Origin of the sequence: Actinomyces sp. HMSC075B09 (genome assembly GCF_001812395.1) — a bacterium.
GTDB lineage: Bacteria > Actinomycetota > Actinomycetes > Actinomycetales > Actinomycetaceae > Gleimia > Gleimia europaea.
This window is the reverse complement of the sequence record NZ_KV808731.1, coordinates 706587-813948: the sequence shown is the minus strand read 5'-3', so window position 1 is coordinate 813948 and position 107362 is coordinate 706587. Positions and strand designations below refer to the sequence as shown.

The window sequence follows — 107362 nt, the reverse complement described above, 5'->3', positions numbered from 1 at the left end:
AATAATCCAGTCCAACTTCCGGGGGACACTTCAAACCGGCTCACCCCACCATTTCGTAAACGTTACTCGCCCCTACGCTTCTTCGTGCGTTCAATCAGGTACTTCGAAAGCATGACCTCGGCAACCGAGTCGATTAGCATCATCGACCCCACGACACCGCCGAGCTTCACCCAACCTGAACGCGGCTTTGCACTACGGAAAGCGTTTACCACCAGCGTGGCACCAATCGCGGCCTCAACACTGGCAATCACGCGCACAATACTGGGCTGTTCAACCGCGACCTTATGGTAGGTCTCCCAAACCGGGTTGCTTGCAGATTCTGGCTCCAGCAAAATCTTGTCCACGCTACGACCAATCGCATTCGAAATACCGCGCGCATAGTGCATTTCAAGGCCCGGAATATCATCAGCTGACTCGTCTTCTACCAGGTAGGTTGCGATCTGCGATGGCACTCCAAGCGCCCTGACAAAACTGGCAACTGCACGCGACCCGCGCAACTGAGCGGTGCCCTCCGCCGCAGCCACGTCCGCACCCGGCACGGCCTCGGCAATCCTACGCAAGTCCGAAGTAGCTCCAACGAGCTCCTCCGCCTCAGCCCCAATCTTGTCGCCACTGTGGCCTGCCGCGAGCGTCCTCGTAGACATCGACCAGTTGTAAATCGTTTCCGTCTCTTCGTCATCGTCAACGGCGAGGCTGGCAAAGAACTCATCACCCGACGTCATTAGCGTCACGCGCGGGAACTGGCCAAAGTCGCCCACATTCTGCGCATACTGCGCGTCATACGCCAAGGCCTGCCAACCGTTATCAAGCTCAACAGAAGCAACATCAATGCCAAGAAGAGCGGCCGCAAGCGGGATGGAAGATTCGGGAATCTTCACCAGCTCTACGATCCTCATTGGTTCCTCAGCCAGCTCCGGGGTGTCTGAACCAACTTCGGCATCTTCAGGAAGAGCATCTGCACTGACCTCATCGATCATCACTTCCGCATTGAACTCGTTGGCAAGATCAAGCGCGAAATCTTCAATCTCAACCACCGGTGCGATCTCATTTGCATCGTTTACCGCGGCCAGGCGGCCGCCTTCTTCCGCGAGCGTTAGGCCCATCAAATTCGGCGTGCGATCGTACCAGTCGATTGTCGCAACCACTTTGGTTTTTGTAATGAAGTCGGCAACCACCTTCGGATCCAGGTGTTCGGCAATAATAACGCCTTCAATTCGTGTCCAGTTGGGCAGTGCGTGTTCCAAAGTGGCCTCCTAAAGTCTACTACCTACCATCACACCACGAACGTGGAAGTTTTAACAGGTATACCGCAAGTTTACTCGCGTATTCACGCGAAAATGGCAAGTAGCGTGGCTCAAGCTCGCGACGCAAACCACTGCTAGTAGCACCCCAAAAATTAGTGTCAGTTGGTACGGCTTAGCCCGGTGAGACAGGCGCGAGTTTTTGACGTCACTAACCGACGAAAATCAAACCTGACATACTTGGTGTATGCGCTCGCTTCCGTACACCGTTGTCACTAAACCGACAGGTGCAGCTTGCAACTTGGACTGCACCTACTGTTTCTTCCTGTCCAAAGAGTTGCTGTACGACCACGGGTCGCAGATGATGAGCCCCGAAACCCTTGAGACCTATTTAAAGGCGTATTTGGAGGGCCAGCCCGACGGGCCGGTTACAGTCATCTGGCAGGGCGGCGAGCCCACCCTGCGAGGATTGGACTTCTATCGCCTGGCTGTGGAGCTGGCTGAGAAATATCGCTGCCCTACCCAGCAGGTGTCGCACTCAATGCAGACTAACGGCACATTGCTAAACGACGAGTGGTGTGAGTTCCTAAAAGAAAACAACTTCCTGGTCGGCATCTCCATTGACGGACCGAAAGACATCCACGACTCGTTTCGCGTGAATAAGGCTGGGCGCGGCAGCTTCGACCAGGTCGTACGCGGATGGAACCTGCTACAAAAACACGGTGTGGACACGAATATCTTGTGCACCCTGCACGCCGCGAACGAGGGCCGCGGCGCGGAGGTCTACCACTTCTTCACCCGCGAACTGGGCGCAGAGTTCCTCCAGTTCATCCCCATCGTGGAGCGCGTCCCCGAGAAATACCTGCCCCTGGCCGAACAGGGGTGGTCCACAGACCGTAAGCGTCGCCTGCTTTATAAGCAGGAGGGCGATACTGTGACCTCGCGTTCCATCACACCCGCCGGTTTCGACGAGTTCCTCCGTGACGTTTTCGACGAGTGGATCAAGGCCGACGTGGGACGAGTCTTCGTGCAACATTTCGATTCTATGCTGGGGAACCTGTTCAACCAGCCGAGCGTGTGCGTCCACTCACCTACGTGCGGGATGGCGCTGGCCATTGAGCACAACGGTGACGTTTATTCGTGTGACCACTACGTCGAACCCGACTACCTGTTGGGCAACGTGACGCGCGGCGAAAAGTTCCAAGACATTTTGCGCTCCGATTTTCAGCGCCACTTCGGGGAATCCAAGTACACCTCCCTGCCCACCAAGTGCCTAAAGTGTCCGGTTCGGCGCTTCTGCCACGGAGGTTGCCCGAAAGACCGCTTCATCGAAGACGGCGATGGCGGTTACAACCTGAACTACCTGTGCGACGGTTACTTTGACTTCTTCACCTACGCGAAGCCCTGGATCATGGGCATGGGGCGCCTGCTTCGCATGGGTCGCGAAGCAAAAGACATTATGGACCCGCAGGTCGCAGGGCGCGTGGTTCCCAAGGTCAAATAACGGCCCTAATTTGGTTGAATTATACGAGAACGGAGCTTAGGCACGGTCTAACGCAACATCGTAATCAGAGTTAGCTGTTGAACCTAGGTTTACATCGATATCTGCCATGGCTCCCATCCATTTAGCAAAAACCGTATCCCCACGATCGACCAGGCGACGGTAAAGCTCCGTCTCCAACCTGCGCCTCACATTCTGGTATACAGGCGTGTCGTAGACATTAGTTAGTTCATACGGGTCCCGCTTCAGGTCATACAGCTCTGAACGAGATTCTGGGGAGAACACCAATTTGTAGTCCCGGGTCCGTAACGCTCGTTGCTGAAGTGGGAAGTGGTGACCGTGGAATTCGAGGACAATGTCCTCCCGCCAGGGTTCTAGATCCTCACCGCGTTCAAGCGCGACCAGATCGAGCAATGATCGTCCGTCCTCGACCTTCTTTGCGTCTAAACCTGCCAGGTCCATGATCGTGGCTGGAATATCCAGGATAGAAACGAATTCCACTGTCTGCCCGCTACGATCGATTCCTGGAATGTGCGCGAAAAAGGGAACGTTATAGATGTCTTCATACATCGCTGGCCCCTTATCGTTCATCCTATGAGCACCCGTAAACTCACCATGATCGGCAGTGAAGAAAATAGCGGTTTCATCTGCCAATCCCAGCTTCTGTAGCTCGTCCAAGATAAGACCGATTTCATGATCGATCATCGCAACGTAGCCCCAATAGATCGCGATTAGTTTTCGCCACTGTTCATTTGAGAACGACGATGTTGACCAGTAGGTCGCATAGTTCGCTTGGATGGGCGGTTTATTGGCGAAGTTTTCCGAAAACGATGGGGGCAACTCAACGATTTCTGGGTCTATGAGGTCAAAATACTCGTCCGGAATAATGTACGGAAGGTGTGGCCCAAAGTAATGAACATCGAGAGAAAACGGCTTGCCTGACTCCTTATAATCTGCGGCATATTCACGTAAACGTTCAATAGCCAACTCCGTCAAGAATCGTTCAAAAGTGGCTTCCAACGGCTGCTTTAATCGAGCAGCAATTGTATGACCGGGTTTGCCGCCCGGGAGGGTACCCTTCCACTCGTCTTCAATACGGACACCGGGCAGATTATTGTCCTTTAACCACTGTTGGTAACGATCGTTGAGGATTGGATTAATGGCTCCAATCATCGAATCGTCATCCATACCAAATGAGTCAGGCAAGTAGTTCTCTCCGGCATGGTATTTTCCAACGATCCCAACGTTGTACCCGTTATCTCTCAATTCCTGCGTGTAGGTCCACTGGTCTGGTGTCAGGTCCGCCTGATAACCGATATTCCACTCATGGTTCGCCAAAACCCGATGTTTGAAGGGATTCTTACCCGTCATAAGTGAGGCCCTAGCGGGAGTACAAATCGCAGTCGGCGTGTATGCAGATGTCGCCGCAAAACCATCGTTAGCAAGTTTGTCTAAGTTTGGCGTACGCGCATTTGGATTTCCCAGTGCACCAATAGTGTCAACGCGGTGCTGGTCGGTCATTATCACCAGCGCGTTCTTAACGTTCTCCATTTGAAAGTTCCTGTTCAATTCGTTTATCTACCAGCTGGAACGTTGCTGCTTGAACGACGTCCTCGAATTCGTAAATTCCGCCATCTATTCGCGACAGTATTTCAACCTCAAACGTTCTCCCATCAGGTAGTTCTACGACCTGCCGCTCTCCCAGAACCATCTGATTCATGGTTGCAATCAGCTCACCAAAATGTTCTTCGACGGCCTTTACATTTTCAGCATTTACGTCTAGTTCAAATGCAGCTCTAGCTCTTCCCTTTTCCCACGGGATTACTTGCGCTTTTATTTGATCTTGGCGTTGGAACTGATTTCGGTTTTGCTCGTAGTAGTCTCTTACTTCATCCAAAGTCACATCGTTACGGAATTTCTCTCTGAGTTGTGTTTCGAGCTGATTTAAGTGTTCGTTGTAGGCGTTCCAGATGACCATTTCGTCACCTTCTGAGAGTCCCTTACCTTGATCCTGACTTAGAAGGTCGTTCACTGAAGAGCGCATCGTAATCCCTTCATTGCCAGCCAGATCAATCAACGCCTTCTCACGCGCTTTGCGCTCAGCGTAAACCTGTTCATCATCTCGATGGGTAGTTTCGTAAACGGTGTCGACGAACTTCGAGTTCTCTGCGCTAGAGGTGGGTGCGCAACCTGCCACTGTGAGCAGGGCGATTAGCGCACCCACCACCAGACTCATATGACGCAATTTCATTGCGGTACCACTTGATTGCTACAGGTTCTTACGAACTCTGAGCAATGCCGCGCCAGTTCCTAAGAGAAGCAAACTTGCCAAAGCTATTACGCCAACACTTCCGGATCCCGTAGTAGGGAGTCCTTCTCGGCTTGTGTCACTCGATTCAGGGGCATTGACCGGCCCTTCTGTAACCAGGCTTGGCTCGTTCACGCCGTGGTCGGTTCCCTCTGGAGCCGGACTCGAGTCAGGGGTTGTAGTAGTCTCTTCTCCCTCAGATGGATCCTGGGACGGATCATCTGCAGGCTCCGTTGTGGGCTTCTCGCTCGGATCCTCCGACGGTTCCTCAGATTGAGTAACGCCTTGGATCGCACCAATAGTCAGGCCCTGGCTCACAGCTTCACCTGAACGGAACAGGGTTTTGCCCTGCGGTAGCGCGGTTCCCAAGAAATCTGAACCATAGCTCACACCGGCCACGCGTGGCAGATACTCTCCCGCAACAAAGTCAATGCTTTTACCGCTTCTAGTTAGTTTATGAAGAGCATCTGGAGCCATATCTCGCCTATCGGTAATTGACCCACCGTAATGCTGCACCACTTCGTTCACCGTCATGCCGGCATTGTGCAAGGGCGATTCTTCTGCTGGTACATAACCATCAAAGTGGTTTGCTACATTCCTACCAGCCTTAGGCTCTGTAGCGTTGGCATTGTCCGTTGGCGCCGAACCTACTGCGGGTAGCAGAGGATCTTCAGTTATGGCGTTTTCCTCCTCTTCCGGTGGTGTTATTCCACCGAAATAGGCGTTATTAATTAACTTCGTCTTTGTCTTCATCTCCTCTGGATCTCCCACATAGAAAGCTTGGCCTTCGGGATAGTGGAAGATGTTGTTGAACAGGTAGACATCACGGTTACCCGTCCCTGCCTTCCAGTTAGCGAGATCCAAAACTCCTCCGCGACCGGTCAGAGCCACATCGGAATAGATCGTGTTGTTGTAAATCATTGTTCCCGCGGCAGTTCCTCGGGCAAACTCAAAGGTCTTATCCGCATCATTTTGACTTATGTTGTATCGGATAGTCGGAGCAGTATGGGGGAAACCGTTCATGATTAGCATGAATCCGCCCTCATTATTATGCGAGTAGTTGTACTGCATGACGCTGTAAGAGCTCACGTGGTCGCAGTCAAAGCCCTGCCCATCCTGAACTCCATGAGTATTGGACACCTCGTTGTACTGGACAACAGTATTAGTCGCTTCAAACGGCCAGATACCTGCGTTATACCCAGTGTTCTGGTATCGAGAATGACGTGCCAAGTTGTATTCAACAAGTGCTCCGTCGGTATCGCGGACTGTGATCGCGTCTCCGCCCATGTAACGCAGCACGTTGCCACGCACTACAACGTTTGTAGAGGGATACCAATGCATCGGAACGTTGGGAGCATTTTCCAAGGACTGGTTAGCCCAATGAGAGCTGACGAGTTTAATGCCTGAACGATCTATTCGTTCCAACGTATTGTTTGCGATTAGAACGTCGTCGTATTTGGTCGGCACTCCATAAAGCTGACCGTCATTGATATCCGCTACAACATCGAAGAAAATACCGCCGTTCCACTTCGCCCTCAGATTGCCATTGATGTCGTGAATGAAGAGATTCTGTAAAGTAATGCCATTTACGACTCCAAAGTCTCGAGCAGAAACGTTGACCGCGCGGAGATTTATGGACGCGTTATTAGACTGATTGAGTCCAAAAGAAGAGGAATAGCCAGGATGCGTATTCGCAATATCCAGATTCTCAATCGTGATGAATTCCTGGTTATACAAGGAAACCACGTTCTCCAATATGCCCTCACCATTTAGTTTCGGCAAGGGGCCTTCGCCGTAATCGCTTACGGTAATTCGAGCATCCACAGTTCCTGATCCACCAAACTTTAGTAACGCATCCTCACCAGTAAACTCGCTGCCTCGTTTCAACAGGATCTTGTCACCCGGATTGAAAACACGATTCAGATTTTCAAAAGACTTCCATGCCTCATCAGGGGATATACCTGATCTAGAGTCATTCCCCTCTGTCGAATCGATGTAGTAGGTTTGGGCGTCTGCGTTTTTAGGTACGAAATTGGCGACTAGTACGAAATCTTCTTCCAGTCCAGCGGGTACCGTAAATTCATTACCCTCAATGGCTTCACCTTCATAAGAGATCGATTCCAGTTCGAAACCACCCTTTGGAAAAGCCTTCAGCTCCAGCTTTTGCCCCGATACAACACGGTAACTATCAAGCGTCAATGTGCCACTCTTCAGGTCTGGGTCATCTACACCGTCATTGGTTTCCTTCACGTGCACGGTTACGATTACGGGCTTACGCACAACACGGAGGTTGTCGATTCCTACAGTGGCGTTTTCCGTCATGTTGATAATGCCTAGTGCCGGCTTGAGTGCGGACCAATTGGCAGAGTCGACGTCTGAGTCTTCATTCTTATAGCTCAAAATAGGTTTATTATTTGCCGATACCGACACCACATCATCATCAACATCGATGACAAGTTTCCGGGCTGTTTGATCAAATGAGTACGGTGTTCCTGCAAGTTCGACGTTGGTCCCGTCAGTACCCAACTTACGAATCATCAGCTTGCTACCGTTCAGTGCGACTACATACCGGTCACCAAGATCTCCCATTCGAAACGCGATTTGGACTGTGCCCGCAGCCGGGTTTGCCTTTCGGATATCCATTTCAATCTGATAGTTCTTAGGCTCGAGCCATTCGGAGTTATCGACGACTAGAGCAGCCGGGGTTGAACCCGAATTCAAAAGCAATTCACCGTTGTTGATTTCAGCTTGCCGCGCGTCGCTTAACGAATATTTTCCATGTTCGTTAAAGTCACCTTCGAAATAATCCTTAAACAGGACGTTCGGGTCATCAGGCTCTGTAATGAATTTTGCGACTACAGTGACGCTTCCAGTCTTGTCGTTAAACGCGAACCTATTGTCCTTGATAGTCAACAGGCCATCGGTTGGTGTTCCGGTCTCAGTTACATAAGAATCGTAGCCATCGAACACGTAGCCCGGTTTTACATCATATGAAAGAGTAACTTCATCACCAGCGTCACCCGAGGTTCGATTTGCAGTAAGAGTTCCGCCAGCGGTATCCGCGTTAGTATCGATTTCCCCATCAGTCTGCGTCTTTAATGTCAGCTCATATTTGCCCGTCGACTCAGATTCCTCTGTCGAAACCCTAATATGATCGACCGCGTAGTGTTGTTTCGGGAACTGCGAAGCTACCAGCACTCGCCCCTGCGGCGCATCTTGAATGCCGGGTACTTCAATATCTATATATTCTGTTCCGTTTATTGATGCGGAAACACGGTCGTTGCTGACCGTTATTGACACCTCGTGCGGCTGGCCACCCATGTTAACAGGCATATCAACGTTCTTAACCTGCGTTAAAACAGTTGTTGAACCGCCAACTACTTGTTCGAGTTTAAGCAGTTTATTTGGCCCATCCCACGTCACCTGGTACCGATTAGTTGCATCTGTGTTACTGAGGAATCCAAACTTTAGTGCTGCGTTTGTATGTTCCGCACCAATAAAAACGTCGAGATCCAAGGTGAAAGTATCGGCCAGAATAGAGTCCTTAGACAGGATCCTATTTTCCGGCCCTCCACCTTTAACCATCACCATATTCTGTTGGAACAGTATTTCAGTCGCTTGGTTTGCAGCAGTTACAATCCAATTGGCGCCGTCATTACCCGTGAAGTCATCTTCGAAAACAACTCGAGCGTCGGTTTTTGGCATGCTCGGCATCAGACCGGTAGAACCTGAGGCGGAAGATATAGGCACAACTACCCCAAGCACTAATAAAACTAACGCCGCAAATGAAGATATCGCTTTGCGAACCATATTTCATCACCTTTGATGTCATTTTGTTACGTTACTGAACACTTTAGCAGTTTTTTGGCTCATACTTTCGCGTTTCCGCGAGAACATATGGCACTCTGCTATTTGTGTGAACACTTTTGAAGTGTATAGAGCGGAACTAATTAATCAGCAAAGCCCCAGAACGTAACTTCGACTACGTACCTGGGGCTTCACCTTTAAACACGTTAAACGACCGAGAGCTCAACCACGGAGCTAAAGGATCCCAGATTCTTGAAGGACTCGATACTCCTCAGCTATACGCTTTTTCGCATCGTTAAGAATCTTCTCAGAAGCTAATCCTTCAGCTAGCTCTGAATCCGGATTCCATATTCGTTCTGCCACGGCCAGGAATCTTGGAAACATCATTGACATCAAGTCACTTTCATCCAATATGAACTCTGACCACAGGCAGGTTTGGATTCCTTTAGCTTGTTGCTTGCTCACCATCGGTAGTGGCGCTGTCAAAATATTGTCAACACTTATCCCGGGTAGCATTCCTTTCTGCGGCACTTCACTATTGGGATCAACTCGGTTCAGGTAGAGGAAACGCGCGTCTGCACACACAAGCGGATTCTGTACTTTATCCACTCGAGCTTCCGCCCTATCCTCATCCCAGGCAATTATGAGAATCTCAGGATCATCGCTAATTTCTGCTACTTCATCCCAGGCAACCAGCTGCCGGCCGCGTCCTCGGACTTCTTCTTTTGCGATCTCCAGGAACCAATTTTGAAGACTCTCAACTTTGTCGACGTCACGGCGCTGAAGCCAAGAATCTATGTTCGGATCCGACTCCCACTGCTTATAAGCGCACTCATCGCCACCGACATGAATCCACCGAGAAGGAAGCAGGTCCATGATCCTATTTAGGATAGTGCGAATGAACTGTGCAGCTTCATCGGTCGGCCACAACAAGTCATTCCTCGCTGGCCACCACATGTGCTCACGCATTGAACCCTCAGGTAGTGGCAATCCTTCTGGCCTCCCTAGACGCGGGTAGGCCCTGATTGCCGCCATCATGTGTCCAGGCAGATCAACTTCGGGGATGATTTCTATCCCAAGTTCTTCTGCCTTGGATCCTATGCGGCGGATCTCCTCGTCCGTGTAGTAGCCATTGCTCCATTTGTGAGGAGTCTGCTCCAACGCCTTGGCCAGCGTGTCATCGTACAGATTTGTGTAATCATCAAAACTGTTGCGAGGTAGATACGCTGAGACCTCGGTTAGCAACGGATACTCCGGCACATGGAACCGCCAACCGGCGTCGTTCGTCAGATGCCAATGGAACTTGTTGAAGCCATATCGACTAGCCAGTTCTAAGACTTTTATTATCGTTTCCGGTTCAAACCTCGTTCTGGCGGAGTCGATCATTAAACCACGCCATTCGCACTTTTGATTCCGCCCTTCGACAGGGCCAACCAAAGGCTTTGGCAGAGACTGAAACTGTTTACTCATCCCTTAACGGCTCCAGCCACCATGCCCTGCGAGATCTTGTTCTGAATCAAAACGAAGACAATGATCACGGGAATGGCAATCAAAGTTGCACCGGCCATCACGCCACCCCAGTCGGTTGCCTTGAGACCCTGCTGGAAAGACTGCAACCAAATCGGAAGTGTAACTGCAGAATCCTTGGACAACACGATAAGAGCCAGGGTGTATTCATTCCAAGCAAACAGGAAACCGAACACTGAGGTCGCCACAATACCCGGAACCAGTAGAGGCAGGGTGACGCGCCTGAAAGCTGCCAACCTGGTACAGCCGTCTACCATTGCAGCTTCTTCGAGGTCGATTGGAATACCGTCTACAAAGCCACGCATCATCCAGGTAATAAAGGGAACGATGGAACCAATGTAGAGAACCGATAGGCCAATGACTGAGTTCAACAGTCCCCAGCCGTCAAGCATGCGGTACTGCGAGATGAATAGAGCTTCTGCGGGGATCATTTGAACAATCAAAATCGAGATAATCATGATCGTTCTTCCGCGGAAACGGAATCGGGATAGGGCCATTGCGGCAAGAATTGCACCGGTCGATGCAAACAAAACGGTGAGGGTAGCTGCAATTGCAGATGCCTTTAGAGCACTGAAGAAGTTTGAGTCTAACGCGGTGACAAAGTTTTGCCAGGTGAACTCATGTGGCACCAAGTGAGGCGGCCAAGACATAAGCTCAGATTCGGATTGGAACGCTGAGTTCACCATCCAGTAGACCGGTACCAACCAGACTACAGCGACTATTATGGCTGCGATGTTTGACCAAGGGTGCTTACGGAAGCGGGTATCGGGGTTCATTATTCAACGCCTCCCTGACGGTACAGCATTTGTAGGTATTTGAACGTCATGGCAAGGGTTAGTAAGAGGATGACCATAGCTAGTGCCGAAGCAACGCCGTAGTTACCCTGCGCAATACCGGTTTGGTAGACGTAGGTGCCCAAGAGGTTGGTTTCGGATGCGATACCACCCGCTTGTTGAAGAACGTAGATTTGGGTAAATACTCGGAGGTCCCAAATAATCTGCAGGACACCAATCAACGCGATGACGGGCAGAATCATAGGTAGCTGAATACGCACGATCTGCTGACGCCAGGATGCGCCATCGATCTGTGCAGCTTCCAAGATTTCTCCGGGAACCTGAGCCAATGCCGCATAAATGGTGATAGTTACCAATGGCATTGACGCCCAGATAATGACTCCAGACGCGATCAGGTAGAAAGTCCAGAAGTTACCGCCCAGCCAGTTAAAGTTGTTAAAACTTTCTAGACCAAGCGAAGTCAACGTGTAGTTGAGCAGACCAGAGCGCGGGTCTACAAGCCATTGCCAAACGGTCAAAGATGCAAGCGCTGGCATAGCCCACACGATCACCAAGGTCGTGTTCAAAATAGTGCGGACCACTTTTGAAAGCCTGAGCATCAAGACTGCGAACAAGACGCCCAGCGCCATGGTGATTCCTGCTGTCCATAGACAGAACAAGAGTGATTTTACGAAGACCGTCCAGAAGTAAGGATCAGTCAAGATCTCTTTGTAATTCGCCAGTCCGGCCCACTCCGCAGGAGCACCGAACTGTTGTGCCAGACCGAAATGCTGAAAGGACATTACAGCCTGACGAACCAACGGGTATCCCAGAGCTACCAGCACCATGATGATTGCAGGTGCAAGTAACAACCACGGGGCAACCGACCTTAACCGACGCTTTTTGATTGGACGTCGCGACGTTGCTGTCAACTCCTCTTTTTTCGGCGGGAGCGGCCGGACTGGCGCATTACTCATGATTAACCCCGCTGATTCACTTGTTCAGCACGGACTCGAGTTCATTGTCGAAGGAGGTTGCAACGTCGTTAACATTTTCTCCCTTGGCAATGCGAGTGTAGAACTCGTTTAGCTGCGTTGCGCCGAAGTTAACGCCCCACTCAGGGCTGTTCGGAGTCAGCTTAGAGTTATTAATAATGTCTGCTGCGATATCGCCGAAGGGGCCAGATACGGCCTCACCGTAAGCAGTGTTGCCGGGGACCCAACCGTCCTCTGCAATCTTGGTCTGGAACCCTTCGGAGAAAATGATTTCAAGAGCAGACTTAGCAAGTTCCGGGTAGGGCGAATTTGCAGCTAGAGCAATGTTTGAACCGCCTGCAAAAGTGGCTCCCGGTTCGCCCGGAGTCTTAGACGGGATAGCGAAGACGCCAACCTTACCGTCGTCCCATAGCTGTTGATCAATCTTGACGCCAACATTTCCGGTACCGATCAGCATGCCGACCTTGCCGTCGTTAAAGTAACGCTCGAAGGACTTCTGCCCCTGCTGCGAGTCAAGTGCGTACTGAGTACCCTTATCGAAAACTAGCTGCGCATTTTCCAAAGCCTTGATAGATTCCGGGGAGGAAGTTTTACCTACCCACTTATCTCCGTCTTGCTCGGCGTACTCAAAGCCCTGCGCGAAGAGGTAGGACTCAACACCGTGCGGATCAACGGCTGCTAGGTAAAGACCCGAGAAGTCATCGACGTTCTCCGGATTAGCTTCCTACAGATCGATAGCAGCCTGGGTGAACTCATCAATGGTTTCAGGAACTTCGATTCCTGCCTGCTCGAATAGATCAGTGCGGTAGAAAACGCCACGAGCACCTGCATACAGCGGGTAGGCGTAGATCTTGCCATCAACGGTTGACGCATCAACGAAGGACGGAATCAGGTCATCTCCACCCAGCGTTTCCTTCATATCGGTGACGTCGGCAAATGCGCCGATCGTAGTGAAGGAAGTCGTCTGAGTGTTGCCGATCTCTACGAGGTCGGGGCTTTCATTCTTGGATGCAAGCGAGGTCTGTAGCTTAGAAACGATGCCGTCCCACTGCTGAATCTCGATAGCAATGTCGGCTTCGGGATTCTGTTTCTTAAACTCTTCGGCTAGGTAGTTTTGGGCATCTTCGGAGATCGATCCCTCCATAAACCATACGCGCACAGTACCAGTCTGATCGCCAGCGCCTGCATCTGAGCCCTCCGAGTGAGTTCCTCCTGATCCACAAGCTGCAAGTGCAAATGTAGTTGCAATCGCGGCTAGGCCTGTAGCCATTTTCTTGATTTTCATTTTTCCTCCAGGAACATACATGACAGCTTCGTCATGCTGAGTCGGATGATTCGGTCCGACTTCTCTGCTTTGAGGTTTGGACCAATTCAAATATCCCGCAACAAAGCGATTCCGTCAAGCAATTAGACACATTTGTATGAAATCGTTATATTTCCACTCTCAGCAAGACGGTTTCCGTTAAGGAACTGTGCGGTGTAGCTCATATTTTCTCAATATCCAGGTAAGATTAGAGCCATGGCCACTCTTCCCCCTAATCTGTACAGGCTCTTGCGAAGGCTGATCAAAGACGGCCCTACTTTCCGTGCTGAGCTTGCAAGGTCCCTTTCCCTCTCCCGCACGACAGTCACAAACCTGGTTAATCAACTCGAAGAGATGGGATTCGTAGAAGAAGAGGATCACGCTGAGGGAAGCTTAAAGAACCGCATTTCCACCACCCGCAATTTGGGCGTAACTGCGGCTGTTGTCTTTCACATTTCAAAGTGCTCGGTAGCTATTGCAATCCCGGATGGGCGCATATTTGCCACAGAAACTGTGGCTCTAGACCTAAATCGTCCGGCAAAAGAACGAACATCGCAGGGTGTTCAACTTCTTGACAGAATGCTCAAGGATCATAAGGTCGACGACAAGCTTATTGCCATTCACCTTGCCGTGGATACGCAGATAGACGCCCGTAAAGGCCGCGTGTATCCGTCACTTGCTTCGGCTCGTTGGCTGGAGGCTAATCCGAAGCAACTTTTTGAAGAATCATTCGGAGTCAATGTCTATATCGAAAACACAGCTCGCCTCCGTGGACTTGCAGAATACCGTTGGGGCGCTGGTCGGGACCACGAAGACGTCTATTACGTTGAGCTCTCGCACGGCGTAACTTCAGCGCACATTACAGATGACACCATTCATTCCGGATATCGAGGTGGCGCAGGAGAACTTGGACATACCGTCTTCGACTGGAGCGGACCACTTTGCGAGTGCGGTAACTATGGCTGTCTGCAGCAGTATGTTTCGATCCCAGCTTTAGTTCGCGACGCAAAGATACTTAATCTGCCCGTAAACAACTTGCAGGACCTTCAGAAGTTAGTTTCGCAGGGCGATTCTAAAGCTAAAGAACTGATATCGAGAACGTCCAAAATATTAGCCCGTAGCCTGGTCAACATTGCTAACTTGCACGATCCTGAAGTCATAGTCTTAGCCGGTGAGGTTTGTGAGCTTGACGAATCCTTAGCCGAATCTGTTGAAAATATGCTCCGTCGCCTATCCCTTCCTTTGGTCGGTGAGAACATTCAAGTTCTAACCGCACACTTGGAAGACCCGCATGGCATGACGGTTCGCGCAGGAATCGAATCACTACATCTCAACGACGAGGTCATAGATCACGTCCTCGCCTTCTAATCTTCACTTAGCACACCGGGACCAACACGCTTTTCAAGTTTGCGTCCCATTAATAAATGTTGCGCTGCACAGTTCGGCTCTTGGAGCGCGCACTCCGTGATTACCGACATTGCGCAAGACTTCCCGCAAGAATCGCGCTCTGCCCAGCCCAATCTCAAACCGATAGGCCGGCCAACTTACGATCCTGCATCGCCAGAGTGAGTCCAATGAGGTTCGGAGTGCGCTCGTACCAGTCCATCGCAACAACGACCTTCGTGGAGTTGATGAAATCAGCAACTGCTTTTCGGGTCCAGGGGCTCGGCAACGATAATGCCTTCAGTGCGTGTCCATTGACGAATATCTTCCGCCATCATGGCTTCCTTATTAATTAGCTATATCCCTCTCACCATGAAATCGCCAAGTTGTCCGTCCAGATGGATATATTTTCTCTAACCAATCATGCGCACGCCCGTAGCCGCCGCGGTCGCAACACAAACCACGGCCAGCAGGACGCCAAAAATAATCGTGAGCTGGTGCGGCTTAGCCTTATTCGACAGCGGGCCGCCAATAACACCGCCACCCATCGAACCCAGCATGAAGCCGATTACGATCTTCCAGTCAATGTCGATGGACTGGCCGTAGCGCGAAGCTAAACCGGCTGCGGAAGCCATGATCATAACCAGCAGGGATGTGCCCGACGCTTCGCGCATTCCAAACGCCAGCACCAAAGTCAGCACGGGCACCACCATGAATCCCCCGCCGACACCAAAGAAGCCCGTCAAGAAGCCAGTAGCAGTTGCCGCCACAATCACCGCCAGAATCCCACGGGGCTTTCGGGCTGCGACCTCGTCGTCAGAAATCTTGCGCTCCTTCAAGCCCTTGTGGATCATCACGACGCTCATGATGGCAAGCATTACGGAGAAGAGGATCATCAGCACGTTGCCATCAACGTATGCCGAGAGTCGCGCACCAATGAATGAGCCCACGACCGAGATTCCACCGAAGATGAAACCTTCGCGCAGGCGCACGTTCTTGTGGCGAATTTTCTCCGGTAGAGCAGTCAGCGCGGTAGCCAAAACGATTACCAAAGATCCGGCAGCCGCCGCGTGAGGCGTTTGATGAAGCAGGTACGTGAGGGCGGGAACAGCCAAGATACCGCCACCGGCGCCAAGCGCTCCAACGACAACGCCAACGGCGACACCAATAATCACTGCGAAAGCTATTATGGCCACGATCTACCTTCCCTCCCCGACGATCGGGTTTCTAAACTCTAAATTTTGCCCATCTATACGTCTTCGTCAAACGACAAAAATGTTCCCGCACGGAAACCGTGCGGGAACATTCCTCTAAGTGACTAGAAGCGACTTACTTCATCTTGGTGCCAACGGAGCCGAGGCGCTCACAAGCCTCAACAACGCGAGCAGCCATGCCAGCCTCAGCAGCCTTACCCCACGAACGCGGGTCATAAGACTTCTTAACGCCAACCTCGCCGTCAATCTTCAGAACTTCGTCGTACTTGCGCAACATCCACTCGGCAACCGGGCGGGTGAAAGCGTACTGGGTGTCGGTGTCAACGTTCATCTTGATAACACCGTTCTCAACCGCTGTGCGGATCTCTTCAGCAGACGAGCCCGAACCACCGTGCATAACCAGGTCGAACGGACGATCACCAGCGTTGTACTTCGCACCAACCTCTTCCTGAATGGTGCCCAGAATCTCCGGACGAAGCTTCACATGGCCAGGCTTGTAAACACCGTGGACGTTGCCGAACGTAAGAGCAGTCAGGTAACGACCCTTCTCGCCAAGGCCCAGAGCCTCAACCGTTGCAATACCATCCTCAGTGGTGGTGTACAGCTTCTCGTTGATCTCGCCAACAACGCCGTCTTCCTCACCACCAACAACACCAATCTCAACCTCAAGAATGGTGTGCGACTTCTGAGCAAGATCAAGCATCTTCTGCGCGATCTCCAAGTTCTCCTTCAACGGCACAGCCGAGCCGTCCCACATGTGGGACTGGAAGAACGGAAGGCGGCCAGCCTTAACCTCTTCAACCTCGAGCTCCATGATCGGAATAATCCAAGAATCAAGGTTCTGCTTTGCGCAGTGGTCCGTGTGAAGCGCAACCGTAACGTCGTAGTTCTTAGCAATCTCACGAGCGTACGCAGCCATTGCAAGCGAGCCAGCTACGCGGTCCTTAACCGTGGAGCCAGACCAGTACTCGGCGCCACCAACCGAAACCTGGATAATACCGTCAGACTCGGCCTCGGCGAAGCCTTGAATAGCGGCCGTCAAGGTCTGCGAAGAAGTAACGTTGATCGCCGGGTAAGCGAACTTGCCTTCCTTCGCACGGTCCAGCATCTCGTTGTAAACTTCAGGGGTTGCGATAGGCATTAATTGCCTCCTTGCCTAGACATTTTGACTTCTCCATTATCCCACATTTAGGTTCGCAATGCTTTAGCGTCCAAAGTCTTGACAAGCCTATTCGGCTTGCCCCCGCTACGCGCCTTCTGGATCGCTCCCATGCTGTATAACCCACGCCCACATAGCAATAGCCGCAGCGTGCCCCACATTCATCGACCGGCTAGAACCATACTGCGTTATATGCAAAACAGATTCGCACGCCCGTGCCATATCCTCACTGAGACCCGTGGACTCCTCCCCCATCACCAGCACGCACTTATCTGGAAGCTCCCGGCCCTCCAACGGCCGAGACCCCTCAATATTGTCAATCCCAATCACGTGCAAACCGCGCGAACCCACATGGTCCAAGAACTCATCGATCTCAGGGTGGTGTACGACTTCCAAATACCTGTCCGTCACCATCGCCCCGCGCCTGTTCCACCTGCGACGCCCCACAATATGCACGCGGCGGACCCCCAAACAGTTTGCCGTGCGCACAATCGACCCAATGTTGAAGTCGTGCCCCAAGTTTTGCACCGCAACTTCAAGCCAATCCGGCCTGCCCACGCTGTCTAGGAAGCCCTTAATCGCCTCATTCGACCAGTAGCGGAAGCGGTCCTCCACATTGCGCGTATCACCCTCGCTAAGTAGCACCGGATCATACTGATCGCCCTGCGGCCAGTTCTCTTCACCACCCGGCCACGGCCCCACGCCGCTACCAGGAACCGACCGCACCTCATTCTCGTCTATTTCTGCCACGCCCTCGAACATACAAACAACGCGGGAAACCGTCAAAGCCAGTCTCCCGCCGTGCACGAGCGTGCACAAAGCCCGCGATCATCTACCTTGCAATAGCTTAGAACGATAGGCTAAAAGCAGTTACAGAAGGAGACAAGTATGGAAACCACAACAAACTTTTCACTAGACGAAATGCCCCCAATCACCTCGTGGCTATCCGACATGGACGGCGTTCTTGTGCGTGAAGAACGTGCAATCGACGGAGCACAAGAATTCATCGACACTCTGCACGAGCTGAACATCCCGTTCCTCGTATTCACCAACAACTCGATCTACACGCCGCGAGACCTGTCCGCGCGCCTCGACAACTCCGGCCTACACGTGCCCGAAGAGCACATTTGGACGTCGGCGCTTGCAACCGCAGCGTTCCTGTCCCAGCAGTCGCCAAACTCGTCCGCATTTGTCATTGGCGAGGCCGGACTCACCACCGCCCTGCACAGCGCCGGCTACGTGATGACCGAGACCAACCCCGAATACGTTGTGCTTGGCGAAACTCGTAGCTACGACTTCAACGCCATCACTCGCGCCATTCGCTTCATCGAAGCTGGCGCCAAGTTCATTGCCACCAACCCGGACGTCACCGGCCCCTCCGACGAGGGCGTTTTGCCCGCAACCGGATCCGTGGCCGCAATGATCACCAAAGCAACCGGACGCAGGCCCTACTTTTTAGGCAAGCCCAACTCGATGATGCTGCGCGCCGGCCTCAACAAGATTGGCGTCCACTCTGAAGTCACCGCCCTGATCGGTGACCGCATGGACACCGACGTGCAAGCCGGCATCGAAGCGGGCCTGCGCACCTTCCTCGTTCTCAGTGGTTCAACGAGCGAAAGCGAGATTCAGAGCTTCCCGTTCCGTCCCTACCGAACCAAGAACTCGATTGCCGACATGATCGAGGTTGTGCGCGAAAACCACCGGCTAGCCAAAGAAGCAGGACTGCTCGAAGAATCCGGCGAGTAGGACGTAGCGAACCCTCGCGAAGTGTTAAAAATTTGTACACGTTTGCGCGACGTGTACAAAATTCGCGAAATTTTTAAGACGTTATCGGGACGTGTACAAAATCTGTACACGTCCCGATTAGGCGAAAGTGAAGATGCTCAGATTAGGCGAGGCCGAGGTCTTCCAACCCCAAAGCGTTCAAATACTTGTAGCCAGCGCCCTCGATGACCTCGCGCGCCCCCGTATCGCGGTCCACAATCACCGCAACAGCTAGAACCTGCGCGCCCGCTGCCTCAAGCGCGCGAGCCGCCTGCATCGGAGAGCCACCAGTGGTCGAAGTATCCTCCAACACGATCACGCGCTTACCCTCAACAGAAGGCCCCTCAATCTGGCGCTTCATGCCATGATCCTTGGCCTCCTTGCGCACCACGAACGCATCAACCGACAGTCCCCGCGAGGCCGCAGCATGCAAAATCGCCGTCGCAACCGGATCCGCACCCATCGTGAGGCCACCCACGGCATCAAAATCATCCGGCGCGAAACCATTATCCTCAAGCATGTCGAGCATCACGTGCCCCACCAAAGGCGCCGCCTCATGATGAAGCGTTGCCCTGCGCATATCAACGTAAAAGTCAGACTCCTTACCCGAAGCCAACGTCACCTTCTGGTGAATGACAGCAAGCTCTTTAACAAGTTCGGCCAGGCGGGCCTTGCGCGGATCGTTAGTCATACCCCTATCGTAAGCGAAAGCCAGCGCCCCCTCGAAAACCACGCGATTAACCTAACCCGCGCCCCGTTTCGTTACATGCGCAACGAAAATCCCCAAACCTGCGCAAACTCGGTAAAGTAAAAACACCGAGGCGTACCAGCCGCCAAATCTACACAGCTGGCACCAACATGAACCGGCAAGTAATAACCGTTGCGATGGCCTTCGTGGGCCTAGTAGTAGGCGCGGGATTCGCATCAGGTAAAGAAATCCTCCAATACTTCGTAGGATTTGGCGTCCAAGGAATGTGGGCGGTCACCCTCGCGCTTATAATCTTCGGAATCGCAGGATTCGCGATCCTCCAGCTCGGTTCCTTCTTCCTAGCCAGCGACCACAACCGCGTGCTAACTGAAGTTTCCCCGCCCATCACGTCCCGCTTCTTCGACATCCTCATCACCATCACGTTATTCAGCATGGGCTTTGTGATGATCGCCGGCGGAGGCGCCAGCCTGAACCAACAATTCGGAATACCTGTCTGGGTGGGATCAGCCATCATCACCGTCCTGGTAATCCTGGTTGGAATGCTTGACGTAGACCGCGTGACCACAATCATCGGATCCATCACGCCGTTCATCATTGTGCTGATCGGTGGCGCGGCGATTTGGTCATACACGCACGTAGACTACTCATTCACGCAGCTGAACGACATGGCGCTTGAAATTGGATCAACCCTGCCAAACTGGTGGGTTTCCGCCGCAAACTACGTGGCTCTGGCGCTCGCAATGGCCGTATCCATGTCAATCGTGATGGGTGGCCAAATCCGCGACCCCCGCGTAGCGGGACGCGGCGGCATGCTGGGCGGCATCATCTACGGCCTGTTGATCCTCATCTCGTCCTCCGCCCTGTTTGCACAAATCGACAAAGTGGGCCACTCTGACATGCCCACTCTCATGCTGCTCACCAGCATCCACCCCGCATTTGGCACCGTCATGGCGTTCGTGGTTTTCGGCATGATCTTCAACACCGCTATCGGCATGTACTACGCCCTTGCATCCAGGTTCTCGAAGGGCGACCCAAAGCGCTTCCGCATCTGGCTAATCTCGATGGCTCTGGTTGGCTTCGTGATCTCATTTGTTGGATTCGAAACGTTTGTGAGCTACCTATACCCGGTGATCGGCTACGCGGGCATGCTTTTGATTCTGCTACTGGTAGTGCACTGGGTGCGAAGCCGAGAAGATATTCGTAAGGAAATCGCACGCCGTATGGCCATCCGCAAACTCTTGCGCCGCCTGATGCGTAAAGACAAGCACTTCCATCAAGGGCATGCAGACCAGCTTGCCGAGGCGATTGAGCAATCACCGGTTGAAAATACAGACCTGCAAACCAGCTCCGTGCTCGAAGTGGTAGACGAGTTGGAAGATGAGGGCCTGGCCTACGACCATCCGGCAACGATCGACTTCGAAGAGATCACCAACGTAGAGCTTGAAGAGGACGCCCTCGACGACTACGAAGAGCCCGAAACCGATGAGGTAGCCGAGGAAGTTGTCCGAGCGGAAGAAACGAATGAGGCTCGCCCCTCGGCGGAGGAAACTAACCCAGAAAAGCCCCTCTAATCGTTAGCGCAGGCTGGCGCATGCAGTGGAGAACCACCTCTTTAATCTGACTTGCGAGCCGCGAGCCAAACCATAATCGACCCCAATAACCCGACGCCGAGGAAAGTTGCGGATACCCACAGGGAAGAGCGGGTTGCCTGCGCAAAACCGCCCACCAGATGACTCACCAGCTCAGAATCAGCGCCCATCTGCTCGCGCAGTTGCAACAGATTTGAACCCGCCGAAGCCTTCGTAGCAGCGATCAGATCATCCAGCTTTGCGGCGGGCAAATTGACCGAGAACAGCGCGTCCGGCAACGAACTACCGAGCCCCACCGCGAGCGCGCCGCCCGAGAACGCTGTGCCAAGCGCCGAACCAACCTGACGAACCGTGGACTGGGTTGCCGAACCTTGGCCAGATTTAGTGACTGGGACGTCCCGCAAGATGGTGCCGGTCAGCTGCGCAGACGCGAGACCCAGACCAAGACCGTACGCAAGAAGAGGGGCAACGAGGTAGGCCAGGGACTTGGCCGGATCCATGAAGGAGGCAAGAGCGGCAACTCCTGCAAGCTCCAGACCAAGCCCTAAAATGACTGTACCTGCCGGGCCGAGCCTGGCTGCGATGTGGCGCGCAAGGCCTCCGGATATGAATGCTCCCAGAGCCATGGCTGCGAGAATCAGGCCGGCATCTATCACGCTGGTCCCATACGCGTTGATGAGGTAGAGCGGAAGCACAAACAGCAGGGCGAACTCTCCGATTGCAACCGTTGCGGCCGTGAGATTGCCCCACGAGAACGTGCCGATTGTGAACATCGATAGGTCCAACAAAGGGCCGTTGGCGCGCTTAGCTAGATGCAACTCCCACCAGATAAACAGCGCGAGTGCGACCAGCGCGATCGCTAGTGAAATGGGTACCACCGAGATCGCTGAGGCCTGCGTCCATGTAAGACCGAGAAAGCTGAACTCTGAAGTGGGTTTCCACCACCCCACGTGCGGTCCCTCAATGATGGAGAACACGAGGCTACCAAGCGCCAGACTGGAGAGCACGAAGCCCTGCACGTCGAATTTCCCACCGGCCTCACCCCTGGTTTGAGGAACAACCTTGAGGGCAAATAGTACGAGTAGCGCACCCAGAGGCAGGTTCACGTAAAAGATCCAGCGCCAGGAAACCCACTCGGTTAGCACTCCTCCAAGCAGGGGACCTATCGCGGCGGCTCCGGAGATTACCGCGCCCCAAATACCAAACGCGGCTGCGCGATACTTGCCACGAAAGAGGGCATTCACGGTTGAGAGCGTAGCCGGCATTATTCCCGCAGCGCCTACTGCCTGCACCGCGCGGCCTGCCAGGAGCGCAGCGGCCGACCCGGCAACACCTGCGACCGCAGATCCCGCCATGAAAATGATCATGCCAATCACCAGTAACCTGCGCCGCCCAAGCCGGTCTGACGCAGAACCACTGGCAAGTAGCAGCGCGCCCACGATCACCGCATACAAGCTGTTCACCCACTGGGCATCCGCGAGCGTCAGTGTTAGGTCCCCAATGATTTTTGGCAGCGCCACGCCCACGATCGTGCCGTCTAACACGATCACTCCCAGCGAAGCGGCGAGCACCGCCAGCGCACCCCAATCTCGTTTTGAGGGCGCCTGCACTACACCCGTTTCACCGCTTGATTGCGCCCTTTGTGCGTCCTGCACTTCCCCTCCAACACTACGAAACTTCTACTTCCATAGTGGTGAGGCAAAGCGCGGGCCACATCAACCGAAAGGATGAATTCGCCCTACTCTTCCAACAAGCCCACGGATCGCGCTTTCGCCACGGCCGCGGTCCGCGAGTTCACCGCTAGTTTTTCAAACACGCGGTTCAGGTGAGTTTTAACCGTGGTTTCAGAAAGAAATAGGTCCCTAGCCACGGCCGCATTAGTTTTGCCTTGCGCCACAAGGCGAAGCACATCCAGTTCCCGGCCCGTAAGTTCGGGCATTCCGCTGTGTTTGATCTGCGCTTGCACTCCCGAACCCAAGAACTGTTTGCCCCGCGCCGCAGTCTCAACCGCGCGTTGTAGTTCCGCAGTGTCTGCATCTTTGAGAACGTATCCGGCCGCGCCCGCAGCTAGAGCGCCCAAGATTTCCGGTTCGGACCCGTATGTTGTGACAACGAGGACGGGCGGCCCGCCCATCCGTTTGATTTCTCGCACGGCACTGGTGCCGCTCATTGCCCCAGGCTGTTTGAATCGCAGGTCCATGATCACGAGGTCTACCGGGTGGGCTCGAAGCCAGTTGATGGAGTCCTCAGCTCGCGCAAAATCAGCGGCCACGTTAACGCCGTCTACGTTTTCTAAAACCGCGCGCAGTCCCATCCGCACAACCGCGTGGTCATCGACAATTACGACCTTCACTCGGCCCCGTCCTCACCTATCGGAACCGAGGCGCGCACGAGCACACCGTCCTCACTAAAAATCTCTAGAGCGCCACTCACTTCACTCATTCGCTCCCGCATGGTGGGAATACCAAAACCGCGTCCGTCTTCTGGCATGGACGTGTCAAAACCCTGACCGTGATCTTCAATCTCAAGCCGCACGGCCCTATCATCTGCCTTGAGGCGAACGGTGGCCGCCGCAGTTCCCGAATGTTCCTTTACGTTTACAAGGGCGGATTTAGCCACGCGCAGAAGCGCCGCTTCCTGCCCCAGGTTGAGCGCAGACACTCCCTCATCAATATCAAAAGTGATATTTAGACCCAGCAGGACAGGCTCATTGGCGAGACCGCGCAGAGCAACCTCTAAGCGTCCACCCGAAAGCTCTTGCGGAGCCAGAGCCTTAGTTACCCGCCGGGCATCGGCAAGCGCCCCCTGCGCGGCCTGCAAAGACTGATCGATCAGCCGCGCAACCTCGTGCGGATCACGGCTTGTTTGCGCCACCTGCAACAGCATCGCCACCCCGGATAAATCCTGCGAAACCGTGTCGTGGATTTCGCCTGCCATGCGCGCCCGTTCGCGTTGCAAAATGCGTTCTTCCTCGGCCCGGTCTAGGAGCGTGCGCGTCTGACTCAGTTCACGAAGGGCTTTGCGCAGCGAAGCTGCCTCGGTAATCACGGTAACTCCCGCCCACGTTATTACCAGGGCAATGCCTACGCCCAGGAGTGGTCCCAAGATTGCGGCGCCAACCGGGTGATCTGCGGGTAGTCGCGCAACGGAAATTCCCACGGCGATTAGGCCCGTTATGCCTGCCGCTATCGAGCCCCACCAAGGGCCGAGCACCCCCACCTGGATGATTACCAGCGCGAATGCAAGCCAAATAGCCGTATCTGACACGGCCAGCAGCCCCACCCAAATCAAGGTGAGGACCAGCATCCACACGATTGTGTAACGCCCGTGCGAAACCCCCTGCCCTAAAGCGTCAGAGCTGGCGTGCGCACGATGCCCGAGCATCATTCCAGCCGCGTAGGCGCCCAAGAACGCGACCCCTAAAATGACACCTAGAACCGGGGAGCCACCCGTGAACGCTCCAGCCACGCCCACAACGGTTGTCAAGGCCAGCAGGAACGAGGCTGCAATAGCTAAAGCCCGCGAGTTCAAAGCACTCACATGTGGGGCAGACGCGAAGTGACCGCGCGAACCATCCAACGCGGCGACATCTTGGTGGCAAACATTGCTACCTTGTAACGCGCCGAGGGGGTCACCAGCACCTGACGGCGGCGAACCGCTGCGAGGGCCTGTTCCACTACCTGTGCCTCGCTGATCCACGAGATTTTTGGAACCTCCTCGGGAACAGTTTGCACCCTGTCGTGGAACGCCGTATTAACCATGCCTGGCATGACTGCCGTGACGCTCACGCCCGTTCCGCGCAACTCTTCAGCCACTCCCTCGGAAAACGCCTTCACCCACGCCTTGTGTGCGGAATACGTACCCATGCCGGTGTCTGCCGCAACGGAAGAAACGTTCAGAACTGCACCGTGACCGCGATCAAACATGGCGTTTACCGCCGCGTGCGTAAGCTCCATAACGGCCCGCACCATCACGTCCAATGCCTTCGTTTCAGCAGTCATGCTGTTCTCACGAAACGGCACGCCCAAACCAAAACCAGCATTGTTCACGAGCAGGCCAACGGGACGCTCATCTTGGCGGAGCCGCTCCACAACCGCCTTGCGCCCCCTCGCGGTGCCAAGGTCCGCCACGAGCACCTCGGTGTGCACGCCTGAGGCCGCCTCGATCTTCTCCGCGATCTCACGCAACTTATCTTCCCGGCGCGCAACCAACACAAGATTGTGCCGCGCGGCCGCCAGTTGCCAACAAAACTCTTCCCCAAGGCCCGAAGACGCCCCGGTAACCAAAGCAGTACCCATACAAATAGGTTAGGCGGCACTCCCTCCCTTATGCCACATTTGACGCCGGAAGGTAGGGTTAAACCATGCGACTAGCCACTTGGAATGTGAACTCCATCCGCGCGCGCCACGAGCGCGTCATCGATTTTCTGAACCGCGCCGACATTGACGTGCTTGCCATGCAAGAACTCAAATGTAAGCCCGACCAGTTCCCTCTGGACGCGTTCAAAGAGGCCGGCTACGAGGTGGAAATGGTGGGTTACAACCAGTGGAACGGTGTGGCAATTGCTTCTCGCGTTGGAATAGATGAGGTTGAAACCAGCTTCCCCGGCCAGCCCACATTCCGCGACAAGATTGAGGCGCGCGCAATCGGTGCCACGTGCGGCCCTCTGCGCGTGTGGAGTACCTATATTCCTCACGGACGCTCACTTACTGACCCGCACTACCAGTACAAGCTCGAGTTCATGCGCGGCCTGGCCGACCACGCCGCCACGCAAATGGAAGGGCGCCAACTAGCGGTTGTGGGCGACTTCAACGTTGCTCCATTCGATGAGGACGTGTGGGACATTTCCGTTTTTGAGGGCGCAACCCACGTGTCAGAGCCCGAACGAGACGCTTTCAACTACTTTGCGAAGCTCGGAATGGAAGAGGTCACGCGCGAGCGAGTCACCAACTACACGTACTGGGACTACCAAAAACTTCGCTTCCCCAAGAATGAGGGCATGCGGATAGATTTCATTTACGCCTCCCCCGCTCTCGCCTCTGCGGTGACCGGCGCGCAGATTGACCGCGACGAGCGTAAAGGCAAGGGCGCTTCTGACCACGTGCCCGTCATCATCGACTTTTAGGAGGTCGAAATGCCTGACGGTCTACCGGAAGATCTGCGGCCACCATTCGAATATTCCATGGCTTTCATGGAGCCTGGCCGCGTCCTCGAATACGGCGATTCCATGCTGGTTTACCCCCTCATGTCGGTCACCAAGCTGCTTTCCGCAATGGGGGTTCTTGTTGCCGTGCAGCGGGCCATGATCAGCCTCGATGATGAGGTAGCTATTGCCGACGGCCAGCGGGTTGTGACACTACGCCACCTGCTTGCCCACACCTCCGGCCTTGCCTTCAACGAGCCTGTGCTAGAGGCCGGCATCGAGGAAAAGCGGATCTATTCCAACCGCGGTATTGAAGAAGCGTCGTGGGCGGTCGAGGCAGCCACGGGATTCACTTTCGAGGACTGGGTTGAGGCAACCGTTTTGGAGCCGCTCGGTCTGATAGAGACACACATTGACGGATCCGCAGCATACGCTGGGGCCGGATCCATCCGTGACCTCGTGGCCCTTGCCCGCGAGTTTCAAAACCCCACACTCATATCGCCTGAGTTGGCGCGGGAGGCAACCTCGGTTGCTTTCCCGGGTTTGAAAGGCGTCACGCCCGGTTACGGCGGATATTCGGACAACACGTGGGGTTTAGGTTTTGAAATCAAAGGAGCGAAAGTGCGCACCTGGTTCCCGCGCGCGGCCTCGGCGCGCACCTTCGGACACTTCGGCCAATCCGGTTCACTCCTTTGGGTAGACCCAGAATCTGGGCGCGCCATGGCATTCCTCGGGGCCGAACCGTTCGGGGCCTGGCATCGCAAAAACTGGCAAGCCCTGGGAGACCACTTCCTCGAAATGGTCTGACTCTAAGGTCTACTTCTTCCCTCCAGCTCTCGACAATACAACCGTAACGCTCCCCAGAGAGCAAGAAGAGTCCTAACAGATAGGAGACAATGAACTCCTTTGGAACATCTCCAGTTCCCGAAAATACCCACTCGGTTCAAGCTAAGTAGAGTGCACATGGTAACGGGATAACGAATATGATCAGCACAGTAATCAGTGTTCCGATTGACCTGGGCATTAACTTGTTTTTCCGCTTGGTCTTATCCTTCTAGCAGACTTCCTTAATGCCACGTTTCCTAACTTGCCATGCAATCTGACCGGGCAGCCCTCCGCCAACGCTTTACTTGCGATTTTCGTAATGATAATAGACGTCGTTCTTTTCCCCGTATATCGCATATTCCGATGTATAGTCGAGGAGGGGGTGCCCGGTTTTCCAAACTGCGCAAATCTAATGGACTTGCGACCAATCACGGCCACTCGTTTGCGCACAACACACAGAAGCACTCGTTTGCAGATTTTGTCAGAATGGTGGGGAGATCTTCGATAATGCGACAGAAAATTGACCCTACGCGCCTATCAAATTTCTTGTTTCAAATCGCAGCGGTTATTTACGCGATTTCACTATTCACAAGGTCTGCCCTCACCCACCTGGCATTTGCTCCCAGCCTAAAGACTTTCAGCAGACCACTAGCGGCGACACTCCAGTTCATTACCAACGAGCTTCAAGGACTCACGCTACTGCCGGTTGTATCCATCTGCATCATTGCGGGCATTGTCATGCGTTCACTACCCAAATTCAGCGAAACTCCACAGAAGGAGCCAAACCAGCAACAAGGCTAGCCGGCAAGCCAGAAGACACAGTGAAGGGCTAGGAGGTTTTCCTCCTAGCCCTTCACTTGTCCAGGTTAGGCGCTGGCCTCCAACTTCAGCTCATCACCGCTTACCTTCACGGTTACCGAACCTCCGTCCGGGACCTCGCCTCCAATAATCATGCGCGCCAAGCGGTCTCCAATCTCACGCTGAATCAACCTACGCAACGGGCGTGCACCAAACGCGGGATCATACCCGTGCTCGGCCAGCCACGTCCTCGCGTCATCATCAACGTGCAGGGCAATCCGACGGCTGCGCAAACGCCCAGCCATCTGATCAACCTGAATGTCAACGATCTTCGACAGCTCTTGCTTAGTCAGAGCCTTGAACACCAAGATCTCATCCAGACGGTTCAAGAACTCCGGCTTGAACGCCGCGCGAACCGTATTCAGCACGGCCTCACGCTGCTCGTCCTCACCCATCGATGAATCCACCAGGAACTGCGAGCCAAGGTTAGAAGTTAGCACCAGAATCGTGTTCCGGAAATCAACCGTCCGCCCCTGACCATCCGTCAACCTGCCATCGTCCAGCACCTGCAACAAGATGTTGAAAATCTCCGGATGAGCCTTCTCCACCTCGTCCAACAACACCACCGAGTAGGGGCGGCGACGAACGGCCTCAGTCAACTGGCCACCCTCGTCGTAACCCACATACCCCGGAGGCGCGCCAACCAGGCGCGACACCGAATGCTTCTCCGAATACTCCGACATGTCAATGCGAACCATCGCGTGCTCGTCATCAAAGAGGAAGTCCGCGAGCGCCCTCGCAAGCTCCGTCTTACCCACACCAGTTGGGCCCAGGAACATGAACGAACCGGTTGGACGATTCGGGTCAGACACGCCAGCGCGAGAACGACGCACCGCGTCAGATACGGCGCGAACCGCGTCCACCTGCCCAATCAGGCGCTTACCGATGTAAGACTCCATGGAAAGTAGTTTCTCCATTTCGCCCTGCAGCAACCTGCCCGTGGGGATTCCCGTCCATGCTTCAACCACGGCTGCGATTTCAGCAGGACCAACCCGCTCGGGAATCATCGGCTCGCCCTCATCGGCGTGATCCTCAGCTTCCTCCGCCTTCGCAATCTGGGCCTCAACCTGGGGAATATCACCGTTTTGTAGGCGCCCTGCTTCTTCCCAACGGCCCTCACGCATTGCGAGTTCCAGCTCGGTACGAAGCTCATCGAGCTTCACGCGCAGATCACCAACCCTATTACGGCCAGCCTTCTCGGCCTCCCACCTGGCGGTGAGTGCCGCAAGTTCCTCTCCAAGATCGGCAAGCTCCTCACGCACCTTCTCAAGCTGCGTAGCGGTCTGCTCGTCCTCGCCCTCAGGATCGGATTCGGTTAGGTAGGACTCCTCCATGCGAAGCCGGTCCACCTGGCGGCGAAGCTGGTCGATCTCCGTGGGAGACGAGTCAAGCTCCATGCGCAGGCGAGACGCCGCCTCGTCCACAAGGTCGATTGCCTTGTCCGGCAACTGCCGGCCGGTGATGTAGCGGTTGGACAGCTCCGCGGCCGCGAGTAGCGCACCGTCAGAGATGGTGACCTTGTGGTGGGCCTCGTACTTCGGCGCAATACCGCGCAAGATCGCAACCGTGTCATCCACGGAAGGCTCGCCTACAAACACCTGCTGGAAACGCCGCTCAAGCGCCGGATCCTTCTCGATGTTCTCCCGATATTCGTCGAGGGTGGTTGCGCCAACCATGCGAAGCTCTCCACGCGCAAGCATTGGCTTGAGCATATTGCCCGCATCCATCGCACCTTCGGAGCCGCCGCCCGCACCAACCATGGTGTGAAGCTCGTCAATGAACGTGATGATCTCGCCGTTTGCAGACTTGATCTCGTTCAAAACGGCCTTCAGGCGTTCCTCGAACTCACCGCGGTACTTCGCACCCGCAACCATGGCAGACAGATCGAGAGCGATCAGCCTCTTGTTACGAAGCGATTCGGGTACGTCACCGGCCACGATACGCTGCGCCAGACCCTCCACAACCGCGGTCTTGCCGACGCCCGGCTCACCAATCAGAACTGGGTTATTTTTTGTCCGGCGAGAAAGCACCTGCACGACGCGGCGAATCTCCTCGTCACGTCCGATCACAGGATCGAGTTTGCCTTCGCGCGCAACCTCTGTGAGGTCGCGCCCATACTTCTTGAGAGCTTCAAATGAGCCCTCCGGGTCAGCAGTCGTGATCGGCTCCTTCCTAAGTGCAGATAGTGTTGACTGCAAGGCGCTTGCACTAGCGCCCTCTTCGTTCAAAATGCGGCCCGCATCCGTGTCAGATTTTGCGAGCGCAATGAGCAGGTGCTCCGTGGAGATGTACTCGTCCCCCATGGCACGCGCATCCGACTCCGCCTCCACCAAAATATTGCCGAACGCACGTGAGGCGGCCGGCTGTGACACCGAGGTCCCCTGGGTTGACGGCATCTGAGTTAGCGCGGCGCGTACCTTCTGTCCCACACCCTTACGAGAAGCCCCCGCGGCCTCCAAAACTGAAATCGCGATACCTTCAGGCTGATCGAGCAACGCATGTAGCAAGTGCATGGGCTCAACTGAAGGATTGCCCGCAGCGCCAGCGGTTTGCACGGCTGCGCTGATCGCCTCTTGGGCCTTGGTTGTAAATTTATTGTCCACTTCAAATCATCCTTTCGCCCACTGGGCAAATGTCATCTATGAAGTACAACGCTTCTAAACTTGAGTCTATTCCACTCAACTTCATAATTTTTGAGAACCAGCTCACAGCTAGCGGCGAATTCTCGTGTTTCGAGGTAGTCGCAAGCCGCCCAGTGCCCGATACTTAAAATATGAATGAAAAGATCAACATCGAACTACTTGACGAAGTTCAGGGCGAAGAAGCCCTTGCCTGGGTAAATTCCCACAACAGCCGCACGCTTAGCACACTGGAGACGAAGCGTTTTTTAAACATCGAAGAACAGATTAAGAACGTTTTAGACGATCCAGACCGCATCCCCTACGCCAGCATCAGAGGCGATTTTGCATACAACTTCTGGGTTGATGAGAAGAACCCGCGCGGCCTTTGGCGCCGCCAACCGGCCTCGGCATACCTGCAAGGAGCGGACGACTGGTCGGTTCTGCTCGACATCGACGAGCTGGCCAAGAGCGAAGATAAAGCGTGGGTGTTCCACGGAGCCTCCCTCCTCTTCCCCGAATATTCGCGGGCGCTCATCGCGCTCTCCGATGGCGGCTGCGATGCGGACGTGATTCGCGAATTCGACGTTGACACGTGCACGTTCGTTGAAGACGGCTTCAACCTGCCCGAGTCAAAAGGCCAATGCAGCTGGATAACAGCGGACCAAATCCTGGTAAGCCGCGACTTTGGCCCAGACACAATGACCGATTCGGGCTATCCGCGTCAGGTTCGACTATGGAAGCGCGGACAAGACCTCGAGGACGCGCAGATCATTTTTGAGGGCGAAAAAAGCGACGTTGGTGTATTCCCCCACTTCGATTCGATGCCCGGCTGGCAGCGCGTAATGATTAGCCGACTCATCACGTTCTACGAATCAGAAACGTTCATTGCAGATCCAACGGCACAGTATGTTCTCAAGAAAGTTGAGGTCCCAACACACGTAGAGGCCGGACCCTGGCGCGACTGGATGCTCATGCGTCCAAAGAAAGACTGGACCGTAGGTGACAAGACCTTCAAAGCAGGATCCCTGGTTGCAACCCAGTTCGACAACGCCTTCGACGAGGACTTCGAAGCGCACAGCCTGTTTACACCGACGGACGCCTCTGCCCTAGAAGACGTCACAACTACCAGGCATCACGTTGTGGTGAACGTGCTCCACCACGTCTCCAACCGCCTGGGTATCCTCACCCCGCCCACCACCGAACACACGGGGTGGGACAGACGCGACCTCAACTTGGCAACAGGCGGCAACGGGCAAGTTCCCGCGCACGCGACTCTCCAAGTGAGCGCGGTTGATAGCCGCACCAGCGACCAGTTGTGGCTGCACGCCACAGGCTTCACCACTCCCATGACGCTCTCACTACTCGAACTATCCAAATCCGGAGAAACCCTGAGCGCCACCACGGTTCGCAAAGCCCCCGCAACATTCAACGTACAAAACGTGGAAGTGGGCCAGCACTTCGCCACCTCCGCAGATGGCACCAAAGTTCCCTACTTCCAGATCAGCACGCCGGGAACCGAACCCGCCCCAACCCTGCTATACGGGTACGGCGGATTCGAAGTCTCGCTGACCCCCTCCTACCTTGGTACGGCCGGCCCGGCCTGGGTTGAGCGCGGCGGCACCTACGTGGTTGCCAACATTCGCGGAGGCGGCGAGTACGGCCCCAAGTGGCACCAAGCCGCACTGCAAGCCAACCGCCACCGCGCCTATGAGGATTTCGTAGCAGTTGCCGACGACCTCGTAGCCCGCGGCGTAACCACAAAACAGCAGCTCGGCGCGCGAGGCGGATCCAATGGCGGCCTCCTAATGGGCATGATGCTCACCAAATACCCCGAACACTTCGGCGCCATCGTCTGCGAAGTTCCGCTACTAGACATGAGCCGCTTCCACACACTTTTGGCCGGAGCCTCCTGGATGGCAGAATACGGCGACCCATCCGACCCCAAGCAGTGGGAATTCATAAAGACATTCAGCCCCTACCACCTGTTCCAGCCGGGCCAGCAATACCCGCCGGTCCTATTCACCACCTCCACGCGCGACGACCGCGTGCACCCCGCACACGCGCGCACCATGGTTGCGAAAATGGATGAGGCGGACGCCGATGTACTCTTCTACGAAAACATTGAAGGAGGCCACGCCGGCGCGGCCGACAACAAACAGCGGGCAAAAATGAGTGCACTGGCCTGGGAATTCCTCTGGCAGCACCTCTGCGGCGAATAGCCACATCGGGCAGGTAACCGCACCAGCGTCAAGCGCTCACGCAACTTCGCGGGAGGGACGCAAGCCAAGCACGGTTAGGGCATAAAAAATGATCGGAGCATTTGTCGCTCCGATCATTTTTACTTAGCTACGCGGCTTACCAGCCCTGCATTCGCAGCTCAATAGCTCTACGCTCGCGGTTCACACCCGCAAGTTTGACGATGCCCCAAATCAGCAGAGCCAAACCAGCAAATCCGACGATCGCCGAAATAATCATGCTTGGCCCGAACGAAGAGATCACGTCGTCAAAGAACTCGCCACCGAAAACGAGGATGTTCTGGCCATCCGCATTCTCGCACTTAAGCGTGTAAGTTCCGGCAGGCACATCGGTTGCCATCGCGCCTTCCCCATCGCCTACCGGCACCAGTGGATAGGTGTCATTTTGTCCAACCAAAGTACAAGATGGGGTTACCGCACCAACCTGCACATCTAGCCCACTAGACGCTCCATCAGATCCGGACATGTCGTTGGAATAAACAACCGTAACCACGCCCGTGCTTCCAACCTCTATGCTCCCGCCATTTTGAACCGGCTCAAAAGAAGACGTGTCCAAGGATTGAAGCGCACCTACCGCGAAACTCATCAAAAACGCTGCGGGAGCAATCACGAGCATCATGACCACACCAATCACGATCATCGCGATCGAGCCACCCCTACCTGGAAGCTGTATCGGCGCTCGACCACCACCCTGGTAGGCATTCTGGCCGTATGCGGGGCCGTAACCGGGCTGACCATAACCAGGTTGGCCATATCCCGGCTGACCATTAGACGGCTGCCCATAGGCCGGGCCATAACCCGGCTGATTGTAACCAGTTTGGCCATAACCGTCCGCGCCCTGCTGACTGCGGTTACCTGTTGCTCCATACCCGTAGTTGCCGTAAGTGGACTGGCTGTAGTCGGGTTGGCCGTAGTCGGGCTGACCGGTCTGATTATGACCGGGCTGCTCCCCGTTCAAACCACCGTAGCCCTGGCCATAACCCGGCTGACCATAGCCAGGCTCGTCCTCAATCCTGCGGCCAAACTGCGGCTGCTCGGGCACCTGCCCACTGTCTTGCGGCTCGTTGCGGTCAAAGTCTTGATTGTCGCTCATGGTAAATCCTTACGCTCGCGGCCTACATGTTCATACTACTTGGGCCTGTTATTTTCCTAAATGGATAGTGCGCAAAATCAGGGTTATTTGAGGGTAATTCCGGAGGCTTCTAGCCGCTGTTTACGCAGCAGAGCGGTTGCGGCAGTATCGATTGGGTTCAGATCTTTTTGGCCGGTTGCAAGACGGATAAGATAATCCGCCAGCTGTGGGTTTCGCGCAAGCACGGGTCCGTGCATGTAGGTTGCAAACACGCTTCCCTGCACCGCTCCGTCTACCCGCTGTCCCTCATCACTCAAATCTAGGGCATTTCCATGCCCGCGCAGGACAGCTCCAAGTGGTTGCGCATCAACCCCCAGCTCTGTAACCCCGAGGTGGTTCTCAAACCCGGTCAAGGGCTCGCCAACGCCCTGGAGCAAAGCCGTGGTTACAAGTTCACCCACACTACGCTCTGTCCCCCGCCGGGTTTGCGCATCGAGCAGCCCTAAGCCATCCACCTGGCGCCCATCCTCGTCCTCATAAGAAGCGCCAAGCACCTGCAAACCTGCACAGACCGCAAAAACTATGGCTCCTCGATCCGCGGCTCGGCGCACTGCTCCCGACTTTTCAAGGCGCTGCACCGCAACCTGCTGCGCGGCGTCCTCACTTCCTCCAAGAAGATAAAAATCGAGGCTATCCGGCACCTCATCCCCCACGTGCACGGTCACTATTTCAGCGTCAAAACCGCGTTTTTGCAGGCGCTTTTCAAGTACGAGGGCGTTGCCGCTATCACCGTACGCGCCCATCGTTTCGGGCATGATCAAACCGATTTGTAGGGCGCTCATTTGACCTCCTCATACTCGCGGGAAATCCAATTGTTAAGTCCGTGCGCAGCCGTGTAGTTAGCTACCACGTCCACATTTCCTTGGGACGCTCGTTCGAGGCCATCCTGCGGAGTTTCAACCAGCTCAAACTCGAAATCTGCATACTCGAGCCGCACGGCAAGATCTGCGCGACGCTCCCCGCACACGATGATCTTGCGGCCTTGCAGGGGCGCGAAATCCACGTCCCACAGCCAAGAAAGATCCTCACCGTCCCCAATCCGGCCATTCACCGCGAGGATAATGCAAGCATCCTCCTCAACCATGGAAAGCGATTCTTGCCATCCAGCCGGATTCTTTGCGAGGACGATACGGGTTAGACGGCCATCCAAGTTGCGGCGGGCGTAGCGCCCAGACACCTGCGTGACCTTATTGATCTGCGAGATGGCCTGATCGATATTGACCCCGAGGGCGTGGGCAGCTGCAACCGCCTGCGCGGCGTTGCCCTGGTTTGCCCTCCCAGGCAGAGCAATAGCGAGGGGATGCGCGGCGCCCGCAAACACAACCGCACCATCTTCCACTGTCCACGCGGGTTCTGGCCGCGCGAATGAAGATCCGGGCACGTGCCAGGAATCGCCGGAGCGGACCACCGGAGTGTTAGTGCGAGGGAATGTCACCGAGTCGGCCGTCCTCGTAACTCCCGCAGACACCCAAATGGGGTTCTTCGCATCCCACGCGGCCGACACAATCAGCGGATCATCGCAGTTTGCCACCACAAACGCCTGCGGATTCTCATCAACAGCCTGGCGAATTCGCGCCTCCACAGCCCCGGCTTCACCCACTCGATCCAGCTGATCTCGCGACAGGTTAAGCAGCACAAAACCCGCTGGCTTCACCGCCCGCGCAACAGCCGGCACGTAGAGCTCATCAACTTCCAGGGCAGCAAACTCCGCCTCGCCCTCTTCAATCAACGCAGCGGCAACACCACCCGTCATGTTGTCACCAAGCACGTTGGATGCCACTCGTCCCTTAGTTTTCAAGGCTTCGCGCACCATCGAGGTGGTAGTCGATTTGCCGTTGGTACCCGTCACAATAACGATCTTCTTGCCACGGCTAACCTTTTCTAAGACCTTGGGATCAAGAGCTAACGCAACCCGGCCACCAATCACTCCGCCCGACCCGCGGCCACTTTTTTGCGACGCCCAGGCCGCGAAACGGCCCGCATTTTTTGCAAAGGACCCCCGCAAACCAACCTGCATTGTCCGCACCTCTCGTTAAGATGAACAAAACTCAGTTTACAAATGTTTGGGGTCACCGAAATAATTTAGCTCTCAGTTTGGGCCGTTAGGAGTTAGCAATGAAGCGCCACATAGCATTGGCCGCGCTCGCATGTTCTGTAATGATTTTAGGAGCGTGTTCGTCTGATGAGGAGCTTCCCGGCCCTCCTCCCACGCCAATTCCCCTGACCGCCCCTTCCGAAACTAGCGTTGAGACCCCCACCTCGTCCGAGGATGCCTCCACGCAGGTTGATTCGGCGGCGTACGAGCTTGGCGTCAACACGGAACTAGCGCAGGCCGGTAATGCGGGCTACTGGTTTACAAACAGTGACCACTCGGTTCTTTGCACCATTATCGTCGAGGGGGCAGCCTCCGCCCCTTACGTTCGGTGTGAAGCATTCCCTGCCTTCCCGGTGGAAGATACTCCATGTGACCAAGGCATTTTCATGGGGACTCAGGCCACGCTCTTCGAAGATGGCGCCGAGTACGGCAGGTGCCAGTCAGATGTTCCACTGCAGCAAATGTGTCTGAGCGATCCGACCTCGTTGGACGATTTTTCTGCCGAGTTTTGCGAAAACAATCTATTGTCAGCGCCCATCCTGAAGGATGGTGAAGTCATCACCGCCAGCAAGTTCACGTGCACAATAAAGGAGGGCGTGACTACGTGCACGCACGAAAATGGTCAAACCATGAGTTTTAGGCCCGGCGGAGCACTGGGGTAGGCAACGCAATACCTGGACTGGACTGTTCGGGCAAACTGCTAGCGCTGAACCGTTCGCGGCCGACTGCCGCGCGCACAAGCACGCGGCTTCTGGGGAGACCAGCAGACCAACTCGCGCGCACAAACCCATCTTTAGCTAAAGCACAGAAAACTGGGGGCGAGAAAACTCACCCCCAGTTCCAATGCCTTATGGTTTAGCGACGAAAAAGTACCAGCGCCCCTGATTTTGGATGGCGCACCAGTTCATTACCAGAAACACGCACGCGCCTGCCGCGGCGAACCGTATGCACACTGCCATCTGGAGTGGCCGCAAAAACGCGTGAGCGTTTCTCGTTTTCCTCACGCACCAGTGCGCGCAGCACTTCTAACTCTTCGCGCATTAGTTGCATTGCCTCTGCGCTCTCATCTAGACGTTGTTTCAGTTCTAGAATCTGGCGGATACCCTCCAGATTCACGCCCTCGTCCTGCGATAGGCGCTGAACTTCACGCAACCGCTCGACATCGCTTGCACTGTAGCGACGGCCCCGGCCCTTTGTGCGAGCCGGCGTAACTATGCCCAGGCGATCATACTGGCGAAGCGTTTGCGGATGCATACCCGCAAGTTCAGCAGCAACCGAAATAACGTAGGTTGTACCCCTCTTGTTCGCCATATGACCTCCCTCTACTTACGAGCGTTTGCTTCTAGACCTTGACGCGGATCGAAGTCAGCGGTCAGCTCACCGAGCTTCGCCACTGCCTCCCTTGCTTCCTTCGACATGTTCTTAGGCACAGCAACCTCAATTTCAATAATGAGGTCACCCTTCTTACGCCCTTTCTTCACGCCGCGGCCGCGGATCCGCAAAAGCGCTCCGGAGGACGTACCCTCCGGTACCTTCACGGTCACGGTAGAGCCATCGAGTAGCGGCACGGAAATACTTGCACCCAGCGCAGCCTCGGCAAACGAAACCGGTAGCTTCATGCGCAAGTTCTGCCCATCCAAGCTGAACACCGGATGCTTCTCAAGCGAGATCGCAACCACGAGGTCGCCCGCAGGCCCCCCGTTCACGCCCGGCCTACCTTTGCCGCGCAAACGAACCTTCTGTCCGTCCGTCACACCGGCGGGTACGCGCACCGTCATGGATCGCCCCTCGACGGTCATTTTCAGCGTCGCGCCCTCCACGGCCTGACGTAGCGTCAAAGTGGTAGCAGCCGACAGGTCAGCGCCCTTTTGCGCGGCCTGACCAAACGCTCCCCTACCCGCGTAGTCCGAGAAATTCGGGTGACCACCCTGGCCGCCACCGGCAAACAGGTTCGAAAGGATATCTTCAAAACCCGCACCGGATGAGCCGCCAGAAGTGGAGAAGCGAACCCGAGAGCCGTTTCCTCCACCACCAAACATGGAGAAAACATCTTCAAACCCAGAGGCAGAACCACCCGGCCCCGCAGAGAAGCGAGCCCCTCCGCCAGCCATTGCACGAATCGCGTCGTACTGCTTGCGCTGCTTCGGATCAGACAAAACCTGGTAGGCCTCGCCAACCGCCTTGAACTTCTCCTCCGCATTCTTATCACCCGGATTCTGGTCAGGGTGATGCTTGCGCGCAAGCTTGCGGTAAGCCTTCTTAATCTCTGACTCCGACGCATCCTTAGACACGCCCAGCGTCTTATAGAAGTCCTTCTCCATCCAATCTTGTCCAGCCACTACTTCTCACCTCCAAAGTTTTGTTGCAATTACTGCGGGTTTGCCACGATGACCTTCGCTGCACGTAGCACCTTGTCATCGATCTTGTAACCCGCCTGGATTACCTGCGCAACCGTTTCCACCTGCACGTCAGAAGATGGTTGCGCCATAACGGCCTCGTGAATCATTGGATCAAACTCATCACCAACTGCGCCGAAGCGCTCAATCCCAAACTGGGAAGCCAGCGTCTGCTCCAACTTGTTCGCAATAGATGCGAACGGGCCGTCCTCTAGCGCGCCCGCATCACGAGCCGCAGCAATGTCGTCCAGCACCGGCATCAGCGCCTCCACGACCTCGCTCTGCCCGATTTTGCGAGCGTTAGACATGTCCGCCTTCGAGCGGCGCACATAGTTGTTGTGCGTTTGCGTGAGGTTGTAATGGTCAGCCCTCGCGCGCGCAAGCTCATCGCCCTGCTTCGCTAATTCTTCGCGCAGCGCCGCCGGATCATCGACGTCCGCTTCCGCGTTGACATCTGCAAGCTGCTCCTCCAAATGCGAAATATCGTTCGGCTCAGCTGGCTGGCCGGGGGATGATTGCGAGCCAGAGCCGGTGCGGGGGTCTTCCCCCGCACCTTCCTCACGGTCCTCGAAGGGATCGCGATTTTGCTCTTCACTCACTTGTTGTCCTCTTCTTCATCGACAACTTCCGCGTCGATGACCTCGTCCTCATTATCGCCGTCAGCGGCCTCACCTTCAGCCTGCTGGGCCTGCTCGGCCTGCGCAGCCTGGTAGACCTCCTGGCCGATCTTCATGCCGGACTCGTTCAGCGTCTCAAGCGCTTTCTTCACCGCTTCGGTGTCGTCGCCCTCAAGAGCCTTCTTTACGGCCTCAACATCGGTCTTGACAGCATTCGCGGTCTCGTCCGAGATCTTGTCCGCCTCATCCTTCAAGATCTTTTCCATCTGGTATACGGTCTGCTCCGCAAGGTTGCGAACCTCCGCGTCTTCACGACGCTTCTTGTCCTCTTCCGCGTGAGCCTCCGCTTCCTTAACCATGCGGTCAATCTCGTCCTTCGGAAGCGCAGAACCGCCGGTGATCGTCATCGACTGTTCCTTGCCTGTGCCGCGATCCTTAGCGGATACGTGCACAATGCCGTTCGCATCAATGTCGAACGTGACCTCAATCTGCGGAATGCCGCGCGGAGCCGGCGCAATACCGGTCAGTTCGAAGGTTCCTAGCGGCTTGTTGTCGCGAGCGAACTCGCGCTCACCCTGGAACACCTGGATCAGAACCGAAGGCTGGTTATCTTCAGCAGTTGAGAAGATCTCCGTGGACTTCGTTGGGATCGCAGTGTTGCGGTCAATCAGCTTCGTCATGAAGCCACCCTTGGTTTCAATACCAAGCGAAAGCGGCGTCACGTCGATGAGGAGGACGTCCTTGCGGTCACCCTGCATCACACCCGCCTGGAGGGCAGCGCCAAGCGCAACAACCTCGTCCGGGTTAACAGACTTCGAGGGCTCCTTGCCACCCGTCATCTTCTTAACCGCCTCAGCAACGGCCGGCATACGGGTGGAGCCACCAACCAAGATCACGTGGTCGATGTCGTTCACCGAAATGCCCGCGTCACGGATCACAGCCTCGAACGGAGCGCGTGTGCGTTCAAGCAGGTCAGCCGTCATTTCCTCAAACTTTGCGCGGCTCAGCGACTCGTCGAGGTGGACGGGCACGCCGTCAACCATCGTGAGGTACTGAAGCGAAATGTTTGTGGAAGTTGCGGACGAAAGCTCCTTCTTTGCCTGCTCTGCCGCGTCACGCAAACGCTGCATCGCTACCGGATCCTTCGAAAGATCGTTACCGGTCTTGCTCTTTACCTGACTGATCAGCCAGTCCACGATTGCCTTATCCCAGTCGTCACCACCGAGGCGGTTGTCACCGGAAGTTGCGCGAACCTCGATCGTGGAGAACTCAGCGCCATCCTCGGTGTCCTTGCCGATCTCGAGGAGCGAAACGTCAAACGTACCGCCACCGAGGTCGAATACGAGGATGAGCTCGTCTTCCTTACCCTTTTCGAGGCCGTATGCGAGAGCAGCCGCGGTGGGCTCGTTCACGATACGGGTTACGTTCATGCCGGCAATGCGGCCCGCGTCCTTCGTTGCCTGACGCTCAGCATCGTTGAAGTATGCGGGAACAGTGATTACTGCATCGGTGATCGGCTCACCGAGGTACTCCTCCGCGTCTCGCTTGAGCTTGCCGAGAATACGAGCGGAGATTTCCTGCGCCGTGTAAGCCTTATCGTCAATCTTCACTTCCCAGTCGGTGCCCATGTGGCGCTTAACCGACATGATGGTGCGATCAACGTTGGTCACTGCCTGGCGCTTAGCGATTTCACCTACCAGGACCTCGCCCGTCTTTGAGAATGCAACAACGGACGGGGTGGTACGCATACCTTCCGCGTTCGCGATGATTGTGGGCTCGCCACCTTCAAGCGTGGCGATTGCCGAGTTCGTGGTGCCAAGGTCGATACCTACTGCACGTGCCATATCAATGGCCTCCTTCATAAAATCAAGTTGAGTCTGTTGCACTCAAGTCTACCTTTCGCGGTTTTCCTGTCAACCCGAATGCTCCAAACTTGAGCCTACTAAGCTCAACCTTTGGGGCCCTTTATTTATTCCCGCCTACCACTCGTTTTAAGTGAACCGCGCCACACCGGACATTTTTCGACAAGAACTTGGACGTGCATTGGCAGATGCTAGGCCGCTAACATCGGGTACATGTCGAGCGAAAATCATGATGAGCGCGGCGAGACCGCACTGGACATATCCGAGGACGCCTTCGCCGCCCTCGTGGAGGAGGTTCTTGCGCAGTTGCCTGAATCCATGCTCGAAAACATCGACAACGTAGCGATTTTCGTAGCCGAAGAACCTGAGGACGGCTCTGACCTGTTGGGGCTTTATGAGGGCGTTGACCTGACCGAGCGCGATGACTACGGATTTGGCGACTTGCCCGACCAGATAACACTGTTTCGCCTGCCGCTGTTGCGCATGTGCGCTGATGTAGACGAGCTTCGGCGCGAGATTCAGGTGACAATCGTGCACGAGGTTGCCCACCATTTTGGCATCGACGATGATCAGTTGCACGAACTCGGGTGGGCGTAGTGACTGCATCTACTTGGCTTACGCTCTTAACGACGTTCACTCTGGCGGTTATTTCACCGGGCCCTGACTTTTTGGCAACGCTACGCATGACTCTTTCAAGGGGACGCAGCCGCGGAATAGCAACGGGCATCGGTATTGGCACGGGCACATCCCTGTGGGCGGTAGGAACAATGGCCGGGGTGATGGCCCTCATTTCACGCTCTGAAACTGCGTTTTTCGCGGTTCGCCTAGTAGGTGCAGTATTTCTTGCAGGCTACGGCATCCGTATTCTTGCCTCACTTATGCGTGCGAGGAATGACGCCCCCTCTGAAAGCACTAATGAGGAGCAGCTGGCACCCTCGAGCGAGCCCTACCCGGCATGGAAGGCATTCCGCCTCGGTTTCTTGACCACAACAGTTGGTAATCCGAAGGCAGTCATCTTTTTCACGACCCTGTTTGCTTCGATGTTGCCGCCCTCGATCACCTTTTTGGAAGGCGGGGCGCTGACCCTGGTGATGGTAGCGATTTCCAGCTGTTGGTTCACCGCGGTTGCCCTCGCCGCCTCGATGCCGGCTTTCGTGCGCGGGTACGAGCGCTTGCACAAACCGATCGATGCCGCACTCGGCGGACTATTCGTAGTTTTGGGCGCGGCTCTGATCCCGTGGGGAACGCTCTTCACCTAAGTGAACGAGCACCAGCGTTACCACACTACGCGCCGAGACTTTAGCCGTCGACAACCTCGCGAATCAGAGCCTTCACCGCTTCGGGGTCGTTGGGCAGATCTACCACGTGGCGGCCGGCATTCATCACCGAAGCGAAACGTTCGGGCACTTCCGGAGTGATTCCTAAAGCCTCTTCAATGGTTTCAGCAAACTTCACTGGAAGAGCGGTTTCGAGGACAACGAGGGGCTGCTCCACCGCTCCCCCACGCAGAGCATCGCGCGCGACCTTCCACGCATCCGCGGTGTGAGGATCAATGAGGACGTGGTCATGGCGGTACACCGACTGGATCGAGTCGATCCGGTCAGCGTGCGTTGAAGAGCCGGAGAGGAAACCGAACTTGCAGCGTGCATCCGTAAACTCACGCGTATCGGCCAGAGAGAACTCGCCGCGAGCGCCCAGCTGGTTCACAAACAGTTCACGCACACGCGCCTGGTCGCGCTCAACCAGGTCAAACACGAAACGTTCGAAGTTGGACGCTTTCGAAATGTCCATCGACGGGCTTGAAGTTTTGAAAGTCTGCTCAGAGGAGCGAACGCGGTAAATGCCGGTTCGGTAGAACTCATCGAGCACATTGTTTTCATTAGTTGCAACAATTAGCCGGTCAATAGGCACGCCCATACTGCGCGCGACGTGGCCGGCAAAAACATCACCGAAGTTGCCCGTTGGCACGGAGAACGAGACCTTATTAGCCGGCGTGCCACTAGCTTGAATCCATGCGGCTACGTAGTACACCACTTGGGCAAGCAGGCGAGCCCAGTTAATCGAGTTTACCGCCCCAATGCTGTAACGCGCTTTAAAGTCAGCATCTGCCGAGATTGCCTTCACCACGTCTTGGCAATCATCAAAAACGCCGTCGAGGGCAATGTTGACAATCGCCGGGTCATCAATGCCGTACATTTGCGCCTGCTGGAATGGCGTCATCCGGCCGGCGGGCGTGAGCATAAAGACGCGGATTCCTGCCTTGCCGAGCATCGCGTACTCGGCCGAAGAGCCGGTATCCCCCGACGTTGCCCCTAGAATATTGAGCTCTTGCCCACTCTTACCCAGCGTGTACTCAAAAAGCTGCCCCAGCATTTGCATCGCCATGTCTTTAAACGCGGCGGTTGGGCCGTTAGACAAGTGCAGTAGCCAAATGTGGTCGGATAGTTGCGTCATGGGCGCAACCTCGCGCGAACCGAAGTTTTCTACGCTGTATGCGCGCCTGCACATTTCCCGCAGGTCCTCTTCGGGAATGTCATCAATGTAGAGGCGCATTACCTCGAAAGCTAAGGCCGCGTAGCCTTCCTCCCGAAAAATCTTGGACCATGTAAGCAACGTATCCGCATCTACTTGCGGGTATTCGACGGGCATGTAGAGGCCACCATCGGGTGCGAGGCCAGCGAGGAGAATCTCGGTGAACGTGCGGGGCTGGTCGGTTGGCACTCCGCGGGTAGAAATGTAGCGCATGCGGTAAGCCTACCGATTTCACACCCCTGGTTCCGATCGTTCCAAAGTGTGGGGCAAAAGTTGCGCGCCACTTTATCCAGGTCTGCGTGCAGGCTACCTCCTCGTTTTAGAATGAAGAAAATTATCAACCACAAGGGGGATACATCATGGCTATCACGATTGTGAATGAGGCATCGAAGGCTGTTGTTGACGGCATGAACAAGCTACTGCCGCAGCTTTCATCGTCCGCTACTTCAATGAGCGAAGAGGACGTGACACGCTTTTTGGACCAGCCTTCCACAACACTGTTTGTGTACACGCCAGATGATGATCCGGACAACATTTTGGGCATGCTAACGCTGGTGGTGTTTGAGATTCCGACGGGTATTCGGGCCTGGGTTGAGGACGTTGTGGTAGCCGAGGAAACTCGCGGTCAGGGTGCGGGCCGCCAGCTGGTGGACGCATCGGTTGAGTACGCGCACAAGATTGGTGCGAAAACCGTGGACTTGACGTCACGCCCCACCCGCGAGGCAGCGAATCGCCTGTACCGCCGAGCCGGTTTTAAGCAGCGCGAGACCAATGTTTACCGCTATAACTGCTAGTTTGGATACGTGAGTATTTTTAGTGATGCAGAAGTTAATCAGGTAGAGGATTTTGGGAAGTTCATTGAGGCTTCCCCCTCTTCTTTTCACACAGCACGAGAGATTGCCGCCAGGCTGAAAGCCCACGGGTATTCGCAGATGCTTGAATGCGACCCGGTGGATGTCACGCCTGGTGGCCATTTCTTTGTGCGCGATGGCGCGGTGATGGCATGGTTCATTCCCGAGGAGGTAACCCAGCCGGCCTTCCGGATTGTTGGTTGCCACACGGATTCGCCAGGTTTGAAGGTAAAGCCGTCCGGCTCTTCGAAGTCACCCGACGGTTGGGGCCAGATTGACGTCGAGCTGTACGGCGGCCTGTTGCTGAACTCGTGGCTGGACCGCGAGATCGGGTTTGCCGGCCGAATTATGGACCGTCACGGCAACGAGCATTTGGTTAAGACAGGTCCGATTGCACGCGTTCCCCAGCTGGCGATTCACTTGGATCGCGATATTAACTCAGGTTTCAAGCTGGACCGGCAAAAGCACATGCAACCGGTGTGGACACTGGGCGATAAGTCGCTGTTTACACATTTGGCGCAACTCGCGGGCCTGGAATCAGAGCGAGACATTGTGGGCCACGACCTCGTGTCATTTACGGCGCAAGCTCCGGCTCGTTTTGGTTTGGACGAGGAGTTCTTCGCAGCTGGCCGGCAAGACAACCTATCTTCAGTACACGCCGGCCTCACCGCATTAGAGCGCATGGAATCTTCCGATTTTGCTGATATTGCGGTGTTTGCTGCATTTGATCACGAGGAGATCGGGTCTTCCACCAGGTCAGGAGCGTCGGGCCCGATCCTTGAATCTACGCTACGTCGGATCGCGGCTGGCCTGGGCAAGGATGAGGACGGCTACCATCAGATGCTCGCGGGCACCACGTGCGTGTCTGCTGATGCCGGGCATTTTGTGCACCCGAACTACGCGGAACGCCATGATCCAAACAACCATCCGATGCCGGGTAAGGGCCCGCTACTGAAGCTGAACGCGAATCAGCGTTACGCTTCAGACGCGGTGGGTGCCGCGCTTTGGGCGCGCATGTGCGAAGCAGCGGGCGTGCCCGCGCAGGCGTTCGTGTCCAATAATGCGATGCCGTGCGGCTCTACCATTGGCCCGCTAACGGCAACGCGTTTGGGTATCACTACCGTCGATGTGGGCATTGGCCTGCTGTCGATGCACTCGGCTCGCGAAATGAGCCATGTGAGCGACCACTTGGCGATGTCGCGCGTGCTCGAAGAATACTGGAAGGGCGCATAAGCGCCCGTCTCGCGTAATCTAACGCAACAGCCCTTCGGTTCCGCTTAGGAAACGAAGGGCTGCTTTTGTTACGCCAAGAACGCGTAGATCGCCGGCACCAGCAGGATCTTAAACACGATTGAGGAGGCAAAGAGGGCCGCGTAGGCCGACTCGATGCGCTCGTCCGCAACCTTCGCGGCAGCGGCCTGCATGATCGCGGGCTGTCCGAGGAAGCCGGCAACGCCACCCGCAGTACGAGGGCCGGACAGCTTCAGCAGACGGCCAGCAATGGCAAGCAGGGTAGCAGAAATCAAGGTGATTGAGGTGGCGAGGATCGCAGCCTTCCAACCGAGCGAGGTAACCACGACCTCCTTGAATGCGGGCCCGGCACCAAGACCAAGAGCCGCCAGGAAGAACAGGAGACCCAGCTGGCGCACCGTGAGGTTCACGGATTCTGGCATGGACCAGATCAGGTTGCCGGTGCGGCGAAGCGCACCAAGCACCATGCCAACCACGAGCGGACCGGCCGCTGCGCCAAGCGAGAACATCGCGCCTCCGGGCATGGGAACAGACACAAGGCCAAGAAGCAGACCGAGCACCATGCCCAGGCCAAAGGTGAGGGCGTCCACCTCGGCGATACGACGATCCGAATCGCCAAAGAAACTACGCACCGCGCTCAGCTGCGAAGACGGGACGGAAACCGAAACTTCGTCGCCGGGTTGTAACGCCAGTTCGTCTTTAGCTAGCAGCTCTAGATCGCCGCGTGTAACGCGCGTAATGATGCCGCCAAACTTGACGGGAATGTTGAGCTCCGCGATGGTTCGTCCGGTCATGTCCGAGTTGGAGACGCGGATCTTTTCGAAGTCCACCGCTCGCCTGTCGTCTGCAATGTGAACGCTGGATTCGTATCCGAGGATATCGATGGTTTCGTGTACGCGATCTTCAATTCCAACTACGACAACGAGGTCATCCGGCTGGAGTTCTTCGCCGGGAACAACCACGCGGGTCTTGTCGCCGCGGCGAAGGTAGGACAGACGCACGTCCTGGCATGCCCACGGTTCGATTTGGCGCAGGTTGATGGTCTTTTGAACGTGCGCGGTGCGGGCTACAAGGCCGGCGCCAGCAAGTGAAGGCGTATCTTTTTCGCCCTTCCAGGGCCGCTCCACCACGATGGTGACGATGATGATGCCAACGATGACGCCAAACGGATAGCCCACGGCGTAGCCGGCACCCGGAGTTGCAGACCCGGTGACGCGCAGCGCGGAGTCGAGGGCCGGCGCGGAGGTGAGGGCGCCGGTAAACAGCCCGGTGGATAGCTCGGCGGGAATCTGGAGGAGTTTGCCTCCCACAACGGTGACGACGCCGGCAGCGAGGGTCATGAGGGCGGCCGCGCCGATCAGCGGAGCTTGGCTCTTCAACTGCTGCATGAAGGTGCTGCCAGCGGCCACACCTACCGTGTAGGTAAACATGGCGAGGCCGATGGACTGCAGTAGAGACATGTTTTGGCCGAGGTCAGGGTAGGCAGCGGACAGAGCCAGGCCCACGAAGATGGCTCCTGCCGCACCGAACTTTAGGTGCCAAAACTTGATCTGGCCGAATGCGGCGCCTAGGGCCACTACCAGGAAGAAAGTGAGGATAGCGCTTTGGGATAGTATTTCGAACACGCTCTTAGCCTATGCCACGGCTCCTATAGCATGGGAATGTGAGTGATGAATCCGTCAGAGTAGACACGTGGCTTTGGAGCGTGCGGCAGTTGAAGTCGCGTTCTCAAGCTACCGCCGCGTGTAAGGCGGGGCACGTGAAGATCAATGGTTCTACCGTTAAACCGTCCCAAAAGGTGAGTGTGGGCGATACGGTGACGTATCGTTTTCAAGGTTTTGATCGCGTGTTAGAGGTAGTTCAGATTCTGCGTACGCGTGTGGGCGCTCCGATTGCTCAGAAGGCATATGTGGATCATTCAGAGCCGCGGCCTGAGGCTTACGTGATGATGGCGCTTCCTCGCCGCGAGCGCGGTTCAGGCAGGCCCACTAAGCGCGAGCGTCGCGAACTGGATCGCCTGCGTGGTCGCGATACAAACACCGGCCGCATTTGAGGCCCCGTTAAGCGTTTTCGAGGCCCTCCAACTGCTCTAGCGCCCGGTTCCAAGTTCCGTAGACCTGGCGAATGTTTGAGCCGGATGGGCGCCCATTTTCTTTAGCCCACTCGGCGTATCCGGCGTACGAGGAGCCGGTTTGCGTCCTCTCGCATTCCGCGAGGTAAGCGCGAATGGCGCGAATCCGATCAGCTTCACTAAACCGGGCGTTCCTTCGCCCAACTTTCCCGTCGCTAGACGCCGCGAGCCCACACGCTTTCATCGCGCCGGCCCACGTTCCGCCAAAACGCTGCATGATGGTTTGGTAAGTGGGTGGCCAGAGCCTCACTCCGCGCGCGGATTTAAGCCCCAGTTCAGGCAGGATCTCGGCCCTAATTTGGTCATACTTTTGTGCCGAAAGAGAGGAACCCTCCCCCTCGTCTGCCCGACGCTTAGAAGCGGCCGCAAGCGCAAGGATTTGCTCGGCTCTGCCCTCCGGATCAGCCACGCCAAGGCCGGCGAGGATAACGGCGAGCTCCTCGGAGTCCTCGTCTGTTTTAATCGGAGCGAGGCCGTGGGTGCGCGCAAATGCGTAGTGGATCGCGACTTTTAGCACACTGTCTGAGAAAGACTTAAGTTGGCTCATGTCTTAAAGTTACTATGGTCTACTGACCTGTTTTGCGCGCCTTAAAGGCTGGTTCTCATTCGGGTCAATGCTTGTTGGGAGTTTTCTTGCTTTTCAAATTGGCTTGGAAGTTTTTACACCGCCGCATTCCCACACTGCTTGGTATCTTTCTTTTGCAGATCGGGGCGACGGTAGCCGCTCTGTTTTTACCTGATTTGAATGCTCGAATCATTAATGAGGGCGTCGTGGTTGGCGATACGGCAACGATTTGGCGCCTGGGTGGGTTGATGATCGCATTCACTGTGGTTCAGATCGTGTGCTCAACGCTGGCAATCATTTTGTCTGCCGTTGTGTCGATGAGGCTGGGACGCTGGCTGAGGCGGAAGCAGTTTGTGAATGCGCAAACGTTCTCCACGGATCAGCTAACCCACTTTGGGCCTCCATCTTTGATTACGCGCACAACCAACGATGTGCAGCAGGTGCAGATGGTTACGTTCATGACACTAACCATGGCCGTGATGGCGCCACTGATGGGTGTGGGCGCGATTGTGATGGCGTTGCGCCAAAGCGTCCAAGTCTCGCAAATGCTACTGGTGGTTGTGCCCTTGATTGCGGCGGTAATCGGCCTGGTGATGTGGAAGATGGTGCCACTGTTTAAGACGCAGCAAAAGCGCATTGACCGCATGAACACGGTGCTTCGCGAGCAGCTTTCAGGTATGCGCGTGATCCGCGCATTCGTGCGGCAAGAAACTGAGCGCGCCAAGTACGAGCAGGTCAATACTGAACTGCGCGGGGTAGCCATGAAGATTGGCGCTCTATTTGCGTTTATGTTCCCCGCCACGCAGCTGGTGATTTGGACCGCGCAGGTGCTGGTCATATGGTTTGGCGGCCACCTGATTGCGGCGGGCAACATGGAGGTTGGATCGCTGATCGCGTTCATCAACTACCTGATGCAAATCTTCATGGCGGTGATGATGGCCGGCTTCATTTTTGTGATGGTGCCGCGCGGCTCCGTGTCCGCTGAGCGCATCAACGAAGTACTGGTAACCGAGTCCAACTTGCACGTTCCCAGCCATCCCAAGGCTCTGGCGTGCCCCGCTGAGTTCAGTTTAAGCGATGTGACCATCAGCTACCCGGGAGCCGAGGCTCCCGTCCTCAAGAACCTGTCCGTGAACTTCCCGCGCGGGTCCGTAACCGGAGTGATTGGTCCAACAGCCTCGGGTAAATCTTCGTTAGTGAACGTGATTCCACGCCTGTTTGACGTAGTTGGCGGCGAAGTTCAAATGAACGGCGAAGACGTGCGCGACTACCGCCTGTCCGAGGTACGCCGCCGCATTTCGCTAGTGCCGCAAAAGGCGTACCTATTCTCAGGCACGATCGCCTCGACGGTTTCGGGCAGCTCGGATGAGAAACTGATTGACCGTGACCGAGTTGAGTGGGCGCTTAAGGGAGCGCAGGCTTACGACTTCGTCTGTGCCCTCGATGAGGGAATCGATTCCGAGGTAGACACGGGCGGCCAGAACTTCTCGGGCGGCCAGAGGCAGAGGCTCGCGATTGCGCGCGCACTCTACCGCGACGCGGACCTGTACATTTTTGATGACTCTCTATCCGCCCTTGACGCAGCTACTGAAAAGAGGCTTCGCGATGGCCTGTCCGAGTATGTGGGCGAGGCCGCAGTGATCGTTGTTTCACAAAAGACGTCCTCGATTGTGGATGCGGACCAGATTTTGGTGCTTGGCGAGGGCCAGGCGCAAGGTCTTGGCACGCACTCGCAATTGCTGCGCGACTGCCCGCTTTATAGCGAGATCGCAAGCTCGCAGGTTGGGGAGGCAAAATGAGTTCTCGAAACGACGCTTACAAGAACGACACCAAAGATTTCTGGGGTTCTGTAAAACGCTTATTTGGCGAGCTTAGCCCGGAGCATTTGCGCATCTGGCTAACCGTATTATTGACGGCCCTTGCTGTGTCCCTCACGGTTGCGGGCCCGAAGCTACTGGGTGATGGCACAAACATCATCTTCAACGGCGTGGCCTCTAGCTTCATTCCCGAGGGTATGACGAAGGCCGAATACGTGATCCAGCTGCGCGCGCAGGGCAATAATCAGCTGGCGCAAATGCTGGAATCCATGAACCTCACTCCTGGTTCGAGCGTGGATTTCGAGGCTCTTGCCCGCGTTCTCCTGCTTGCTTTCGCGGTGTACGCATTGGCTTCTTTGGCCTACTTCAGCGTTGGAATGATTGTTCGCAAAATCGTGCAGAACACGGGCTTCACTCTGCGCAAGAAGGTGCAGGACAAGATCGATAAGCTCCCGCTTTCCTACATGGATTCACACAGGCGCGGCGACCTCATGTCGCGCGTAACTAACGACGTGGACAATGTAACGCAGTCTCTAACGCAAATGATTCAGCAGGTGCTTGAAAGCTTTCTGACCATCATTGGCATTTTGTTCATGATGTTTTGGATTTCGTGGCGCCTGGCAATCCTCGCGATTATTGCGATCCCGCTTGGCACCGTTGCGGCCGGTTTGATCGCAAAGAAGGCCCAGCCCTACTTCCGCCAGCAATGGAAGGCCACGGGGCAGCTGGGCGGCATTGTTGAAGAGGCCTACACGGGTCACGAGGTCATGCAGGCGTTCTCAATGAACGATGAATTCCTCAGCCAATTCGATAGGGCGAACGAGAGCCTGTACGACTCAGCCGTGCGAGCGCAGTCGATTTCTTCGCTCATGCGCCCAGCCATGATGCTCACGTCCAACATTTCCTACATTCTGGTTGCGGTTGCGGGTGGCCTGCAGGTAGCAGCCGGTGCGATTTCGCTGGGCGGCGTGCAGGCGTTCATCCAGTATTCGCGCCAGATTGGACATCCGATCTCCGCCCTTGCTTCGCTAGCTACGCTGGCGCAGTCGATGGTTGCTTCCGCAGAACGCATTTTCGAGTTCCTCGACGCGCAGGAAATGGATCAGGATGCACCGAAGGAAAGCCCGGTAGATTTGCGCGACGCGTCGATTACCTTTGAACGCGTGCGGTTTGGTTACGACCCGGAAAAGCCCGTTATTCGTGACCTCAGTTTGACGGTGGAGCCTGGCCACATGGTTGCTATCGTCGGCCCCACGGGTGCCGGCAAAACTACGCTCGTGAACCTCTTGATGCGGTTCTACGAGATTGATTCGGGCAAGATCGCGATTAATGGCCGCTCAATTGCAGACATCAATAAGGATGATTTGCGCGCGGGAATCGGCATGGTTTTACAAGACACTTGGCTATTCGAGGGCACCATTGCTGAAAACATCGCTTACGGTGCGAGCCGCGACGTTTCGACGGACGAGGTAGTCGCTGCTGCGAAGAAGGCGCAGGCACACTCGTTTATTCGCCACCTGCCGCAAGGATACGACACGGTTGTGAAGGCTGAGGGTTCCAACCTTTCGCAGGGTGAACGCCAGTTGCTAACCATTGCGCGGGCCTTCATCTCTAGGCCGGACATCCTCGTTTTGGATGAAGCCACTTCTTCTGTTGATACGCGCACGGAAGCCGTGATTCAAGAGGCGATGGAGCGGTTGCGCAAGGGCCGCACCTCGTTTGTGATTGCCCACCGGCTCTCTACAATCCGCTCGGCGGACGTGATTTTAGTTCTTGAAGATGGTGACGTGGTTGAGCAGGGCAGTCACGAAGAACTGCTCGCCGCGCAAGGAGCTTACGCGAAGTTGCACGCGTTGCAGTTCGAAGAATAAACCTGGCGCGAGCGCTTAATGAGAATCAAGACATGAGACAGACACGCACAGAACGTATATTTTGCGTTACGGTGCCTACATGACAAGTTCACTATCTTTGGATCACATCCTTGCGAACATGGAGTTGAAGCCGCAGGGAATCTACGTTTTTGTAGCACTTGATGAGATTCCAGAAGGCGTTGAGCCCTTCGCAACCGTACGCGAATACGAGGGCCAAACAATCGTCATTTCTGAAGATCGTGCAATCGAAGCTGGACTGCCCACCGAAAAGCGCTTCACCCGAATTTCGCTCGACGTGCCTTCCTCGCTGGAAACCATTGGCATTACGGCAACGATCGCGCAGATTCTTGCGTCTCGATCAATCACCTGTAACTCGCTCGCCGGTTTCCATCGCGACCACCTGTTTGTTCAAGTAGATAAGGCAGACGAGGCTCTTGAGATTCTCCATGACCTCAAAGAGCAAGCCAAGGGCTGGCTCCCCCAGTAAGCCAACAAACTCCAGCGGCACGGACCGTGCAATGTAGCAAGTCCAACACCGCGCTTCACAAAACATTTTCAAGACTCATTCCGGTGCCCGCGCATAGCGTGGGCACATTCTTTTTCCGCTCATCTGGCCGCTTTGTTCTCCAATCGGCCCCCTCTAGCCACCCGGGCGGACTCAATCCATTACGCTTGGAGTATGTCCAAAGAGCAATCTGATGTAAAAGCAATCGAGCGTCTAGCCGATGGAACTGTTAAACAAACCAATATGCTCACTGGAACGGAAGTGTGGACCGTTCCCGGACGCGGACATCGTCCTCTAACCGTTCCCGCAACCACGCAGGCTCCAATAGATTTAGAGCGCCACGGAGAATACTGCGCATTTTGCGAGCGCCGCTACCTTGAAACCCCTCCTGAAAAGGCTCGCGTAGTAAAGCACGAGGACGGAACTTGGCAAAAGCTTGAAAACCTGCGCGCTGAAGACCTGCGTGAAACCGTGGCGGAATTCCGCAGGGTTCCCAACCTGTTTGAGATCGTTTCATACAAGTACTGGCACTTAAACCACGGGCACCTCCCCTCCGAAGCGCAGCACCGCAGGATGGCAGACTACCTGGCCAGCCCCGCGGGTTACGACCACGTTATGCGAGTGGTTAAAGCCCGCCTCATGGCATCGGGGAAAACCGCGGACGAGGTTGCCAGCCTGGACGATTCGCAACTGCTACCCGAAGCTTCCGGGTTTTTTAGCGGCGGTCACGACCTCATCGTCGCAAGACGCCACTACACGCCAGGCGCCACGATGGACACGCAACTGGCGTCTTCGGGCACGTTAACGCCCGAGGAGCACTACCAGTACATGAAGCTAACTACCGAGGCGATGGAGGACCTTTATCAGCTGAACGAGCACGTGGCATACGTGGCGTGCTTCCAGAACTGGCTCAAGCCCGCGGGAGCCTCCTTCGACCACCTGCACAAACAGTTAGTTGCAATCGATGAGCATTCGGTGCAAACCGAAGCTGAGCTCGGCCGGCTCCGCCGCGACCCCGACATTTACAAGAAGATCTTGCACACCGCCATCACGCGCGGCCTGCTGCTGGCTCAAAATGAGCATGCCATCGCCCTCGCCGGTATCGGACACCGCTACCCGTCCATCGCTATCTGGCCACTCGGCAAAGCGCACAACCCCTGGGAAGCAAGCCCCGAGAAGTTGCGCGGCGTTTCCGACCTCGTACACGCAATGCACGCCGCCACCGGAGCCGAAGTTCCTTGCAACGAGGAGTGGTACCACCGCCCCGTTGACGTGCCTTCCCCCATGCGTTGGCGTCTGCTACTGAAGTGGCGCATATCGACTCTGGCCGGATTTGAGGGCGGCACGCGAATCTACCTGAACACGATCGACCCATGGGGTGTGCGCGACCGCGTGCTGCCCAAACTGGTTGAACTGCGTGAAACGGGCAAGATCGCGCCTATGAAGATCGGTGACGAGTGCAAGGTAGACGTCACCGCACTAGACGCGTGACGATGTCGCGGCTCCTTAGACCCGCACGACTAGGTGTGGGTTGGGCCTGAGGTAACCTGCGCGCATTTTCCCGCATCTAGTTTGACGCGCATGCTGGGCTCGCTCACGCGGGTGTGGATTGGCAGATTAACCCGGGCGATCTTGCCCGAATCCAGCCGTACAGTAACCTGTTTGGCGCCGCGAACCGCGTGGCTTTCCATCACCTGCACCGCGGCGCCCTCGCCGGCTGTATCAGCCACGCTCCACGCCCCCGGGCCGCACGCAAGCTCCGAGCCGGGAGCCACGTCCACACCGAAAGCCGCGACCTCCTCGGCCCCCAAAATCGGACTATAACCCAAGAAGCTAGCCACCGACCTTGTGCCCGGCTGCGCCCACACCTGCGCCGGCGTGCCCATGCGAGCAATCACGCCGTCCTCCATGATCGCAACCTGGTCCGCCACGGTGAACGCCTCATCCTGATCGTGCGTCACATAAACCGCAGTGGTGCCCGTTTCCTTCACAATGCGGCGGACCTCCACCGAAAGCTGTTCACGCAGCGCGCGATCCAACGCAGATAAGGGCTCATCAAGAAATAGCAAACGAGGCCGCGGCGCCAAGGCCCGAGCCAACGCCACCCGCTGCTGTTGACCACCAGAGAGCGTAGTAACCAGACGGCTTGCCGTACCCGGCAGACCAACCGTTTCAAGGAGCTGCTCGCTGCGCCCCTCCCACTGTCCACGCGGAATGCGGCCGCGCAATCCAAACGCTACGTTCTGCCCCACGTTCTGATGCGGGAACAGTTGCCCATCTTGGAACATGAGGCCAAACCCACGCCTGTGCACGGGTAGCCTCGATACGTCCTCACCGTCAAACACTATCTGGCCCGAGGAAGCCTCCAGCCCCGCAATGGCACGCAAAAGGGAGGACTTACCAGATCCGGAAGCGCCCAGTAGCGCCAAGATCTGCCCCGTCTCTAACTGCAAAGACACGTCTTTCACCGCGTGCACACTGCCGTAGAACACGTCGATGTTTTCCAGGCTTAAACCCATTGTTCCTCTTCCCTACATGCCTTCTACAAGCTTCACAGTGGTACCGGTTCGAGACGAGCGGTCTGCTGCAGCCTCCACGATTGCCATTACCGACCCGGCTAGCACAGCCAGCAAAACCGAGGCCGCGAGCGCCATGCCCTGCTCGGTTGCGCCCGGCTGTGAGATCAACCGGTAGATAGCCACTGGAAGCGTGGGATTAGCGGGGCGAGCCAAGAAACTGGTGGCACCAAACTCGCCCAGCGACATTGAGAACGCGAACGCCGCCGCGATTGAAAGTGATCGAACAGCGTACGGTCCCTCAACTGCGAACAGGGTCCGCAGCGGGCCGGCCCCAAGCACACCCGCCACCTCCTTTTGCCGTGGATCGATAGAGGCGAGGACGGGGCTTACCACTCTCACAACCAGCGGAATAGCCACCATTGCCTGCGCCATCGGGATCAGCCAGAACGAGCCGCGCAGATCCAGCGGCGGTCGGTTCAATGTGATTAAGAAGCCGAATCCGACGGTCACTGCGGACACACCAAGTGGGAGCATGAACAGGCCGTCCAAGAACTTCAATGCTCCCTTACCCGCGCGAGTTCTTGGCCTGCGGGTAATCACAATCGCTACCAGGCCGCCAATCACTACAGCGGTCACCATGGCGATCAGCGCGATTTCAACAGAGCGCACCGTGGAAGAAACCACCGAGGTTTGCAAGAACTTTGTTGCATCCGCATTGAACAGGTCTTGATAGTTAGCGAGCGTGATCTGGCCCGAGCGATGCAAGGACCTCCACACCAGCATGCCCATAGGAGCTACCAGTAGCACTAGCACGGGCACCAAAGTTGCAACCAGAGCGGGAATATCCGCTCGTTTAAGAGGCTGGGGAGCTAGGTCCGTGCGCATCTTCTGCGTAGCTGCTCCAGCGCTGCGCGCAAGCGACCCCATCCATAGGGCAAGCGCAATCACGATCAGCTGCACGATTGACAGCACTGAGGCGGAGCGCAAATCGAGCAGCGAGCTGGTAAGGAAGTAAATCTCCGTCTCAACCGTTTGCGTTCGCGTACCACCCAGAATGAGGACGAGACCAAACGAAGTTGCACAAAACAAGAAGATAACCGCTGCAGCGGACGCGAATGCGGGCATAAGCCGAGGTAGCGTCACGGTGAAGAACACTCGTAGCGGGCCTGCCCCAAGAGCAGCTGCGGCCTCCTCCATCTTCGGATCTAGACGCACCCACATGTTTCCGATTGTGCGCACCGCCAGCGAGTAGTTAAAAAACACCATGCCGATAATGATCGCCGTGTGGGTGCCGTCCAACCCCCACGAGCCGAGCGGACCTGACTCAATAAACAGCGAGCGAAACGCCACGCCCACAACCACTGATGGCAATACAAACGGGACAGCCACAATCCCGCGAATCGCACCTCGCAAAGGGAAAACTCGGCGGTACAGGATCCACGCGGAAGGCAGGCTGATGGCCACTGACAAAACGGTTGCCGCAGCGGCCATCCACACGGTTTGCCACACCACTCGCCACGTGCGGGGCCTGCCCAAAACCTGTATAAATCCACTCAGATCCAGCGATCCTGCCGAATCCAAGAAGCCTCGCCCCACCAGGTTTGCCGTGGGAGCGAGGAAAAATATAGCTAAAAAGATGACGGGCACTCCCACCGCCACCACCGTCAGTGCCAGTGGTAGAGCGCGGTCTGGGAGTGCCCGCCTCAAATCAGCCATGATCAGCCGGAATCCCGGGTTACTGGCCCATCAGGTCAGACCACTCGCGCAGCCACTCCTGCTGGTTCTCCGCGATCGTCTTAGCATCTACCTGGTGCGGCTTATCGGCCATCTTGCCGAACTTTGCCAGCGCCTCCGGGGCCTTTGCCTCCGGGTTGATCGGGTGCATGTAGTTGGACTCAGACGCAACCTCTTGCTGGGGAACCTGCAGCATGAAATCGATAAATGCCTTCGCCCCCTCAACGTTCTTCGCACCGCTTAGAACGCCCATGTACTCCACCTGGTGGAAGCACGTGTCAAGCAGTGCACCGGTGGTGGACTCGGTTAGATCATCATTGGCCGTGTATGCCGGGGACGACGAGTACGACGTCATCAGCGGACGCGGGCCAGCGCCCTCACCTGCCGAATAGTCAACGCCAAAGGCGTCCGACCATCCCTTGGTTACCTTCACACCGTTGTCACGCAACTTGGTCCAGTAGTCCTTCCAACCGTCACCAAAAGCGCCAACCGTTGCCACAAATAATGCCATACCCGGCGAGGACGAAGCGGGGTTCATCGTCACAAACATGTCCTTGTACTTCGGGTCCGCGAGGTCCTCAAAAGTCGCCGGCTCCTCCAGCCCCTTTTCCTTAAACCACGCGTGGTCAATGTTCACGCACACATCGCCCTGATCAAACGGCACCAAGCCAGGGGCACCCTCGATCTGCTGCTTGGCAGCCCACTCGGGAACCTCGCCCGCATCATCGGCAAACACGCCCTCGGCAACCGCGCGATAAGCCGAAATGTTGTCCACTCCAAATGCGACGTCGCCAAGCGGCTCATCCTTGGTCAAAACCAGCTGGTTCACCATTTCGCCGCCCGAACCAACCTGAGAAACCTCCAGGTCGTAGCCCGTTTCTTCCTTGAACTTCGCAATCATCTCTTCAGGCAGATCCATCGAGTCATACGAAACAACCGTGACCTTACCTGCGCCAGCATCGGAAGCCGGCGAAGACTCCTTGGGCGTTCCGCCCGTGGATGACGAGCATCCAGCTAAAACCAATGCCGTAGCAACTGCCACGCCAGCCCAAACACGCCTCATTAACTTCTCCTCACAATCATGTACGGTTCAGTTGCGTGCAGGAGAATCGCACCCTTAGTGCGTTTAGAGAACTCGACTTCCTACGCCGGTACTAACCGTCAGGTTCGAGGGTCTGCGCAACGCGCACTCTCAGCGGCTCACCGCTCCCCTGTCGCACCTAAAAGCCTACCTTGCAGGCCCTATTCAATCTAATTCTGACTCACCGGGTGCCCTCAAAATCTGGCGAGGCAGGCAAAAACTAGGCATGATGGATACCAAAAGCCATAACTTTCAAGATTGGGGTAACAATCCGTGGACGTTCCATACAAGCTCGCAACCGCTGGCGCTCTAGCGCTATCGGGCATCATCGCAAACAAGGTAGTTGACCAGGGCTGGAAGCTCGTCACCGGGCACCCCTCCCCGCAGGGCGAGGATGAAGACCAGGCTAAGTTCGCGGAGCTCATTGCGTTTGCCGTGATCTCCGGCGTGCTCGTTACAGTTACTCGCCGCTACGCACTAAAGGGCACCAAGAAGTTCTTTGCCCCGCGCATCGAAGCTGCACCAGACGCCTCCTAAAGCCCCAAGTTGGCCTTACCAAGGCACCAAAAAAGCCCGCAACTGCGGGCTTTTTACTTGTCGGTATCCGGTTCTACAGCGGCGTTATCGCCTGCTCAACAAGCTTCGAGACTTGCTTCACGGCCTCTTCATCTTCCGAAGAGATCACAACCTCGTCACCGAATTGAGCTCCCAAAGTCATGATCATCAGCCCGGATGTGGCCTCGACTGTTTCATCACCGAGGGTCACAAAAACCGCGGCCTCAAACTCTTGCGCCTTGCGAGCGATCAGAGCCGCTGGGCGGGCATGTAGTCCCACTTCGGAACCTACCCGTGCTGTCTGCGTGTACATTTCGCCTCCTCGCGAGCTCGCCTTCTATACATTCTCATAAAAACGGCGCTTTCTACCCACTCAACTCAGTGCGATTGCTTACAAATGAGCGCGAACATGAACGATCAGCGCCGCATAAGCCTCACTCGAGTATTGTTAAAATGTTGCGGATAATTAACAAAGGTGATCCTCGTGGAACAATCAATTGTTTATGGAACGCCCGTTGTAGACGGCATCGCATACGCCCCCGTGGTGTGGACGCGCAGGCCCAGTATTCCTGCCCTCAGCGCGCCGGACCTGCCCGAATACGAGCGTCCGGCGGCAATGGCGCAGTTTGAGGAAGCCGCCGATGCGGTAGTTGCCAACCTTCGCACGCGCGCCTCGAAAGCTACCGGCCACGCCTGCGCTCTGCTTGAGGTAAGTGCGTCCATGGCCAGTGACCCGGCCTGGCGCAAAGGCATCAAGAAACGCATTGCCCGCGGTATCCCACCTGTTCAAGCCACAACGGAAGCAACCGAAGAGTTCGTCGCCCTGTTCGAACGCCAGGGCGGCATCATGGCGCAACGCACCACGGATTTGCGCGATGTGCGCGACCGTGTGATCGCACACCTTGAAGGCAGGCCCGAACCGGGGGTTCCCAAGCCGGATCACCCAGTTGTCCTCTTTGCCGATGACCTCAGTCCGGCTGACACGGCCGGACTCAACCCGGACATGTTCCTCGCCCTCGTCACCGAATTGGGCGGCCCCACCTCGCACACGTCAATCATCGCCCGCCAACTAGGGATTCCCTGCATCGTTGCAGCCCGACACATTTCCAGTATTTCCGAAGGCGAATACGTGCTGGTAGACGGCCGGGCTGGCACCATCCAAGTTGGGGTGACGGCCGAGGAAGCCAAGGGGCAGCTGGAGGAAGACCAGAAGCGACGCAAACTAATTGAGCAGTGGGAAGGCCCGGGGCGTCTTGCGGACGGCACGCGCATCGAGTTACTTGCCAACGTGCGCGACGGGGAGAGCGCTCAGGAGGCCGCCAGTTTGGGAGCCGAAGGAATTGGCTTACTCCGCACCGAACTGTGTTTCCTCGACTCGCAGTCCGAGCCATCCGTTGAAGCGCAGCGCGAGGTTTACGAGCCCGCTTTTGGGACGTTCCCAACCAGCAAGGTTGTGGTCCGCACGCTTGACGCCGGCTCGGACAAACCCGTCCCTTACGCAACTTTGCACGAAGAGGCCAACCCGGCCCTTGGCGTGCGCGGCCTGCGCACATCCGGACACTACCCGGATCTGCTTCCGCACCAGCTTGACGCCATCGCCGCCGCGGCGAAGAGTCACGGGCATGACAAAACGTGGGTTATGGCTCCCATGGTGTCCACCCTGCCCGAAGCAAAATGGTTTGCCAGCCTGGTGCGCGAACGCGGCATGATTCCCGGCATCATGATGGAAGTTCCATCCACCGCAATCCTGGCGGAGCAGTTCATGGAGTTAGTCGATTTCGTCTCCATTGGCACCAATGACCTCACGCAGTACACGATGGCGGCAGACAGGCTTTCACCCGACCTGGCCGAATACTCAGACCCGTGGCAACCGGCCGCTCTTGCCCTCATCAATCAAATTGCACAAGCAGGTAAAACGACGGGCACGCCCGTGAGTGTTTGTGGCGAGGCCGCAGCCGACCCACTACTTGCCGTTGTCCTGACCGGCATGGGGATCACTTCGCTTTCAATGTCGCCATCAGCATTACAAGCCGTTGGCGCGCAACTGTCGCAGTTCACCATGGAGCAATGCCAAGCAGCCGCCGAGGCGGTTCTGGGCGCGTGGGATCAGGGCGATGCTCGTTACCGCGTGCGCGAGGCGCTAGGAATCAACGGCTAGCCTGCTTTGCGCGTAGTAAAGCCGTATCCGCACCAGGTGAGCGGCCCACGATGCGCGCCCCCTTGGCCTGTGCGCGGAACTAGGACGGGGTGGTGACCTTAAAAACCAATCAGTGGGAAATGCGCCGACAGGTCCGCGCGCTGTCCCGAAGCCGCGATGTCCCCATTTTGGAGGGCCTCGCTCCACACCACTTTTCCAGTCACAAGTTCAAGCCAAATGCTGGCATTCATCTCCACTACCGCTGGCGGAGTTCCTCGCCGGTGCGTAGTTCCTCCCAGGATTTGCACCGCCCCGAACGGCGGCACGCGCACCTCTACCGCGTGGCCCGGAAGTAGCGTCTCTAGTTTGCCCAGGCTCCAGCGGACCGCAAGAGCCACAACCGGACGCGCAGCGTCGCCCTCCTGCCACTGCGTCACGGCCTCCAGCCCCTTCGCATCATCTATTTGGCGCATGCTTCCTCCAAAGTAAAAAGCGCGGCCAAAAGGCCACGCTTTTTAGCTTATCGAATCCGTTGAGCTACTTAGATTACGCCGTGCTGAAGCATTGCGTCCGCTACGCGCTCAAAACCGGTAATGTTCGCGCCCAGCACGTAGTCACCAGGCTGGCCATACTCTTCCGCGGTTACAAGGCAGTCGTCATGGATCTTCTCCATGATCTTCGTAAGTTCATGCTCTGCTCGGTCAAAAGACCACTGCGCACGCGAAGCGTTCTGCTGCATTTCGAGGGCCGAAGTTGCTACGCCACCAGCGTTAGCGGCCTTGCCCGGGGCAAACAGAATGCGCGACTCCTGGAACAGCTCAATGGCCTCCGGGGTACACGGCATGTTCGCGCCTTCAGCAACAACCTTGCAGCCATTCTTGAGGAGCGTGCGTGCGTCCTCTTCCTTCAACTCGTTCTGGGTTGCACACGGTAGCGCAATGTCGCAGGCAACGTCCCACACGTAGCCTTCCTTATGGAACTCCGCGCCCTTCTTACGGCTCGCGTAATCGGACACGCGGCCACGCTCAACTTCCTTCACCTGACGCAGCAGCTCTACATCAATGCCCTCAGAGTCGTAAACCCAACCGGACGAGTCTGAGATGGTGACGGGGATTGCGCCAAGCTGCTCCGCCTTCTCTACCGCGTAGGTTGCCACGTTACCGGAGCCGGACACAACCACGCGCTGGCCGGCCAGCCCCTCGCCCTTGGTTTGCAACATCGACTGCGCAAACAAGACTGCGCCGTAACCGGTTGCTTCCGTACGCACCAGAGAACCGCCCCAACCCAGGGCCTTACCCGTAAGCACGCCGGCTTCAAAACGGTTAGTCAGGCGCTTGTACTGGCCAAACAGATAACCGATCTCTCGCGCACCTACACCAATATCACCGGCCGGCACGTCGGTTTGCGCACCAATATGGCGGTACAGCTCCGTCATAAATGACTGGCAAAAACGCATGACCTCATTATCGGACTTGCCGTGCGGGTCGAAGTCAGAGCCGCCCTTGCCTCCACCGATTCCCTGACCGGTTAGGGCGTTCTTGAAGATCTGTTCAAAACCGAGGAACTTAATGATATTTCGGTTCACTGAATGGTGGAAACGCAGGCCGCCCTTGTAGGGGCCGAGCGCCGAGTTGAACTCAACGCGGTAGCCACGGTTCACCTGGACTTTGCCTTCGTCATCAATCCACGGAACTCGGAAAATAATCTGACGCTCCGGCTCAACCAGGCGCTCAAGGAGGGCGTAGTCCTGGTAGCGGCTGTGCTTCTTAATAGCGGGGGCGAGGGTTTCCAGCACTTCGTGTACTGCCTGGTGGAACTCGGGTTCTGCGGGATTTCGCTTTAGGACTTCCTCGTAGACCTCTTCGATTCTCTTCATTCTTGTCTCCCTCTTAACCTGCGCAGTCTTCCGCCACACACGGATAAATCTCCAAATAGGAAAAACTCAGTCATAAAACAGTAAACACCATCTAGACCTTCGCGTAGAAACTTCTATGCTTCTCTTCTCATTTTCCGGTAGTGGTATGCGTTACCTCCGCGCACAAATCTTCCCTTTCTGATCCGACTCGCACGTATGGGCGCAATGCCCTGGCTCGTTACACTTTCTCAAAGTGACCGCGATCCTATGCGAAGTCGTACATGATGCCTTAGGCTCAGTGTGGAGGTTGAAATGACTAACGGTGCCGATACCAAGGTGGACATCAGGGCGTTGCGCGACGCGTTTGCCGCCTTTGCCTCGGGCGTCACCGTAGTTACGTACGAACACAAAGATCGCCCGCTTGGCCTTACGGTAAGCTCATTTACCTCTTTGTCGCTTGACCCAACGTTAGTACTGTTCAACATTCGCCGTGGATCAAAAGCTGCTCACGTTTTTAGTAGCAAGCCGTTTACGGTGAACGTGCTTAGCGAAAGCCAGCTACCCACCGCCATGCAGTTTGCAGGCGGATCGGATCAGGGTATTGTTGCGGACTGGAACACGTCTGGTATCGCGCCGCGCCTAAACGATTCCCACGCCTACTTCACCGCCACGCCGTGGGCCACCTACGACGGCGGCGACCACATTATTGTGATTGGCGAGGTCACCGACTTCGACGTCGATCCGCACGCCAAGCCTCTTGTTTTTCACCAGTCACGCTTCAAAGAGATCCGCTGATCCAAGCTGCGGCTAAGTTAGCGCCTGCGCGTACCAAAAAGTGTACGGGTGATTTCTCTAGTTAGAGTGCGTCCGGCTGTTCGCATAAGGTCATCTGCAAACCGCTCGCGCCTCGCCTGCGCCGCGCGCTCTGCACGCTCCGCTTCACGCCGCGCTTTCTCATATTCTCGCTCTCGCTCTTTCGCTTGACGTTCCAGTTCTTTTTCCCGCTCTTTCGCCTGCCGGGCAAGCTCCTTTTCTAGCTCCTTAGCCTTAGCATCCAGCGCCTTTTGTTCTTCCATCCTTCGCTGTTCTTCTTCGCGGGCACGCGCTTCGGCTTCCAGGCGTTGTTCAAGAAGTTCAAAAGCGGATTCGGGGTCCACCGCATCCTTGTATTTCGCCAGATTTGGCGAGGAATCCACATGTTGCTGCACCACCGTCGCATCCGCCTCACCCATGTTCGCAGCCGGTGTGTACAGGCGCGTTGGAGCAACCGGAGTTGGTCGGCCCTTGCGGTCCAGCACGGTTACCACGGCCTCACCCGTACCCAGCGAAGTGAGAATCTGCCCCAGATCAAACGGGGAGGTAGGGAATGTGGAAACCGTCTCTTTTAGCTTCTTGGCATCCGTAGGCGTGAATGCGCGCAATGCGTGCTGCACGCGGCCCCCCAGCTGCGCCAGAACATCCTCGGGAACGTCCTTAGGGGTTTGAGTAACGAAGTAGATGCCCACGCCCTTTGAGCGGACCAATCGAACGGTTTTGACAACCTCTGCTAAGAATGCCTTTGAAGCGCCGTTAAACAGCAGGTGGGCCTCATCGAAGAAGAACACGAGCTTCGGTTTTTCCTGGTCCCCCACCTCCGGCAAAGTCTGAAACAGGGAGGCCAGTAACCACATCACAAACGTAGAGAACAATGCCGGCTGGTCGTGCACATTAGGTAGCTCCAACACAGAAATAACGCCCGCTCCGCCCCTGGTTTCCAACAGATCCGAGGTATCAAAAGCCGGCTCCCCAAAGAACACGTCACCGCCCTGAGCCTCCAGCGCAGCAACCTTGCGCAGGATTACCCCAGCGGTCGCAGCAGAAATACCACCAATCTCCTTGAGCTCGTCCTTGCCCTCCCCTGTCAAGTAACCCACAACGGAACGCAGGTCTTTCACATCAATGAGGGCCAAATGTTGCATATCTGCCCAGTGGAAGATCAGCTGTAGCGCGGACTCTTGCGTCTCATTCAAATCCAGCACGCGAGCCAAAAGCAGCGGCCCGAAGTCCGACAAAGACGTGCGGATTGGTATTCCAACCCCACCCTCGCCAAGCTTGTAAAGCTCTACGGGAAATGACTTTGCCTGCCACTCTTGGCCAAGACCACTCGTGCGTTCAAGGAGTTTTTCCGAGGAGGCCCCCGGTTCAAGCAGGCCCGTCAGATCGCCCTTGATGTCCATTACAAACGAGGGCACGCCCGCATCGGAAAGCCCCTCTGCCATCAGCTGCAGCGTTCGGGTTTTACCCGTACCAGTAGCGCCAGCAACGAGGCCGTGCCGATTCATCATCGCCAGCGGCAACCCCACTTTAGCGGCCGGCACCGGCTCGCCATCATCTAGCGCAACACCGAGCGGTAGGGTTTCACCCTCAAACCGGTATCCACTGGCAATCTGGCCGATAGCGGAATCATCCGAAGTGGCGGCTGTCATCGCGGCTTCAAGCGCAGCTTGGGCGGCAGCGGCCTGCTCTGCTGCTGCCTCAGCAGCCTTCTTCAACGCTTCCAGATCTGGCATGTCACTCATGCGTTCATAGTAGCGCCCAGCACGGACAGAAAGCTCGTTACCCGCGTAACTCGTGCGCTACACGCGAAAACACTTATAGATAGCGAAAATTTTGCACTCGGCGCCGCAGTCGTAAATACTTGAACTTAGGTTCGGGCCGCCGCGAAGAAAAGTTGTCAGCTTAGTTCTGCGGAACCGGTCGACCTAAGGGGGCCTGCGGCAAAAGCCACAGACCCCCTCTCTTGTAGGTTCAACGAGTTAGGCGAACAGGCCCGGAATCACCGCGCCCATCTGCTCGGCAAGTTCACGCACCCGGAACACGATCGGACCAGATTGGCCCACGCCGTCCGGAATGTCCTCACCTGAAACCTCAGCGAGCACCTGCGCATCAAAACCGCCCGCATCGCCCAACTGGTCAAAGCCAGCGATGGTGAGGAGCGTACCGCCCGACAGGCCTATGCGCGTGCAGCTGACGCCCTCGGCTTCAGCCGCGGCGGTGAGGGCCGGAACTGCCCCCTCGGGAAGCGCAACAACCATGCGGCCCGTCGACTCGGAGAACAGCGCTACAAAGTCGCTGATCTTCTGCGACTTTACGTACGCCGACAGGTCGATGCTGGCGCCAATTCCGCGACGCGTTGCCATCTCGATCAATGCTTGCGCTAGACCGCCTTCAGCCACGTCATGCGCGGCGTGAATCAGAGGCTGACCATCCGGACCGTCAGTGTTTACGAGGGCGTGGATTACACGACCAAGCGCCATCTCTGCGTCCAGATCCACCTTCGGAGGCAAACCGCCAAAGTGACCGTGCACGTCGCGTGCCCACGCCGAAGCGTCCAGCTCTTCCGCAGTATCGCCCAGCAGGTAGATTGCCATGCCTTGCTCGAACCAACCGGACGGGCGAGCGCGCTTAACATCGTCGATTACACCCAGCATGACAACCATTGGCGTGGGGTTGATAGACGAGTCCGGCTGGCTCATCTGCGTGCCCGAAGAGTTGTACAAAGACACGTTACCGCCGGTTACCGGAATGCTCATCTGCTTGCATCCATCGGCCAAACCGGTCATAGCCTGCACGAGCTGCCACATCGCATCCGGGTCCTCCGGGTTACCGAAGTTAAGGCCATCCGAGATTGCAATCGGGTTGGCTCCCACAGCCGCCACGTTGCGGTAAGCGGCTGCCAATGCGAGCTTTGCCCCCTCGTACGGGTCAAGCTTCGTGAACCAACCATTAGAATCGATCGCCATTGCGATACCGCGATCTGTGCTTGCATCCACCCGCACAACACCCGCATCATCGGGAGCCGCCATCGCGGTGTTGCCCAGCGTGTAGTGGTCAAACTGATCCGTCATCCACTTCTTCGAAGCGCCGTTAGCGGAAGTGATGATCGTCTTGATTTGCTCGGCGATTTCCTCACCCGAAGTCGGGCGAGCAAGATTTTCAGAAGTGTCCGCCTGCAGCGCATCCTGCCACTTGGGCCTCGCGTATGGACGGTCATAAACCGGGCTGTCGTGGGCAACCGTCTTGGGATCCACATCAACAATGCGGTGTCCAAAGTGGTCAATAATCAGGCGTCCCGTATCGGTGACCTCGCCAATTACCGAGCCTTCCACTCCCCACTTGGTTGCGATTCGCCAAAACTCATTCATGTTTTCCGGGGCAACGGTTGCCATCATGCGCTCTTGCGATTCAGACATGAGGATTTCACCGGCCGTCAGCGTGGGGTCACGTAGCAGCACGTTCTCAAGATGAATGTGCATGCCCGTGCCGCCATTTGAAGACAGTTCCGAGGTGGCGCAGGAAACTCCCGCCGCACCAAGGTCCTGGATAGCTTCAATCACGCCCTCTTCGAACAGCTCCATCAAGCATTCGATGATCTGCTTTTCCATGTACGGGTCGCCAACTTGCACCGTGGGGCGTGCGATCGACTCGTCATCCTCGAATGATTCGGAGGCGAGGATCGACGCGCCGCCAATGCCATCTCCACCCGTGCGGGCGCCAAAGAGGACCACCATGTTGCCCGGCGTCTTCGCATCGGCAAGGCGCACATGTTCGTGGCGCACAGCTCCTGCACAAACTGCATTTACAAGCGGGTTGCCCTGGTAGGAGGAGTCAAACGTGGTCTCCCCACCAATGGCAGGAACACCCAGAACGTTGCCGTAGCCAGCCAGGCCGTCAACCGCACCGCGGACCACGCGAGCTGTGTCGGGGTGGTTAGGATCGCCAACGTTAAGCCCATCCATAACCGCGATCGGGCGAGCACCCATAGAAATAATGTCTCGAACACAGCCGCCAATGCCCGTTGCCGCACCTTCGTACGGCTCAACGTAAGACGGGTGGTTGTGCGACTCGACCTTGAACGTGACAGCCCAACCGTCGCCAACATCCACAACACCGGCGTTCTGGCCAATACCGACCAGGAGGTTCTTACCCATCTCCTCGGTGGTCTTAGAACCGAACTGTTCTTTCAAATGCTTTTTTGAGGACTTGTAGGAGCAGTGTTCGGACCACATAACCGAATACATGGAAAGCTCCGCGATCGTGGGGCGGCGTCCGAGCAGATCAACGATCTTCTTGTACTCATCTTCTTTAAGACCAAGCGAGTGCCACGGCATTTCCTCGTTGGGAGTCGCTTTCGCGTTCTCAACCGTGTCGGGCACCCCACTTGGGCGGGGATTTTCAAAAATGACGTTAGAGATGGTCTGCGCGCCCATATTCTCTTCCTTGTTCACCATTGCCATTCCGTCTTGCCTATTCCACATGTGTACAAACAAAACACGCCTCGTGATATCTACCACTGTTTAACGTGATTGTTGTTATTTCCCGGCGAATTTTCTGCGAGGTCAAATGCGTCCGCCGCAATGATCCACAGGTTATCCACCAAGTTGTCCACAGCTGTGTATTGAATTTTCAAGGTTTCCACGAACCTGTGGATAACCCGGGTTTGGAGCTGTTAAGAAAACGAGTTTTTCACAGTCTTACAGAAGCGAAATCTTCTCGACTTGAATCCCTCGCGTGTAACTCTTTGAGATTGGGCTACTTAGCGATAACCGAGGTGAAAATCCGCAATCCGTCCGTGCCAGTTGCCGGCCCGGATGCAGTTTCTGGGCCAAAACCGGCCTCAACCGCGTTCTCGGGGCTTGCGATTACACCAACCACGTTCCCAGCCTCGTTCCGAATCCCCGCAATATCAGCGGCTGAACCAGTGGGGTTGTTGGCAAAACGGAGCACAACCAAGTTCTTCTCTTCCAGCTCCTCTAGAGCCTCGTCAGAAGCAACGTAAAGAGCCGTCGCTGTGCGTAGCGGAAGCGTGACCTCCTCGCCCTGTTCATACTTGGATGTCCAAGCAGAATCTGCGTTTACCTTGAACGACTCATCACGGCAGATGTAACGGCCGTCCTCATTCCTCACAAAACCGCCCGGCAAAATGCCTGCCTCGCAAAGAATTTGGAACCCATTTCCGATGCCGAGGACGGGTAGGCCCTGCTTGGCGGCCGCCGCAATGGCGGTCATGATGGGTGATAGCGCGGCGAGGCCACCGGGGCGAACGTAATCTCCATACGTCGCGCCGCCCGGCAAAATCACGGCGTCCACGCCGTGCAGGTCACTATCCTCATGCCAAAGAGTTACCGGCTGCCCGCCCGCAAGTTCAACGGCACGAGTTGTAGCCGCCGAGTCGAGCGTGCCCGGGAAAGTTACAACACCAACCTTCACCGCTCGTCCTCCAACGCCTCAACGCTCACGACGTCCTCAATATTCGGATTAGACAAAACAGAAGTTGCAACTTCACGTGCAACTTCCAGGTCAGCTTCGGTAACAGGGCCTTCAGTTTCAAGGTAGAACGTCTTCCCCTGACGAACAGATTTAAAGGCCGTGACATCGACGCGCGCAAGCGCGGCAATCACGGCCTTACCCTGACGATCCAGAATCTCGAATTTTGGCAGAATTTCGACTTTGATGCGTCCCATCACTTCTTCCTTCCCGACGTAAGTCGAAGCGGTTGACTTACAAATTAATGCTACAAGCGCCGCCCTTGAAAAACAGGGGGCGAGCGGTATTTGGACGCTATTTTGAAGCGGCCAGGTTTTACGGCAAAATCTTGTAATTAGAATAAAAAGTGGCTCCGCTGCCCACCGGGCTTGCGGAGCCACTTATTTACTCTCTTATGCGCGCTCTACGCGGTGAACTTTTTACCGGTGAGCAGTTCAAATGCTTCGATGTAACGCTCGCGCGTGCGCTCCACGACCTCACTCGGCAACGCTGGAGGCTGCGCGCCGCTCGCGCGGTCCCACCCCGAAGCGTCGGAAGTCAGCCAATCACGCACGTACTGTTTATCAAACGATGGAGTCACCCGGCCCTCCACCCACTGGTCTGCCGGCCAAAATCGAGAAGAATCCGGGGTGAGGACCTCGTCTGCAAGCACCAGGGAACCATCCTCGCGCGCACCGAACTCAAACTTCGTATCAGCCAAAATGATGCCGCGCTCCGCCGCAATCTCGGCCGCACGCGAGTAAATCATCAGCGTAGCGTCCCGTAGCGCTGCCGCCACGTCCTCGCCAACCATTTCCACAACCCGCTCAAACGGGACATTCTCGTCATGCTCACCAAGTTCCGCCTTAGCTGCCGGCGTGAAGATCGGCGAAGGCAGTTTGGAGGCTTCGGTAAGCCCCTCGGGAAGCGCAATCCCTGTGACTTCACCGGTTTCGCGATATTCAGCGAGGCCAGAGCCGGTCAGATATCCGCGCGCAACGCACTCCACCGGGAACATGGTGAGGCGCTCACAGAGCATTCCGCGGCCAGCAACCTCTGCGGGCACGTCCATCGAAATCACGTGGTTATCAAAGCCCAACTGCTCAAACCACCATGCGGAAAGCTGCGTTAAGATCTTGCCCTTGTCCGGGATCGGTGTGGACAGCACGTAGTCATAGGCGCTAATGCGGTCAGAGGCCACAACGAGAAGCTGATTCTCATCGGCCTCATTTACGTAAAGGTCGCGAACCTTGCCCGACGAAACGTGTTTGAACCCCGCGATGTTTTGCACTACTGCTCCTTGTTCTTAGAAACCATCCGAATATACGCGTCATCTGCAACAAGCGACCACAGCGCCGTTGAGGCTGGAGCCCCGTCAATTAGGCCCACGGGGATTCCACATTCGAGCACCTGGCCAGGCTTTGCGGCCTCCCAAACATGAGTTAGAGCGATCATGCTAGCTTCAACCTCGCCCGGAAGGTCATTAACCGCCCGCGTCACGTTGCCCATGTCGGATCGCGCATCTATAACCGCCCACACAGCTGCAAACTCGGTCGAAGAAATGATGCGAGCCGCGTTGCGCTGATGCGATTCCACAGACGAATTAACCACCGAGAGAATAACTACCGCGTCCGGGTTCTCCTCCCGAATCTGCGCAAATTCTTCAGCCGAACGAGCGCGCGGTCCCGATCCGGGATTCACCGTTCGCGCACCCGCCAGAACAATCTCATAAGGGGCTCGCATGCGCGCACCCAGGCGGCTTGCCACGTCTAGAGCATCCTCGGGCCGACCATTTTGGCCAATCACCACCACTGCCTGGCCCGGTTTCACACTGAAACGCGGCAGTTCGCCCACCGGCAAACCCTTTGTGAACCCCAGTTCGGAAAGCCCCAGCTTGCCAAGGCTTGCGCCCAAAAGCTGCGAACGCTCCCCCTCATCCACGCTCGCTTCTCGCGAATACTGAGTACCAATCCGACCACTGATACGGCCAGGAGATTCGAATTCCGAGGCCGCATCGGCAAACGGCAAGGGAGTTTCAGGGCTGGCAAGGCGAGCCACTGCCCGGCGGTGGTCAAGCTCAGCCGAACGCAGACCACCGCGCAAGCGCCGCTCCATAGCCTCAACCTCAGAGTTTGGAAGCGCCTGGACTTCCCCAAACACCTCGGAATCCGCGCTTGCTGCCGCCGCGTAGAGTCGGCGCCGCGTTTCACGCAACAACCTATCTAAACTGCGCGAAGCGTTATCTGCATTTTCGCCCTGCTCACCAGAGCCATTCCATGTCATGTAGGCGCTCCCCTTCCCTGAACTCATTTAGCCTACCGCCTGTACGCTTTGGCGCCTAAGCTCAGCTGGGAATACGGATCCGCTCGGCGCGAGCAGCAATGTCGGTGCGATGGTGTGAACCGCGGATCGAGATCCTAGCTACGCCCTCGTACGCGCGTTCGCGAGCTTGCGCTAGCGTTTTGCCCGTGGCACTGACCATGAGCACGCGGCCACCACTCGTTACAAGGCCGTCCTCGCCCTCGCTCACGCCCGCGATGTATACGCGAGTGTTCGGATCCGATTCAGCCTCGTCTATTCCTTCCACGAGGTCACCAAGCACCGGTGTTGCCGGATAGTTTTCGGCGCTCACAACCACGCCTACCCAGGCGGCCCCACTCCATCGCAGTGATTCAAAGTCAGCCAAAGTGCCGGTAGCTGCGGCAAACAATAGTTCCGCTAGATCCGTTTCAAGTAGGGAGAGCACCACCTGCGTTTCAGGGTCACCAAAGCGCGCGTTGAACTCGATAACCCGCGTGCCGCGGCTCGTCACCACCAGGCCGCAGTACAACAAGCCCACAAACGGCGTGCCTCTGCGAGCCATCTCATCAACCACCGGCTGCGCTACTTTTGCGACAACCTCATCAGCAAAGCCTTCCGGTAGCCATGGAAGCGGGCAATAAGCGCCCATTCCTCCCGTGTTTGGCCCTTCATCATTGTCGAGAGCACGTTTGAAATCCTGCGCGGGCAAAAGTGGCACCACAGTCTTGCCGTCAGTCACACAAAATAGAGATACCTCGGGGCCGTCCATAAACTCTTCTACAAGCAGCGCTCCGCCGGGGGCTTCCAAGCAACCTCTCGCGTGTGCTAGAGCGGCATCGATATCGGGAGTAACAATAACTCCCTTGCCGGCTACCAACCCATCGTTCTTCACCACGTACGGAGGCTCGAAGCGAGACAGCGCGGCCTGGGCCTCGCTCATTGTCTTGCACGCTACCGATGCGGCAGTGTCAACACCTGCGCTTTCCATCACGTCTTTGGCAAACGCTTTTGACCCTTCCAGCATGGCTGCCGCCTGTGACGGCCCAAAGGCAGGTACCCCCGCCGCACGCACTGCGTCTGCCACACCCGCAACGAGGGGCGCTTCTGGACCAATCACCACAAGATCAATGCCGTTGCTGGTTGCCCACTTCGTCACCTCATCCAGATCATTCGGATTTATAGACACGTTGGTACCAACGTGTTTAGTACCAGGATTTCCGGGAGCAATAAACAAGGTGTTGTTACGTGCGAGTCCAAGTGCCAGCGCGTGCTCGCGCCCTCCGGATCCAAGCAGCAAGATGTTCATGGTTTCGCCCTCATTGTTGCGGTGCAATACTCTTCCATTCTGCCAATTTTTAAAACTGAAATGGGTAGGCGCCCAAAAGACGGCCCCGATTGCACGCAAAAGTGAACGGGGGCCTGCGCAAAGCGCAGACCCCCGTTTAACTAAGTTGGATTACTTAGCAGCTTCGATACGAGCGTGGAACTTCTTGAGCTCCTCAACGACCGGTGCAGGAACCTTGTCGCCGAACTGCTCGAAGTACTTCTCCGTGTCAGCAAGCTCAGCTTCCCAAGCTACCGGATCGGTCTCGAACAGCTGTGCCCAAACGTTCTCGTCGATGTCGAGGCCCTCGAGGTTGAAGTCCTCGAACTTCGGGTAGTAGCCGGTGAGGCCCTCAATCGCCTCGACCTCGCCCGCACGACGGCGAACGATCCAGTCGAGAACGCGAGCGTTGTCACCGAAGCCCGGCCACATGAAGTTGCCGTCCTTGTCCTTACGGAACCAGTTGACCTGGTATACCTTCGGGAACTTGTCGCCAAGCTCCTTCTGCATCTCAATCCAGTGGCCCCAGTAGTCAGCCATGTTGTAGCCACAGAACGGGAGCATTGCGAACGGATCGTGACGCAGCGAGCCAACAGCACCCTCAGCCGCAGCGGTCTGCTCGGAAGCAACCGTTGCACCGATGAACACGCCGTGCTCCGGCGAGAACTGCTCGGCAACCAACGGAACGTTGGTAGCGCGGCGGCCACCGAAGAGGACTGCGTCTACCGGAACACCCTCAGGAGCTTCCCAGTCGGGGCAGATGATCGGGCACTGCGAAGCAGGCGTTGCGAAACGCGAGTTCGGGTGAGCAGCCTTTTCGCCGCTCTCCGGCGTCCAGTCATTGCCGTGCCAGTCGATCAGGTGTGCGGGAACGTCACCGTCGATGCCCTCCCACCAGACGTCGCCGTCATCGGTGAGTGCAACGTTCGTGAAAATCGTGTTCGCGCGCATGGTGTCCATAGCCATCGGGTTCGTCTTGTAAGACGTGCCCGGTGCAACACCGAAGAAGCCTGCCTCCGGGTTGATGGCGCGGAGCGTGCCATCCGGACCGGGGCGCATCCACGCGATGTCGTCGCCAACGGTCTCGACCTTGTAGCCGTCAATAGTCGGCTGAAGCATAGCGAGGTTGGTCTTACCACAAGCCGACGGGAATGCCGCGGTGATGTGGTACTGCTTGCCGGTCTCTTCGCGGGTGAGGCGCAGGATGAGCATGTGCTCAGCCATCCAGCCGTCACGGCGTGCCATGGTCGAAGCAATACGCAGGGCGTAGCACTTCTTACCGAGCAGTGCGTTACCGCCGTAGCCCGAGCCGAAGGACCAAATCTCGTTGGTCTCCGGGAAGTGGGTGATGTACTTCTCGTCGTTGCACGGCCAGGAGTCACCCTTCTCGCCGTCCTCTAGCGGAACGCCAACGGAGTGAACAGCCGGAACCCAAGGCTTGCCTTCAGCAATGAGGTCCATAGCAGCCTTGCCCATGCGAGTCATGATGCGCATGCTGACAACAACGTACGGGGAGTCCGTAAGCTCAATACCCAGCTGGGAGATCGGGCCACCGATCGGGCCCATCGAGAACGGAACTACGTAAAGAGTGCGGCCCTTCATAGCACCGGTGAATACGTGCTTCAGGGTCTCCTTCATCTCCTTCGGATCAGCCCAGTTGTTGGTCGGGCCTGCATCCTCTTCCTTTTCGGAGCAAATGAAGGTACGGGACTCAACGCGAGCCACGTCAGACGGCTTGGAGCGAGCAAGGAAAGAGTTTGGGCGCTTCTCCTCGTTCAGCTTCGTGAACATTCCGGACTCAACCATCTCGGAAGTGAGACGATCCCACTCTTCCTCGGATCCGTCACAGAAATAAACTGACTTTGGGGTGGTGAGCTCAGCGATCTCAGCAACCCACTTGATAACTTCTTCGGGAACATTAGCCGGGGCAGCCGACTTGATATCCTCAATCGTTACGGTCATACCTAAGCCTCCTGGGCGTTGTATTTCCTGGGTGCCGTATGCACCCAAAGGTATCGACTAGACCCCATTTAGGGGTCTTGGCCACTGCCTCTAATTATGGCTTATTTAACAAGATTTTGCACGTTCTGGACGAGCCAAATATGTCCGAAATAGCCATATACAAACGCATATTTGTGCAATATGGCGGTTTTTGCCGATCTGCAAATGCCGGTAAGACGATTTACGCCGGCCCAAGCGGACCGGCGTAAAAGCAAAGGCAGTTTTACCGCCTTGGTTTCACTTCGCGGCGAGGTCGTGGCGAACAATCGCCGCATCACGGCTCGGACCCACCCCGATCACCGACACGCGCACGCGAGAAAGCTCCTCAAGCCGCTCGATGTAACGCTGCGCATTGGCTGGCAGCTCTTCAAACGTGCGCGCACCACTGATGTCTTCACTCCAGCCGGGCATGTACTCGTAGATGGGCTTCGCGTGGTGGAAGTCGGACTGATTCATAGGCATCTCATCCATGCGTTTGCCATCCACCTCGTACGCAACACAGATAGGAATCTGCTCATATCCGGTGAGGACATCCAGCTTAGTCACAACCAGATCCGTCAAACCGTTCACGCGGGTTGCGTAGCGGCCCACCACGGCATCAAACCATCCGGTGCGGCGAGGCCGTCCCGTGGTCACACCAAACTCACCGCCGCGTTCGCGTAGCTCGTCACCCTCGTCGCCGAAAAGCTCCGTGGGGAACGGGCCTTCGCCAACGCGCGTTGTGTAAGCCTTCGTAACGCCAACCACCGAAGTGATGCGCGTGGGGCCCACGCCAGCGCCCGTGCAGGCACCACCCGCAGTCGCGTTCGAGGATGTCACAAACGGGTAGGTGCCGTGGTCGATGTCCAGCATCGTTGCCTGACCCGCCTCAAACAGCACCGTCTTACCCTCATCCAGCGCGTCATTAACCAGCAGAGAGGCGTCTACAACCATCGGACGAACGCGATCAGCGTAAGACAGCAGCTCTGCCACCACCTCGTCCACATCAACGGGACGCTTGTTGAAAACCTTCACCAGCAGGTGATTCTTGTTCGCCAGCGCCCCCTCGACCTTCTGGCGCAGAATCGACTCGTCAAACAAATCCTGTACGCGCAGGCCGATGCGGTTCATCTTATCCGCATAGGTGGGACCAATACCGCGGCCCGTAGTGCCAATCTGCCGCTTGCCCAGGAACTTCTCAGTAGTGCGATCCATAAGGCGGTTATACGAGGGAATGATGTGCGCGTTCGAGGAAATGCGCAGGCGGGAGGTGTCTCGGCCGCGACTAGCCAGCTCATCCATCTCTTGGAACAAGACCTCAAGGTCCACCACCACGCCGTTGCCAATGATCGGCGTTACGCCCTCGGTGAGGATGCCCGCGGGAAGGAGGTGAAGTGCGTACTTCTCTCCATCAACCACCACAGTGTGGCCCGCATTGTTTCCACCGTTGAACTTAACAACCAGGTCAACCCCAGAGCCTAGCTGGTCGGTTGCTTTGCCTTTGCCCTCGTCGCCCCACTGCGTTCCGACGACTATTACCGCTGGCATTTTTACCCTCCATGCGAGGTCCTACCCCTCGCGCAACTCGTTTTTTCAAGGCTTTTGCCCTGAGCAGAATGGAGCTTCTACCTCCCAGAGTCTACGTGAAGTGTGGCAAAGACGATACTTTGCTCACAGTTCGTCCCACATTTGAGGACGGAGCCTCATGTGCACCCAACCCGCCTCGCCCTCAACGCAACTCAGCACAAAAATGGTGGGGCGCTCAACCAAGTGAGCACCCCACCACAGGGAAACTTCTAACCCTTCACAGCGCCACCGGTCAGACCGGCAACAATGTACTTTTGCAAGAACAGGAACAGAAGCAAGATTGGGATAGCCGCAATCACAGCGCCGGATGCGAACCAATCCCAGTTCTTCTCGTTTCCGCCAACCCAAATGTTCATGCCGATCGCCAGAGTCCAGTTTTCTTGCGAGGTCAAGATCGTGCGTGCAAGCACGAAATCATTGAACGCCGAGATGAAAGACAGCAGGCCAACGACCGCAAGGATCGGTATAACCAGCGGTAGAACAATGGTCCAGTAAACCTGGGCGTGGGAGGCTCCATCAATCTTCGCGGCCTCGTCCAGATCCATCGGGATCGAGTTGAAGAAGCCGTACATGAGGAATGTGTTTGCGCCTAGTGCGCCGCCCCAGTACACGCAGATCAGCGCCATCTTCGAGTTAATACCGAGTGCCGGAATGACCTCACCCAGTGTGGTTAGAAGCAGGAAGATAGCTACGAAGGTCAGCAGCTGCGGGAACATCTGGATGATCAGCAAGGCTTGAAGCGAAAGCTTGCGACCAGAGAAGCGGTAGCGCGAAAACGCGTAGGCCGCCGCGGCACCCATCAGCACGGTTCCAATCGAGGTGGCCACGCCGATGATGATCGTGTTGCCAAACCAAGTCCAGAACATCGTGTCGGACAGCTCCGTGAAGTTCTCGGTTGAAACCGATGAGAACAGAGAGTTCGCACCCGTGAGCGTTGTCTTAACGTTCGGGTTAACAGCCGCTGAAATCACGTACAGAATGGGGAACGCCGCATAGATAGCTGCGAGGACACCTACGACGTGACGGAAACCAATACCGCGGAACCATTTGCCAAACGGCATCCGATTCTTCGTTGCAGCTGGCTTCGCACTTGCAGTAACTGTTTGAGCACTCATCACGCCACTCCTTCCATGGCATTCGACTTCTTAAAGGAGTACATGGACACCGCGCCAACGATCAGGAAGATAACCAGCGACATGGCTGCGGCCAGACCGTAGTTTGGCAGCGCCTCGCCGGTTAGGCCAGCAATCTTGTAAACCATCGAAATCAAAATGTCCGTATGTCCAACCGGAACGGAAGCATCCGACATTGCCGGGCCGCCGCCATTCAACATGTAAATCAGGTTGAAGTTATTGAAGTTGAACGCGAACGATGAAATAAGCAACGGAGTGAGGGCAATCATGAGCTGCGGGAGCGTCACGTGGCGCCACACTTCCATCGAGCTAGCACCGTCGATCTCTGCGGCCTCAATTAGGTCGTGAGGAATCGACTGGAGCGCGCCCGTAACAATCAGGAACATGTAGGGAAAGCCCATCCACAGGTTCACCAGGAGCACCGAAACCTTAGCCATCGTTGGATCGGTGAGCCACGGGATGGAAGCTCCAAGTAACTGGTTAAAGAAGCCGTACTTTTCGTTCATCATGCCCGCAAACAAGAACGCGGTCATAAACGAGGGGAAAGCGTACGGGAGCAGCATGATGGTTCGGTAAACCTTGCGCCCGCGCATGCGATCATCGTTCATCACGATCGCGAGGAACATGCCCAGCAAGAACGTGGTTAGAACAGACATGAACGCGAAGATCACGTTCCATACCAATACATTGAGGAACGGTTGCGCGTAGCGTGCATCCGAGAACCCATCGACGAAGTTCTTAAATCCAACGCCAACACGCCAGCCAACGCCCAGGGCGCTGCCGTCCTCTGAAATGAACGAACCCACCGTGTCATCGGCCTTGTAAACGGTACCGTTCTCCGTGTTCACCATCGTGTCAGTCTGCTGGTCATACTGGATGGTCGAGGTGAACTCGAAGCCTGTCATACCGTTTTGGGTACCGATTGCGCCCTCGTTCAAGTCTTCAGATAGCGGAACCCGAAGCTGTGTTACCTCGCTTTGGCGCGCACCCAGTTCCGCAATGGAAAGAACCTTCCACCCATCAACCTCGGTAATGCGCCCGTTAGAGACCTTTGCACCCACCTTTTCAAGCGGCTGCTCGGCGCTACCTACCTTCACATCCGTCCCATCAAAAACGGCAAAGCCTAGTTCGTTGCCCTGCTCCACAATGGCGAGCGGGTATTCGGGTGAACCCTCAACGCGCTTCGTGTTGTTTTGCAGAAGGATCGACTCGATTGCCGCTTCCTTCGTGAGGATGTGACCGTGACCGTAGTTAGTGAACGCGATGTAACCGGTGTAAACGATCGTGAACGCTTGGAAAATAATTAGGAAGACAAGGCCGGGAGCCAAGTACTTCGCAGGAATTAGACTGTCTCGCTTAGAGAAGTAGATCCAGTCAACGGCAACAAGCAAGAGCAGCATTCCGATGCCGAGCACCATGGACCCGCCACTCAATGCGGTTGCGGCAATGTAAATGCCAAGCGCGTTAACAAGCGCCATGAGGATGAGCTTCACAATGGAGCCCGGCCCCCACGAGGTCGCCACAGAATCGCGCTTACGGCGTTCAGCGCGCCGTTCTTTCCTCCGACGTGTTGCGTCGGTTTCTTTCAACATTTGCGACATATCAGCATCGGTTCCTGTTATTAAAAAGGTGCGGCCGGAAGAATCAGCCGCACCTTTTTAAGTGAACTACTTGCCCAGCTCGGCCTGGATGTCAGAGATCATCTTGTTCCAGGTCTCAGCCGGATCGGAGCCGTTTAGGATCTGAGCCTCAGTCTTGCCCCAGAAGGTCCAGACGGCACCCATTTCTGGAATGTTCGGCATCGGGAAGCCACCCTCAGATGCTGCCTGGAAGCCAGCGATTAGCGGATCAGCCGCAGCCTTGTCAGCCGAAGCAGTCAGAGCCGGGAGGCGGTTACCGATTGCGAACAGTTCGTCCTGAACTTCCTGTGAACCCACGTAGTTAACGAGGAAGTCGTTAGCCAGCAGAGCATTTTCAGACTTAGCCGAGATGAAGCCACCCTGTACGCCGAGGAACGGGACACCCTTGTTCGGGCCTGCGGACGGAATCGGATCAACCGCGATGTTCATGCCCTCAAAGTCAGCGAGCATCCACGGGCCACCCAGAATGTAAGGCGACTTGCCGCTCTTGAACGCATCAACAGCAACGTCGTAAGAAATGGAGGGGCTAATGACGCCCTCGTTGCCCTTCTCCTGCAGCCACTTAGCGAAGGCTTCACCCTCTGCGCCGCCAATGGAGAGATTCGAGGTGTAGGAACCGTCAGCGTTCTGCTCAAACACCGGGCCGGTGAAGGAGGACTGGAACGGGTACATGGTGTACGGGTCACCCTCGTCACCAACCTGGATAACGAACGGGTACTCGGTGCCCGCAGCCTTACCCTTCTCAATCATTTCGTCAAAAGTGGCAGGCGTTGCATCAACGAGGTCGGCATTACGAATGATTGCAAGGTTCTCAACCGCATAAGGAACGCCGTAAACCTGGCCGTCAAACGTAAACGCTGCAACGGAGCCTTCCGAGAAGTCCCCTGCCTTGTCGCCAAGCTCAACGGGAGCCACGAGGCCGTTGTTCACAAACTCGCCGATCCAATCGTTAGCGCCAAACGCAATGTCCGGGCCCTGACCGGTTGGAACCTGGGTGGAAAACTCGGTGCGCATCTGGTCGTTATCCTTAACAACCAGCTCAACGTTGTTACCAGTAGCGTTCTTGTATGCTTCCGCGGCCTTCTTAAACGCGGCCTCGCGGTTGGCATCAACCCAAACGGTTAGACCCTGGCCGGTGGACTCTGCCGCCGACCCGTCAGTTTCTACCTCTGTGGTACCTGAGCCGCCACATGCGGAAAGCCCAAGAACAGACAGAGCGCCAATTGTTGCTAGTGCAATGCCCCTTCGCATTCTTTTCTCCTTGAGATTCAACCTAAAACTGTGTTCGTCATTGTCACACAAGCGATCTAGACATTCCTGATTGTAACGTGCTTTCAGATTTTTGCAAGAGTTTTCAGAGATTTCTGTAAGGAATTGTAATCAGATGTTTATAAAGAGGGGTTGAATGAGCGCATTTCCAGACAACCAGCTTAATCTTTTCTCATTTTTCCCGCGCCTCATGTAGTGTTTTATGTAACCCGCAAATATTTGCAAAACGTTTTCAAACATGTATGTAAGAGCAGCCTACAAAGGAGTGGCGATGGCTGAGCGACTGCGCTTATCCGACCTGGCACAGCAAGCCGGTGTATCCACCGCAACGGTCTCAAGAGTGCTCAACGGGAAATCAGAGGTTGCCGAAGACACTCGCCAAGCGGTTCTGCGCGCCCTCGACCTCCTCGGATACGAACGCCCAGAAAAACTTCGAGCACGCTCCGGCGGGCTCATCGGATTGATCGTTCCAGAGCTCACCAACCCCATTTTCCCGCAGTTCGTGCAACACCTATCCACCGAAATGCTCCGACAGGGCTACACCCCGCTGTTTGGAACCCAGTTTGCGGCCGGCTCAACCGAGGATTCCCTCGTAGAAGCCATTATGAGCCAAGGCGTTGCTGGCCTCATCTTCGTTTCTGGCCTGCACGCCGACCTCACGGCAAACACGCAGCGCTATCAAAACTTAATCGAAAGCCACATCCCATTCGTCACAATCAATGGAGCCAACTCCAAGATTGATGCGCCTGACTTCTCCACCGACGACGCGGATGCCATCACTCAGGCCATGCGTCACCTGGTGGGCCTAGGACACAAACGCATCGGATTTGTTTCGGGCCCACTGCGCTTCAGCCCAGCACACATCAAGTTCGAACGCTACCTCGAATGTGTGGAACAGATGCTCCCCGACTCCGCGCCAATCCATTCCGAAACGCTGTTCACCGTAGAGGGCGGGCAGGCGGCAGCGCAGGCCGTTCTCGATCAGGGCGCAACCGCAATCATCTGCACCTCCGACATCATGGCGCTTGGAACCATGCGCTACATCGTCGACCAGGGCATGAGCGTTCCCGAAGATGTCTCGATCATCGGCTTCGACGACTCCGCAATGATGCCCTTCCTCTCCCCCGCGCTCACAACCGTTCGTCAACCCGTACGCGCCATAAGTGAGGCAGCGGTAACCACCCTCGTCTCTCGCATCAAACGAACACCAAACGAAATGACGCTCACAACGTTCAAACCAGAACTGGTGGTGCGTGAAACCACCGCTCCGGCCAAGCAGGCCACATCCTCATAAACGAATAGGGGCCCGCGAACCCATGCAGATTCTTCACCCGGCAAACACCTCACGCGAATGGTGGCGCGAGGCTGTCATCTACCAGATTTATCCCCGCTCCTTTGCTTCCAGCTCCGGATCGATCGGAGACCTCGCCGGAATCACTTCGCGCCTTGACCACATTGCGAATCTAGGCGCCCACGCCGTCTGGATTTCCCCGTTCTATGCGTCCCCGCAAAAGGATGGTGGCTACGATGTGTCCGATTACCGGGCTATCGACCCGCTGTTTGGAAACTTAGACGACGCTAGCGCCCTAATTTCGCGAGCCCACGAGCTTGGGCTTCGCGTAATCGTTGACCTCGTGCCTAACCACACCTCCGACCAACACGAATGGTTCCAAAAGGCTCTTGCGAGCGGACCGGATGCGCCAGAGCGTGACCTCTACTGGTTTCGCGAGAGCCCTCAAGAGCCCAACGACTGGCTTTCCGTTTTTGGTGGGAAGGCGTGGACGCGCGTGAAAGATCGCGCGGACGCTCCTGGCTCCGCTTGGGAAAACGATGAATCGTGGTACTTGCACCTGTTCGATTCTTCCCAACCGGACCTCAACTGGGACAATCCGCGGGTGCGCGAAGAGTTTTGCAGTATCCTGCGGTTCTGGCTGGATCTAGGCGTGGACGGATTTCGTGTAGATGTGGCACACGGCCTCGTAAAAGATCCTGATCTGCCCAACTACCAGTACCACTGGGACATGGTTTCGGGTGGAAACATGCTACCCGAGGATGTTCCCGAACCTCCCCAGTGGAACCAGCCTGGCGTACACGACATCTACCGCGAATGGCGGCAGGTGCTGGGCGAGTACGAAGGCGACCGGGCGCTGGCTGCCGAGGCGTGGCTAAACAGGCCCGAGGACGCGAAGCTTTACGTACGAGCGGACGAGATGAACCAAGCGTTCAACTTCGACTTCCTCACTTCACCTGTGGACGCCGAATCTTACCGTCGGGTGATAGCCCACTCTTTACAAGAGATGGATACCGTGGGCGCGCCTACCACTTGGGTGCTTTCAAACCACGACGTGGTGCGTGCCGCCTCCCGTTTTGGACTATCCAGGACGGGCAAGGGACCTAATGGCATCCGCCCATTTGAGGAGCAACCGGACGCCGAACTAGGTCGGCGTCGCGCCCTTGCCGCTCATGCCCTTCAAGCAGCACTGCCCGGCTCCATGTACATCTACCAGGGCGAAGAGCTGTCACTGCCCGAACACATGGCCGTGCCCGACGAGCTGCGCGAGGACCCCGCTTTCTACCGCACTCAGGGGCGTGAAGCCGGCCGTGACGGCTGCCGTGTACCCATGCCGTGGGAAGCGAACGCCCCGGGCTTCGGATTCTCTCCCGGCGGCTCCACGTGGCTCCCCCAGCCTGCAAGTTGGAAGACATTTGCCGTGGACGTGCAGGAAGCCGAGGAGTCCTCATCCTTAAATTTCTTCAAGAAAATGTATCGCCTGCGTGAAGATCTGGGACTTGGCCGGGCTGAACTTCTGGACGCGCAGGAGGCCCATTTGCACTACATATCTCGGCTTCCTGGCCGCGCTGACGTGCACATTGTTATGGCATTTGATGAGGCCGTGGCGCTTCCCGAGGACGCACGCATCTTGCTGTCTACTGATGAGGTCGCTCCCGCGAATGTTTCGAGTAACGAGGCCGCGCCAAACTCGACGGTTTGGTACGCGCTATAAGCGTCTGATTTTATGCCAGAGCAAGAGTTTGGGCGATCACCCAAGAGGTGACCGCCCAAACTTCTAGCTAAACCGCTCGCCTACTACACCAGCACCTGGGTAGAGAGCGGGGTCTTGTTGCCGAACCGGTGGTTGGTGATCGAGACTGCCTGCTCGCGCACAAACGGCAGAATCTCCACGCGACCGCACGTAGTGACTGGCCCATCCCAAATGGCAACGTCAATCGATCCGTCTACTGCGCGTCGCAGCTCGTCGCCGTCCTCGCCAATCATGCGGATACGAATGTCGAGGTTCTCGCCGGCTTCCACCTCAGCTTGAACACGCTCAGCAAACTGGCGCTTGTTTTCAACGAGGATGTCAACGCCAAGATTGCCCAGCATGATCGACGGATCGGTTGGGAGGAACGTTTCCGTTGACACCGTAAGGTCCATGCCTGTGTAAGCACCGGCTGGAAGTTCGCGGATAAACGAGGTCTCGTCATCCGGATCTACCTTCACGATCTCCCCCAGGGCGATACCTGCAGAGACCGCGCGGAACACCTCGTAGAGAGAGGCGTCCTTGCCCACTCGAATCTGGGCGCCAACGGGCAGATAGCGCAAGATGTTGCGTTCCACGCCGACCTTCGACGGGTCATGCAGACGGCCAAACTCGGTGTCGATCGCGTGCTGGTCAGACTCGACGGCAACCGCGAGGCGCGCGTAGTCCTCTTCTGACAGAAGGCGCTTTGCGGATTCTAGGAGCTCACGCAGTTGCGGGGCCTTCACGTTGGCTTCGTGTTCGACAGCCGGAGGGTACGCGGCGTCGCGCTCACCCTCCGAAGCCGACTCAACGGGTTTGATATCGCCAAATCCGTAGAGGTAGTTCGGGCCTCCCGCCTTGGTGGTTTCGCCCACCGCGGAGCGCTTCCATCCGCCAAACGGCTGACGCTGCACGATTGCACCGGTAATACCGCGGTTAACGTACACGTTGCCCGCTTCTACGTTGTTGAGCCAGTAGTTGATCTCATCGGGATCAAGCGAGTGCAAGCCAGCGGTGAGGCCAAAGTCCACCATGTTCTGCGCTGCAATGGCCTCTTCAAGCGTGTCAACGCGCATTACGCCAAGGATCGGACCAAAGTATTCAACCATGTGATACTCAGATCCCGGCTCCACGCCCACGCGCACGCCTGGGCTCCAAAGCCTGTTCGTGTCGTCAAGGCGACGCGGCTTAAGCACCCACTTTTGTCCTTCATCAAGAGTCGTCAGGCCGGCCAGGAGCTTCTCTCCCGGCTCGGAAGACAAGGGCCCCATTTCTGCCGATAGATCGTCTCCCCAACCGATGTGCAGCGACTTCGCGGCGTCGACCAGCTGGTTACGCACGCGCTTGGAGAAGCCGGTTGATCCCACGAGAATCACATACGAGGCTGCCGAGCACTTCTGGCCTGCGTGACCGAAAGCGGAGTCGATCACGTCCTTAACAGCGAGGTCAAGGTCGGCTGACGGAGTGATCACGATAGCATTCTTGCCCGAGGTTTCAGCCATGATGCGCAAGGTGGGATCCCAAGAACGGAACATTTGCGCGGTCTCCACACCGCCCGTCAAAACGACGCGGCCAACGCGCTTGTCGGTTACTAGCTCGCGGCCCAGCTGGCGTTCACCAACGGAAGCGAGAATGCAAGCGGTTTCAGGTATACCTGCAGCCCAGATACATTCGGCCAATACTGCGCCAGTGCGACGAGCAATCGAGGCCGGCTTCAAAATGGCGGCGGATCCAGCCGCGAGCGCCGCGATGGTACCGCCCGCGGGGATAGCAATGGGGAAGTTCCACGGCGGAGTCACAAGGGTGACATCTACCGGTTCGAACTTAGCACCCTGGAGATTCTCGAGGTCAAGGGCACGTTCTGCGTAGTAGTGGGCAAAGTCGATAGCTTCAGAGACTTCAACGTCAGCTTGCTGAAGCGATTTGCCGAGTTCGGATGCGACCACCTCGATTAGCTCACCGCGACGCTTACCCAGTTCCACACCAACTTTGTGGAGGAGGTCGGAGCGTTCCTTAGCACTGCGTGCCGCCCATTCGCGGCCTCCTTCGACCGCCCGATCGAGCATTTCATTCAGTGCGTCTTCGGTGTCAATTACTGCGGCTTCGATAGTTTCGTTACCGAGCTTGGAGTCCTTGATGCGGGCCGCGATGTCGCGGGCCCACTGCAGGTTTTCGGGTAGCGACGGGTCAGAGTCCGGAGTGTTCTTGAACGTCCAGCCTCCCGCGGGAGTAGTCACGGGCTTCGCAATGTCTTCGGCCGTTTCCGTACTGCGATCCTGGTGGCGGTTCGCGCCCACGCGACGGTCACCTTCGCGCTCCATCTGCTCAACGGCCGCGAGGAAGCGCTTCTTCTCCTTGTCGAATGCGCCAAGGTCGGTGCCGATATCAAAAATGGAGGCCATGAAGTTTTCATCCGCCGAGTTTTCCTCCAACCGGCGCACCAGGTAAGAGATTGCCACGTCGTACTCGTCGGGGCTTACAACCGGGACGTACAGCAGGAGGTTGCCTACGTCCTCGCGAACGGCTGAAGCCTGCTGGGTAGCCATGCCCGAGAGCATTTCGATTTCAATCTGGTCTTGCACGCCGCGCTCGAGGGCAAGCTCCCAAGCCGCTGCGATAGTGAACAGATTGTGTCCGGCAACGCCGAGCTTCACGTTTTGTAGATGCTCCGGGGTCATCGCCCAGTTGATGATGCGCAGGTAGTTCGCATCGGTGGCCTGCTTAGATTCCCAGGTGGTTAGTTCCCACCCTCGCATGGCGGCGTCAACGCGCTCCATGGCAAGGTTCGCGCCTTTCACCACGCGCACCTTGATGGGCGCTCCGCCATTTTCAACGCGCTTTGCGGCCCACTCCTGCAGGTCTTTCATAGCGTTGAGCGTGTCCGGCAGGTAGGCCTGCAGCACAATGCCTGCCGAGTAGTTCTTCATTTCCGGCTGGTCGAGGAGGCGCTTGAACACGTCAATGGTGAGGTGCAGGTCGCGGTACTCTTCCATATCCAGGTTGATGAACTTGCGGGCGGGGTGTGCGGCCGCGTACTTGTACAACGGCAGTAGTTCGGCGAACGCGTGATCAACAACGTCGTCGTAACCCCACGGGTTGTGCGGGCCGGTGACAGCTGAAACTTTCAGTGAAACGTAGTCGATGTCGTCACGCTCAAGCAGGCGCTTGGTATCGGCTAAACGCTTCGCGGCTTCCTTGTCACCTAGAACGGCCTCGCCAAGAAGGTTTACGTTTAGCGAGGCGCCGTCGGCTTTGAGACGCTGGATTGCGGGGCCGAGCTTGTCATCAGTTACATCAACAACGAGGTCTCCCACCAACTGCCGGAATACGCGGCGTGCGGCCGGCACGGAAACCTCTGGAACAAACTTGCCAACGGTTCCACCAATGAGGGCGGGGGTGCGCAGGTACCAAGGGAGGAAATCCGGGTTCTTCTTACCTGTTTCAGCCAGGTGGTCTGCCGCCACCTGCTGATCTTCGGGCCTCACAACCCCGTCAACGAACGAGACGGTGTAGTCAAGGCCGCCCTCATCTTCGAGGACGTCTGCAAGGAGCTTTGCGGCCGGATCAATGGGGTATTTCGTTGATTCGTCTGCCCATTTGCGCGCCCGAATGAGCGCCCGTTCTGCGATTTGGGAAAAGTCCGTTACTTCCGGCGCAGTCATTTGATCTCCTTTGATTGACTTTACGCATGCGAGGCTATGCGAGGTTTTGCTCTAACTATATTGGGGAATTCTTCTAGTGCACAGGAAAAGCAATTTATATCTTTTACGCGAATTATTTCATCCGCTTTAACGTGCGATACCTGGTGCACACGTGAGCGCAGCTCTTGCACTTTGCAAGAGCTGCGCTACTTGTGTGGGTTAGTCTGCCGAGACCCCCGCGAGGGCGTCGTCAAACTCCTTATCGATCTCGTCGTTCGGCTTGTACGTCATGTTAGAAACAATGACCGCGAACAGCAGGTTCAGCAGGAAGCCGGGAAGGATTTCGTAAAGGTCGAAAATGCCACCCGAAACGTTGCCCCAGATACCAACCGTGACCGCTCCAGCGATCATGCCGGCGATGGCTCCCTGGTAGGTGAACTTGCGCCAGTAGAGCGAGAGCAGAACGGTGGGACCAAACGAAGCTCCGAACCCGGCCCACGCGAATGCAACGAGGGCAAGGATGGTGTCCGAGCGCGGCCATGCGAGGGCAGCGGCCAGGATCGCGATGACTGCTACAACGACACGACCCGCGAGCACACCGTCATTGCCAGACAGGTCGCGCTTAGTGAACGCGCGGTAAATGTCCTCCACAACCGCAGAAGACGTGACCAGCAGCTGCGAGGAAATGGTAGACATGATGGCCGCGAGGATAGCGGCAAGCATGAAGCCCGCAATAAGCGGGTGCATTAGGAGCTGACCGAGCGAGATAAATACCGATTCGGGGTTAGCGAGCTGGGCCTCGTCGTGTTTGTAAACAGCTACGCCAACGAGGGCAGTCATGCCGGCGCCAATAACTGCAAGTAGCATCCAGCCAATGCCAATACGGCGAGCGGCAACAGATTCTTTCGCAGAACGCAGAGCCATGAAGCGCACGATGATGTGGGGCTGGCCGAAGTATCCGAGGCCCCAAGCAAGCGCTGAAATAATGCCCATCGCGGCCACGCCCGCAGCGGCACCACCGGAGAGGGAGAAGATAGCGGGATCAACCTCGTTGATGGCGGTAACCATGTTGGAGAAGCCGCCTACGTGCATGATGCCAACGATTGGCACAAGGATGAGCGCGGTAACCATCATGAGGCCCTGCACTACGTCCGTCCACGACACGGCAAGGAAGCCACCGATTAGCGTGTAGAGCACAACGATTGCAGAAACAATGACGAGACCGAGGTGGTAGTTCATGCCAAACGACGCTTCGAAGAAGGAGCCGCCGGCTACCATGCCGGATGAGACGTAGAACGTGAAGAAGATGAAAATGATGATTCCCGCAACGATGCGGATCAGGTGCGAACGGTCGCGCAGACGTTGACCGAGGAATGAGGGAACGGTGATGGAATCGGACGCCACCTGCGAGTAGGAGCGTAGGCGCGGCGCCACGAACTTCCAGTTAAGCCAGGCGCCGATGGTTAGACCAACCGCGATCCAGCCTTCAATGAGACCGTTCAGGTAGATCGCCCCGGGAAGACCCATGAGGAGCCAGCCGGACATGTCAGATGCGCCGGCGGATAGGGCCGCGGCCGTTGGCCCGAGCTTGCGACCGCCGAGCATGTAATCGTCAAAGTCACTCGTTCGGTTGTAGGCGAGTAGGCCGATCATGATCATAGCTACGAGGTAAATGATCATGGCGATTGCCTGGTATGTCGTCGTCGACATGCGGGTATCCTCCTTTTGGGCAGTTTTCAGTGAACCTAACAATCCGCGACGAAGAACCTCGATGTCAAGACTCGTTATCTTTTCGTGACATTTGACTCTCTGTTGATCTCACGTTTCGGTCACTTTTAAGAAATTGGCGTTATAACAGGACATTTGCACGCAAATGCGCTTGTAGAGCGCCGCGCGACGATACGCGTCCATTATGAGATCGCGTGAAGTTGCTGTCCGTGTATGCACGTATGATGGACCCGTTCCCAGATCCCTACGTTCAGGAAACCCATGAAGCCCCTAATTTTGCAGTCTGATTTTGGATATTCAGATGGCGCCGTGTCAGCCATGCACGGCGTGGCGTACGGCGTGGACTCGAGTCTTCCTATTGAGGACCTCACTCACAACATTCCTCCTTACGACGTGTGGGAGGGATCTTGTAGGCTCGCGCAAACTCTTGCGTACTGGCCCGCGGGTTCGGTGTTTGTTTCCGTTGTTGACCCCGGAGTTGGCTCGGATCGCCTATCCGTAGTGGCAAAAACCAAGTCTGGCCATTTTGTTGTAACGCCTGACAACGGGACACTGACTCATATTGCGGTTACGTACGGTTTGGATGAGCTTCGTGAGATTGACGAGTCCGTTAACCGACTGCCGGGTTCGGGTCACTCCTACACATTCCACGGACGTGACATTTACGCATACACGGGTGCTCGGCTAGCATCCGGCAAGATCACTTTCGAGGAGGTCGGCCCCGCCCTCGATGTTGAAAAGGCCATCAAGCTGCCCGTCATGGAGCCGAAAATTGAGCACAACAAGGCTTTCGGCACTATTGACACGCACGACGTTCGATACGGGTCTCTTTGGACAAACATTCCGCGAGAACTGTTCCTTGAACTTGGTGTGGAAATGGGCGAGTACGTTCGCGTACACATCGAAAACCAGCACGGCGACGTCTATTCAGCTCCGCTTAAGTACGTACGCTCGTTTGCGGACGTGTCGGTTGGTGAACCGCTCATTTATACGAACTCTTTGGACAACATGGCTATCGCAATTAACCGCGGTTCGTTCGCAATGGCGTACTCGGTTGGGCAGGGAACGCAGTGGAAGGTGGATTTTGAGTATCCGCCAGATGATGCGCCCCTCGCCTAATCCCCCTCATCCCGTTCAGTACAAATTCAAGTAGAAGGAAAACAATGATTAATAAGACTTCGCCAACCACTGCTGTGGTAGCTACGGGTATTGGCGCGGCCCTCTTTTTTGTACTCGGCCGTTTTCTTGTAATCCCAACGCCGATTCCAAACACGACCATTAACATCCAGTACGCGCTGCTAGCCGTGTTCGCACTGCTTTACGGACCGGTGGTTGCCGGCCTTATGGGGTTGATTGGTCACTTCCTGATCGACGCCACCTCCTACGGCCCCTGGTGGTCCTGGATCGTGGCTTCGGCTATTGCCGGCCTGATCATGGGCCTAATGACGCTGAAAGATAACGTGCAGGACGGCCCAATCAACAGTGGCGGCCTGGTACGTTTCAACGTTGCCGTGGTGGTAGCGCACGCTGTGTCGTGGGGCATCGCAGCCCCGCTTTTGGACATCCTGTTCTACTCTGAGCCCGCTTCGAAGGTGTTCACGCAGGGAGCGGTCGCTGGTGTTTCTAACATCCTCACCACCGCTATCATTGGCTCCTTGATTGTGATTGCCTACGCGAAGACCCGCACTTCTGCTGGCTCGCTTGAGGAAAAGGAATAAGCCAGCTGTGACTGAGTTTCATTCGAATGGGGTGAGCCCAAGCGCCGGCAGCGCGGCAAGTGCTGCGAGCGCGCCGGCTCGCCCCGCGAATGACGCTCCCAGCCCGGGCACTGTACCTCGCTCGAGTTCGGAAGCCGCCCGGACACAGAACCAACCGAACTCATCAGGTACTGAGCCTGAACCAATCATCGAGTTTTGCGATTTCACCTTTCAATATCGCGCGCAATCCTCTCCCACTCTTCGGGGTATCAATCTGACGATCAACCGTGGCGAGAAAGTTGCGATTGTAGGCCAGTCTGGCTCTGGTAAGTCCACACTGGCACACGTCATCAACGGGCTCATCCCCTACCGCTTCCCCGGGGAACATTCCGGCACGGTGAAGGTTGCCGGCATTGACCCAACCCAAACTCCCCTGCACGAGCTTTCTAAAATCGTGGGCACTGTACTGCAGGATCCAGATGGCCAGTTCATTGGACTAACAGTTGCAGAAGACATTGCTTTCTCGCTAGAAAACGACCTGGTGGAGCAAACCCAGATGCATTCACGAGTGCAACAGGCGGCTTCCGTCGTTGGTATTGAAAGCCGCCTAGAGGCCTCCCCTCAAGACTTGTCAGGCGGCCAAAAACAGCGTGTGTCCATGGCCGGCGTGCTCGTAGACGACGTGCAGATTCTGCTTTTTGACGAGCCTCTTGCTTCCCTTGACCCCGCTTCTGGCCAGCAGGCCATTGAGACGATTGATGCGTTGCACCAGCGCCCGCCGGAGGGCACAACCGTCATCATCATCGAACACCGTTTAGAGGACGTCTTGCACCGACACGTGGACCGCATAATTGTTGTAGATCGCGGGAAGATCGTAGCGGACGGTACTCCGAACGAAATTATTGCTTCGCGAGTATTGACCGATCATGGGATTCGCGAACCGCTCTACATTACGGCTCTGCGCATGGCCGGCCACAACGTCACCGCTGCGGACGAACCCGAATCTGTACACTCCGTGCGGATTCGCGATGACGCGCGGGCCGAACTTGCAAAGTGGGCGCGCGAACCACGCAAGACTCCGCGCAAGCCCGACCCGATTTTGAAGCTGGAGAACATCAATTTCGGGATTAACGAAGTTGAAATCATCAAAGGGGTCTCAACCGAGATTTATCGCGGCGAGGTAGTTGCTATTTGTGGCACCAATGGGGCGGGAAAGTCCACTCTTGCCAAACTCATTTGCGGTTTCGAAAAGCCAGATTCTGGTCGTATCTACCTAGATGGCGAGGACATCACTCACGCTCCCATTACCCGCCGCGGCCGGCGCATCGGGTTCGTCATTCAAAACCCCAATCAGATGATCTCAAAAACCTTGATCATTGAAGAGGTTTCCCTGGCCCTGCAAGGCCTCGATATTTCTGCCGAAGAGAAGAACAGGCGCGTTGAGCAAGCGCTTCGCACGTGCGGCCTGTGGGCATATCGGGAATGGCCCATATCTGCGCTATCCTACGGGCAGCGCAAGCGCGTCACGATAGCGTCGGTCATGGTCACAACTCCAGAAATCATCATTTTGGATGAGCCCACAGCCGGGCAAGACTGGGCGCACTACACCGAAATCATGGAGTTCCTAAAGGGCTTGAACGACTCTGGCATCACGGTTGTGTTGATTACGCACGACATGCACCTGGCGCTCGAATACACCGAACGTACACTCGTCATGTCTGACGGCAAGGTGATTGCCGCTCGCTCTTCCGCCTCCGTGCTAGCAGACCCCGAGCTAACCCACGCGGCGTCTCTGCGAACCACCTCGCTTTATGACCTGGCTGTTCGAATCGGAGCGCAGCGAGGCCTCCTCGATAATGCCAACGAGTGCTCCGGTGCGAAGGCAGAAAGCACACTTGACCCAACCGCGTTCATTGAGCAGTTCATTGTGCGTGAAAACGAGTGGCGTGAGGCAGTCCTCGCTGAGCACTTGGGAACGGGGCGATAACAGTGGCTGAAAGAACTGCCGTTTTAGGCTATATTCCCCGCGAATCGTTTATGCATTCGCTAACAGGGACCACAAAACTCATCATGATGATCAACGCGTCCATCGCGGCAATGCTGGGCTTTGATACGCGCTTCTTAGTGCTCATGGTGTTCGTGTCCGTGTTCTTGTGGATCTCTTCAAAAATTGAGCTGTCGAAACTGAAGATCGTGCTGTGGTTCATTTTCGTCCTCATGATTTTGAACAACATCATGATTTTCGTCTTCGCCCCGCAGTACGGCACCGAGATTTATGGGACCAGCACGCCGCTTTGGCATTTGACTAACCGCTACACGTTCACTGCAGAGCAACTGTTCTACCAGTTGAACGTGACGCTGAAATATTTTGCGGTACTACCCGTAGCGCTACTATTCATTGTCACCACGTCCCCATCCGAGTTCGCGTCTTCGCTCAATCGAATCGGAGTTCCCTACCGAGCTTCCTACTCGGTTGCATTAGCGCTACGTTACATTCCGGACGTGCAGCGCGAATACCGCGAGATTTCTCAAGCGCAGCAGGCTCGCGGGGTCGACACGTCCAAAGATGTTTCGTTTGCCACGCGCGTCAAGAACAGCGCGTCCATCCTGTTCCCCCTACTGCTGTCATCCCTGGAACGCATTGAAACGATTTCTACCGCAATGGAGCTACGCGGGTTTGGCAAGCACAAGACGCGCACGTGGTACACCAGTCGCCCACTGCTTGCCCGCGATTGGGTAGCCATCGCGCTTTCGGTAGCCCTACTTGCGCTGGCTGCCTGGCTTATTACCGTTAATGGAGGACGGTTCTACAACCCGTTCATCTAGCGGCCGGCCACTCGGATTACGAACTGTGATCAGCTCTGCGCGGCTCGTTTTTGCGAAATCTCGTAGAGCGCGATGCCGGTAGCGACAGCTGCGTTGAGGGATTCAACTGCAGAGCTGATTGGGATAGACACGATTTGGTCGCAGGTTTCGCGCACTAGGCGGGAGAGTCCCTTACCTTCCGCTCCGGTAACTACAACGAGTGGTTCATTTGCCAGTTCAACGTCGCGCAAACTGACGTCCGCCCCACCGTCGAGGCCGATGACGAAGCATCCTGCCTCTTTTAATGCGCGTAGCGACCGCACGAGATTTGTTTCACGCGCAACGGGCACTCGCGAAACGGCGCCGGCAGACACTTTCCACACGGTTGCGTTAACGGAGGCGCTACGCCTTTCAGTGATCAGTACGCCGGTAGCGCCAAATGCGCCGCCCGAACGCAGCACGGCACCCAGGTTATGCGGGTCGGTTACCTGATCGAGAGCAATGATCAGTGGAGTTTTAAAGTCGTCCTCGGCAATCTGAAGAAGGTCGGCGGCAGTCACGTACTCGTATTCGGGAACTTCAATGCCGATGCCCTGGTGTGCGGTTTCGCCCGACGCATTTTCGAGGTCCCGGCGCGTGCATTCCATAATGGAAGCGCCCTGGGTAGAGGCGGCGCGGAGAACGCTGGCCACGCGATCATCAGTGGGGTCACCAGCAATGAATACGCGCACGATTTCGATGCCCGACTCGACGGCCTCCCACACGGGGTTGCGTCCCACAATGAGTTCGTGGCCGCGAGCGATCTTAATGGAAGTGCGGTTGCGGTGTGCTTCGCGTTGGCGTTGCTTAGCCAGCTCGGCCTCGCGTTCCTGCTTGCGTTTGTACGCTACGTGGTATTCGCGGTCTTCTGCCTTCGGGGTTGGACCTTTGCCGCGCAGTCCGCGCCGACGCTGACCTCCACTTCCCTTGGTTGGTCCTTTGCCTGCACGCTTGCGTCCGCGAGCGCCGCCATCAACCGCCATGATTACCTGCCTTTGCTTGATTTACTGGCGCCTATTGTACAGGCAGTTCTAACTTTACTGGCAGCCTGTTTGGCAGAATCACGTGAAACAAAATCTTCATCATCCTCTGGCGACCTTGTCAGTGTTGCAGGCTCGATCGTATGGCCCTCTCTCAACGTAATGAACGCCCACGTAAGTTGATGCGGACGGAGGCCATTGACCTCCGTCCGACAATTTTATTCGTTCAACAATCCCGCCTTCACGAGGATGTCCTTGATCGCAGTAACATTTTCTCCCTCCAAGGCCTTAACTGGAGGAGTAATGGCGTTGCTACTAAAAACGCCCATTAGCCACAGAGCCGTTTTGAAACTACCCACGCCTGCGCCATATCCAACAACGCCCTTTGACACCTGAGCGATGCGCATAAGTTCGGCTAGACGTTCCTGTTCCTCTCTAACAGCATTCCAATCACCAGCTTCATAGGCTTTCCATTCCCTGACATAGGCGTGCGGATCCACATTGGCCAAGCCGGGCACAGAGCCGTCAGCACCAGAGAGGTAGGCGCCATCCACTACCACTTCATGCCCAGTAAGAATCGACATGGGCTTACCCAGAGCCTTGTTTCCTGCAACTAGGTAACGGAAACTTACGTCATCTCCAGATGAGTCTTTAACACCAGCTATGACCCCTTCTTTACCCAGTTTTAGGAGGAGTTCGGTTGGAAGTTTCACATGCACACAAACCGGTATGTCATACGCAAATATCGGCAAAGAAGTAGCCTCGTGAAGTAACCGGAAATGGTTTTCAACTTCTGCCATACCTGCAAGCGCGTAGAAAGGCGCAGTCGCTACAACCCCGTCCGCACCGATCTCCTCAACCATCCGGATCTGATCAATAACTCGCTGTGTCTGAGTCTCGATTACGCCTGCCAAAATAGGTACGCGACCAGCTACTACTCGGTTTGCAATTTCAAGTACCTGACGGCGTTGTCTATCGGTCAGAAACACTACTTCGGATGACGATCCCAATACGAAAATTCCGTTAACTCCTGCGTCGATCATTCGATTTAGATGGTTCTCGTAGGAGACAACGTCAACTTCACCTGTGGGCAACAGTGGCGTCACAACCGGTGGTACCACACCACAGATTTTCTTATTCATTTTGGTTTGACCTCGCATTTTCGCTCAAGTGAGCATTAAATTCTAGATACGATTTCTATTTTTTAGAAGGATTGGATACGCGCGTAGACGTCGAGTAATGGACTATCTTTTTCGCAGCGTGCTTGCCTTGTTGTTTAGGGTGATAATGACGCCATGCAAATGTAGCGACACCAGCTCGACGTCACTATCACCCTGAAATATTCACCAAGGAGATCACCAATAATCTGCGGTCCGCAACGTCACGAACCACTGGATTGTTTCCGCAGAGCACGCGACTTTGTACGCTACGGAAACAATCAAGGCAATCTTGGGAAGTTATCCGGTAATCTCAGATACCTTCACCTTCCTGCCTTCTTTAAGGGATAGTGTGCAAGCATCAGCGGTTGCGATTGCTGCAGTTGCGGCAGAACCGTCTGATAGCGCTTTAAACTCGTCGAGAGGTTCTTGCCCCTTCATCAAATTGTGGAAGTAGGTCAATTCCTCTTCGATGATTCCCCTTAGCCAAAGGGGCGGGCGACGATCAGGTTTGCCGTACTGAACTGCTCCGTCGGTGGCTGAGCCCGCATAAATCGCTGCTCGATCCTGATCTTCTTCCGGAGTCCGATGCAGGAGGAACTTCTCTTCTGTTCCGCCGATGCGAAGAGTGCATCCAACATCCTGCAGATCAAGTTTAATGGCCCCCTTGCTGCCTTGGATAAGGACGTAATGCTCGGGCCACCTGAACGCTGATCCGTATTCGATTGCCGCAAACCGATCATTACCGAACTCAAGTGTAATGATGAGCATGTCATCTTCGTCACCGAAGCCGTCGCCCTTGTGAGCAACGTTTCCGCCAACCATGGTTGCAACTTCAGCAGGCCCCATAACTGATTGCACGAAATCAAGCTCGTGAATATGGTGATACAGGTGTCCGCCAGACAGCTTGCGCACCTTCTTCCAGCTCACTTCTGGCTGAACGTCTTCCCAGCCATTCCTGATGGCTCGGATGAACAGAACGTCACCGATCTTGCCCTCGTTAATTAGCTGCTTGGCTCGCCTTACACCAGCCATGAAGTTCATGACGTGGCCCGCCATGAACAGAACACCTGCTTCCTTCGTCGCATCTACCATCTCAGCGCAGTGAGCATAGCTAAGCGCAATCGGTTTTTCACAGAACACATTTTTGTGAGCTTTCGCAGCAGCTAGCACCGGCTCGTAGTGAGCGCCGTTAGGCGAAGCTACAATCACCGCGTCAACATCTGCGCGAGCCACCAACGACTCAACGCTCTCTTCTACCTGTGCGCCAACTTCTTTGGCAACAGCTTCCGCATTTTCCGGATCAAAAACTGCAACCACTTCCGCATCGTCAATGGTTTCTAGAAATCTCGCTTGTTCTGCTCCGAAATAACCGGTTCCGATAACACCGTAACGGACTGTCATGTTTACTCCTTGTTATTTAACCGAGCCTTCTGATAGGCCGGCAGCCATGTATTTTTGGATAATCATAAATACGATTACGGAAGGCAGGACGACGAGCGTTGACGCTGCCATGAGCATTCCCCAATCCAAGACTTCCGTGCCCATCAGTGAATAGAGCCCTACCGACACTGGCATTTTGGCGGATTCATTGATGAAGAGAAGAGCGTAGAGAAACTCGTTAAACGTATTGATGAACGTGTAGATAGTTGTGGCGACAATGCCGGGTAAAACTATTGGCGACGCGATGGTAAGAAAAACGCGCATTCTTCCCGCGCCATCTACTGCAGCCGCTTCCTCAATGCTGATTGGAACCGTTTGATAGAAGCCAACTAGCATCCATAACGCGTAAGGCACAGAGAAGGACAAGTAAATGACGATTAGTCCGAGGTAAGAGTTTACTAGCCCAACTTTTGCCAGCATCAAGGTGAATGGCACCGCAAGCAAAATCGGAGGAAACATGTAACTCACGATGAGTACACGAGTCATTTTTCTTCCGACGTTCGGAAAGAATCTGACTATGCCATATGCCCCAAGGCTACTGATAATGATGGTAATAGCTGTAGAAGCAACGGAAATAATCAAGGAATTTAATAGATTCCAATGGAACCCAAGCTCCGTAAATACCCTCACGTAGTTATCAAATGTGAAAGGCTGCGGGATTAGCGATATCGGATTGCCGTTGAGATCCGTTGCTGTTTTTAGCGACGAAATCACAATCCACAAGACAGGGAATACAGCAACCACAGAAGCAAGAGTGAGACCAATATAGATCCCCGCCATTCCCCATTTATTTCGGCCAGCGTGGCTCATTAGTTATCCTCGCTTTCCCATTTGGCGAGTATGCGGAACAGGAATACTGAGACTGCCAACAAGAACAGCAACAGCAAAATGGTGACAGCCGATGCCGTACCAAGCTGCTTCAATCCCCAACCTGCCCTGTACGCATAGATCGGCACGGTGGTTGTAACATCGCCCGGACCTCCACCTGTAAGAAGGAACAGAAGGTCGAAGTTATTGAAAACCCAAATGGTTCTGAGCACCACGAGAAGTCCAATGACAGTTCTAATGTGATGCAAAGTCACGAACCTAAAGCGTTGCCAAGCGGTAGCTCCGTCAACCACAGCTGCTTCCAATTGCTCAGCCGGGATAGTTTTAAGTGCGGACAGAATATTGATCATGAACAGAGGGCTTCCAAACCAAATGTTGATGAAAAGCACTGTCCAAAATGCTGTCGTTGGATCCGCCAGTAATGACACCCGACCATCTGTAATTTGGATTACATTCAAAAGATTTGGCAAGAAGCCGCTGACATCATTTAGGAGCCATTTCCAGCCAAACGCAATGATGATCGCAGGTACCGCCCAAGGGACAATAAGCATAGTTCTGAATAGACCAGACAGATGTCTAATCTTATTGAGCCCCATTGCCAATAGGAATCCAACGGCAAGCTGTCCAACTAGGGAAGCGAAAGTCCAAACAATTGACGTCCTGAAGGCACGCCAGAACAGTGGATCTGTCAACAGCTCCGTAAAGTTCTCAAGGCCAACGAATGAATAATCCGCCCTAATCAGATGCTTGCTTGTAAACGAGTAAAAAATGCTCGTCCCGAGTGGGTAAATCAACAAGAGGATCACCACAAGCACCGCCGGAGCGACAAATGCCAAACCAACCCAGTCGATCCGGCGGTACCAAGGTGGTCTTCCTACAACCGTTTCATCGATGTGTTCAGACCTCATGAACAGGATTCCTTATCGTCTTGCCTGTTCGAACATCTTGTTCAGCTGGTCTTCTGCATTCTTGGCTGCAGTATTGATATCCGTGCCATTGAGAATAATGTCCTGGAACATAGACTCAACAACACCTTGGTTAACCAAAATGCCAGCTTCAATTCGAGGTCCGTTCTCCATTCCAATAGCCGAGGACAACGGAATAGCCTGATTGATCACGTCAAAGCTCTCGATGTGCTTCTGAATTTCAGGATCATCGCGGAACTCTGGATTCTCAGCGATATCCTTAAGAACCGGCATCATTCCGATTGGGACACCCTTTAAGAACTCAATGTAGTCCTCATCGTTATACAAGGAGAGCAAGAATGCCTTAGCTTCTTCCTGCACATCCGAGGTCTCCCATACAACCATGGGCTGGTATCCAGTTTCAGCTCCATAGATCGGATCACCCTTGTGCAACCTGGGAAGCGGTGCGGCTTCAATCTTGTCATCCAAAGAAGGGGTTGTTGCCTGCACGCCACCGATTTGGAAGCCAGTATTAAAATCAAACGCAGTCTTGCCCTGGTAATACAAGGTAGCTTGGTCAAGGATATTAAAGTTAATGGAACCCTTCGGGCTTACCTCGTTGTAGAGGTCCACCCAATACTTGATCCCTTCCAGCGCTTCTGGGCTGGTCAGATTTGCCTTGCCATCTTCAGTGATTAGCGATCCACCAGCTGATTTAACGTAGTAGTTCAGGTACCTAACACCTAGCACGTCGTTTGTACCGAGCGGCACAGAAAGACCGTATAGATCAGGAGTGGAAACCTTCTTAGCGGCGTCACGGAGCTCTTCCCAGGTCTCCGGGACCTCTAGTCCGTTCTCTTCAAGCACATCCTTGCGGATCCACATTGCTTGCGCGTGTGAATAAAGGGGAATCGAATAGTTATGACCGTCTTTAGCACCTTCCTTCAAAGCGCTCTCAGGGAACCGATCACGACCAATCTCATCGATAACATCATCGAGAGGCGCGATGACACCAGCATCTAGCATCTCAGTGACGTGGTAAGGCAAAGCGGAAGAGATATCAGGCAGTTGGCCCGATGCAACTCCTGCAGTCCACTTCGTATAAAATTCGCCCCACGAGAAGTTCTCAATCGTGATGTGAACATCCGGGTTTTCAGCCTCAAACTTGTCCGCCATCTTCTGGAGCCATTCAGCTCGCGGTCCTTGCGTATAGCTGGACCAGAATGTCACATCGCCTGCAAGCTTACCGTCGCCTTGGTCCTGGTTTGCAGACGATCCGCCACACGCGGCCAATGATGTAACTAATGCGGCGCCAAGTGTGGCTGCAAGCATTCTTCTACGGAATCGAGTATTGCCCGCCATTGGGCCCTCCTTGTAAATTAATTAGATGACATCTGATGTCATATGTAGCACATCACACATCTGGTTTTCTGTCAATCACTTTCAACGCCTAATTTTTCAAAACTGTGCGCGATAGAATTCTGAATATGCGTCTAGTAAGAGTTTTAAGACATTCGATTCCTACCTACGGCGAGCTTTGCGAAGACCCGGACGGCATCACACAAATTAAGTTCTTTGAGGAAAATCCTATTTCGGGTTCTGCAAGCCATACAGGCGAAATGCAAACCCTGGATTCGTGCAAGTTACTCGCTCCCGTCGTGCCCTCTAAGATCATTGGGATCGGCGATAACTTTTTATCACCCGACGAGAAGCGCGAACCGTTCAGTACCCCTCTGGCGTTCTTAAAACCTTCCAGTGCGGCTTGCGGCCCCGATGACCTCATTGTGCGCCCAGAGAGCGCGGACTCGCTCGCGTTCGAGGGAGAACTGGCCGTCATAATGAAAGATACCGACGGCAAAATCTCAGAATCTGAAGTTGACGAAGCTATCTTTGGTTACACAATTGCAAACGATGTTTCTGCTCAGCCGTGGCAGAAGCTGGATGCCCAATGGTTCCGCGCAAAAGGAGCGAACACGTTTTGTCCGTTAGGTCCATGGATCAATACGGATCTAAGTGTTCAGGATGCGTCAAATCTAAATCTTGAAACGCGCCTATCGGGGAAGCTCGTGCAGTCAAGCAACACTGCCTATTTGAAGAGAACAATACCGGAAATAATTAGTTTCCTTTCCGAAGCATTCTCATTTGTTGCAGGCGACGCTGTACTTATGGGAACGCCCGTAGGAGCCGGCCCCATGCAAGATGGTGATTCGATTGAAATCCGAATCGAGCATTTAGGAACGCTCAAGAACACCACTGGTTGTAGCCTCTAGTCAAAATTTGGCCAGATCCTGAGAATCGCGTCGCTAGCACCGTCCACAACAGGCCAGCGAGTGCGCCATTGCAGCGAACATGTGAGCCGTAACTTAATAGGGATTTAGACGGTGCCGGACGGCGTTTTCAGATCTTGGTTCAACAACCTTCTCCGCTATTACCGCAACCACTATGCCACCTACGAAACCACCAACGTGTGCCTGCCAGGACACTCCCCCAGAGGGTAGAAAACCAACGAGAATGGTGGCGCTGTAGGCACTAAGAAGCACAATCGCAACCACGATCCGCACCAGTTTGATCCACGGGGTTCGCTCCACGAGAGCGGCCGCAAGAATGTATCCGAAGTAGCCAAACACGATTCCAGACGCACCAATAGTGAGGCCCGCCGGCGTGAACGCGCTGATAAACAGGCCCGCCCCGATTGCAGACCCCGCAAACACGGCCAGCCAGCGCCGCCTCCCCTCCAGCCCGATCAGGACGCCGAGGAGCGCAAGAAATGTAGTGTTACCACTTACATGCGCCACGGAGCCGTGCAGGAATATGGATGTGAAGTAGGTCCACGGCCTCGTGAAGTCATGTGCGGGAACGCCAAAGTTAAGCAGTAACTCCCGGCCTCCAAGCGGTTGGAGGATGAATACCACCCACACGAGCAAGACCACGCCCAGCGGGCCGGCAAGACGCTCCAAAAGAGGGCCGCGCCCGCTAGGCACGACCTCTTGAACGCGCGGATCTAGCCGATATGCCATCTGGCGCCATCAGCTCCATCTTCAACAACAACGCCAGCGGCAGCCAGACCATCTCGAATCGAATCGGCCGTAGCCCAGTCTTTCGCGGTACGCGCCTGCTCCCGCTGCTCAATCAAGTGATTCACAAGGACGTCCAGAGCCTTGTCTTTTCCACCTGCCTCCGCCTCTTCGCTGGCCCACTGCGGCGATGCCGGATCCAAGCCAAGAATGTCGAGCATTGCGCGCACATCCAGCAACGCCTCGCGTACCTCCCCCTCGGAGCCATCCGCAAGAGCCTGGTTACCGGCCTTCATGCGCTCATAAACCGCGGCTAAGCCGCCCGCCACATTCAGATCATTGTCGAGGGCAGCCGCGAAGGCTTGCGGTACAGCTCGCTCGGCGACCTCGCTCACGGTCACACTAGCTACCTCACCGGCGCGCTGGACGAATCCGGAAATACGCTCCCAGGCGGCGGCTGCAGCGTGGATCGTTTCTTCGGAATACTCCACGGTAGAGCGGTGGTGCACCGTGCCCAGAGCGAAACGTAACACCGGTGCGGGAACGCGTTGCAAGATGTCTGCAACCACCAGGGAGTTGCCGAGCGACTTCGACATCTTCTCCCCCTTCATTGTCACCCACGCGTTGTGCACCCACAGGCTTGCAAACGGCCAGCCAGCGCCATGGGACTGCGCCTGCTCGTTCTCGTGGTGGGGGAACCGCAGGTCGATGCCACCTCCGTGAATATCGAACGCTTCCCCCAGGTAGCGGCGCGACATTGCGGAACACTCCAAGTGCCAGCCCGGACGGCCCAGCCCCCACGGGGACTGCCAGGAAGCAGTACTTGGCTCAGTCGGCTTAGCGGCCTTCCACAGGGCGAAGTCACGCGGGTCGCGCTTTCCCGCCTCGACGCTAGAATCGATCTGCGACTCATCTTCCGTAGTGCGCATTTGCGCTAAATCCTGGTGGGTTAACGAACCGTAGTCATCTAACGAATGCACGTCGAAATAGACGTTACCCGCCCCATCCGGGTATGCGTGTCCGCGATCGATGAGGCGCTGGACCAGCTGGACCTGGTCCAGGATATGCGCGGTTGCGCGCGGCTCAAACGTGGGCGGAATAAGCCCAAGAGCGTCGTAAGCCTGGGCGAACTCGCGTTCAAACCTGGACGCCCATGCCCACCACGGTTGCCCGGCCTCGGCAGACTTGTTCAAGATTTTGTCATCAATATCCGTAATGTTTCGGATGTAGGTGACCTTCATGCCGTTCTTCTTTAGCCAGCGGATCAGCGTGTCAAACGCTACCGCGGACCGCAAGTGCCCGATGTGGGGGCTACCCTGCACGGTGGCTCCGCACAGGTAGATGCCAACCTCGCCCTCGTGAACGGGCTTTAGTGGCTGGAGGGAACGGCTTTTGGTGTCGTAAAGATGAAGATTCACGCCCCTAGCCTACCCAGCCTGCGCGCACGGGGCATAACGTTTTCAACGCGCGGCGTTAAACTGGCCCCATGACTTCGCTTTTACCTATTCGCACCGGTATTGGTTTTGACACGCACGCTTTTGCGCCCGCAGATTCGGGGCGAAAAATGATGATGGCGTGCCTTGAATGGCCCGGCGAGGTTGGCTTGGAAGGCCATTCCGATGCTGACGTTGCCGCGCACGCGTGCTGCGATGCTTTACTTGCGGCGGCAGGCCTGGGCGATCTGGGAACAAACTTTGGCACGTCAAGACCAGAGTGGTCGGGCGCGAGCGGCGAGGCGCTCCTACGCGAAACGGTACGCCTGGTGGAGCAGGCCGGTTACGCGATTGTGAACGTGTCCGTGCAAATCATCGGGGAGCGCCCGCGCATCGGGGCTCGTAGGTCCGAGGCGGAGGCGCGCATGAGCGAGGTTGTTGGAGCCCCGGTAAGTTTTGGCGCTTCAACCACCGACAAGCTTGGTTTTGCCGGGCGGAGCGAGGGAGTTGCGGGCATCGCATCCGCGCTGGTGCAGCGCGTAGACTAGCGCGCTCCGAGGGGCTTGACCCGCCTAAGTGCAAGCGCCGCTCCCAAGCCGGTAAACAGTAGCACACCGGCCATGAGTACCACGCCGGGCCAGGCGTTCCAATGCCAGAAAGTTCCCGCGAGCGCACCAAAAATGGATGAGCCCAGGTAGTAGAAGAACATGTAGGCCGACGAGGCTTGTCCGGTTGCGCCAACGCCGGCGCGGGCGCGGGCGGCCACCCATCCGGATGCGACTCCGTGGGTGGCGAAGAAGCCAGCGGTGAAGATGGCGAGGCCGATGATGATGACCCATATGGGTGCGGCGAGCGTGAGGAGCAGGCCACAGATCATCACGCTGATCGCGTAGGGTTCAACTTTGCGTTGTCCCCATTTTTGCGCGAGTTTCCCAGCATAGGCTGACGAGTAGGATCCGAGCGCATACACCAGGAAGATCAGACCCACCACGCCAACAGAGTAACCATATGGATCGGCCTCTAACCGAAACCCCATGATGTTAAATACACCAACGAATGAGCCCATTCCCACCGCGGCAATGAAAAACAGGCCGAGCAGTACCGGGTCACGCATGATTGCGGAGGTTTGATGCGCAAGGTTGGCCAGCCCTGACTCGCCGGGAATAAACCCCTGAGACCGGGGCAGAAACCGCCATACCAGGATTGCGCAGAGCAGCGCTACCACTCCCATTGCGATGAGGCCGCCCCGCCACCCCACTACCTCCGCGAATGCGGATACGCCGAGGCGCCCCGTCATGCCGCCCAGCGCTGTACCCGCAATGTAGAGGCCGGCGGCGCGGGCTTGTGCAGACCTGTGCACTTCCTCGGTTAGGTATGCCATAGCCACTGCGGGTAGGCCCGCCACGGAAATTCCTTGTATGAGGCGAAGCAGAAGCATCAGCTCCCACGTTGGTGCGAGTCCTACGCAGATTGCCACGGCGCCTGCCGCAAAAAGGGAGATGAAGATGATGCGGGTGCGGCCCCGTACTTCGGATATGGGCCCCACGAACAGTAACGCCAGCGCCAGGCCAATAGTGGAAATAGAGACGGACAGGGCCGCCTGATCGGGACGCAGCCCGTAATGCGCGCTGATTTGCGGCAAAACGGGCTGCGTGTCATAAAGCAAAGCGAACGTTGCCAAGCCGGCTAGAAACAGGCTGATCGAGATCTTTCGATACTGCGGACTGTGCAGGTCGTGACCTTCGAAACGCGGCTGTTCCTTATCGGGCGGCTGCGGCTCGCTCATAGCGTTCAGTCCTCAAAGGCACCCAGATGTGCCTGCTCAGTCTTAACCGGCAGGATCAGCATGAGGCCCACAAACAGGATGAGGACAATGCCGAGGATGCCCCAGTACTGCGACGAGGTGCCCTCGGGAACGAAATTAGATCCAAGCCGCACGGACAGGCCGAAGCACAGCGGCGCGAGGAAGGACACGGCGCGGCCGGTTGTGGCGTACAGGCCAAACACTTCTCCCTCGCGGCCCTGTGGAATGAGGCGGGCGAGGAAGGTGCGTGAAGCCGACTGGCAGGGGCCGACGAACACGGTGAGGATCAGGCCAAGCACCCAGAACGTGCCGGTGCCCGCATCGTGGAGGATGAAGATCAAAATGCCATCTACCACCATTGCGATAAGCGAGATCAAAATAACGGCCTTCGGGCCGATCTTGTCGTCCAACGCGCCAAATCCGATAGTCGCGATGCCCGCTACAATGTTTGCCACGATGCCGAAAATCAACACGTCACCGGCGCTGAATCCGAACGTGCCGGCCGCAATGATAGCGCCGAACGTGAACACGCCCGCAAGTCCATCACGGAAGATGGCCGACGCGATCAGGAAGAAGATTGTGTGCGGCGACGTGTTCCATAGGTCTTTTACGGTCTTAAACAAAAGCTTGTAGGAGTCGATGATCGACTCGTGTCCGGCCTCGTCAGCGCCTGCAACCTTACGGCCGGGAACCGCGATTAACACGGGGATTGTGGAAAGCCCGAACCAGAGCGCGGCAATCAGCATAGATACGCGAACGTTCAGGCCATTCTCGGCCGTTACACCGAACAGGCCCACCTCGGGGGCGATAAAACCGAAGTAGAGGATCAGGAGCAAAATGATGCCGCCCACGTAGCCAAGTCCCCAGCCAAGGCCAGACACGCGGCCCATAGTCTTGGGCGTGGACACGCGCGCGAGCATCGCGTTGTAGTTCACGGACGCGAACTCAAAGAAAACGTTTCCGAAGCCAAGTAGCGCGATGCCAAGCCACATTGCGCCGAGCGGGCCAAACACCGACTCGGGGTGGACAAAAAACATCATGCCGGTCAGCATCACCACTACGTAAGTGTTGAAACCCAGCCAGAACGTGCCTTTACCGCGCCGATCCGCACGCTGGCCGGTAATCGGCGCGAGGAGCGCGATCACAAAACCCGCGATAGTGAGGCCAAGGCTCAGCGACTCTGACGCCTTATCCGTGTCGGCAAACATGCCGGAAGTCAAATAAACAGAAAATACGAATGTGGTGGCAACCGCGTTGAATGCGGCCGAACCCCAGTCCCAAAGTGACCATGCAAGAACGGTCTTATTTAGGATGCTTTCTTTTTTAGCGGGGGCCTCGTTGCCAAAGCTGTGATTAGTTGATGAAGTAGTCACGCTTCTGACTTTAACCCGAAATCAGAAAATTATGGATTTAAAGACCATTTAGTTTCGTTGGCGGTATGTTATTCCTCCATCAGGCTCTGATACCGGTCTGGCCGGGCCAGGATTTCTGCGGCAACCACCAGGTCTAGTTTGGTTGTAATCTTCATGGACAGCGCGCTACCCGGCGTCACATGCACATCCTCGCCAAGAGCTTCCACAAGCCCGGCATCGTCGGTTAGTTCCACACCTTGGGCCAGCAGTTCGCGGCCCGCCTCGTGTGCGCGCATAGCGGTTTCCCAGTGAAAGCCTTGCGGGGTTTGAACTCCGCGCAGCTGCGCGCGATCAACTTGCCCAACGACTTTTTCAATTTTCGAGGAGGCCCCCACCGGCTCCACAACCTTCTGTGTGTCGGTAACAGGAACCGCCGGAATGACAGCTTTTAACCCGCTCTCCAGCGCTTCAATGACGTCTCTAATGGCGCGCTTGGGGGTGAGGCATCGGGCGGCGTCGTGAATAAGCACGGGCGTGGGCTCATCCAATTCCTTGCCAATCCGTTTGGCGAGGCGCGGAATTTCGAGCAGGCCGTTATACACCGAATCCTGGCGGATGTTGCCGCCTGGAACCACAGCCACATCTGGTTCCTGAGCGAAAATCTGTTCGAACTCGCCCAAGTGAGTTGGCGGGGCAGTCACCACAACACCATCCACACCCGCAACGCGAATACCATCCACAGCTCGGCGCACCAAGGACACTCCAGCTAGCTGCACCAGCGCTTTCGGCGTGTCATGGCCAAGCCGCGATCCCGAACCTGCAGCCGTAACGACTGCAAAAACCGAACTACTCATCACGCCTCCTCGCACCGTGGCAACACTGCCCACTACTCAAAACCACCCGCACTAATCCTTGAGCCAGCCAGCCCATTTGGACACTCCAAAGCTTCTCACGCCGGCCCCGCATAAAGTTTGAGGCCGCAGGTGCGGCCTCAAAATCGCAGGATCAGTTTATTCTTCTTCCGCCTCGTCAATTCCCTCCGCGAGGATCTCATCCAGGCGATCGCTCGCTTCGTCCTCATCAACCTCACGCGAGAGAGCCAATTCGGAAGTCAGAATCTGGCGAGCCTTTGAGAGCATACGCTTCTCGCCGGCCGATAGGCCCTTCATGGCGTCGCGACGCGACAGGTCACGAACAACCTCTGCAACGCGAACAATATCGCCGGTCGCAATCTTTTCCTGGTTTGCCTTGTAACGGCGCGACCAGTTTGAAGGCTCCTCCGTGTTCTCCTCACGGAGCGTATCCATGACCTCTTCGAAACCCTCTTCGTCAACCACGTCACGAACCCCCACGAGCTCCACGTTCTCTGCAGGAACCTGAATAGTCAGATCCCCCGTAGTCACGCGAAGAGTAAGGTAAGTTCTTTCCTTGCCAGCAAATTTGCGCGTAGAAATCTCTTCGATTGTGGCAGCGCCGTGATGTGGGTACACAACGGTTTCGCCCACTTTGAATG

The 107362-nt window shown here is 56.1% G+C and carries 89 protein-coding genes, 1 pseudogene and 1 riboswitch (1 of these 91 running past the window's edge); of the genes and pseudogenes, 29 read left to right on the top strand and 61 right to left on the bottom strand.

Features of this window, described 5'->3' with window-relative positions; genetic code table 11:
• Positions 1 to 62 precede the first annotated feature (62 nt).
• Positions 63 to 1244: a hypothetical protein gene (locus HMPREF2854_RS04440; protein ID WP_083309373.1), complete on the bottom strand. Its 1182-nt coding sequence runs from the start codon at positions 1242 to 1244 to the stop codon at positions 63 to 65.
• Between the two features lie 244 nt (positions 1245 to 1488).
• On the opposite strand from HMPREF2854_RS04440, the gene HMPREF2854_RS04435 reads away from it, so the two are divergent.
• Positions 1489 to 2745 carry an anaerobic sulfatase maturase gene (locus HMPREF2854_RS04435; RefSeq protein ID WP_070619438.1) on the top strand — a complete coding sequence of 419 codons (1257 nt, stop codon included), beginning with the start codon at positions 1489 to 1491 and terminating at the stop codon, positions 2743 to 2745.
• A gap of 36 nt (positions 2746 to 2781) precedes the next feature.
• Here HMPREF2854_RS04435 and HMPREF2854_RS04430 read toward each other — a convergent pair whose 3' ends face one another.
• The 7 genes and pseudogenes from HMPREF2854_RS04430 to HMPREF2854_RS08890 form a co-directional block, all read right to left on the bottom strand.
• Complete coding sequence (locus HMPREF2854_RS04430; RefSeq protein ID WP_102218052.1) at positions 2782 to 4293, bottom strand: sulfatase family protein; 1512 nt, start codon at positions 4291 to 4293, stop codon at positions 2782 to 2784.
• Complete coding sequence (locus HMPREF2854_RS04425; RefSeq protein ID WP_148130890.1) at positions 4280 to 4993, bottom strand: hypothetical protein; 714 nt, start codon at positions 4991 to 4993, stop codon at positions 4280 to 4282. Before HMPREF2854_RS04425 ends, HMPREF2854_RS04430 begins: the two co-directional genes overlap by 14 nt.
• 18 nt (positions 4994 to 5011) lie before the next feature.
• Positions 5012 to 8860: a right-handed parallel beta-helix repeat-containing protein gene (locus HMPREF2854_RS04420; RefSeq protein ID WP_070619426.1), complete on the bottom strand. Its 3849-nt coding sequence runs from the start codon at positions 8858 to 8860 to the stop codon at positions 5012 to 5014.
• 231 nt (positions 8861 to 9091) lie between these two features.
• Positions 9092 to 10327, bottom strand: a complete 1236-nt coding sequence (locus HMPREF2854_RS04415) for a family 20 glycosylhydrolase (protein ID WP_070619423.1) — start codon at positions 10325 to 10327, stop codon at positions 9092 to 9094.
• Positions 10324 to 11160 (bottom strand): carbohydrate ABC transporter permease, encoded by an 837-nt coding sequence (locus HMPREF2854_RS04410; RefSeq protein ID WP_070619421.1) that lies wholly within the window; start codon positions 11158 to 11160, stop codon positions 10324 to 10326. The genes HMPREF2854_RS04415 and HMPREF2854_RS04410 overlap by 4 nt, the downstream gene beginning before the upstream one ends.
• Positions 11160 to 12089: a carbohydrate ABC transporter permease gene (locus HMPREF2854_RS04405; RefSeq protein ID WP_261666655.1), complete on the bottom strand. Its 930-nt coding sequence runs from the start codon at positions 12087 to 12089 to the stop codon at positions 11160 to 11162. Before HMPREF2854_RS04405 ends, HMPREF2854_RS04410 begins: the two co-directional genes overlap by 1 nt.
• Positions 12090 to 12150: 61 nt before the next feature.
• A pseudogene (locus tag HMPREF2854_RS08890) lies at positions 12151 to 13296 on the bottom strand (extracellular solute-binding protein).
• A gap of 375 nt (positions 13297 to 13671) precedes the next feature.
• On the opposite strand from HMPREF2854_RS08890, the gene HMPREF2854_RS04395 reads away from it, so the two are divergent.
• Positions 13672 to 14823, top strand: coding sequence for an ROK family transcriptional regulator (locus HMPREF2854_RS04395; protein ID WP_070619417.1), 1152 nt, complete (start codon positions 13672 to 13674; stop codon positions 14821 to 14823).
• 154 nt (positions 14824 to 14977) lie between these two features.
• Here HMPREF2854_RS04395 and HMPREF2854_RS08725 read toward each other — a convergent pair whose 3' ends face one another.
• The 4 genes from HMPREF2854_RS08725 to HMPREF2854_RS04380 all read right to left on the bottom strand — a co-directional run bounded on the left by HMPREF2854_RS08725 (position 14978) and on the right by HMPREF2854_RS04380 (position 17973).
• Complete coding sequence (locus HMPREF2854_RS08725; protein WP_158237803.1) at positions 14978 to 15127, bottom strand: hypothetical protein; 150 nt, start codon at positions 15125 to 15127, stop codon at positions 14978 to 14980.
• 124 nt (positions 15128 to 15251) lie between these two features.
• The gene (locus tag HMPREF2854_RS04390; RefSeq protein ID WP_102218055.1) at positions 15252 to 16034 is read right to left on the bottom strand and encodes a sulfite exporter TauE/SafE family protein; all 783 of its coding nucleotides are present in this window, start codon (positions 16032 to 16034) and stop codon (positions 15252 to 15254) included.
• A gap of 133 nt (positions 16035 to 16167) precedes the next feature.
• Positions 16168 to 17193 (bottom strand): class II fructose-bisphosphate aldolase, encoded by a 1026-nt coding sequence (gene fbaA, locus HMPREF2854_RS04385; protein WP_016444689.1) that lies wholly within the window; start codon positions 17191 to 17193, stop codon positions 16168 to 16170.
• A 105-nt stretch (positions 17194 to 17298) separates the two neighbouring features.
• Positions 17299 to 17973, bottom strand: a complete 675-nt coding sequence (locus HMPREF2854_RS04380) for a TrmH family RNA methyltransferase (protein ID WP_070619411.1) — start codon at positions 17971 to 17973, stop codon at positions 17299 to 17301.
• 126 nt (positions 17974 to 18099) lie between these two features.
• Here HMPREF2854_RS04380 and HMPREF2854_RS04375 point away from each other — a divergent pair, with 126 nt between their 5' ends.
• A complete protein-coding gene (locus HMPREF2854_RS04375) occupies positions 18100 to 18957 on the top strand; it encodes an HAD-IIA family hydrolase (RefSeq protein WP_070619408.1) in 858 nt (285 codons plus the stop codon).
• 142 nt (positions 18958 to 19099) lie between these two features.
• On the opposite strand, the gene pyrE is transcribed toward HMPREF2854_RS04375, so the two are convergent.
• Positions 19100 to 19666, bottom strand: a complete 567-nt coding sequence (gene pyrE, locus HMPREF2854_RS04370) for an orotate phosphoribosyltransferase (RefSeq protein WP_070619646.1) — start codon at positions 19664 to 19666, stop codon at positions 19100 to 19102.
• Positions 19667 to 19833: 167 nt separating this feature from the next.
• On the opposite strand from pyrE, the gene HMPREF2854_RS04365 reads away from it, so the two are divergent.
• Positions 19834 to 21255, top strand: a complete 1422-nt coding sequence (locus HMPREF2854_RS04365) for a YkvI family membrane protein (protein ID WP_070619405.1) — start codon at positions 19834 to 19836, stop codon at positions 21253 to 21255.
• A 41-nt stretch (positions 21256 to 21296) separates the two neighbouring features.
• On the opposite strand, the gene HMPREF2854_RS04360 is transcribed toward HMPREF2854_RS04365, so the two are convergent.
• From HMPREF2854_RS04360 to HMPREF2854_RS04345, 4 genes are all read right to left on the bottom strand, one after another.
• The gene (locus tag HMPREF2854_RS04360; RefSeq protein WP_070619402.1) at positions 21297 to 22928 is read right to left on the bottom strand and encodes an MFS transporter; all 1632 of its coding nucleotides are present in this window, start codon (positions 22926 to 22928) and stop codon (positions 21297 to 21299) included.
• Between the two features lie 83 nt (positions 22929 to 23011).
• A complete protein-coding gene (locus HMPREF2854_RS04355; protein WP_222563161.1) occupies positions 23012 to 23626 on the bottom strand; it encodes a response regulator transcription factor in 615 nt (204 codons plus the stop codon).
• On the bottom strand, positions 23623 to 24804 hold the full coding sequence (locus tag HMPREF2854_RS04350; protein ID WP_148130889.1) for a sensor histidine kinase: 1182 nt from the start codon (positions 24802 to 24804) through the stop codon (positions 23623 to 23625). The genes HMPREF2854_RS04355 and HMPREF2854_RS04350 overlap by 4 nt, the downstream gene beginning before the upstream one ends.
• A 5-nt stretch (positions 24805 to 24809) precedes the next feature.
• Positions 24810 to 25571: an SDR family NAD(P)-dependent oxidoreductase gene (locus HMPREF2854_RS04345; RefSeq protein WP_070619397.1), complete on the bottom strand. Its 762-nt coding sequence runs from the start codon at positions 25569 to 25571 to the stop codon at positions 24810 to 24812.
• A 65-nt stretch (positions 25572 to 25636) separates the two neighbouring features.
• Here HMPREF2854_RS04345 and HMPREF2854_RS04340 point away from each other — a divergent pair, with 65 nt between their 5' ends.
• The 3 genes from HMPREF2854_RS04340 (at position 25637) to HMPREF2854_RS04330 (ending at position 28042) form a co-directional block, all read left to right on the top strand.
• Positions 25637 to 26398 (top strand): exodeoxyribonuclease III, encoded by a 762-nt coding sequence (locus HMPREF2854_RS04340; RefSeq protein ID WP_070619394.1) that lies wholly within the window; start codon positions 25637 to 25639, stop codon positions 26396 to 26398.
• Between the two features lie 9 nt (positions 26399 to 26407).
• Positions 26408 to 27223, top strand: a complete 816-nt coding sequence (locus HMPREF2854_RS04335) for a serine hydrolase domain-containing protein (protein WP_070619391.1) — start codon at positions 26408 to 26410, stop codon at positions 27221 to 27223.
• Positions 27224 to 27748: 525 nt separating this feature from the next.
• A complete protein-coding gene (locus HMPREF2854_RS04330; RefSeq protein ID WP_016444673.1) occupies positions 27749 to 28042 on the top strand; it encodes a hypothetical protein in 294 nt (97 codons plus the stop codon).
• Positions 28043 to 28107: 65 nt separating this feature from the next.
• On the opposite strand, the gene clpB is transcribed toward HMPREF2854_RS04330, so the two are convergent.
• On the bottom strand, positions 28108 to 30702 hold the full coding sequence (gene clpB, locus HMPREF2854_RS04325) for an ATP-dependent chaperone ClpB (protein ID WP_070619388.1): 2595 nt from the start codon (positions 30700 to 30702) through the stop codon (positions 28108 to 28110).
• A 170-nt stretch (positions 30703 to 30872) separates the two neighbouring features.
• On the opposite strand from clpB, the gene HMPREF2854_RS04320 reads away from it, so the two are divergent.
• Positions 30873 to 32939: a prolyl oligopeptidase family serine peptidase gene (locus tag HMPREF2854_RS04320; RefSeq protein ID WP_070619385.1), complete on the top strand. Its 2067-nt coding sequence runs from the start codon at positions 30873 to 30875 to the stop codon at positions 32937 to 32939.
• A 136-nt stretch (positions 32940 to 33075) separates the two neighbouring features.
• On the opposite strand, the gene HMPREF2854_RS04315 is transcribed toward HMPREF2854_RS04320, so the two are convergent.
• The 3 genes from HMPREF2854_RS04315 to HMPREF2854_RS04305 all read right to left on the bottom strand — a co-directional run bounded on the left by HMPREF2854_RS04315 (position 33076) and on the right by HMPREF2854_RS04305 (position 36124).
• Complete coding sequence (locus HMPREF2854_RS04315; protein ID WP_070619383.1) at positions 33076 to 34068, bottom strand: hypothetical protein; 993 nt, start codon at positions 34066 to 34068, stop codon at positions 33076 to 33078.
• Positions 34069 to 34151: 83 nt separating this feature from the next.
• Positions 34152 to 34889, bottom strand: a complete 738-nt coding sequence (locus tag HMPREF2854_RS04310) for a type 1 glutamine amidotransferase (protein ID WP_070619381.1) — start codon at positions 34887 to 34889, stop codon at positions 34152 to 34154.
• Positions 34886 to 36124 (bottom strand): MurT ligase domain-containing protein, encoded by a 1239-nt coding sequence (locus HMPREF2854_RS04305; RefSeq protein ID WP_070619378.1) that lies wholly within the window; start codon positions 36122 to 36124, stop codon positions 34886 to 34888. Before HMPREF2854_RS04305 ends, HMPREF2854_RS04310 begins: the two co-directional genes overlap by 4 nt.
• A gap of 98 nt (positions 36125 to 36222) precedes the next feature.
• Here HMPREF2854_RS04305 and HMPREF2854_RS04300 point away from each other — a divergent pair, with 98 nt between their 5' ends.
• Positions 36223 to 36864 carry a hypothetical protein gene (locus HMPREF2854_RS04300; RefSeq protein ID WP_070619375.1) on the top strand — a complete coding sequence of 214 codons (642 nt, stop codon included), beginning with the start codon at positions 36223 to 36225 and terminating at the stop codon, positions 36862 to 36864.
• 193 nt (positions 36865 to 37057) lie between these two features.
• On the opposite strand, the gene HMPREF2854_RS04295 is transcribed toward HMPREF2854_RS04300, so the two are convergent.
• From HMPREF2854_RS04295 to dnaK, 4 genes are read right to left on the bottom strand one after another with little or no spacing between them, the layout of a single operon-like run.
• Positions 37058 to 37513 carry a heat shock protein transcriptional repressor HspR gene (locus HMPREF2854_RS04295; protein WP_070619372.1) on the bottom strand — a complete coding sequence of 152 codons (456 nt, stop codon included), beginning with the start codon at positions 37511 to 37513 and terminating at the stop codon, positions 37058 to 37060.
• 11 nt (positions 37514 to 37524) lie between these two features.
• Positions 37525 to 38541, bottom strand: coding sequence for a DnaJ C-terminal domain-containing protein (locus HMPREF2854_RS04290; protein WP_070619369.1), 1017 nt, complete (start codon positions 38539 to 38541; stop codon positions 37525 to 37527).
• Positions 38542 to 38570: 29 nt separating this feature from the next.
• Positions 38571 to 39197: a nucleotide exchange factor GrpE gene (locus HMPREF2854_RS04285; RefSeq protein ID WP_070619366.1), complete on the bottom strand. Its 627-nt coding sequence runs from the start codon at positions 39195 to 39197 to the stop codon at positions 38571 to 38573.
• Complete coding sequence (gene dnaK, locus HMPREF2854_RS04280; protein ID WP_070619641.1) at positions 39194 to 41059, bottom strand: molecular chaperone DnaK; 1866 nt, start codon at positions 41057 to 41059, stop codon at positions 39194 to 39196. The genes HMPREF2854_RS04285 and dnaK overlap by 4 nt, the downstream gene beginning before the upstream one ends.
• A gap of 231 nt (positions 41060 to 41290) precedes the next feature.
• Between dnaK and HMPREF2854_RS04275 the strand changes: the two genes are divergently transcribed.
• On the top strand, positions 41291 to 41674 hold the full coding sequence (locus HMPREF2854_RS04275) for a metallopeptidase family protein (protein WP_070619364.1): 384 nt from the start codon (positions 41291 to 41293) through the stop codon (positions 41672 to 41674).
• The gene (locus HMPREF2854_RS04270) at positions 41674 to 42336 is read left to right on the top strand and encodes a LysE family translocator (RefSeq protein ID WP_148130888.1); all 663 of its coding nucleotides are present in this window, start codon (positions 41674 to 41676) and stop codon (positions 42334 to 42336) included. The genes HMPREF2854_RS04275 and HMPREF2854_RS04270 overlap by 1 nt, the downstream gene beginning before the upstream one ends.
• A gap of 40 nt (positions 42337 to 42376) precedes the next feature.
• On the opposite strand, the gene thrC is transcribed toward HMPREF2854_RS04270, so the two are convergent.
• Positions 42377 to 43822, bottom strand: coding sequence for a threonine synthase (gene thrC / locus HMPREF2854_RS04265; protein ID WP_070619358.1), 1446 nt, complete (start codon positions 43820 to 43822; stop codon positions 42377 to 42379).
• A 146-nt stretch (positions 43823 to 43968) separates the two neighbouring features.
• Here thrC and HMPREF2854_RS04260 point away from each other — a divergent pair, with 146 nt between their 5' ends.
• A complete protein-coding gene (locus tag HMPREF2854_RS04260) occupies positions 43969 to 44403 on the top strand; it encodes a GNAT family N-acetyltransferase (RefSeq protein ID WP_070619355.1) in 435 nt (144 codons plus the stop codon).
• Between the two features lie 9 nt (positions 44404 to 44412).
• Entirely contained in the window at positions 44413 to 45693 is a 1281-nt protein-coding gene (locus HMPREF2854_RS04255; protein WP_070619351.1) for a M18 family aminopeptidase, read from the top strand.
• A gap of 68 nt (positions 45694 to 45761) precedes the next feature.
• Here HMPREF2854_RS04255 and HMPREF2854_RS04250 read toward each other — a convergent pair whose 3' ends face one another.
• Entirely contained in the window at positions 45762 to 47336 is a 1575-nt protein-coding gene (locus HMPREF2854_RS04250) for an aspartate-alanine antiporter-like transporter (RefSeq protein ID WP_070619349.1), read from the bottom strand.
• Positions 47337 to 47374: 38 nt separating this feature from the next.
• Here HMPREF2854_RS04250 and HMPREF2854_RS04245 point away from each other — a divergent pair, with 38 nt between their 5' ends.
• The gene (locus tag HMPREF2854_RS04245; RefSeq protein WP_070619344.1) at positions 47375 to 47764 is read left to right on the top strand and encodes an RNA-binding S4 domain-containing protein; all 390 of its coding nucleotides are present in this window, start codon (positions 47375 to 47377) and stop codon (positions 47762 to 47764) included.
• A 7-nt stretch (positions 47765 to 47771) separates the two neighbouring features.
• Here HMPREF2854_RS04245 and HMPREF2854_RS04240 read toward each other — a convergent pair whose 3' ends face one another.
• Positions 47772 to 48389: a hypothetical protein gene (locus HMPREF2854_RS04240; protein ID WP_148130887.1), complete on the bottom strand. Its 618-nt coding sequence runs from the start codon at positions 48387 to 48389 to the stop codon at positions 47772 to 47774.
• An 86-nt stretch (positions 48390 to 48475) separates the two neighbouring features.
• Between HMPREF2854_RS04240 and HMPREF2854_RS04235 the strand changes: the two genes are divergently transcribed.
• From HMPREF2854_RS04235 to HMPREF2854_RS04220, 4 genes are all read left to right on the top strand, one after another.
• Positions 48476 to 50206, top strand: coding sequence for an ABC transporter ATP-binding protein (locus HMPREF2854_RS04235; RefSeq protein ID WP_070619338.1), 1731 nt, complete (start codon positions 48476 to 48478; stop codon positions 50204 to 50206).
• The gene (locus HMPREF2854_RS04230; protein ID WP_070619335.1) at positions 50203 to 52095 is read left to right on the top strand and encodes an ABC transporter ATP-binding protein; all 1893 of its coding nucleotides are present in this window, start codon (positions 50203 to 50205) and stop codon (positions 52093 to 52095) included. Before HMPREF2854_RS04235 ends, HMPREF2854_RS04230 begins: the two co-directional genes overlap by 4 nt.
• A gap of 79 nt (positions 52096 to 52174) precedes the next feature.
• Complete coding sequence (locus HMPREF2854_RS04225) at positions 52175 to 52582, top strand: ACT domain-containing protein (RefSeq protein ID WP_034509081.1); 408 nt, start codon at positions 52175 to 52177, stop codon at positions 52580 to 52582.
• 192 nt (positions 52583 to 52774) lie between these two features.
• Positions 52775 to 54091, top strand: a complete 1317-nt coding sequence (locus HMPREF2854_RS04220) for a DUF4921 family protein (protein ID WP_070619332.1) — start codon at positions 52775 to 52777, stop codon at positions 54089 to 54091.
• A gap of 29 nt (positions 54092 to 54120) precedes the next feature.
• Here the strand turns inward: HMPREF2854_RS04220 and HMPREF2854_RS04215 are convergent, their stop codons facing one another.
• The 3 genes from HMPREF2854_RS04215 to HMPREF2854_RS04205 are packed head-to-tail and all read right to left on the bottom strand — an operon-like array spanning position 54121 to position 57916.
• A complete protein-coding gene (locus HMPREF2854_RS04215) occupies positions 54121 to 55119 on the bottom strand; it encodes an ABC transporter ATP-binding protein (RefSeq protein ID WP_070619330.1) in 999 nt (332 codons plus the stop codon).
• Between the two features lie 12 nt (positions 55120 to 55131).
• Positions 55132 to 56835 carry an ABC transporter permease gene (locus HMPREF2854_RS04210; RefSeq protein ID WP_070619328.1) on the bottom strand — a complete coding sequence of 568 codons (1704 nt, stop codon included), beginning with the start codon at positions 56833 to 56835 and terminating at the stop codon, positions 55132 to 55134.
• A 19-nt stretch (positions 56836 to 56854) separates the two neighbouring features.
• Positions 56855 to 57916, bottom strand: coding sequence for a thiamine ABC transporter substrate-binding protein (locus HMPREF2854_RS04205; protein ID WP_070619325.1), 1062 nt, complete (start codon positions 57914 to 57916; stop codon positions 56855 to 56857).
• Between the two features lie 60 nt (positions 57917 to 57976).
• Positions 57977 to 58076: riboswitch (TPP riboswitch) on the bottom strand.
• A 131-nt stretch (positions 58077 to 58207) separates the two neighbouring features.
• Here HMPREF2854_RS04205 and HMPREF2854_RS04200 point away from each other — a divergent pair.
• Entirely contained in the window at positions 58208 to 58471 is a 264-nt protein-coding gene (locus HMPREF2854_RS04200) for a DUF4235 domain-containing protein (RefSeq protein ID WP_034508870.1), read from the top strand.
• A 73-nt stretch (positions 58472 to 58544) separates the two neighbouring features.
• Here the strand turns inward: HMPREF2854_RS04200 and HMPREF2854_RS04195 are convergent, their stop codons facing one another.
• On the bottom strand, positions 58545 to 58802 hold the full coding sequence (locus HMPREF2854_RS04195; RefSeq protein ID WP_070619322.1) for an HPr family phosphocarrier protein: 258 nt from the start codon (positions 58800 to 58802) through the stop codon (positions 58545 to 58547).
• A 171-nt stretch (positions 58803 to 58973) separates the two neighbouring features.
• Here HMPREF2854_RS04195 and HMPREF2854_RS04190 point away from each other — a divergent pair, with 171 nt between their 5' ends.
• On the top strand, positions 58974 to 60647 hold the full coding sequence (locus tag HMPREF2854_RS04190) for a phosphoenolpyruvate--protein phosphotransferase (protein ID WP_070619639.1): 1674 nt from the start codon (positions 58974 to 58976) through the stop codon (positions 60645 to 60647).
• Positions 60648 to 60745: 98 nt separating this feature from the next.
• Here HMPREF2854_RS04190 and HMPREF2854_RS04185 read toward each other — a convergent pair whose 3' ends face one another.
• Complete coding sequence (locus tag HMPREF2854_RS04185; RefSeq protein ID WP_070619319.1) at positions 60746 to 61099, bottom strand: sterol carrier family protein; 354 nt, start codon at positions 61097 to 61099, stop codon at positions 60746 to 60748.
• A gap of 68 nt (positions 61100 to 61167) precedes the next feature.
• Positions 61168 to 62502 (bottom strand): NADP-specific glutamate dehydrogenase, encoded by a 1335-nt coding sequence (gene gdhA / locus HMPREF2854_RS04180; RefSeq protein ID WP_070619316.1) that lies wholly within the window; start codon positions 62500 to 62502, stop codon positions 61168 to 61170.
• Between the two features lie 291 nt (positions 62503 to 62793).
• On the opposite strand from gdhA, the gene HMPREF2854_RS04175 reads away from it, so the two are divergent.
• Positions 62794 to 63276, top strand: a complete 483-nt coding sequence (locus HMPREF2854_RS04175) for a flavin reductase family protein (protein ID WP_070619314.1) — start codon at positions 62794 to 62796, stop codon at positions 63274 to 63276.
• 17 nt (positions 63277 to 63293) lie between these two features.
• On the opposite strand, the gene HMPREF2854_RS04170 is transcribed toward HMPREF2854_RS04175, so the two are convergent.
• The 13 genes from HMPREF2854_RS04170 to HMPREF2854_RS04115 all read right to left on the bottom strand — a co-directional run bounded on the left by HMPREF2854_RS04170 (position 63294) and on the right by HMPREF2854_RS04115 (position 79982).
• Entirely contained in the window at positions 63294 to 65039 is a 1746-nt protein-coding gene (locus HMPREF2854_RS04170) for a helicase HerA-like domain-containing protein (protein WP_070619311.1), read from the bottom strand.
• A 237-nt stretch (positions 65040 to 65276) separates the two neighbouring features.
• On the bottom strand, positions 65277 to 67730 hold the full coding sequence (purL, locus tag HMPREF2854_RS04165; protein WP_070619636.1) for a phosphoribosylformylglycinamidine synthase subunit PurL: 2454 nt from the start codon (positions 67728 to 67730) through the stop codon (positions 65277 to 65279).
• Positions 67731 to 67807: 77 nt separating this feature from the next.
• Positions 67808 to 67930, bottom strand: a complete 123-nt coding sequence (locus HMPREF2854_RS08810; protein WP_261666652.1) for a hypothetical protein — start codon at positions 67928 to 67930, stop codon at positions 67808 to 67810.
• Positions 67931 to 68052: 122 nt separating this feature from the next.
• Positions 68053 to 68730 carry a phosphoribosylformylglycinamidine synthase subunit PurQ gene (gene purQ / locus HMPREF2854_RS04160; RefSeq protein WP_070619307.1) on the bottom strand — a complete coding sequence of 226 codons (678 nt, stop codon included), beginning with the start codon at positions 68728 to 68730 and terminating at the stop codon, positions 68053 to 68055.
• Positions 68727 to 68984, bottom strand: coding sequence for a phosphoribosylformylglycinamidine synthase subunit PurS (locus HMPREF2854_RS04155; protein ID WP_034508853.1), 258 nt, complete (start codon positions 68982 to 68984; stop codon positions 68727 to 68729). Before HMPREF2854_RS04155 ends, purQ begins: the two co-directional genes overlap by 4 nt.
• Before the next feature lie 206 nt (positions 68985 to 69190).
• Entirely contained in the window at positions 69191 to 70057 is an 867-nt protein-coding gene (locus HMPREF2854_RS04150) for a phosphoribosylaminoimidazolesuccinocarboxamide synthase (RefSeq protein ID WP_070619303.1), read from the bottom strand.
• Positions 70057 to 71076 carry a hypothetical protein gene (locus HMPREF2854_RS04145; RefSeq protein ID WP_148130886.1) on the bottom strand — a complete coding sequence of 340 codons (1020 nt, stop codon included), beginning with the start codon at positions 71074 to 71076 and terminating at the stop codon, positions 70057 to 70059. The genes HMPREF2854_RS04150 and HMPREF2854_RS04145 overlap by 1 nt, the downstream gene beginning before the upstream one ends.
• A gap of 34 nt (positions 71077 to 71110) precedes the next feature.
• Positions 71111 to 72373: a phosphoribosylamine--glycine ligase gene (gene purD / locus HMPREF2854_RS04140; protein ID WP_070619633.1), complete on the bottom strand. Its 1263-nt coding sequence runs from the start codon at positions 72371 to 72373 to the stop codon at positions 71111 to 71113.
• Positions 72374 to 72523: 150 nt separating this feature from the next.
• Positions 72524 to 74353, bottom strand: coding sequence for a phosphoenolpyruvate carboxykinase (GTP) (locus HMPREF2854_RS04135; protein WP_070619298.1), 1830 nt, complete (start codon positions 74351 to 74353; stop codon positions 72524 to 72526).
• Positions 74354 to 74629: 276 nt separating this feature from the next.
• Positions 74630 to 75919 (bottom strand): adenylosuccinate synthase, encoded by a 1290-nt coding sequence (locus HMPREF2854_RS04130; protein WP_070619295.1) that lies wholly within the window; start codon positions 75917 to 75919, stop codon positions 74630 to 74632.
• Positions 75920 to 76167: 248 nt separating this feature from the next.
• The gene (locus tag HMPREF2854_RS04125) at positions 76168 to 77073 is read right to left on the bottom strand and encodes a sugar ABC transporter permease (RefSeq protein WP_070619291.1); all 906 of its coding nucleotides are present in this window, start codon (positions 77071 to 77073) and stop codon (positions 76168 to 76170) included.
• Positions 77073 to 78692: an ABC transporter permease subunit gene (locus HMPREF2854_RS04120; protein WP_083309371.1), complete on the bottom strand. Its 1620-nt coding sequence runs from the start codon at positions 78690 to 78692 to the stop codon at positions 77073 to 77075. Before HMPREF2854_RS04120 ends, HMPREF2854_RS04125 begins: the two co-directional genes overlap by 1 nt.
• 66 nt (positions 78693 to 78758) lie before the next feature.
• Positions 78759 to 79982, bottom strand: coding sequence for a sugar ABC transporter substrate-binding protein (locus HMPREF2854_RS04115; RefSeq protein ID WP_070619288.1), 1224 nt, complete (start codon positions 79980 to 79982; stop codon positions 78759 to 78761).
• A 289-nt stretch (positions 79983 to 80271) separates the two neighbouring features.
• Between HMPREF2854_RS04115 and HMPREF2854_RS04110 the strand changes: the two genes are divergently transcribed.
• Both HMPREF2854_RS04110 and HMPREF2854_RS04105 read left to right on the top strand, forming a co-directional pair.
• Positions 80272 to 81294, top strand: coding sequence for a LacI family DNA-binding transcriptional regulator (locus HMPREF2854_RS04110; protein ID WP_070619286.1), 1023 nt, complete (start codon positions 80272 to 80274; stop codon positions 81292 to 81294).
• Positions 81295 to 81316: 22 nt separating this feature from the next.
• Entirely contained in the window at positions 81317 to 83005 is a 1689-nt protein-coding gene (locus HMPREF2854_RS04105; RefSeq protein ID WP_070619283.1) for a glycoside hydrolase family 13 protein, read from the top strand.
• Between the two features lie 83 nt (positions 83006 to 83088).
• On the opposite strand, the gene HMPREF2854_RS04100 is transcribed toward HMPREF2854_RS04105, so the two are convergent.
• Both HMPREF2854_RS04100 and putP read right to left on the bottom strand, forming a co-directional pair.
• On the bottom strand, positions 83089 to 86685 hold the full coding sequence (locus tag HMPREF2854_RS04100) for a bifunctional proline dehydrogenase/L-glutamate gamma-semialdehyde dehydrogenase (RefSeq protein WP_070619281.1): 3597 nt from the start codon (positions 86683 to 86685) through the stop codon (positions 83089 to 83091).
• A gap of 198 nt (positions 86686 to 86883) precedes the next feature.
• Positions 86884 to 88374: a sodium/proline symporter PutP gene (putP, locus tag HMPREF2854_RS04095; protein ID WP_070619278.1), complete on the bottom strand. Its 1491-nt coding sequence runs from the start codon at positions 88372 to 88374 to the stop codon at positions 86884 to 86886.
• A gap of 279 nt (positions 88375 to 88653) precedes the next feature.
• On the opposite strand from putP, the gene HMPREF2854_RS04090 reads away from it, so the two are divergent.
• The 4 genes from HMPREF2854_RS04090 to HMPREF2854_RS04075 are packed head-to-tail and all read left to right on the top strand — an operon-like array spanning position 88654 to position 92915.
• Positions 88654 to 89511 (top strand): SAM hydrolase/SAM-dependent halogenase family protein, encoded by an 858-nt coding sequence (locus HMPREF2854_RS04090; RefSeq protein ID WP_070619275.1) that lies wholly within the window; start codon positions 88654 to 88656, stop codon positions 89509 to 89511.
• Positions 89512 to 89555: 44 nt separating this feature from the next.
• Positions 89556 to 90110, top strand: a complete 555-nt coding sequence (locus HMPREF2854_RS04085) for an ECF-type riboflavin transporter substrate-binding protein (RefSeq protein WP_070619272.1) — start codon at positions 89556 to 89558, stop codon at positions 90108 to 90110.
• Between the two features lie 7 nt (positions 90111 to 90117).
• Positions 90118 to 92076 carry an ABC transporter ATP-binding protein gene (locus HMPREF2854_RS04080; protein WP_070619269.1) on the top strand — a complete coding sequence of 653 codons (1959 nt, stop codon included), beginning with the start codon at positions 90118 to 90120 and terminating at the stop codon, positions 92074 to 92076.
• 2 nt (positions 92077 to 92078) lie between these two features.
• Complete coding sequence (locus tag HMPREF2854_RS04075; protein ID WP_261666651.1) at positions 92079 to 92915, top strand: energy-coupling factor transporter transmembrane component T family protein; 837 nt, start codon at positions 92079 to 92081, stop codon at positions 92913 to 92915.
• 29 nt (positions 92916 to 92944) lie between these two features.
• Here HMPREF2854_RS04075 and rlmB read toward each other — a convergent pair whose 3' ends face one another.
• The 6 genes from rlmB to HMPREF2854_RS04045 form a co-directional block, all read right to left on the bottom strand.
• Positions 92945 to 93916, bottom strand: a complete 972-nt coding sequence (gene rlmB / locus HMPREF2854_RS04070) for a 23S rRNA (guanosine(2251)-2'-O)-methyltransferase RlmB (RefSeq protein ID WP_070619267.1) — start codon at positions 93914 to 93916, stop codon at positions 92945 to 92947.
• A 215-nt stretch (positions 93917 to 94131) separates the two neighbouring features.
• Positions 94132 to 95055, bottom strand: coding sequence for a dihydrodipicolinate synthase family protein (locus HMPREF2854_RS04065; RefSeq protein WP_070619624.1), 924 nt, complete (start codon positions 95053 to 95055; stop codon positions 94132 to 94134).
• Positions 95056 to 95370: 315 nt separating this feature from the next.
• A complete protein-coding gene (locus HMPREF2854_RS04060) occupies positions 95371 to 96474 on the bottom strand; it encodes a Gfo/Idh/MocA family protein (protein WP_070619264.1) in 1104 nt (367 codons plus the stop codon).
• A gap of 12 nt (positions 96475 to 96486) precedes the next feature.
• Positions 96487 to 97323: a carbohydrate ABC transporter permease gene (locus HMPREF2854_RS04055; RefSeq protein WP_070619261.1), complete on the bottom strand. Its 837-nt coding sequence runs from the start codon at positions 97321 to 97323 to the stop codon at positions 96487 to 96489.
• On the bottom strand, positions 97323 to 98249 hold the full coding sequence (locus tag HMPREF2854_RS04050) for a carbohydrate ABC transporter permease (protein WP_083309369.1): 927 nt from the start codon (positions 98247 to 98249) through the stop codon (positions 97323 to 97325). The genes HMPREF2854_RS04055 and HMPREF2854_RS04050 overlap by 1 nt, the downstream gene beginning before the upstream one ends.
• Positions 98250 to 98261: 12 nt before the next feature.
• Entirely contained in the window at positions 98262 to 99608 is a 1347-nt protein-coding gene (locus tag HMPREF2854_RS04045) for an ABC transporter substrate-binding protein (RefSeq protein ID WP_070619258.1), read from the bottom strand.
• 125 nt (positions 99609 to 99733) lie between these two features.
• Here HMPREF2854_RS04045 and HMPREF2854_RS04040 point away from each other — a divergent pair, with 125 nt between their 5' ends.
• Positions 99734 to 100516 (top strand): fumarylacetoacetate hydrolase family protein, encoded by a 783-nt coding sequence (locus tag HMPREF2854_RS04040; protein ID WP_070619255.1) that lies wholly within the window; start codon positions 99734 to 99736, stop codon positions 100514 to 100516.
• A gap of 93 nt (positions 100517 to 100609) precedes the next feature.
• On the opposite strand, the gene HMPREF2854_RS04035 is transcribed toward HMPREF2854_RS04040, so the two are convergent.
• Both HMPREF2854_RS04035 and cysS read right to left on the bottom strand, forming a co-directional pair.
• Positions 100610 to 101263, bottom strand: coding sequence for a rhomboid family intramembrane serine protease (locus tag HMPREF2854_RS04035; RefSeq protein WP_083309368.1), 654 nt, complete (start codon positions 101261 to 101263; stop codon positions 100610 to 100612).
• Entirely contained in the window at positions 101248 to 102678 is a 1431-nt protein-coding gene (cysS, locus tag HMPREF2854_RS04030) for a cysteine--tRNA ligase (protein ID WP_070619253.1), read from the bottom strand. The genes HMPREF2854_RS04035 and cysS overlap by 16 nt, the downstream gene beginning before the upstream one ends.
• 68 nt (positions 102679 to 102746) lie before the next feature.
• Between cysS and ispF the strand changes: the two genes are divergently transcribed.
• Positions 102747 to 103241, top strand: a complete 495-nt coding sequence (gene ispF, locus HMPREF2854_RS04025; RefSeq protein WP_070619250.1) for a 2-C-methyl-D-erythritol 2,4-cyclodiphosphate synthase — start codon at positions 102747 to 102749, stop codon at positions 103239 to 103241.
• Here ispF and HMPREF2854_RS04020 read toward each other — a convergent pair.
• The 4 genes from HMPREF2854_RS04020 to HMPREF2854_RS04005 all read right to left on the bottom strand — a co-directional run.
• Entirely contained in the window at positions 103238 to 104479 is a 1242-nt protein-coding gene (locus tag HMPREF2854_RS04020; protein WP_070619247.1) for an MFS transporter, read from the bottom strand. The two genes, ispF and HMPREF2854_RS04020, sit on opposite strands and share 4 nt — an antisense overlap.
• Positions 104480 to 104484: 5 nt before the next feature.
• Positions 104485 to 105870, bottom strand: coding sequence for an MFS transporter (locus HMPREF2854_RS04015; protein WP_070619245.1), 1386 nt, complete (start codon positions 105868 to 105870; stop codon positions 104485 to 104487).
• 68 nt (positions 105871 to 105938) lie between these two features.
• Entirely contained in the window at positions 105939 to 106703 is a 765-nt protein-coding gene (gene ispD, locus HMPREF2854_RS04010; protein ID WP_070619242.1) for a 2-C-methyl-D-erythritol 4-phosphate cytidylyltransferase, read from the bottom strand.
• Between the two features lie 156 nt (positions 106704 to 106859).
• On the bottom strand, positions 106860 to 107362 hold the 3' portion of the coding sequence (locus tag HMPREF2854_RS04005; RefSeq protein ID WP_070619239.1) for a CarD family transcriptional regulator. The gene runs 4 nt beyond the window's last position; the window shows 503 of its 507 coding nt (coding positions 5-507); its start codon lies off the right edge, out of view — the gene reads right to left on this strand; the stop codon is at positions 106860 to 106862.

Excerpts from the sequence above, each read along its gene's own strand:
- HMPREF2854_RS04435 (WP_070619438.1), top strand. The coding sequence starts at position 1,489 with ATGCGCTCGCTTCCGTACACCGTTGTCACTAAACCGACAGGTGCAGCT.
- HMPREF2854_RS04430 (WP_102218052.1), bottom strand. The coding sequence starts at position 4,293 with ATGGAGAACGTTAAGAACGCGCTGGTGATAATGACCGACCAGCACCGC.
- HMPREF2854_RS04425 (WP_148130890.1), bottom strand. The coding sequence starts at position 4,993 with ATGAAATTGCGTCATATGAGTCTGGTGGTGGGTGCGCTAATCGCCCTG.
- HMPREF2854_RS04420 (WP_070619426.1), bottom strand. The coding sequence starts at position 8,860 with ATGGTTCGCAAAGCGATATCTTCATTTGCGGCGTTAGTTTTATTAGTG.
- HMPREF2854_RS04415 (WP_070619423.1), bottom strand. The coding sequence starts at position 10,327 with ATGAGTAAACAGTTTCAGTCTCTGCCAAAGCCTTTGGTTGGCCCTGTC.
- HMPREF2854_RS04410 (WP_070619421.1), bottom strand. The coding sequence starts at position 11,160 with ATGAACCCCGATACCCGCTTCCGTAAGCACCCTTGGTCAAACATCGCA.
- HMPREF2854_RS04395 (WP_070619417.1), top strand. The coding sequence starts at position 13,672 with ATGGCCACTCTTCCCCCTAATCTGTACAGGCTCTTGCGAAGGCTGATC.
- fbaA (WP_016444689.1), bottom strand. The coding sequence starts at position 17,193 with ATGCCTATCGCAACCCCTGAAGTTTACAACGAGATGCTGGACCGTGCG.
- HMPREF2854_RS04380 (WP_070619411.1), bottom strand. The coding sequence starts at position 17,973 with ATGTTCGAGGGCGTGGCAGAAATAGACGAGAATGAGGTGCGGTCGGTT.
- HMPREF2854_RS04375 (WP_070619408.1), top strand. The coding sequence starts at position 18,100 with ATGGAAACCACAACAAACTTTTCACTAGACGAAATGCCCCCAATCACC.
- pyrE (WP_070619646.1), bottom strand. The coding sequence starts at position 19,666 with ATGACTAACGATCCGCGCAAGGCCCGCCTGGCCGAACTTGTTAAAGAG.
- HMPREF2854_RS04365 (WP_070619405.1), top strand. The coding sequence starts at position 19,834 with ATGAACCGGCAAGTAATAACCGTTGCGATGGCCTTCGTGGGCCTAGTA.
- HMPREF2854_RS04345 (WP_070619397.1), bottom strand. The coding sequence starts at position 25,571 with ATGGGTACTGCTTTGGTTACCGGGGCGTCTTCGGGCCTTGGGGAAGAG.
- HMPREF2854_RS04340 (WP_070619394.1), top strand. The coding sequence starts at position 25,637 with ATGCGACTAGCCACTTGGAATGTGAACTCCATCCGCGCGCGCCACGAG.
- HMPREF2854_RS04335 (WP_070619391.1), top strand. The coding sequence starts at position 26,408 with ATGCCTGACGGTCTACCGGAAGATCTGCGGCCACCATTCGAATATTCC.
- HMPREF2854_RS04330 (WP_016444673.1), top strand. The coding sequence starts at position 27,749 with ATGCGACAGAAAATTGACCCTACGCGCCTATCAAATTTCTTGTTTCAA.
- HMPREF2854_RS04320 (WP_070619385.1), top strand. The coding sequence starts at position 30,873 with ATGAATGAAAAGATCAACATCGAACTACTTGACGAAGTTCAGGGCGAA.
- HMPREF2854_RS04315 (WP_070619383.1), bottom strand. The coding sequence starts at position 34,068 with ATGAGCGACAATCAAGACTTTGACCGCAACGAGCCGCAAGACAGTGGG.
- HMPREF2854_RS04310 (WP_070619381.1), bottom strand. The coding sequence starts at position 34,889 with ATGAGCGCCCTACAAATCGGTTTGATCATGCCCGAAACGATGGGCGCG.
- HMPREF2854_RS04305 (WP_070619378.1), bottom strand. The coding sequence starts at position 36,124 with ATGCAGGTTGGTTTGCGGGGGTCCTTTGCAAAAAATGCGGGCCGTTTC.
- HMPREF2854_RS04300 (WP_070619375.1), top strand. The coding sequence starts at position 36,223 with ATGAAGCGCCACATAGCATTGGCCGCGCTCGCATGTTCTGTAATGATT.
- HMPREF2854_RS04295 (WP_070619372.1), bottom strand. The coding sequence starts at position 37,513 with ATGGCGAACAAGAGGGGTACAACCTACGTTATTTCGGTTGCTGCTGAA.
- dnaK (WP_070619641.1), bottom strand. The coding sequence starts at position 41,059 with ATGGCACGTGCAGTAGGTATCGACCTTGGCACCACGAACTCGGCAATC.
- HMPREF2854_RS04275 (WP_070619364.1), top strand. The coding sequence starts at position 41,291 with ATGTCGAGCGAAAATCATGATGAGCGCGGCGAGACCGCACTGGACATA.
- thrC (WP_070619358.1), bottom strand. The coding sequence starts at position 43,822 with ATGCGCTACATTTCTACCCGCGGAGTGCCAACCGACCAGCCCCGCACG.
- HMPREF2854_RS04260 (WP_070619355.1), top strand. The coding sequence starts at position 43,969 with ATGGCTATCACGATTGTGAATGAGGCATCGAAGGCTGTTGTTGACGGC.
- HMPREF2854_RS04240 (WP_148130887.1), bottom strand. The coding sequence starts at position 48,389 with ATGAGCCAACTTAAGTCTTTCTCAGACAGTGTGCTAAAAGTCGCGATC.
- HMPREF2854_RS04230 (WP_070619335.1), top strand. The coding sequence starts at position 50,203 with ATGAGTTCTCGAAACGACGCTTACAAGAACGACACCAAAGATTTCTGG.
- HMPREF2854_RS04225 (WP_034509081.1), top strand. The coding sequence starts at position 52,175 with ATGACAAGTTCACTATCTTTGGATCACATCCTTGCGAACATGGAGTTG.
- HMPREF2854_RS04220 (WP_070619332.1), top strand. The coding sequence starts at position 52,775 with ATGTCCAAAGAGCAATCTGATGTAAAAGCAATCGAGCGTCTAGCCGAT.
- HMPREF2854_RS04215 (WP_070619330.1), bottom strand. The coding sequence starts at position 55,119 with ATGGGTTTAAGCCTGGAAAACATCGACGTGTTCTACGGCAGTGTGCAC.
- HMPREF2854_RS04210 (WP_070619328.1), bottom strand. The coding sequence starts at position 56,835 with ATGGCTGATTTGAGGCGGGCACTCCCAGACCGCGCTCTACCACTGGCA.
- HMPREF2854_RS04205 (WP_070619325.1), bottom strand. The coding sequence starts at position 57,916 with ATGAGGCGTGTTTGGGCTGGCGTGGCAGTTGCTACGGCATTGGTTTTA.
- HMPREF2854_RS04195 (WP_070619322.1), bottom strand. The coding sequence starts at position 58,802 with ATGTACACGCAGACAGCACGGGTAGGTTCCGAAGTGGGACTACATGCC.
- HMPREF2854_RS04185 (WP_070619319.1), bottom strand. The coding sequence starts at position 61,099 with ATGCGCCAAATAGATGATGCGAAGGGGCTGGAGGCCGTGACGCAGTGG.
- gdhA (WP_070619316.1), bottom strand. The coding sequence starts at position 62,502 with ATGAAGAGAATCGAAGAGGTCTACGAGGAAGTCCTAAAGCGAAATCCC.
- HMPREF2854_RS04175 (WP_070619314.1), top strand. The coding sequence starts at position 62,794 with ATGACTAACGGTGCCGATACCAAGGTGGACATCAGGGCGTTGCGCGAC.
- HMPREF2854_RS04170 (WP_070619311.1), bottom strand. The coding sequence starts at position 65,039 with ATGAGTGACATGCCAGATCTGGAAGCGTTGAAGAAGGCTGCTGAGGCA.
- purL (WP_070619636.1), bottom strand. The coding sequence starts at position 67,730 with ATGGGCGCGCAGACCATCTCTAACGTCATTTTTGAAAATCCCCGCCCA.
- HMPREF2854_RS04155 (WP_034508853.1), bottom strand. The coding sequence starts at position 68,984 with ATGGGACGCATCAAAGTCGAAATTCTGCCAAAATTCGAGATTCTGGAT.
- HMPREF2854_RS04145 (WP_148130886.1), bottom strand. The coding sequence starts at position 71,076 with ATGAGTTCAGGGAAGGGGAGCGCCTACATGACATGGAATGGCTCTGGT.
- purD (WP_070619633.1), bottom strand. The coding sequence starts at position 72,373 with ATGAACATCTTGCTGCTTGGATCCGGAGGGCGCGAGCACGCGCTGGCA.
- HMPREF2854_RS04135 (WP_070619298.1), bottom strand. The coding sequence starts at position 74,353 with ATGACCGTAACGATTGAGGATATCAAGTCGGCTGCCCCGGCTAATGTT.
- HMPREF2854_RS04130 (WP_070619295.1), bottom strand. The coding sequence starts at position 75,919 with ATGCCAGCGGTAATAGTCGTCGGAACGCAGTGGGGCGACGAGGGCAAA.
- HMPREF2854_RS04125 (WP_070619291.1), bottom strand. The coding sequence starts at position 77,073 with ATGAGTGCTCAAACAGTTACTGCAAGTGCGAAGCCAGCTGCAACGAAG.
- HMPREF2854_RS04120 (WP_083309371.1), bottom strand. The coding sequence starts at position 78,692 with ATGTCGCAAATGTTGAAAGAAACCGACGCAACACGTCGGAGGAAAGAA.
- HMPREF2854_RS04115 (WP_070619288.1), bottom strand. The coding sequence starts at position 79,982 with ATGCGAAGGGGCATTGCACTAGCAACAATTGGCGCTCTGTCTGTTCTT.
- HMPREF2854_RS04110 (WP_070619286.1), top strand. The coding sequence starts at position 80,272 with ATGGCTGAGCGACTGCGCTTATCCGACCTGGCACAGCAAGCCGGTGTA.
- HMPREF2854_RS04105 (WP_070619283.1), top strand. The coding sequence starts at position 81,317 with ATGCAGATTCTTCACCCGGCAAACACCTCACGCGAATGGTGGCGCGAG.
- HMPREF2854_RS04100 (WP_070619281.1), bottom strand. The coding sequence starts at position 86,685 with ATGACTGCGCCGGAAGTAACGGACTTTTCCCAAATCGCAGAACGGGCG.
- putP (WP_070619278.1), bottom strand. The coding sequence starts at position 88,374 with ATGTCGACGACGACATACCAGGCAATCGCCATGATCATTTACCTCGTA.
- HMPREF2854_RS04090 (WP_070619275.1), top strand. The coding sequence starts at position 88,654 with ATGAAGCCCCTAATTTTGCAGTCTGATTTTGGATATTCAGATGGCGCC.
- HMPREF2854_RS04085 (WP_070619272.1), top strand. The coding sequence starts at position 89,556 with ATGATTAATAAGACTTCGCCAACCACTGCTGTGGTAGCTACGGGTATT.
- rlmB (WP_070619267.1), bottom strand. The coding sequence starts at position 93,916 with ATGGCGGTTGATGGCGGCGCTCGCGGACGCAAGCGTGCAGGCAAAGGA.
- HMPREF2854_RS04065 (WP_070619624.1), bottom strand. The coding sequence starts at position 95,055 with ATGAATAAGAAAATCTGTGGTGTGGTACCACCGGTTGTGACGCCACTG.
- HMPREF2854_RS04060 (WP_070619264.1), bottom strand. The coding sequence starts at position 96,474 with ATGACAGTCCGTTACGGTGTTATCGGAACCGGTTATTTCGGAGCAGAA.
- HMPREF2854_RS04055 (WP_070619261.1), bottom strand. The coding sequence starts at position 97,323 with ATGAGCCACGCTGGCCGAAATAAATGGGGAATGGCGGGGATCTATATT.
- HMPREF2854_RS04050 (WP_083309369.1), bottom strand. The coding sequence starts at position 98,249 with ATGAGGTCTGAACACATCGATGAAACGGTTGTAGGAAGACCACCTTGG.
- HMPREF2854_RS04045 (WP_070619258.1), bottom strand. The coding sequence starts at position 99,608 with ATGGCGGGCAATACTCGATTCCGTAGAAGAATGCTTGCAGCCACACTT.
- HMPREF2854_RS04040 (WP_070619255.1), top strand. The coding sequence starts at position 99,734 with ATGCGTCTAGTAAGAGTTTTAAGACATTCGATTCCTACCTACGGCGAG.
- HMPREF2854_RS04035 (WP_083309368.1), bottom strand. The coding sequence starts at position 101,263 with ATGGCATATCGGCTAGATCCGCGCGTTCAAGAGGTCGTGCCTAGCGGG.
- ispF (WP_070619250.1), top strand. The coding sequence starts at position 102,747 with ATGACTTCGCTTTTACCTATTCGCACCGGTATTGGTTTTGACACGCAC.
- HMPREF2854_RS04020 (WP_070619247.1), bottom strand. The coding sequence starts at position 104,479 with ATGAGCGAGCCGCAGCCGCCCGATAAGGAACAGCCGCGTTTCGAAGGT.
- ispD (WP_070619242.1), bottom strand. The coding sequence starts at position 106,703 with ATGAGTAGTTCGGTTTTTGCAGTCGTTACGGCTGCAGGTTCGGGATCG.